We start from the raw sequence: 115,343 nt of genomic DNA on the forward strand, positions 1-115,343 counted from the left end.
CGAAAAGAATTTTCGATGGAATGGAAATTTGATTCTTCGTTATCAAGTTTCCAAAAACGTAAGTTTTCGTAGTATGATGGAAAATTCTTATGAGAGCATCGTTGTTCCTGGTAGAAAAAACAATGATTTTCGCTGGACTTTCGGAATAGTCTTAGAAGGCAAGAAATAGCATTCTATTTTATTTTTGGTTGATAATCATTAAAAAATGCTAACCAAATAGAGCGTGAAAGTCGATAGATAAATGGGGTTATCAAAACCGTGAAAAGTACATACACCCAAATATAAATTCGCCAATCAACTCGCCCGTCGAAATATACATAATAAGCAATGGTAGCGGCTACAAAAATCATCATATTGATGATTGAACTGATGTACATTGCTCCATAAAAAAAACCAGTTTCACGTTCATACTTCAAATTACATTTGGGGCAATTTTCGTGCATTTTAGTTAGTTTTTTCCAAGAAAAAGGATTTTTTGTTATAAACAAATCACCCTCGTGGCAGCGTGGGCATTTCATTTTTATGGTGGCTTCTACAGTATTCATAAATTTAAAGACGTTTTCTAAGATAAGTACAAATTTCGTCAAAATAATCCCAGTCTAAGGATATTTTTTAAGATATTTTAAAAAATGACTCAAACTTTATGAATTAAGTAAATGATGATTAAATTTGCTAAAAAACTATCGCGGCGGCGAACCGTCAAATATCATGTCTAAAAAAATTATACGCCCTTGGCTTAAAGTTCTCTTTAGCTTTGCTACCACATTTGTATTTGCCCAAATCGAAAAAGCACCTACTCGTGCCGAAGGCGAATACGCCAATCGTACGATCATTCGGGGCGTAACGCTCATCAACAGTACAGGAGCTCCACCCGTTGGCCCTGTTGATATTGTTATTGAAAAAAACAAAATCGCTCAAATCAAGCAAGTGGGTTATCCTGGTGTACCTATTGATCAAAAAAATCGCCCAAAATTGAATGACGGCGACAAAGAACTCGACTGTACAGGCATGTACCTAATGCCCGGTTTTATTGATATGCACGGTCATATTGGAGGAAAACAACAAGGCACACCAGCCGAATATGTATTCAAACTTTGGCTGGGGCATGGTATCACTACCATTCGTGACCCTTCTGCGGGAAATGGTTTAGAATGGACGCTTGACCAAAAACGCAAAAGCGAAAAAAATGAAATTACAGCTCCAAGAATCAAGGCATATACCGCTTTCGGCATGGGAAGCGACAAACCAATCACAACACCAGATGAAGCTCGTCAATGGGTACGAGACAATGCTGCCAAAGGAGCTGATGGGATCAAGTTTTTTGGTGCTGAACCTGCTGTTTTTAGAGCAGCTTTAGACGAAAACAAAAAAATTGGGCTTCGCTCTGCTTGCCATCACGCTCAATTAGAGGTAGCTCGTATGAATGTTTTGGCAACTGCAAAAGCAGGCCTCACAAGCATGGAACACTGGTATGGCTTGCCAGAAGCTCTTTTTGATGAGCGAACTTTGCAAAATTATCCTGCTGATTATAATTATAATAATGAACAAAATCGATTTGAAGAGGCAGGAAAGTTGTGGAAACAAGCGGCCGAGCCTGGATCTGAAAAGTGGAATCAAGTGATGGATGAATTGATAAAAATTGATTTTACACTTGACCCAACTTTCAATATTTATGAAGCAAATCGAGATTTGATGCTTGCTAGACGAGCTGAGTGGCACGACGAATATACATTGCCAGCCGTATGGCGTTTCTATGGACCAAGTCGCATTTCACATGGCTCATATTGGCTCAATTGGGGAACAGAACAAGAAGTAGCATGGAAAGAAAACTACCGCATTTGGATGCGTTTTGTGAATGAATATAAAAACAAAGGCGGAAGAGTAACCACTGGCTCTGATTCAGGTTTTATTTATCAATTATATGGTTTCGCTTATATTCGTGAATTAGAATTGCTGCGTGAAGCTGGTTTTCATCCTTTAGAAGTGATTCGTGCGGCAACTATCAAAGGTGCAGAAGCACTTGGCATGGCAGACCAAATTGGCTCAGTTGAAGTAGGAAAACTGGCTGATTTTGTCATTACTGAAGAAAATCCGTTAGCAAACCTTAAAACTCTTTACGGAACAGGAGCTATAAAAGTCAATGATAAAAACGAAGTAACCAGAGTTGGTGGTGTAAAATACACTGTAAAAGATGGGGTAATTTATGATGCCAAGAAATTATTGGCCGATGTTCGTAAAATGGTTGCTGATGCAAAAGTGAAGGAAAACTTTGAAATTACACAACCTGGTATTCCTCAAAAAGGAGCAAGTAAAGTACAAGGAGCGGAGAAGCATTGAAAATAAAAAGATTGGATAAAATGAAAACCCCTCTAAAACTTTTAAGAATTTAGAGGGGTTTTTATTTTCTGTAAAATTACTTGGCTTATACCAGCACAACGTCCAAAGGTACTACTGGTGTTTCTTTCTTTTCTTCTGGCAAGATAAAATGCAAGGGATTTTTAACTTTTTCATCTAAAAGAGCAATTTCAAGCACTTCTTCTACATAATCCACATAGTGGAAAGTGAGTCCTTGTGTATAAGTCTCGCCAACTTCTTCTACATCTTTACGGTTTTTATAACACATAATAATGTCTTTTATTCCTGCACGTTTGGCGGCTAAAATTTTCTCTTTTATTCCTCCTACTGGAAGTACTTTCCCACGAAGGGTAATTTCTCCAGTCATCGCTGTATTTGGCTTAATCTTGCGTTGCGTAAACATTGAAGCCATTGATGTGAGCATGGTAATTCCTGCCGAAGGACCATCTTTTGGTACAGCTCCTTGTGGAACGTGTACATGAAGATCATAATTTTGGAAAATTCTATAATCAATACCAATATTATCAGCATGAGATTTTAGATAAGAAAGTGCCGTTATGGCCGACTCTTTCATTACATCGCCCAGTTGTCCAGAAAGAGTAATTTGTCCTTTCCCTCGACTCAAACTTGACTCAATAAAAAGAATATCTCCACCCACCGAAGTCCAAGCCAGACCAGTTACAACCCCTGGCACATCATTTCCTTCATACAAATCTCTATCAAAAATAACACCACCGAGCAGCTTTTCTACGTGTTCGGCTTTGATGGTTTTAGGATAACTTTCCTCCATTGCAATTGATTTTGCAATTTTTCTAACCAATGAACCTATTTGTTGCTCCAAACGACGCACGCCTGACTCACGAGTATAGCCCTCAATTACTTTTTGAATAGCCTTATCATCAATTTTCAAATCTTTTGCTTTGATTCCATGCTGCTCCAATTGCTTTGGAAAAAGGTGTTTTCTTGCTATTTCGATTTTTTCCTCAACAGTATAGCCAGAAATTTCAATGATTTCCATTCTATCTCGCAATGGCCCTTGAATAGTATCAAGCGAGTTGGCAGTTGCTATAAAAAGTACTTTAGATAGATCGAAATCAACTTCTAAGTAATTATCTTTGAAAGCATTGTTTTGCTCTGGGTCAAGCACTTCGAGCAGTGCCGAAGACGGGTCGCCACGGTGGTCACGGTTGATTTTATCAATCTCATCTAAAACAAACACTGGATTGGATGATCTTGCCTTTTGAAGATTAACAATCAATTTACCTGGCATCGCACCGATATATGTTTTACGGTGTCCTCTAATTTCTGCTTCATCATGCAAGCCACCCAAAGACATTCTGACATAGTTTCGACCTAAAGCTTTGGCTATTGATTTTCCAAGAGAAGTTTTTCCAACACCTGGAGGGCCATAAAGACACAAAATAGGTGCTTTCATATCACTTCTCAACTTTAATACTGCCAAATACTCAATGATACGCTCTTTTACTTTTTCAAGTCCTGCGTGGTCAGTATCAAGAATTTTTTTGGCACGCTTCAAATCAAAATTATCTTTTGTGAATTCATTCCAAGGCAAATCGACCATTGTTTCCGCATAATTCAACGACACACCATATTCAGGAGCCATAGAATTCATGCGTAAAATTTTGTTTAATTCTTTATTAAAATGGTCATTTGCTTCTTTAGTCCACTTCTTTTTTGCTCCTTTTGCACGCAATTTCTCTACCTCTTGGTCAGGAGATTCCATACCTAACTCTTCTTGCAAAACTTTTATTTGCTGACGCAAATAGTATTCACGTTGTTGCTGGTCAATATCAATGCTTGCTTTGCTCTGAATATCTCTTTTGATTTCCAACAATTGAATTTCTTTCATCATGTGTTCGAGTAGCTTGTGGGCTTGCTCTCCCCCATCAAATGTTTCTAAAAGCAATTGTTTTTCGCTGATTTCAATATTTAGATTTGATGATAAGAAGTGCGTCAAGAAACTTGGGCTATCAATATTACTGATGGCCATTTGAGCATCACGAGGAATATCAGGATTCAGATTCAAAATTTTGTAGGCAGCCTCTTTTAAACTTTGAATCAAAGCCTTAACTTCTTTCTTGCGAACATTGGGAAAGTTTTCTGAAATATACTTCACTTTTGCACTCAAATGAGGCTCGGTTTGGGTATATTCTAATACTTCAAAACGGCGACGTCCTTGAATAATAACCGTTACATTACCATCAGGCAAAACAATCATTTTCAAAATATGAGCTATTGTCCCTACCTTAAAAAGGTCTTCGGGTGTAGGTTCATTGGGCGTATGACGTACTTGTGCTACCACTCCGACGGTTCGGTCGGTTCGGTAGGCTTTTTTTACCATTTTAATAAATTTCGACCGTGTTACGGTTACAGGAATAACAATTCCAGGAAATAAAACGGTATTTCTTAAAGATAATAAAGCCAAATCAGTTGGCAGATTATCTTCGTTTTCCATCACTTCATCTGGCGAAGAAATTTCTATCATTTCAACGTTTTCAACATCTTGTCTTGCCATTACGAGTTTTGAGAATGTATCTCTATTCATTATATCCCTTTATAATTTGACCGTTGATTTGAAACTGACCTTTTGATTTCGCTGATTATCAGAGGAGTCTTTATTATCTAATTTTAATAACGGATTTGATTGATGTGTAATTTTGCTTAGTTGTAAATTATCGTAATATTTCATGAGTAAGGGTCGCCTTACTATCTGCCAGAATGTCAGAGTGAAAGTACAAAACGTTTCTGACAATCAAAATATTTCTTGGAGAATTTAATTGGTCAATACTCATGCCAAGCATATAAACATGGCAGTTTGGCAGGAAAATATTATTGAGTGGTTATTTTTTATGTCAAAACCTGTAAGGTTTGAGTGACCCCGTCTTTTCAGACCTTACAGGTTTTTATGAGATGTTATATTTACTCAGAAGAAAAACTAAACCATTACCTACTCCACAAAGGAGTTATTAACCTTTACATTTTTCAAGGTAAAACCATTTACAATATCTTTATTGATTGAGGCATTTTTGGTCTCGATTATAAGGTTTTCAAATTTAAAATTCGATAAACGGTCATTCTCCGTAATAGCAACATCGTAGAAAACATTGCATTTCAATTCTATGTTTTTCAAGGTAATATGATCAGAATATGAAAGGGGAATGTCTTTACGACCTTGCAAATCAAAAAACTGTGTCCATGGCTTCACATAAATGAGGCTATTGGCTTGACCTTTGATATTTTCTACCAAAATATATTCATACAATTGCGGGGTATCTGGTCGCATTTTTAGCCATAAAACCCTCGTTGCTTCATTTACAAAACAATTTCGCATGATAATATTTTTATTATGAATGGCTTCGCTACCGCAAGTAAGAGCCGAATGACAAAAACCAAACTCACAATTTTCGATAACAATATTCGTATTTTCCCCATTACTCGGAATCAAATCTGCCCAAGGACCTTTGCCACCTTTTAAAGCAATGGCATCATCATTGACCGACATATAACAGCCTTTAATTAACACATTCGAGCAAACATCAAGGTCGATTGCATCAGTACTGGGAGCTTTCACGGGTTGATGTGGTGAAAAAATATGTACATCCAAAATCTTTACAAAATTACATTGGTAGTAATGACTCGTCCAAAAGCCAGAATTGTGCAATTTTACATCTTGAATCTGAACATTATTTGATAGCCAAATAAATACCAAACGTGGTCGAGAAACTTCAAGATTGGTACAATTAGGATTTTCTTTTCTTCTTTGCCAGAAAGCTTCCCAATAATGTAAACCATTTCCATCAATTGTTCCTTTTCCTGAAATTGTGAAGCCATTCACTCGATAAGCATTCACTAAAGCAGGAAAATAGTCAAGACTTTGCCCTTCCATTCTTGAAGGCATTTTTGGATAATCAGCAATATTATCAGAACCTTTCAATACAGCACCTTCTGCAAGATAAAGATGGGTTTTTGGTTTAAAAAATAAAGCTCCGCTTAAATATACCCCTTTTGGAATAATCACTACTCCACCACCATTTTTTGCAGCTTCATCAATCGTTTGCTGAATAGTGACTGTTTGTAACACAGTACTATCTTGTATTGCACCAAAACTTGTAATAACATATTGTTTACCTAATTGATTGAGTGCTATTTTGCTCGAATCAGAAAACCACTTCGACATCACACTACCATCGGGGAAAACATTAACCGATTTTTTCTGGGCAAAAGCATGTCCGACTAAAACGAACATTCCGATGAAAATTACAAAGATTTTTTTCATTCTTATTTTTTTGAGCTATCAAATTACTGGGTAAATATATGATAATTCTTGAATTTTAAATTCCTGTACTGTCGGCTTTAACTAAACGCAGGTTTTTTGCTGTTTTTTTATTTACTTTGAGTAACGGTTCACTAATCATCAAACCCAAAGCATTAATGAAAAAAGTACTTCTTGTTTTCCTCTTACTTATCAACACTTTATCAAGTTTTGCACAAAAAGAGCCTGATTTTTTAACAAACTATAATAAACGTTGGGTTGACTCAGTTTTTTCGAGTTTAACATTGGACGAAAAAATTGGTCAATTACTTATGCCTCGTGGTAATACTTCAGGCAAACCTCATGATATTGAAAAACTAAAACGTTGGGTAAGCGATAATCGCATTGGCGGAATTGTGATGTTTGCCGCCCCGCCAACGGTACAAGCCCGCATAGTGAATGAATTGCAAGCTTTATCGAAAGTGCCATTACTCATTGGAATGGATTTAGAATGGGGCTTGGCAATGCGTTTAGATAGTACAGTTCGTTTTCCTTATCAAATGACGCTTGGTGCCATGCAAGGCAACGAGAAATTGCTATATGAAATGGGTGTTGAAGTAGGAAAACAATGCCGCCGAATGGGTGTTCATATCAATTATGCTCCTGTGGTTGATGTCAATATTAATCCAAATAATCCGGTTATCAATTTTCGTTCGTTTGGTGAAAACCAAGAAGATGTAGCTAATAAAGCTCTCGCATATATGCAAGGTATGAATAGTGAACATTTGCTTACTTCGGCGAAACATTTCCCAGGACACGGCGATACAGGCGTTGATTCGCACTTTGATTTACCCTTGATTCCGCACGACCGTAAACGCTTAGATGAAGTTGAATTTTACCCCTATAAAAAACTGATAGACAATGGTTTAAGTGGCATTATGACTTCTCACCTGAGTGTTCCAGTACTGGATACTACTAAGAATTTGGCAGCAACTTTTTCTAAAAGAATCGTTACTGATATTTTACGCAAAGACTTGCACTTCAAAGGTTTGACTTTTACGGATGCAATGGACATGGAAGGTGCAATCAAATATTTCTCAAAAGGACAGGCAAATGTGCGAGCGGTTTTAGCGGGAAATGATATTTTAGAAACCTTTGAAGATGCAGGAGGAGCCATTTTAGCGATTAAAGCGGCCATTGCCAACAAAGAGATTTCGATAGAAGAAATTGATTTTCGAGTTCGTAAAATATTAATGGCAAAATCTTGGGTTGGTCTTGATAAATACCGCCCGACAGAAATCAACAATTTGATTGCTGATTTGAACACTACGAAATCAGATTTATTGAATCGTCAATTGGCAGAAGCAAGCATTACTTTAGTCAAAAATGATGATAAAATACTGCCTATCAAAGATTTGACTAAACGTATGGCTAGCGTTTCGATTGATGCGATACAACCGACGGCTTTTCAGAAAATGACAGATAACTATACCACAATCAGCCATTTTCTACTTCCTCCAAATGCCGCAGATTCGAGCATCAATAAGGTTTTGGAACAAACCAAAGATTATGATTTGATTTTGGTAAGCCTACACCTTAATAATATTCGTCCTGCCGCTAAATATGGCGTTACAGATGCCAATAAAAAAGCATTGAAAGCTCTTGTCAATACAGGAAAAGCCATCACAACAATCTTCGGGAATCCTTACTCGCTTGATAAGTTTGAAGATTTAGAAAAGTCGAAAGCTATCGTAATGGCTTATCAGCTAACCAATTATATGGAAGATGCTGCTGCTCAAGCTATTTTTGGAGCAATTACAATCGTTGGAAAATTACCTGTTTCTATCAACTCTATTTATAAATATGGAAAAGGTGAAAACACCCAATCGCTTGGCCGATTGGCTTATGGAATTCCAGAAATGGTTGGACTTGATGGAGCTGAATTAAATCGCCGAATCGACTCAGTAATTAATCTCGGACTCAGAGAAAAAGCCTATCCTGGTGCAACAATGGAAGTTGCCAAAGATGGTCGTGTGATTTATCAAAAAGCTTTTGGATTTCATACTTATGAAGCTGCAAACAATGCTTCTTCTACAAGCAATGAGGTGAAATTCAAGTCAGATAACAAAAATGATGTAATGGACGAAGCGGTGAAAAAATCAAATATATCAAGCAAATCAAACACTACAACGACATTAGCCAAAGGTACTGCCCGCCTAACTGACCTCTACGACCTTGCTTCTGTTACGAAGGTAAGCACTTCTGCATTAGCTGTAATGCAATTGATGAGTGAGGGCAAGTTCGATTTAAATAAAAGTTTCAAAGATTATTATCCAGAGTTCGCCGATGGCAATAAAGCCAACCTACGTTTCCGTGATATGCTCACGCATAAATCGGGCTTAAAAGCTTGGATTTCTTTTTGGGTGGATTGCATAGACTCCGTAAAAACTATAAAAAACAGTGTTGTTTTCAAAGAAAAATATGCTTCTCAATACAAAAAGAAACTTTTTATGAGCAAGAAAAAGTATAATTTGCTGCTTGCTAAAGCCATTAAGGAAAATAAAAATCTTTGGAAAGATTGTCTTTCTCCAAGCACCATGGTTTGGAAACCAAACACCTTTTCCACCAAACAATCAGCCGATTTTTCAGTGCAAGTTGCCGATACACTTTGGCTGCATAAAGATTATAGAAAAACGATTTTTGATGCCATCGAAAACTCACCTGTGAAGCCCGAACAAGGTTATGTTTATAGCGATTTGCATTATTATACTTATCCAACTTTTATCGCTAATTTGGTGGGTATGCCGTGGGAAGATTATTTGAAGAAAACATACCGCAATATTGGAGCTAACTCTTTGACTTACAATCCTTTACGCTTTTATTCTAAAGATAAAATTGCACCTTCAGAGCATGATACTTTATTTAGAAAAACATTGATTCATGGATTTGTACATGATGAAGGTGCTGCTATGCTAAATGGCATTTCGGGACATGCTGGACTTTTTGGCAATGTCAATGATTTGACGAAGCTAATGCAAATGTATTTACAAAAAGGAAGCTACGGCGGCACACAATTTATCAAACCAGAAGTGATTGCTAAATGTACGAAGTACCAATTCCCAGAACTCAAAAATCGCCGTGCCATTGCCTTTGATAAATTAGATTTCAATCCAAAAATATCAAATGGGCCGCAATCAGCTTCGCCCGAAAGTTATGGACATTCTGGCTTTACCGGAACTTTTGTTTGGGTTGACCCAAAATATAATTTGGTTTATACATTTTTATGTAATCGAGTTTACCCAACTCGTGACAATGTAAAAATAAGCACCTTAAATATCAGAACAGAACTGGGTGAGCAGCTTTATAAAGTGATTAAGAAATAATGAAAAAAGACTCGGCAAGAATTATCTTGCCGAGTCTTTTTTTACTTAAAACTCCCAAATTAAACCAAGTCCTGGGGTTACGCTGGCAGTTGCATCTGCTAATATCAATGGTTTGGCATTTGAACCATTGGGATTAAGTGCTTTTCCATCAGTTGTAGCAAAACCTGAGTTATCAGCAGTTCGCTCAAAAGTATAACTTGGAAAAGATGGATTTTTTGCTAAAAGAGCATTTTGAATATCAAAATAAAAATCAAAACTCTGCTTACGGAAGTTGATTTTTTTGTCAATTCTGAAATCAAATTGACTGAAGTTCTTCAAACGTAAAGTATTCAATTTTGAATAATCAAACAAGCCAACGCCCAAAGTTGCATAATTTTTTTGAGATGCTTCCAAATCGAACGGCGTATAAGGAGCTCCACCATAAAAACGAAATTTCCCACCTAATTCCCAACCTTTCTTAAATTTACGTCCAACTTGCAATGCTACCAAATGACGGCTATCCCATGCTGATGAGACAAACTTGCCATCTTTTCCAGAAAATTGACTCCAAAATAGAGTATAAGAAAATACGGCAAACAGATTTTTTTGGAGTTTTTGTTGAGCAAAAAACTCAACTCCGTAGGCTTTTCCTTTACCAATGCTTTCAATTTTTTCGTTGCCAATGGCTCCATATTCTCCTCCTTGATTAGCCAATGAAATACCATCACGAGCTGAAACTGCGTAGTTATTATACTTTTTGTAGAAACCTTCTAATGTAAAACGTGTGGAAGGACGAGGAATAAATTCTAAGCCACTCACAAAATGGTCACTTTGTAAATATTTATTGTCTTTATTAACCAAAGTTCCTGCATTGTCTCGAAAACCTAAAACGGTATAAATTGGGAGTTTATAGTATCGCCCAAGTGAGGCATTTAGTCTCCATTTGTCGGCAAAACCATAACTCGCCGCTGCTCTCGGACTTAAAGTTTTAAGTGGATTCATTCCTCCATTGGTAAAACTATTCATATCAGTCCTGATTCCTGCTGAAATGCTGAGACGTTCATCATAGAACTTACGAGAAACTTGTCCGAAAGCACCAAATTTAAAAAAATCAACGGCAGTTTTAAATCTAAAAGCAACTTCAGGTTGAATGATATTGCCTTTTTCATCACGCAATTCTTTTCTTAAGCGATTATATAAATCGGCATTATATTTCACAAATTGGCTGCTGACACCGTACGAATATTCCCATTTGTCAACAAACTTATTCACATCAATTCTCAGTTTATTTTCAATTTCTTGTGATTTTGTATTGAAAGTAATCAAACCTTTTGACTCTTGCTTGCCATCTTCGTATTTTTCAAGTGAGTTATCATACATATTTCTACTCAAAGAAACATTCATATACCCATTTTCAAGCAATCTTTTTAGTGTGAAACCTACAGTATAATTCCACTGATTAATGTAAGGAAAAGCACGTAAAATATATTCTTTGCTTGGTGATGATTCTTTCGGCACACCAAAGTAAAATTTATCAATTGCTCCTAATCCAATCGCTGTTAGGGTTGTTTTTGCGTTGATTCTATGCGTGACTTTATATTGAAAATCCCAATAATTAGGTCGAATCGGCAAATCAATCAGTTGAAATAAGTATTGCAGATATGAGCGACGAGCTGAAACCAAATAGGTTGTTTTTTTAGAAAGCGGCCCTTCAAAAGTGGCGGCAGCTTCGGTTGAACTCACACGGAAATTACCTTGAAAATTATCTTTATTTCCATCTCGTTGCTTAAATTGTAGCACTGACGACAGAGCATTATCATATTTTGCATTAAAACTGCTTGATGAAAGTGTGGCATCTTCGATAAACGAAACATTCAAAATACCTGTCGGCCCACCCGCACTTCCTTGTGTAGAAAAGTGATTAATTACTGGCACTTCTATTCCATCGAGGTAATACACATTTTCATTGGGAGCTCCACCTCGAATAATAATATCATTGCGAAATGCTCCGCCGCCACTTGTTCCACCAACCCCAGGTAAAACTTGAATAACTTGCGAAATATCAAAATTGCCTCCTGGATTATTTTTAATTTCCTCTGTTGAAAGTTTTTGAATCGAATTGGGTGTTTCAGTTGATGCCACTGAAACTGAACGATTTACAATCACTTGTACTTCATTGAGCTGTTTGGAATCTTCTTCCATCAAAAAGTTAATAATATTGGCATTTCCCGAAGAAACTATAATATTGAATTTTAAGACTTCTTTATATCCAACATAAGTAGCCTTTAAATTATAACTTCCTGTTGGAATACCTGAGATTTTAAAGTTTCCATCAACATCACTTTGAGAACCTTTTTGTGTGCCTTCGACTTGAATAGTCACACCAATGAGTGGTTCTTGAGTGCGGCGGTCTTTAATCGTTCCCTGAATTTCACCTGTGCGTTGGGCTTGTGCAATACCTAAAGAGAAAAGAGTAAAACTTAATAGAATGAATAACTTTTGCATAAACTTAACATTTTAGATTATTCTTTATGACAATTTCTTTTGTCGCTTGAATAACAATTTTAGTGTGTTTTTGTTTTAATTAGTATATTAACAAGCCATTATTTAAATTTGTTTTGTTTTTATACTATTTTTTTGTTTTTAGCTTTAAAAAACACCTTTTGTTCTTCACACAAAAACATAAAACTTTGATTATCAGATATTTATTAAAAGAATGAATTATAAAATTTTACAGGAATTAATTTCCAATTTGAAGGATTTTGAGGATGAGAAAAAATCTCAGTCGCTCAAAATGCAAGATTTTGTAGTATTTCTAAACCAAAAATATTTGGGAAACCTTGTTTCGGCTCAGCCAAGTATTGATATAAATGCCAAAAGTGAAGAGAATAATATCGGGCAATTAGTGGCATTTATGTATCGTTATGCCAAAGGGTATATTAAAAAGGCTTTGGAAGAATCGACTTTACTGACACTTGATGATTTTGGATATTTAGCGGCCGTTTGGCAGGAAGGGGATTTAACAAAAACTCAGGTGATTGAAAAAAATATCCACGAAAAAAATACGGGTATGGAAATTATCAAGCGACTTATTGCAAATAATTTGCTTGAACAATACGATGATTTGGAAGATAAAAGAAGCAAACGTCTAAAAATAACGCCTTTAGGTCAAGCAGAATTATTCAAATCATTTGAAGGGATGCTAAAAGTAAGTCAAATTATTTCGGGGAAACTCACTTCTGCTGAGAAAATCCAGTTGTTTTATTTGTTAAGCAAATTACATGATTTTCACAATCCCATATTTCTCACTGAAAAAGAAACCAGTATTGATGATCTCTTAAAAAAGTATTTTTAATCGAAAATCAAAAAAATGCCTCAAAAGTATTCAATTGAATTTACTTTTGAGGCTATTTAACATTTCAAAGAATAATTATCTTGCAGTCTCCATCATTGAAAGCAATTGGTCTAATTCATATTCTAAAACTTTACCATTTTGCTTTAATCTTTTCACGTCTTGGAGTTCTATACCATTACGAATATATGTTGGCGTAGAATTAAGTGCTGGATTTCGATAACCCTCTCTCATAAACTTCTGCACCATCGTTCTGATTTGTTCCATTTCATCTTTTGGTTCAAACTTTGGCTCAATAATAATGGATGGCTCTCTCTCTCTACCAATTAATGGATTTTTGTTTTCATATTTTTCATTTTGAACCTTACCATTGAGAGGTTTAACTTCAATAACCTCTTCTTCTGGCTCAGGAACAATATCAAAACCTGCTGCAACAATGGTTACACGCACTTTTTTGCCCAAATTTTTATCAACTGCAAAACCATGTTTAAACAAACGAGCTTTTGTCTGAATTTGGCTTTCAACAAACTTTGTTACCAATGTTTGGTCTGATAATTTAATCTTATGTTCGGGGCTATAGGCAATACTCACCAAAACTCTTTGAGCTCCATTGATGTCATTGCTTTCTAACAACGGAGACGATAAAGCCAATTTGATTGCTTCTTCTACTCTTTTTTCGCCTTCTGCTTCTGCAGTACCCATCACAGCTTGACCAGCACCACCCAATACTTTCTTTACATCGGCAAAGTCAAGGTTGATGATACCAGTACGAGTAATTAATTCAGCGATACTTTTCACGCCATTTGCCAATACATCATCGGCTTTAGCATACGCCTCTTCGATGTCCATATCGCCAAACTGCTCTTCCAATCTTTCATTTTTAATGATCAGAACAGTATCACAATTTTTCTTTAACTCTTCAATTCCAGCCCTTGCTTGCAATATCTTATCCCCTCCTTCAAATGGAAATGGATCAGTTACGACAGCTATGGTCAACAAATTCATTTCTTTAGCGATTCGTGCTATTACAGGGGCTGCCCCAGTTCCAGTTCCTCCACCCATTCCTGCCGTAATAAAAACCATCTCTGTTGGCTCTTTCAGGATTTCTCTAATCGCCTTTTCACTTTCTTCGGCAGCTTTCTTACCCATCGTAGGTTCTGTTCCTGCCCCTAAGCCTTTGGTAAGTTCAATACCTATTTGCAATCTCTTAATTTCTGATGCCGCCGATTCTAAGGCTTGTTGGTCAGTGTTACAAATCACAAGTCCAATATCATTGACACCCATACTGTGCATGTGTTTCACGGCATTACACCCTGCTCCACCAACACCTATTACTTTAATAATATTTCTAAACTTGTTCTTCGGTACGAGTTCGTAGTCTGGTTCTTGTGTCATGGTCATGTATAGATTTTTATAGATTAGGAAAAGCTGTTTTTTTTTTTTGATATTAGATACGAGATACTTGATATTAGATACGAGATTTAAAAGTAATTTTTTCTTGTATCACAAATCTCCTATTTCGTATCTAAAAATCACGTATAACCTTTGTCATCGCCAACATCTGGTTTGGTAGATGCTTGTACTTGGCGTTTAAGCCAACCAAAAAGTCCACCGCTTGCTGGCTGTTCTTCATGAGGTGGCTCTTCTATTACTTCTTTGGTACGTCCACCATTTCTGGTTTCAAAGCCATTATTATTTGCTGGCATTTGGCTTTCAGGAATAGCTCCCCAAATTACTTCTTGCGGGACTCTTTCATCCAATGGCAAAAAACCTGATAAAACTAAGCCTATTACTGTTGCATATTTGGGGTCTGTAACTTTGCTAATAGCACTTTCACCAATATTACGGGTGGTATTTCCCACACGAATATTCATATTATTGGTTACTCTGTCAAAAACATCTTTTATCATTCGAATATTCGCTGTTCCGCCAGTCAGCACTACTCCACTGATGAGTTGTCCTTCATAGCCAGAGTGTATAATTTCTGCCATTACCATTGCTGCAATCTCTTTTAAGCGTTCTTCAATAATAACACTTACATTTTTTGCTACAATTTCTTTATCAGGCAAACCTTCCACTCCTGGAATTTTAATAATATCGTTTTTGCCTACTTCATCGGGCGGCACATCACCCATAATCAATTTCAGCTTTTCGGCATGGTCAGGCAATATTTGAAAAGCTTTTACGAGGTCATTGGTAATGCTTCTTCCTGCAAATGGAATAACAGAAATATGGCGTAAGCCACTTTCCTGAAAAATCGCTACTTCGGTGGTATCACCACCAACATTTACCACAGCAACACCTAATTTTTTATCTGTTTCACTCAACACAGACATAGAGTCTGCTAAAGGTGAAAATAATGTATGAACGATTTTTAAAGGAACAACTCTTTTAGCATCTTGTACTTTTGCACCCACACTCTCAATGGTTTGTTGAAGAGCGATATGAGGGTCATTAGGTGTAGAGATCAAAAAGAAGTTTCCTCCAAGTGTTATTCCGAAGCGACCAATTGGATTATCAGGTACGATTGCTCTATCAATAATAAATTCTTGTGGAAATGTATGAATAATTACATTTCCAGCAGTTGGACGGAATGATTTACGAATATCAACTGCCAATTTTTCAATCTCTTCTTTGCGTATGGTGGTGCGACTGTCGTTTCGTGTTAAGAAATTCTGATGTGTTCTTCCCTCTACATATTCACCTGAAATATTAACAATTACATTTTGAATATTGATGTCTGCCTTGTCTGATAGTTTTGTTAAAATGCGGTCAACGTCTTTTGCTGTAAACTCTAAGTTTACAACTGTTCCATTAGACACCCTCCCACGTTGAGTAGGTTCTTCTACCATATCAAGAATTTTTACTTTCCCGACATGATCCATTATACCAGCAACTGCACAAATTTTTGTGCTACCGATGTCAATACCTACGATTACGTCTTTGCTCATTATACCATCCATTTTAATGCTTTTAGCTAAGTTAAACTGCTAAAAGGCACAGCTATATTATTTTTCACTTACATACAATCTGCCCGTCATATTTTACACTTACATGAGAAAAGCTATCCCAACCTTGTACTGGAAGTATTTGATTATAAAATATCTTTATTCTATTCAGTCTATTTTCAATATTGGTTGCTTCGCCAAATTCGATAATATGGTTTCCAACTAAAGGAACAATGCTCACATCTCCATTTTTTGCCACGTCTAATTGTGTAAATTGTGCTTTCAAAAAAGCATCTTCATTTATAAAATTTATGAAGTGTAGAATTTTTTCTTGACGCTTTGACTTTAAGTTTGGCAAATTTCGGAAATATTCGCCCGAAAGCAATAGAATTTTTGCCGAATATCGTTCAGAAAGTGGAAAAAACCCTCCATCCGCATCTACATAGGCATCTTCACGGCCATCTGACATTAAAATTCGTGCTACTGGAATATGTTGTTCGATATCAAGGCTCAAATTTCCTTCTATCCCTCTAAAGGCTTGACATGACTTTATTTGCTTATTTTGCAACACTCGTTTTTCGATTTCTCGTAAGTCAATTTTTTCAAATGTTTTGCCCACGAGTTGGTCACTACCATTCTTAGTAATGAGGGCTTCAATATCTTGTTTATTAACAAAATATTGTTCTTCGGCATTTTTTATTTTGATAACAATTTCTTTGCAACGCTTTGATGAAAATGTATCACTTGAAAAGCCAATCAAGAGTGTTACTGTCCCAAGAGCAACTACTCCTAATACCACCTTGCCGATTTTTTTTAAGTTAAATTTACTAAACATTTTTATAAATATTAGGAAAGTACATAAAGCGTTAATTATCAATTAGTTATTGGAATTTTTGTCTCAATTAAAAGGCTAATAAGTTACTATTTAAGGCCTTTCAAGAACGAATTTTGGTCTGTCAATGTCTTAAATTCATCCGCAATTTTAGGTTCTAAGTCTGTTTTGCATAATTCCTTTAATCGCTCAATATCTTTATTCCAACCCGAGCCGTCAAAAAAAGACAAACCTTTGTGGTCTCTTATTTTGTATAAGGCCGAGCTTTTATAGGCTGTACCCAAATATACGTTTTTTAAATGATTGTCTTTTGCCCAACGTATCAATCTCCACATCATCCATTTACCCAATGAGTGCGTTCGCATATATTCTGTATCAAAAAAAGCGAACCAATAATGTAATATTTCGTCATTTAAGGCAACAAATACAAAACCTAAAAACTTCTCTCCCGACGTAAAACGAAATATATGCGTCCCTGTTGTTCTCGACAAGATATATTGCCAACGCTCCATACTCATATTATCGTCACCAATGCGTTGAGAAATATATTCCTGACAAAAGTTAACAAATTCCGGTGAATTTAAATCAAAATCTTCTTTTTTGATAACTTCTAACTGAATATTTAATGGTTCAACTAAACGATTTACACGTCGATTTTCAGAAGTATCTTCAAATCTTTCTAAATCAACTCTCAGACTACGAGCCAAGTAAAAAATATCACCTTCAATATCCAAGTTTCCTGTATATGGCAGAAAGCCCTTCTCATAAATTTCTGCCAATTCTGCTTGTGATTCTTTCAAGCAATAAATAGCATAATCAAATGTATAAGTTGAATAATCTACTCTATTTTCAGAAAAAAATATCTTCATAATGGGCTATTGGTGTATAATTTTCAAAACTTCTGCTGCTATTTCTTTTCCAGCATTTGGTCTTGCTAAGGTTTTTATATTTTTACTTAATTGTTCCATTAGTACTGGGTTATCAGACAATTCTATTGTTTTATCAACCAAAATATCTCCGGCTTCTATGTCTTTCACCATCCAAGCAGCATTTTCATTGACCAAACTCATGGCATTCTGAGTTTGATGGTCTTCGGCTGCGGTAGGCAATGGTACCAAAATCGAAGGTTTTTCAGCCAAACATAACTCTGAAACTGATAAAGCTCCTGCTCTCGAAACAACTAAATCGGCTGCAGCATAGGCTAAATCCATTTCATAAATAAAATCTGAGACATAAACTCTTTTGGTCTGTAATGATTCTACCTTTGTTTTTGCTTTATCAATAAATAACTTTCCTGTTTGCCAAATTATCTGCAAATCATTGGCAATCAAATCGTTAAGTCCTGCAAAAACAGCTTCATTGATTGTTCTTGCACCTTGACTTCCGCCAATCACCAGCAAAGTTTTTCTTTCAATATCTAAACCAAAATGATTGAATGCTTGCTCACGCTTTGACGATGTTTCAAGAATATCTTTTCTGACGGGATTTCCTGTCATTACAATTTTTTCTTTTGGAAAAAACTGTTCCATATTTGGGTAGGCAACACAAATTTTCTTGGCACGCTTGGCTACAAATTTATTAGTAACACCTGCAAACGAATTTTGTTCCTGAATCAAAGTCGGTACACCAAGCAAATTTGCCATTATCAATGTGGGGCCACTCGCATATCCACCAACACCAATCGCTATATTTGGCTTAAAATCTTTGATAATTTTATACGTTTTCCAAAGACTTTTTGCCAGTTTAAATGGAAGACCAAAGTTTGCCAGCATATTTGAGCGATTGATACCCGCAATCGGCAATCCGATTATTTTATAACCAGCTTTCGGCACTTTTTCCATTTCCATCTTACCTTCAGCTCCCACAAACAAAATTTCAATGTTTGCATCAAGAGCTTTGAGTTCGTTGGCAATGGCAACGGCTGGATAAATATGCCCGCCTGTTCCGCCTCCACTTATGATGATTTTTGTCATATAATATCACCCAAAATAAAAAAATATTGTCAAAAAAGTTTGTCGTCTAATAATTATTTGCCTTTAGGATTGATGCTCTATTGATTTTTCATCATACTCCCCTTTTGTTACACTCAATACAATGCCAATGGCTACGGCTGTGAACAAAATTGATGTTCCCCCCATACTCATTAATGGCAACGTTTGACCTGTAACTGGCCCTAAACCTACATTAATAAACATGTGAACAAATGCTTGAAAAACGATGCTAAAAGTAAGCCCCACACAAAGTAGCCCCCCAAAAGCACGATTGGTATTTTCAACATTTTTTAGTCCACGATAAAGCAACCAAAGATACAAACCCATCACCAAAACAGCACCTAAAAAACCATATTCTTCAATAATAATAGCATATATATAATCAGAAAATGCTTCGGGTAAATAGTTTCTTTGAAAACTTTTACCGGGCCCGATACCAATAGCTCCACCTCTGGCAATGGCAATCATGGCTTGCTCTCTTTGATAATTATCATCCCTATCTCTATTGCCAATTACTTTATCGCCGTTAATATCAACATCAGCAAATGCTTCGATCCGTTCAAGCACCACTTGTCCACGTCCAAATTCTACGCCACGTGCATACAAAAATACACTAATACTCATCACTACAAATAAAACTCCAATGACAAATCCAGCCATTCGAGCAAGATAACGACTTGGTACACGCCCTACCCACATGATCAGAAAGCACGTTACACCTAAAATAACGGCTGTTGAGAAGTTTGTGATTGCCAACATACCACAAAGTAAACCACACCAAAATATTAAACCATAAAGTGTCCTTGGAGTATATTCTACATTCTGACGACGAGCTAACATCGCAGCAAGATTGGTGATAAGCACCAAACGAACCAAATCTGATGATTGAAATGAGATACCAAAAAGGTTAATCCAACGCTTTGTTCCACCAACAGTAGTACCAAAAAGATAGGTATAAATCAGCAGAAAAGGAGTAATCCAAAGCAAGAGTTTTGAAATACCTGCATATTTGGTGTAATTAACTCGATGAATGAGCCATATTACCAAAAGACCAAGCACTAAATGGGCTGTATGTGTAAGGAGGTAACTTTCGGTATTGCCGCCTGCTTTTTTATAAGCAAGAGCTGAACTGGCACTATAAACGACCAGCATACTGAATAAAGAAAGTAGAGCAATGATGAACCAGATTTGCCAGTCACCACGCAGTTTGTCTTTCAACCACGTTTCCATGATTTTAATGGGACGAAAGATCGTCAGTTAAGTTTATAGGAAATAAGCACGCATACCTTCCCGTAATTTAAATAAAAACTAAAAGGCGTAACAAATGTAAATTATTTAAAAGTGAAAGAAAAGAAAAATTTGAAAAATTTATTATTAGGTGTTTTTTCATTTGAAATGCCATATTTTTATAAAAAAAGTCTCTTTTTAGCAAAATATTATTCGGTTTGATTATTTAATTTGGTCAATACTTTTTATATTTAATTAATAGTAAAAGCCATCTGCTCAATCAAAATACAGATGGCTTTACCCTCTTTTCACCTAAACTTTTTTTCTGTCAATTTTGCTTTATTTGCCGCTTTTATTATTAAATAAATAGTCCACCCCCTACGATATTAGGGCTTAACACATTTCTAAGAAAATTACTATAATTAATAAAAATTGATAGATATAGTCGACTATTTTTTATTGTTTCTGAAACTATTCATTTTGTAAACTTCCATAAATTTACTGAGTATTAAATGGTAAATAAGAAACCGACAGCCAGACCTTCACTTAATTGGAATTTTTTAACAATATCTGCATCATAAACACCTATCAAGGTAAAGTTTACGTTTAGGTATTTATTTACTTTAGCTGTCGCTACTACACTAATATTGTGGTCGATAGGCTTGGTTTTTGGGGCGTAGGCCACAAATCCTTGATAACGCCATTTTAAATTTAGGTTTTTGGCAATATCTTTATCAAATGCTGCTACTACTTGAAAACCCATTTCATTAAGAACTTTTTTACCCTTTTCTACCCCATATGAGCGAAATACTTTTTTGCCGTCTTCTGTTACTTCTTTTTGTGTATTGACAAAAACCACATCATCACTTACAAATGTTTGACGCAACGTGGCACCACCTAATTGCATAACAAAATACTTAACAGGTTTCCATTCAAGACCAACACCCTCGGCAAGAAAGCCTGGGGCAAATAAATTCCCGATTTTATTTCCTTTAACTCCCTTTGCATCATATGCAAATCCTGGAGCAAACTGAGATAAAAAATTAACTCCTGCAAACCAATTGGTTGTCGATGTGAGTTTGCTTGCATACTTCACATCAATAAAAATTCTATCTATACTTTTACGTGGGTCTTGTCCTTTATTTTTCACAGTACCATACTGAAATTGCATATCTGATGAAAAAACGCCTTTATTTTTGTGGTAAACTGCTTTATTGTTAAAAAGCAAGCCAAGACCAATACTACCCACACTTCCTTGAGCTCCGGACCAAGCATCATTGAAACCAGCTTGTGAAAAATTAATGCCTAACTGTGTACTACGAGGATCCCACCAACCTACTTTTAGCGAATCTTCATGGTTTTTAGGTGCCTCTTGGGCAACTTGGGCAAACAGATTGACTGTGAAAATTAAATAACTGACTGTTAATAAAAACTTTTTCATTATTATACAAATTAGCGTTTGGTTAAAAATATTTTTAGCGATACAGTGACAAAAGCATTTTTGTGTCACGTATATCTATGATTCTTATTTATTAAAGAACATATATTAGACTTTAGAAGAAGACAATAGTCACGGTTTATGCGTAATAAACGGTGCTATTTAACTTTAAACGCAGTAAATTATCTTGAGAAAATCAACAAATTATTCAAAAATTATAACTTTTTTTGATTGTAAGACTTGCAATGGGAAAATGGTTTTCGAGTCCACAGTTTTAAGAGTTATCGTGGTATTATCCATCGCTATGACTTCCCCTTTTACTCCATCAATTTCTATAACTTGTCCTTCTCGGTATCTATTTTTACTATAAAATGAAGAAATAATATTGAGTAAAATTTCCTTCGATGCAAATCCATAGCCAATCGCAAATGCAAAGATGACACCACCCACCATTAAGTTAAAACTCGACTCAAGTAAGCTTGTATTAATACCTACTTGTGCTACCGCTTGTATGACAAAAATTATCAATAAAAAAAAGAAAATAGCTGTTCCGATGAGCTTACCAGCCGCAATGTTGAATGATTTACAAAGAGTGACTACAAAGTTTTTGAGGGCATCAGCCAAGAAAATTCCAGCAGAAAGCATTAATGCTGACGAAATCAGTTTAGGAATAAACTCTACCAATAACTTCACCATATCTGAGATAGCAGGAACACCTAAGGTGTCGGCTGCTGGTCTTAGCATAAATATCAGAATAAAATAATACAAAACTTTAGAAATAATTGAGCTTAGTTTTATTTCTAATTTCAAACTCTTAATAGCATCAATATCATTTAACTTCTCACCAATCTTATCTGCCCCTACTCTTTCCAGCATTTTTTGTGTTACAGCAGCCACCATTTTAGCAACCGCCCAGCCTATTAGCAAAATAATAATTGCACCAATTAGGTTATAAAAGAAGCCCATGAAGCTTTTAATCATATCATTAAAAGTTTCAATCAATGTATCGGTAAAACTTAGTGTTGGTTTCATGTACTATCTTAATAATTTATAAAAATCGAGGTCGAATACTTAATATTACTCTTCTTTAGGCTCTAATTCTTGCAAAAGTTTTACCGCTACAACCATCGGTTCACCCAAAAACATTTGTACAATTTGCATAGCATCACGAATGGCATCTATTTCTGCTGTTAGCATTCCTTTCAGATGTTCGGGGGCAGTAGCATTATCATCAAAATCTTCCATTGGTTTGGGTACAGGTTTTCTGAGAATAGTTAAGTTAATGATTTTATCATGGTTATCCACTAAAAAATCTTCCTTTCAATTATCGAAATTACTGATTATCAACAAAAAAATTAAGACAATCTGTCATTATTTTTTCCAAAACCAAAGTACTTTGATAAGTATAAGCAAGAAGAAAAGTATATTTTCTGTATAAATCTTTCTGAGCTTTTCTTTTGTACGCATCAAACGCATTTTTACTGCACTTTCGCTTATCTTAAATGTGTCGGCTATATCCTTGATACTAAAGTCATCTTGGTATTTCATTAGTAGAATAGCTCGTTCTTCTGGGTCAATTTTTTGCAGGGCTTTTTTGAGGTCTTGTGCCTGAATTTCCATCAGCTCATTTTCATTTTCCTCTTCTTCAAGGTCAAAGTTTTCATCAAGAGTTGTCTCTGCTTGTTTTTTAACAAGACGCACTTGATCCATACAATAATTATAGGTAATTGAGTAAAGCCATGTCGAAAATTTGGCATGTTCTTTAAATCCTCCTATTTTTAATACCAACCTTAAAAAAATATCATGCGTGAAATCTTCCGCTTGGGCATCATTTTTTACAAAAGAAAGGCACTTCCGATAAACTTTATCAACATAACGGTCATAAAGTTCCTCAAAATACACGTTCCTTTGTGTTTCGACATAAAGCCGAACTAATTCTTCGTCAGCAGTATGTTTAAATGCTTTGTTTTTCAATTTTGACCAAGTGATTAGCAAAAAGTAACACTCTTAGGTATTTTTTCTTTTTGGGTGATAATAAATCTTTCTTCTCTTGTGAAGAAATTGATTCTATATTTTACTAAAAGATATACACGGTTTCGTTTTCTAACAAAATAAACAATTTTTGGCGAAGCCAACCATATCCTTTGCTCAAATATTCACTATTTTCCACAGAATATCAAACTTAATTCAAAAAATAATAGTATGCTTGCATAATATTTATTTGTTTTTTTTACTAAATTCGCCCTATATTTAACCGTTCACTTATTTTAAACAATAATAGACAATGTCTGCAAAAGAATACTTACAAAATACAGCTGCAAGGCTCACACCAAGCGATATTGATGGTGTTTCAACAACATTACATTTCGATTTTGGTAGTGGTGCCAACTATTCAATGGTTGTTGCCGATGGCAAAGCTGAGTTCATAGAAGATTTCATCGGTACGCCTGAGTGTGTTATAAAAGCCGATGCAGATGATTTTGTAAAAATTGCTACTGGCGATATGAACCCCATGATGGCAATGATGATGGGTAAATTAAAGCTCTCAAATCCTGGAGCAATGATGAAATATGCAAATATGTTGGGCTTGATGTGAGAGTGATTTGACAATTTGAAGATTTGATAATTTGGAAATTAAAGAACTTAGTTTATTGAGAGTCATACAATAAAATTACTTTTTTTCAAATTAAAACATTTTCAAATTGACAAATTTCCAAATCTTCAAATAATAATTGATTCTATGGCAAAAAATTATTTCAACAAACGAAATGTGGACTTCTTGCTTTATGAAGTTCATGATGCTGAGGCACTTACCCAGCACGCTCGCTTTGCCGACCACAGCAAAGAAACATTTGACATGACTATTGATTCGGCTACCCAAATTGCTGACAATTTAATGTTTCCTTTTTTAAAAGATGTTGATAAAAATCAACCCGAACTGAAAGACGGAAAAGTGACTGTGCATCCTGCAATCAAAGATTATTTGAAAGCCATTGGTGACTCAGGCATCATTGGCGTTGACTTTGACTACGAAAATGGTGGAGCCCAAATCCCAGTTACTGTTTCAAGCATCTTAGGATATATTTTGATGTCGGCCAATAATGGCATGATGTACACAGGCTTAACTGCTGGTGCTGCTCGATTGATTGCAAGTTTTGGTTCGCAAGAGTTGAAAGATACTTATATTCCAAATATGATTTCGGGCAAATGGCAAGGCACAATGTGCTTGACCGAGCCACAGGCAGGAAGTTCACTCTCAGATATTACTTCTACGGCAGAACCATTGTCCGATGGCACCTACAAAATGCGTGGACAGAAAGTATTTATTTCTGCGGGCGACCATGATGCTACCGAAAATGTCATACATTTATTTATTGGTAGAATCAAAGGCTCTCCGCTTGGCACGAAGGGAATTTCTTTGTTTGTCATTCCAAAATATCGTTTAGATGGCACCGATAATGACGTAACATCTATGGGAATTTACCATAAATTAGGTCAAAAAGGCGTTCCTGCCATGCACTTGGGCTTTGGAGATAAGAATGATGATTGTATTGGATATTTGGTAGGCGAACCCAACAAAGGCTTAAATTATATGTTTCAGATGATGAATGAAGCACGTATTGGTGTGGGCATCACAGGAGCATCTATTACTTCAGCTGCCTATTATGCTGCACTTGAATATGCCAAAGAGCGTCCACAAAGTCGTCGTTTGAACCAAAAACATGCCTTAGATGCACCGCAAATAGCCATTATTCAACATCCTGACGTAAAACGAATGTTATTGTTTCAAAAGTCAGTTGTAGAAGGCTCAATATCATTATTATTAGAAACTTCACGTTATTTCGACCTTTCGGTGGCATCTGACGACCCCGAAGAAAAAGAAAATGCTCATTTAATGCTCGAATTGCTAACGCCAATTGCCAAAACTTTCCCTTGCGAATATGGCATGAAATCTATCAGCGATTCGGTGCAATGCTTTGGTGGTTATGGTTTTACAGAAGATTTTCCTGTAGAACAATATTATCGAGATATACGCATCACGCCTATTTATGAAGGAACAACAGGCATTCAATCACAAGATTTATTGGGCAGAAAAGTACCAATGGCGGGTGGAAAAGCCACGCAATTATTGGCACAAGAAATTGGTAAAACGATAATGGCAGCATTAGAGTTTGATGATTTGAAAAAGTATGCTTTGTTGCTTAAAGAAGAAGGTGAACGCCTACAAAAAGTAACTTTGCATCTTTTGAGCATTGCCGGAACGGGCGATGTTGAAAGATTCTTATCTGATGCAACACTTTATATGGAAATGTTTAGCTTAAATGTTGTGGCTTGGCAATGGCTCAAACAAGCTGTTGTAGCTAAACAAAAACTACTCACAACTTCGGCAGATAGTGATGATGTTGATTTTTACGAAAGTAAGATTCACACGATGAAGTATTTTTTCCACTACGAAATACCAAAAACACAAGGTTTGGCAACTCGCTTGATGGATACCGAAGTGTTAACGATTATGTCTGAAAAAGAAGTAGTCATGTAAAAACAAGTTTCTATCTTGTTCGTAAAAGGAGTAGTCGCAGGGCCACTCCTTTTTTGGTTTTGGAATAAAAAATAAACTACTTTTACAAGTCTATTTATCTATCTTTCAAAAATGCCTAATAAAAAACTATTTTATACAATAAGCTTATTCCTGTTAAGCACTTTTTCTGTGTTTTCTCAGCAAAAACAAAGCATTGATTCTACCAAACAACTTAATGAAATAGTTGTACGTGGTTTTGAAACCGAACGCAAATTGAGCGAAACGGCTGCATCGGTTAATGTGCTTACTATCAAGGATATACAACGTTTTGAAAATACGTCGCTCGTGCCAGTTTTCAATACTTTGCCAGGTGTACGCATGGAAGAACGCTCGCCTGGGAGTTATCGTTTGGCGATTCGTGGAAGTTCGCTTCGTTCGCCTTTTGGGGTTCGCAATGTAAAAGTTTATTGGAATGATATTCCGCTGACTGATGGCAACGGAAATACTTTTCTAAACTCGCTCGACATGAATACTATCGGCAATATTGAAGTAATTAAAGGCCCAGCAGGAAGTATTTACGGAGCAGGAACGGGTGGCGTGGTGCTACTCGGTTCCACAAAAGCAGATGGAAATAATATCAGAAAAGGCCATACAAATTACATCAATACATCGGTAGCTTATGGCAGTTATGGCTTGCAAAATAGAAATTTTTCGTGGAATATAGCTTCCGAAAAAGTCAATTCGGTATTAAGTTATGCCCACGCCCAAACTGATGGCTATCGACAAAATAGTGCGGCCGTGCGTGATGTTTTAAGTTGGCGTTCGAGTTATTTTGTTTCGTCCAGTAAAACATTAAATATCAGCACTTTATATTCGGACATTAAATACCAAACGCCAGGCGGATTGAATCAAGCACAGTTTGAAAAAGACCCAAGCCAAGCACGTTTAGCAACGGCAACTTTGCCAAGTTCGATTCAGCAAAAAGCTGGGATTTATCAGAAGTTATTCAATATTGGAATTTCGCAAGAATACCGTTTGAATGCTCAATGGACAAACGTAACGAGTATTTACGGAACGGTTTCCGAACTTCGAAATCCATTTATTACGAATTATGAAATCCGCAATGAACAAACTTTTGGCGGAAGAAGTCGAATGAATTATTCGTTTGATGTCGGAAATCTGAAAAATCGCTTAACTGTGGGCGGTGAACTCCAAAAATCGGCTTGGGTGATTCGTAATTTTGGCAATAAGGCGGGCGTAATTGATACTTTGCAAACCAACGATAACGTAGCGGCGTGGAATTATTTCTTGTTTGGTCAACTTGAAACTGACTTGCCTCAAAATTTCATTTTGACGATTGGCGGTAGCTATAACCGCTTTAAATATGATTTTACTCGCTTGTCGGACGCTCCGAAAATCAAACCAATTTCTGAATTATTACCTGCGGCATTTTTACCAAGAATTGCCCTTTTGAAGAAAATACAAGATAAAATCTCAGTTTTTGCGAGTGTGAGCAGTGGTTTTTCTCCGCCAACAGTTACGGAATATATCAGTGGTTATCAGAATAGCTCTTTCGTTCCTTCTCTCGCTCCTGAAAAAGGTATTAACTACGAAATTGGTACTCGTGGAAATCTGCTGAAAAAACGACTTAATTTTGATATTACTGCTTATTCATTTCGCCTAAAAAATACCATTGTTCGCCGCACCGATAATGCAGGAAGAGAGATTTTTACAAATGCAGGAAGCACACTCCAAAACGGACTTGAATTATTGTTAAATGGATTGATTATCAAGCATATAGACAAAGAATTTATTCAAGAATTACGAGTTTTTACGAGCTATACTTTCAATGATTATAGTTTTAAAAACTACCTCCAACTCAAAACTGATTTATCAGGCAATGCACTCACGGGTGTACCTCGCCAAGTGTGGGTTTCGGGTGTAGATTTACAAACAAAAATGGGTTTTTATCTCAACTCAACGCTTAATTTCACCGACCGAATTCCGTTGAATGATGCCAACTCGGCTTATGCCAATTCTTATAAATTATTGAATGCAAGAATTGGTTATCGGAAAAATTTCGAGCGAATTGGCTTGAATATTTATACTGCAGGCGATAACCTACTCAACGAAGTATATAGCCTCGGAAATGACATCAACGCCGTAGGAAATCGTTATTTCAACACCGCTGCACCAAGAAATTGGCAGTTTGGAGCAAGTTTGAGTTTGTTTTTGTAGAAAAATGTTTGTAGAACAAGTTTCTAACTTGTCACACAAATTAATTCCCTTCACAATAATCAAATATTGCTTTAATATCTTTTTCTGTAAATTTTTCAAAAGAAGTCATTTCTGTTCTATTAAATTGCAAATAAAGTTTTCGAGCTTCTTTGTTTGTTTTTATAAACTTTTGAGAGTTTTGAGTAAACTTAACAATCCACTTCCAACTTCTTCTTTTTCTAATACCTGATAAACCTGGACCAACCACTATTTCTGTTGTGGCAGCGTGGCAATGTGCACAATTATTTTTAAATAATTCCTCACCTATTGAAAACTCTGGATTAATTTCTCTTTCATAGAATTGTGTTGCACACGTACCACACCAAAATTCAGGCTCTACTTCTCCTAAAAGTTTATCTTGTTCTTGTTTTATTTTTAAAAGGCAGAATATAATCGAAAAGCCGACCAGAATTATCACAGCTAATAGGCTATAAACATGTTTTAAGATTGAGATTATGTCCTGCTTTTTCACTTTATCAGCAATTTTATTCTATTCCGAGACAAGTTAGAAACTTGTCTTACAAAATATTAATTCACATTAACCATCTTCAAACAAACAGGCACAGGAACATCAATTTGCTTGCCAGTTGGCGATAGTTTTCCTGTTTTGGCATCTCTTTTAAAAATCGTGATATTATCTGTTTCTTGGTTGGCAACCAAAACAAACTTTCCGTTGGGCGTAATCATAAAATTACGAGGTATTTTTCCTAAAACTGGTTCGTTGCCAATGTAGGTCAGTTTGCCAGTTTTTTGGTCAATGCTATACATAACTATGGTATCAATCATATTTGTAGAAGCAAAAACGCCATTTTTATTGCCCGCATCTACAAAACGATTCGAGCCGTACAAAAACTTTCCGTCAGGCGAGATATGAATATCGGCACAAAAACTCTTGTTTTTATCTTTAAAATCTTTGGCAAGGGTCGTGATTGTCTGAAAAGGTGCTAATTTTCCTGAAGCATAATTGAAAGCCGTAACAGTGCTACTTAATTCTTGAATCACATAAGCAAATTTACCGTTTGGATGAATCGTAAAATGGCGTGGTCCCGAACCATCAGCTACCTTCGTAAAAGCTGGTTTTCCCTTCAAAAGTTTGCCGTTTTTGGTATCTAAACTATAAGTCATGATTTTATCAATGCCCAAATCTGGCACAAAAGTATCTCGATTATTAGGGGCAATATTTACCGAATGTACGTGTGGTTTTTCTTGACGACCAGCATTTGGGCCTTTACCTTCATGATTGATGGTTTGTGTTGCTTTTCCAAGTGAACCATCGGCCTCAACTGGCAAAATCGATAAATTTCCTCCCGAATAATTTCCTACTAAAACCCATTTTCCCGTTTTGTCGATAGTCACGTGGCAAGGGTCTGCTCCGCCCGATGATTGCGTATTGAGTTTGGTTAAATTGCCTGATTTTTTATCAAAACTAAAAGCCGTCACCGAGCCATCGCTCGTTTCGGTGACAGCATAAACAAATTTTTGGTCGGGAGAAACTGTTAAAAACGAAGGATTTTTGATGCCTGTGGCTTTACTAATGGCACTAAATTCGCCAGTATTGGTATTGAATTTATAGACATAAATTCCTTCGCTCGGATTTTTTGTATTGGGGCGAGTATAAGTTCCAACAATTAAATATTGTTCATCTTTTGACTGAGATTTGCTGATTTGTGGCAAAAGTAATAGGCTGCAATAGAAGGCAGCCAAGGCTTTCTTGAAGTTCATGAATAATTGGCGTAGTTTAAATATTTTTTTCAAAGATAATTAATTTTACTTAATTGCGGCTTTCAAACTTTACTATGCACGAATCAACGATAAAACCAATTATTACAACCGTCCAAAGCGATGGTGATGTGAGAGGAATTTTAGCACTTCAACAAAAAAACCTCAAGAAAAACCTCACACCCGAGCAAATCCAAAGTCAAGGATTTGTGACAGTTGAGCATGAATATGCTGTGCTAAAGGCCATGAATGATGCCCAACCAAGCGTAATCGTAAAAAATGGCGATACTGTTGTGGCTTATTGCTTGGCGATGCTGCCACAATTCAGAAACGATGTGCCAGAATTAAAAACCTTATTCGAGGCAATCGATGAGATTGACTACAATGGGCAAACGTTAAAAGACTTTAATTACGTTGTAATGGGGCAAGTTTGCGTAGGTGAAGGCTACCGTAGTATGGGCTTTTTTGATGGAATGTATCAGAAACTCCGAGAAGAATTATCTGCAAAATTTGACATGTGCGTAACTGATATCTCAACCAATAATACTCGTTCGCTGAAAGCTCACGCACGTGTAGGATTTATTCCTGTTAAAGATTTTGAAGATAAAAACCTTAATGAAGTTTGGCGTGTGGTTGTTTGGGATTGGAGAAAATAAATTTGCTTTAAGCAATATGCCATAAGCTTTATGCTAATTAAATGCGTAAAGCTTATGGCATACAGCCTACTGCCAAAATATTATTTCAAATTCGCCAAAGCTGCTTTTACTCTTGCAACAGCTTCAGTAAGAGCTTCATCAGAAGCAGCAGTTGAAAGACGTAAGCAATTTGGAGCTCCAAATGAACCTCCACCCACAAGTGCTACGTGTGCTGTTTCCAACAACCACATACACAATTGGTCAGCATCTTTGATAGTTACGTTTCCATCAGATTTTCCGAAGTAATAACTTACATCAGGGAATGCGTAGAAGGCTCCATCAGGCATATTTACTTTGAAACCTGAGATTTCTCTCAATAATCCAACTACCAAATTACGACGACGTAAATACGCCAATTTCATCATTTCGGCAGCTGAAGTATCTTCCCAAGCTACAACCGCCGCACGTTGAGCGATTGAGTTTGTTCCCGACGTTACTTGTCCTTGTAATTTTTCTACGGCATCAGCAATCCATTTGGCAGCGGCTATATAGCCCAAACGCCAACCAGTCATAGCAAAACCTTTTGCAAAACCATTGACTGTGATTACTCGGTCTTTCATGCTTGGAATTGAACCCATGCTGAAATGCCCTTCGTCAGTAAAGTTGATATATTCATAAATTTCATCGGCCAAAACAAATACGTTTTCGTGTTTTTCGATAACCGCAGCCAAAGCTCTTAATTCAGCTTCGCTATAAATCGAACCAGTAGGATTATTTGGCGAAGCATACATCACAATTTTTGTACGGTCTGTGATTGCTGCTTCTAATTGCTCAGGTTTCACTTTGAAATCATTTTCAAATTTTCCTTCTACAATTACCGATTTCCCTTCGGCCAATTTCACCATTTCTGAATAACTCACCCAATATGGAGATAAAATAGCTACTTCATCACCTGGGTTAATCAAACACGAAATAACATTTGCTAAAGAATGTTTCGCTCCTGTTGAAACCACAATATTTTCTGGTTTCCAATCTATATTATTCTCACGTTTAAGTTTGTCTGCAATAGCCTTTCGTAGTTCAGGAATACCTGCTACGGGCGTGTAGTGGTGAAAACCAGCGTCAATTGCTGCTTTTGCAGCATCGCAAATGTGTTTTGGGGTTTTGAAATCTGGTTCTCCAACTGAGAGATTGATTACTTTGTGTCCCTGTGCCGCTAATTCACGTGACTTTTTCGACATACCAAGCGTGGCAGATTCTTCCAACGCATTGATTCTGTCAGCGACTAAATTTAATGCAGACATGATACTTTTTTGTAAAATTGATAATTAAATTGAAGAATTGAGTAAAATTGCTCAAATTCGGGTGCAAAATTACTTCCTTTCCAATTGAAAAACCACACTTTTTTGAAATAAATGACAATACGGAGCAAATAAATTGAGATTTTGTCTATGATAAAATATTGATTTTCAATGTTTTATCAAAAAACTAATCTAAAAAATCAGCCTAATGTTTCTTCAATGATTATTTTATCACAATTGTAGAAAGATGCGTTATTTTTACATTTAAAATTAAATTCACCATTCAATACCTACCATGCAATACCGAAAACACCGAAAATTTGCTGATGTTGATATGTACCGCTTCGGTTATTCTCCCATTGGTAAACCTTGGCTAAGTGTCTATTGCTATTTGATAGACCGTGTTTTGATTGATACAGCTCAAAGCAATTGCCAAGAAAAAGTTGTAGCAACCTTCCAAAACAAAGCTATTGAGAAAATATTACTTACTCATTGGCACGAAGACCATTCAGGTAATACAACCAAACTGGCTCAGCTCCACAATTCTAAAGTATATGCACATCCATTTACTAAAGAAAAACTTCGTACAGGCTTTGACATTTTACCGTATGAAAAATTTCTTTTCGGAAAAACCACTCCATTTGAAGGACAAATCGGTGATTTTCAAGACCTAATAGAAACTACGAATCACAAGCTAACACCTATTTTTACTCCTGGCCATGCCGATGACCACACCGTTTTTTTAGATAAAGACCACGGGTGGCTTTTTTCTGGTGATTTATATGTAGGCGTAAAAATCAAAGTTTTTCGCAAAGGCGAGCAGTTTTGGCAACAAGTTGATTCTTTTAAAAAGGTATTGGCTTTTGATTTTGATGTACTATTCTGTGGACACCATCCTCGCCTAAAAGATGGAAAATTGATGCTGGCAAAAAAACTTCAATATTTTGAAGATTTTGGTGGAAAAACACTGTTTTTGCACCAAAAAGGGCTATCTACTAAAGAAATCATGGAGACTATGAAGTTACGTGAAAATAATTTATTAAAACTTTTATTGTCGAATGATGTTTCTGTTACGTATATGATAGAAGCAGCTATAAATAAATGTTGATACATATATTTATTTTTTATGAAATACTGTTAACTTTATCGTTCCATCCTAAAACTAAAAACATGAATCGTAGAAACTTTATTCAAACGACAGCATTAACGCTTGGTACGTTGACTCTTTCAAGCAAAGAGCTATTAGCGAATTTACTTGCCGAAAATCCGTATAAAATGCGTGAACTTCGTGGTGGAGTCAGTGTTTTTACTGAACGAGGCGGTACAATTGCCTACTTAAATACTAAAAAGGGATTTGCCGTAGTAGATTCACAATTTCCTGAGCAGTCAAAACACTTGATTGATGAACTAAAAAAACTTTCTGAAAAACCAATTCAATTACTCATCAATACCCATCATCACGGCGACCACTCAGGAGGAAATATTTCGTTTAAAGGTTTGGTCGAACATGTTATTGCTCATGAAAACTCATTGAAAAACCAGCAAATTACTGCACAAAAGCAAAAAACAGAAGATAAACAGCTTTATCCAGATGTTACTTTTTCAGATACTTGGAAACAAAAAGTAGGAAAAGAAAGCATCAAAGCTCATTATTTTGGAGCGGGACATACCAATGGCGATAGTTTTATTCATTTTGAACATGCCAATATTGTACATACGGGTGATTTGGTTTTCAATCGTCGCTATCCATTTGTTGATAGAGCTGCTGGTGCAAACATCAAAAGTTGGATTGCGGTTTTAGACAAAGCATTGGCGACATTCGACAACGAAACGCTGTTTGTTTTTGGTCATGCTTTCGACCCCGAAAAAATTACTGGTACTAAAGAAGATATTAAAGTTTTTCAAGACTATCTTTCTAAATTACTCGTATTTGTAGAAAGTGAAATGAAGGCAGGTAAATCTAAAGACGAAATCTTGAAAATCGCTGCTATTCCGGGGGTTACGGAAATGAAAGGTGATGGAATTGTGCGAAGTGTACAAGCTGCATACGAAGAGTTGGGGGGGATATAAGATTTATTAAATGCTAAAAATAACATCTTGATTAGCAAATAGTTATATGTGGCAAACAATTTTGGCAACAAAGAGTTATTCTTAGTAAAGATATAAAATACGTGTAGATATGATAGCTTTGAATAGCGAAAAAGCCGCTCTTTGGGCAGAAAAATGGGTGCCAATTATCATTGATGTAGAAGGAGTTGAAAATCCTCCACGCTACGAAGTTTCAAACTTTGGCCGTTTGAAAAGCCTGCAAAGCTCCGAAAAAGGAGAAATTATTAAAGGTTCTGTCATTCAGGGTTATCGTTCATTGAATGTGCGACTCCCCAAAGGAAAATCTTTTAACCGTTACGTTCATAAATTAGTCGCTGAAACTTTTGTTCCTAAACCAAGTCCTGACCATAAATTTGTTATTCATCTTGACTTTGATAAAATGAGTAATCATTTTGAAAACTTAAAATGGGTAACAAAAGATGAAATGGTTATTCATAATCGTGAAAATCCTGCGGTAATAAATAAACCTATTCCGAAGCGAACTAAAAATTATAAATTGACCGAAACAAAAGTACGGCTAATCAAAAAAATGCTTCAAAAAGATAATACCCGTCTAAAGATGATTGCAAAACAATTTGGTATTACACATACTCAGCTCAATCGTATTCGTTCGGGAGAAAATTGGGGATATGTAAAAGTTGAAGATTAAGAAAAATCAAAAGGCTTTCTCGATGAGAAAGCCTTTTGATTTTTTAAGAAGCTATATTTTTATAAATGTATTACTTCACCATAAGCAGCAGCGGCCGCTTCCATGATAGCTTCTGACATAGTTGGGTGTGGGTGTACCGACTTGATAATTTCCATACCTGTAGTTTCTAATTTACGAGCCACTACTGCCTCGGCAATCATTTCAGTTACGTTATTTCCAATCATGTGACAACCTAACCACTCGCCATATTTAGCATCAAAAATTACTTTTACGAAACCTTCTGGTACACCACCAGCTTTGGCTTTGCCCGATGCCGAGAATGGAAATTTACCTACTTTTATTTCATACCCAGCTTCTTTGGCTGCTTTTTCAGTATAACCTACCGAAGCGATTTCTGGTGAACAATAAGTACAACCTGGAATATTTTTGTAATCCAATGGTTGTGGATGATGTCCAGCAATTTTTTCTACGCAAATAATTCCTTCGGCAGAAGCTACGTGAGCCAATGCTTGTCCTGGTGTTACGTCACCGATGGCATAATATCCTGGAATATTTGTTTCTGAAAAACCATTGACTAATATTTTACCTCTATCAGTAGCAATACCAACATCTTCTAATCCGATATTTTCGATATTTGCTACGATTCCTGCTGCAGAAAGCACTACATCTGTTTCTATTTTTATTTCACCCGTTGGTGTTTTTACAGTCGAAACACAGCCACTTCCCGAAATATCAACTTTTTCTACACTTGAACTTGTGTAAATTTCGATACCCAATTTCTTATAAATCTTGGCCAATTCTTTAGAAATATCTTCGTCTTCAACAGGAACGATATTTGGCATAAATTCTACGATGGTCACTTTCGTACCCATGCTTGCATATACATACGCAAACTCAACACCGATTGCTCCAGAACCCATCACCAACATTGATGCCGGTTGCTTAGCAAGGCTCATCGCTTTGCGGTATTCTATTACTTTTTCTCCGTCTATCGGTACGTTTGGTAGTTGTCTTGCTCTTGCACCTGTTGCAATGATGATATGCTTTCCTTCTACTTCGCTTTTCTTGCCTTCTGCATCAGTTACCTCTACTTTTTTGCCTGCTTTTACTTTGCCATAACCGAAGATTACGTCAATTTTATTTTTCTTCATCAAGAAAGTTACACCTTTGCTCATACCTTCAGCAACACCACGCGAACGCTTGATAACTGCCTCAAAGTTGGCATGTGACTCGCCTACTTCGATTCCGTAATCTTTGGCATGCTTGATGTATTCAAATACTTGAGCAGATTTCAATAAAGCTTTGGTAGGAATACAGCCCCAGTTAAGGCAAATACCACCTAAGCTTTCTTTTTCAATGATGGCTGTTTTTAAGCCTAATTGTGATGCACGAATAGCGGCTACATAACCGCCAGGACCACTTCCAAGTATAACAACGTCGTATTGTGCCATAAAATGTTTCTTGTTAATTGTAAACTTCGGTGCAAAATTAGACAAAATATGGCACGATTAAAACGATTTATCAGATTTGTAAGATTGTGAGCTTTTATTTATCAATTCACCGAAGTATTGTAGTATTTTTCTAAGAAACAACATTTGCTCAATCTTAGTTTTGTCTATTCAAAAAAAATCCTGAAAGGTTTTATTTAACCTTTCAGGATTTTCAACAAAAATAAAATAATAATTACTTACTGGCTTCATCTACCCAATGGCTCATTTCTTTTACGATTGCATCGCTTGAACCAAGATAACCTGTACTTTTAAATTTGATTTTTCCTTCTTTGTCTATACAAAATTTGGCAGGAATTCCATTTACACCATAGTTTCCTGCTACTTCACCACCGATGTCCATAATCACAGGAAAAGTATCAAAACCTCTTTGTTTTACAAAAGTTTTCACTGTTTGTGTCCATTGGCTTACATCTACTCTTTCGTAAGTATTTACAAACAAAAACTTTACATTTGGATTATTTTTATATTTGTCCATTGATAATTTCATACCTGGGAAAGACATGATACATGGACCACACCAAGTTGCCCAAAAATCAAGCACAACAACTTTTCCACGAAGTTCTGAAAGTTTTACGCTTTTCCCATCTAAATCAACCAAAGAAAAATCAGGTGCATCTGCTCCTACTGCTCCAGCACTTCTACGTTTTACGTCTTGCACAAATAATTTTGCAAAGAAATGATTTTTACCTTCAGCTTCTAATTGTTTGGCTGTTTTAGCAAAAATTTCAAAGTCTCTTTCAGGATTTAGGAAATTATTAATAGCTATCAAACCCGAAAGTGAGGTTCCTAATTCAGCAATAATAGGCTTAATGGAAGCATAGTACTTTTCTTCTGAGGCTTGATAGGTCATTTGAATATCTTTCCTTTTCTTCTCGTCTTTTTTCTGAGTTGCCGCATCAAATTGATTTTGTAAATCTGTTTGTATTTGACGAAACTTCTGAGATTCGGCAACAACTTGGTTGAATTTTGCCATCATTGGTGACCCTTCCACAGAAAAAGTTGCTGCTTTGTCGGGCGTACTCACACCATCTGCTGTAATATTGAGGGTTTCTCCGCCGTCCAAAATCAAACCAATGACTTGTTGATTGGCAATGTTGAGTTGATAAATGCCTGGCTCTGCGATTTTGCCTTTGAAAGCAAAAGTCATATCGGGCGAAATGGCAACCGAATCCAATCGCATGGGAATATTACGATCGTTCATTCGTTCAAAGTAAACTTTACCACTGATCGAACTTTTTATCTTTCCCGATATATTGTAGGTACTTTCTGCACCTGTCGATGCCACGGCTGTCTGCTGTGGTTGCGATTGGCAAGCTAAACCAATAGTCATCAAGCATATAGCAATCATTATACGTTTCATAAAATTTGCGGTTAGCTTTTAGCGGTTAGCTATTAGCTTTAAAAATGGTGATTTTATTATTTGTCTTTATACTTCAAAAAGAGGTCATTTTCTTGAAAAATAGTTGCTAAAAGCCCCTTATTGTAAAGCCTTTATCAATAGTTCGTTGGTACGTTTGGGGTCGGCAGAGCCTTTCGATTTTTTCATAACTTCTCCAACAAACATGCCAAGTAAGCCTTTTTTCCCGCTTTTGTATTCCTTTACTTTATCGGCATTGGCTGCCAGAACTTCGTTGATTAACGCTTGTAGCGTGTCAGTATTGCTTTGTTGAATCAAATTATTAGATTCTGCCAATTTCAATGCTGTTTGTGTTGGGTTTTCAAGCATCAACGGAAATAGCTTTTGTGAAGCGGCCGAACTACTGATTTTGTTTTCATCAACCAATAAAATTATTTCAGCTAATTGACTTGGCTTAAGAGCAAAATCACTAATCTCTATACTATTTTCATTCAAATAACCTCGAATCGTAGAGGTTAGCCAATTGGAAACGACTTTATAGTTTGATGTTAATTGGCAAGTCTCCAAAAAGTAACTCGCCATTTCTTTTGATTCTGTAAGTGTTACAGCGTGTTCTTCTAAAATGCCAAATTCTTTTGTAAATTTATCGAATAATTGATTGGGTAATGCAGGCATTTTTGCTTGAATTGCAGCCAACCATTCATCCGAAATTCTAATTGGAGCTAAATCTGGCTCAGGAAAATAACGATAATCATTCATCGTTTCTTTTAACCTCATGCCGTAAGTTTCTCCATTATCCGCATCAAACATTCGGGTTTCTTGAATGATTTTTTCGCCTGCATCAAGCATTTTTGACTGGCGTTTGTATTCAAAGTCAACCGCTCGCTGTAAATTACGAATCGAATTCATATTCTTGATTTCGACCTTCGTTCCAAACTCCTTTGCTCCAAATTCTCTTAACGAAATATTCAAATCGGCACGCATCGATCCTTCTTCCATATTTCCATCACAAATATCAAGATAACGCACCATCTTTCTGATTTCTGTTAAATATGCTCCAGCTTCTTCTCCACTTCTCATACAAGGTTCTGAAACAATCTCGACCAATGGTGTACCTGCACGGTTGTAATCGAGCAAAGTAAAAGCATCGCTTCCATCATGCACAGATTTTCCTGCATCCTCTTCTAAGTGAATGTGGTGTAGTTCCAATGTTCTTTCACGGAAACTTTTGCCATCTTTCAAACGTACCGTTATGCTTCCACCTTTACAAATAGGATATTTATCTTGCGACACCTGATAGCCTTTTGGAAGGTCAGGATAGAAATAATTTTTTCGGTCGAAATAATTGTTTCTCGTAATTTCACAACCACAAGCTAAACCCATTTTTATGGCATATTCAACTGCGTTTTTATTCAATTTTGGTAAAACTCCAGGGTGTCCCAAAGTAATGACACTAATATTGGTGTTGGGTTCGCTACCAAATTTATTGGTATCGGATGCAAAAATTTTACTTTCTGTCGAAAGTTGACAGTGGACTTCTAAACCTATAACTATTTCGTATTTCATATTTTGGTGCTTAAAGCACAATTAAGAATGTAGCTAATGATATATTTAGACAGACCATTGCTAACAATAATGCTCTTTATTACAATGCAAATTTAGGGTTTTTCGCTGAAACTTTCGTTATAGTTTTTCACTTGCTGCTATTCTGTCCAAGAATTCATGCCATTTAAAGGCATACAACCAATGTATGTTCCTGGAACAGGGTCGTATCTTAAAATTTCTTTTCCTACTTTTTCAGATGTAAAATAACCCATCAAAGTCAGGCTTTTCATTCTTCGGAAAAAGGTAATGGGGTCGGGTTTTTCTACCAAAACAATTCCCCAAAGACTTGGTGGAAACTTGGCTGCTTCCTTGTCAAGTTGTGTGAGAATTTCCTCTTTTTGCTTTTGCTCACATGCTACGAATGCTTTTCCATAATCTTTTTCACAACGTTTATCTAAAGACTCAATGCCTTCGACAAACTCTTTTTGGTCGGCCTCAGTAAGCAATTCTTTCAGCATTTTATCAATAAATTGCGGCACGCCTAAGTCTTTTGCACCTGGGGTTGCTGTTCGTGGCAAGATAGTTTCCGCCATTTCAGCAATCGTATTTGCTTGGTTATTACTCAAAAAAACAGGCTGCCAAGTCAATTTGGCTTCATTTTGACAAGAAATCAGCAAATCTGAAACAGCACTTGCCGAAACAGCATAGCCTAAAAATAAGGCTGTATTTTTTATATATTCTCTGCGATTCATATTGATTGTTGATTTTTGATTGACGATTGTAGATTTCTTATTTTTGATTAAAAATCAACAATTACTAATCTACTTTAATTTATTTATTTTTGTTTACTTTTTAATGTTATAATTGAAGCGACCGTCATAGAAATAATTTCATTTGTCTCTTTTATTAAATCTGTAAGCCGATTTTCAGGTAAAAGTCCAGATTCGGTAATTAATTCTAACCAATAAAGTGTTTCATCTGCTTCTTCCTCAACAATCTTCAATTTATTTATCATGTCAGCAGGTGATTTTGCTCTACAGTCAGCTCGATAGTTTGCTCCAACAGATGAAGATGACCGAATTATTTGTTTTGCATAAATACTTGAGCTTCTTGTATTGGGTATGGCATCAGCCATTTTCCCAATTCTCAAAGCCAATTGCTTTGTTCTAAATTTAAAAATCTCAGCATCCATAATTTTTTATTTACGATTAATTTGATTGACAATTTTAGCTTGAAAATAAAAATTAGTAATCGTCAATCGAAAATCAATAATCGTCAATCGCTAAAGGTTTTTTCTATTCAATTCACTCACCGCAAAATCTACTGCACGAGCAGTAAGTGCCATATAAGTAATTGATGGATTGACACAATTGGCTGAGGTCATGCAAGCTCCGTCGGTTACGAAGACATTAGGCACAGAATGTATTTGATTATGAGCATTTAGCACTGACGTTTTAGGGTCTTTTCCCATGCGGGCCGTTCCCATTTCATGCACACCATTACCTAAACCACCAACATTATCAAACATTTTTACATCTTTGAAACCCGCATTTTCAAGCATTTCCGCAGCATCTGACTTCATTTTTTCACGCATTTTCCACTCATTATCTTTCAATTCAGCCTCAAAAACCAATTGTGGAATTCCCCACTTATCGGTTTTGTCTTTGCTCAAAGTAACTTTATTTTCGTGATAAGGTAGCACTTCACCAAATCCCATCAAACCCATTCCCCAACCACCTGGTTTGAACAAGCTATCTTTAAATGATGCACCGACTCCTTCTATACCATTTCCTCTGCCCCAATCTCCACGACCGCCACCAGCACTTTGGTAATCATAGCCACGTAAAAAATTAGGATTTTTTGAGGCTTCATCAATATTTACATATTTTGGAATAAAAACACCCGTTGGTTTACGACCTTTGTAATATTGATCTTCCATGCCATCATAGCTACCCATTGCCCCCACATGATAATGATGGTCCATCAGGTTATGTCCTAATTCACCACTGTCATTTCCCATGCCATTTGGAAAACGGTTGGAGGTTGAGTTCAACAAAATTTGTGTTGACGCCAATGTAGAAGCACAAACAAAAACAACTTTAGCATAAAACTCAATTTCCTTGTTGGTTTCACTATCAATTACTTTTACACCTTTAGCTTTGCCTGTACTTTCATCAAAAATGAGTGAATGAACAATCGAATTTGGTCGAATAACAAAATTTCCTGTTCGATTAGCCGCAGGCAAAGTAGCTGAATTACTACTAAAATATGCTCCATAAGGGCAGCCTCTTGAACAACGATTGCGATTTTGGCATTTTCCACGACCTAATTCTAAATGTTGTGGCTGTGGTTCAGTCAAATGAGCTACACGGCCTATGGTTACGTGTCTTCCTTTGAATTTTTCTTCTACTTCTTTTCTAAAATGTTTTTCCAAACAATTGAGCTCCATTGGCGGTAAAAACTCTCCATCAGGCAAATGTGCCAACCCTAATTTTTCACCACTAACACCTACAAATTTCTCGACATAAGAATACCATGGAGCAATATCTTTGTAGCGAATGGGCCAATCAATGGCAATGCCTTCACGGGCGTTTGCTTCAAAATCATGCTCGCTCCAACGATAAACGTGCTTACCCCAAGTAAGCGAACGCCCACCCACTTGATTACCACGAATCCAATCAAAACGCTTGGTTTCTTGATAGGGATTATCAATATCATTTGTGAAAAAATGTTTGGTTGATTCGCCAACAAAGCCACTTCTGATTTGAATATGGTATTTTTCTCTATCTTCAGGAGTCAACGAACCACGATGCTCCATGTCCCAAGCATCTTGCATCATGGTTGGGTAATCTTCTATATGATTGACCATTCGACCTTTTTCAAGAACTAAGGTTTTTAAGCCTTTTTCGCAAAATTCTTTGGCGGCCCAGCCTCCGCTCATGCCTGAGCCGATTACGATGGCGTCATAAGTATTGGTTTTGTTTAATGTTGTATTTAGATTTGCCATTGGTTCAAGAAAAATGATTGTTATTTGTTGTTCGCAATTTAAGACAAGTTTTTCAAAAGAAAATTCAATAAATAAGAATCTTTTCTACAAAATTTATCGATCATTTTATGCGTCAATCTATTATTTATGAAGTAAGTATCAATTATATTGGCTCGCTCAACGATATTCGTAAGCGAGAACCTTTTATTGTCTATTTTTCAAACTTAAAACGTGCAATTGAATGCATTCAAACCAACTTAGCTTTGAATGGATGGGAACAGAAAAAGGTGAATTATACAGCGGTTTATCGCACATTGAAAGTGAAGAATAAGTTTGTATGCGATTTTGATGCGATGAAAGTAAAGTTTTTTCAGATAACGATTACAACAAAAACCTTAAACCCTTTGTTGACCACACTTGGAATTGATGAGTTTCCTACCACAAAAAAGTAAGACACAATTAAGCGATTGTATGATTACTGGGTTTTTCTCTCACCAACTTATCTAATATCAAAATTGATTTTTAGGATTCTTTTCAGAAAAATGAAATTTTTTCTTTCCTTTGTGCAATTACTACTTTAACCTTATAACCTATGAATTTTTCAAAACCCAAATTAAGTTTTGCTCAAATCATCAATATGAATGTTGGCTTCTTTGGCATTCAATATAGTTTTGGTCTTCAACAAAGTGCGGTTAATCCAATTTATGACTTTTTGGGGGCAAGTCCCGATGAAATTCCTTTGTTAAACTTAGCGGGGCCCATGACTGGACTTTTGATTCAGCCAATCATTGGAGCCATGTCTGACAAAACTTGGTCGCCACGTTTTGGTCGTCGTAAACCTTATTTCTTTGTAGGTGCTTTGATGTGCAGTTTAGCACTTTTTCTTTATCCTTTTAGTAGCTCCTTGTGGATGGCTGCAGGGCTTTTATGGATTTTGGATGTGGGTAATAATACTGCCATGGAGCCATATCGAGCTTTTATTGCTGATAAATTAGATGCATCACAACAACCAACGGGTTTTCAGGCACAAAGTTTCTTCACAGGTTTGGGGCAAACTTTAGTTAATCTTTCGATTTTTATTTTTCCATTAATATTTTTAGGTACAACTGGCTCATTACCAACTTGGGTTTATGCTTCATTCTTTTTAGGAGCTATTTGTTCGATTGGTTCGGTTTGGTGGAGTATGCGAACAACTGCTGAAATTCCTCCGAGCGAGGAAGAGTTGGCAGAAATGAAAGCTACACCGATGAGTATTCTTACGCCATTTGTTGATATTCCGCAAGCGATTCGAGAAATGCCCAAAGTTATGTGGCAATTGGCATTGGTTTATTTATTTCAATGGTATGCTTTGTTTTGTTATTGGCAAAATTCCTCGAAAAGTATTGCACAATCAGTTTGGAAAACTACGACTTACCAAGACAATCCTATTTATAATGAGGCCGTTAGCTGGACTGGTTTGGTAAATGGTTGGTACAATATCGTGATGTTTTTGGTGGCTTTTAGTTTGGTTTATTTTGCCAAAAAATATTCGCCAAAAATGGTACACGCTTTCTGTTTGGTTTTAGCAGGAATTGGTTTTTTAGCTTTTCCGATGATTGAGAATAAATATTTATTGTTTCCTGCTATTACAGGCTTTGGTATTGGTTGGGCAAGTATGATGGGAATTCCATATTTAATAGTTGTGGGCGAAATTCCAAAAGAGCGTTATGGGGTTTACATGGGAATTATTAATATGATGATTGTGATTCCCATGTTGATTCAAACACTTACTTTTGGTTATATTTTGAAGCATTTCTTAAATAATGACCCTGGCAAGGCGATTACTTTCGCAGGAGTTCTTTTATTAACAGCAGCAGCGGCCACGATGCTCATTAAAGCCAAAAAAGTTGAAGCTGATATAAATGTGCCAATGGGTAGCGGGCATTGATATTAATATAAAATGAATAATGCTTAATGATAAATGAAAAGCCTTCAGCAAACAAAGTTCTGAAGGCTTTTTAATTTATTCGCTCATTCTAACAATCACTCATTGATTTTCAAGGTAAGTATTGTCTAATATAATTTCTACTTTGTAAAATCGCCTTTGTAATATCATCTGGGCTTCCTTCATACGCTTTGTCTTCTACTTCAATCACTACTGAGCCACGATAACGAACATCAGTCAGAGCAGCAAAGAATTTTCCCCAACGAACATCACCCAAACCAGGAAGTTTTGGTGAGTGATATTCAAGCGGATTAGCCAAAATACCCACTCTATCCAATTTATCATGGTAAACCTTTACATCCTTCAAATGAATATGATGCAGACGGTCTTTGTACTGATAAATCGGTTTGATTTCGTCCATCATTTGAAAAATCATGTGCGAAGGATCGTAGTTGAGCCCAAATAACGGCGTTTTGAAAGTTTCAAACATTCTGTCCCAAACAGCTGGACTAATTGCCAAATTTTTCCCACCAGGCCATTCATCATTAGTAAAAAACATGGGGCAATTTTCGATGCCAATCTTGATTCCTTCTTGCTCAGCCGTTTCGATGATTGGCTTCCAAACTTTCTTGAAAGTCTTCAAATTATCTTGGATATTCTTTTTTGGATCACGCCCAATGAAAGTATTCATTACTGGCACATGTAAGGTATTACAAGCCCGAATCACTTTCTTGATATGTTCAATATAAAACTCTGCTTTTTTCTTGTCGGCATCTAATGGATTGGGATAATAGCCTAAACCCGAAATAGTAATACCTTTTTCATGTAGAAATGATTTAATATATTTTACATGCTGAGCGTCCAATTTATCAACGTTGATATGGGTTACGCCAGCATAACGACGATTATCTCCACCTTCAGTTGGCCAACACATCATTTCAAGGCAAGAAAATTCGTGTTTTGAAGCAAAATCAACTACATGTTCAAAGCCAAAGTCAGCCAATATAGCACTTACAAATCCGAGTTTTAACATAGTTTTGGTTGAATAAAGTTTGTTCAACCAAAATTATAAAAAAAATAGGTTCTTTAAAATCTTATTTTGTTTAACTATCGTATATACTTTATTTAAACAAATGTTTTTTCACAAATTTGTTTATCTTTATTTTTATAATATTAAACAAAGTGTTTGGTTAAAATACTTCACAACAGTGCTGATTTATTGCATTTTTTATCAATTTTTAAGAAAAAAAGATTATTTTTGAAAATAATAGTAAAAAGTGTTGTTTATTTTGTTTAAGTTTTACTAAATTTGCTTCAACAAAAACCAACAAACTATGACAGCCATCGAATTTAACTTCGCCATATCAAAAACATCAAAATCATTGAAGCCATTTGCTATGAGGCTGACAAAAGACCATGAAGATGCCAATGATTTATTGCAAGACACATTGATGAAAGCATTCTTGAATCGTGATAAATATTCAGATGGAACCAACTTGAAGGCCTGGTTATACACCATCATGAAAAATACGTTTATCACGAATTACCAACGAATGATTCGTAAAAACACTTTTATTGATACAACGGACAATCTGCATTATATCAACAACATGGAAAGTAGCATTGACAACAATGCTTATTCAGAGTTTGCGATGGAAGATATTAATAATGCAGTTGAAACACTTGATGAAGCATATAAACTTCCGTTTATGATGTACTTCAAGGGTTTTAAATACCATGAAATTGCTCAAAAATTAAATATTCCCATTGGAACAGTAAAAAACAGAATTCATATCGCTCGTAAAGAGTTGAAAGATAAATTATATATGTATGCTTACGCATATTAAAAGATAATATTTAGGAGGTACTCCGTGATAAATATGCGGTTTTTGGTTAAAAAAGAGGAAGATTCAAAAAGGTTGTTTGCATTGCAGACAACCTTTTTCTTTGATAATTATTTAATAAAACAGATTTTCACGCAAAGCTTCATTTCACACAAAGCCAAATATAGAAGGCATTTAGGCAAAGTGAGGCCAGTAAATTTAACCACATCGTATTTTTGAAGTTTGCTTGGGTGCTATTTTTTAAAACTCTAACAAACCACCAACCAAAAAATACAAGAGTTGGGAAGTTAAAAATGAGCAAGTAAAGAAAATCAGCTTGATTGAAATAAAAGAAAAATCCTGCAAAAGCAATCGAGAAAACAATTGCTGTGAAAAAGAATGTTCCTGTTATTCCTAAAAGCATACTCATTGTAGTATCTCCACGCTTGGCGTCTTCTGCGTGTTGATAAATCTGTGACATTGGGTAAACCGCCCAAAGCATCATGGTGCTTATCATGGCTGGCAAAATTTGACCATGAAGGTTGTCAAAGTTTTTCTCAAATACCAAGATAATAGTAAAATACGTAAATGCTCCTTGAAAAAATCCGACAATAAACCAACTCAAAATTGGGTACTTTTTTAAACGAATTTTATCATTGCTATATGCTTTTGAAACCAAGCCATAAATAAAAATCATCAAGGCAAAAACCCAATCAAGTACAAAAAGGCTTATGATTACCGCCAAAATATCAATTGCCCATGAAGCCCAAAAGAGTTTTTTATCAACTGCGGGTGGCTTTTCTAAGCCGCCTATGCTTCCTTCATCTTTATCGAAGTAGCTATTATAGGCATTACTGGCTGGGTAAATAAAAATATGAAGAATAACAAAAATCCATATAGCTTTAGGCTTGTCCCAATTGGGTGTTTGGCTAATGGCAAACCAATAAACAGGCATCAAAAAAAAAGAAAATGGTAGCCTCAGATGCAGTAAAATATCTTTTGGGGTCATAATAATGTATGACGGATTTCCTAATCCGTCCTTTTATAGCGTAAGAAACAGATGGATTAGGAAATCCGTCGTAATAAAAAATTTGCTACAACAAAGCTCCCAACCAAAATTCCGAAAAAAACCAACGATAAATTAAAATTATAAATAATCATGGCAATTAATGCTATTGAAGCAATTACTAAAGCTAAAATCGGCGAAATTGGATAAAAAGGAACACGAAATGGGCGTTTAAGGTTTGGTTCTTTTTGACGTAAAACCAACAATGAAACCATTGAAAATATGTACATTGTCAAAGCTCCAAAGGCCGAAAGAATAATAATATCGGCCGTTGAATTACTCAAAAGTGCTACAATTCCAAAAGCCATATTCAACAATAAAGCATTCGCAGGAGTTTTGAATTTTGGATGAACTTTTCCAATAAAAGCAGGAGCATTTCCTGCACGCCCAAACTCAAAAGTTGCTCGACCAGCGGCCAAAACCAAACCATGAAATGAGGCAATCAGTCCACAAGTGCCAATACCCACTATCAATTGATAAATACCACTTGTATCACTCATGATTTTACTCATCGCCATCGGAAGTGGCGAATCAGAGATTGTTCCATCTGCTTTATAAACAATTGATTCCCAGCCATTTATGCCAACAGCCGCCACAAAAGTAAGCACACACAAAACTACGAGCGTAGCCATTGCCGAGCCAAACCCCCAAGTAATGTCTTTTTGTGGATTGTTCGATTCTTCAGCAACATTAGCCAAACCTTCAATACCTAAGAAAAACCAAATCGCAAAAGGTAAAGCTGCGAAAGCTCCATTAAAACCATTAGGTAAATTATTGATAATGAGATTCTTACTTTCAAATTTCGGAAAAGCGAAATACCAAAAAATAATCAAACCTAATACCGCTAAAATTGTGATTATCAACTCAAAAGCAGAGGCGAGTTTTGTACCAAGAATATTAAGTAAAGTAAAAACCAAATATGCTCCAATGGCCACTCCTAAGATAGAAAGTTGAGGAAAAACAGCATTGAAATACGCTCCAATGCCAACTGCGATGGCAGGGGGAGCAAACAAAAATTCAATATTCTGAGCCATACCAGCCAAAAAGCCCCATTTTGTACCCAATGCACGATTAGCATAATCAAACGCTCCACCTGCTTGTGGAATAGCACAAGCCAATTCGGCATAACTCAATGAAAAAGTCAAATAAAGAATAATAACAAAAAAAGTAGCAATCGCCATCCCGAGCGTTCCACCTTTTTCAAGTCCAAGATTCCATCCGAAATACATTCCTGAAATAACATATCCAACTCCAAGCCCCCAAAGGAGAGTTGGTGTAAGGCTTTTTTGAAGTTTTTGCTCGTTAGGGTTTGACATTTGTGCTAAGGCTTGTCTTTGAAGTATTGCTCTAAGTAAGGTGTTTAATCTCAAAAAATCAAGTAAATAATCCTGCCAGTTGCAAAATCTTACAAATCCTATCAAGATTTTGGCATAATAAATGCCTTTGAGTTAGTAGGATTTCATAAACGTTCTGTAATTTTGTAAAAAAACTCCGATAATAATGTTCCATACGTCTGCATTTCGATGTTGTTGTTAGTATTAATTTTCTCGAAAGAATCGCTAATCCTTATATTTTCTAAAAACAAAGAGTTTTGATAGAATCGTTGATGAAATATTTTTTCATTCATCGTGTTCACACATTACTCATTCACTCATAAAATTTCTATGCAAAACCTAAAAATTTATAATACGCTTTCTCGTCAAAAAGAAGAATTCCAATCCATCACACCCAATCATGTAGGTATGTACGTTTGTGGCCCAACGGTTTATAATAATGTACACTTAGGCAATGTTCGCACGTTTATGACTTTTGATGTGCTTTATCGTTATCTTACACACATTGGCTATAAAGTTCGCTATGTTCGTAATATTACCGATGTTGGTCATTTAGTAGGCGATGGCGACGAAGGAGAAGATAAAATCGGCAAAATGGCAAAGCTCGAAAAGCTCGAACCAATGGAAATCGTACAACGCTACACCAACGATTTTCATACAGTTTTAGAGCAGTTTAATTTCTTACCACCAAGCATCGAACCAACCGCAACAGGACATTTAATCGAGCAAATAGAGGCCGTTAAAACCTTGATAGAAAAGGGATTAGCTTACGAGTCAAACGGTTCGGTTTATTTTGATATTAATAAATACAATGAAGGCGGAAACGACTACGGTAAACTTTCAGGAAGAATTTTGGACGACCTTTTGAATGAAACGCGTGAGTTAGACGGGCAAGCCGAAAAACGTAATCCACTCGATTTTGCAATTTGGAAAAAAGCAAATCCAGAGCATATCATGCAATGGAAAAGTCCGTGGGGAATGGGCTTTCCAGGCTGGCATTTAGAGTGTACTTGTATGAGTACCAAATACTTAGGAGCTCAGTTCGATATTCATGGTGGTGGTATGGATTTAAAGTTTCCGCACCACGAATGTGAAATTGCACAAGGCGTAGGTATCACAGGTAAAGAGCCTGTAAAATATTGGATGCACTCAAATATGCTCACGGTAAACGGCCAAAAGATGTCAAAATCTTTAGGAAATTCTTTTCTTCCAGCCGAACTTTTCGCAGGAAGCCATGCTTTACTTGAGCAAGCATACAGTCCAATGACGGTGCGTTTCTTTATGTTACAATCACAATATAGAAGTACACTTGATTTTTCGAACGATGCTCTAAAAGCAGCTCAAAAAGGCTTCCGAAGATTAACAAATGGCCTCAGAATTGTAAAAACACTTACATTTGAGCAAGCCGAAGTTGCTATTGACGAAAAGAAAAAACAAGACATCGAAAAATCAATCCTTGCATTCTACGATGCCATGAACGATGATTTGAATACCGCCGTAGCGATTGCTCAACTTTTCAATTTATTGAAATATGTCAACATGATTTACATGAATCAGTTGCAGCCTGCTGCTATCGGAGAAGCAACTTTCAATGAATTAAAAGAAAAGTTTGTGCTTTTTATTGAAGGCATTTTAGGTTTGAAAGAAGAAAAAGCCGAAAACTCAGATGCGGTTCTGAACGGAATGTTGAATCTTTACAGAGAATATAAAGCGGCTCAACAGTACGATAAAGTTGACGAAATCAGAAGTTATTTTAAAGCCAATGGCATGTCAATCAAAGATATGAAACACCGCATTGATTGGGCTTGGGAAGAATAAAACTTGTATCTTTTTTACACGGATTTAAAGATTTACACTGAGATAATTTCACGCTAATCTTTAAATCCGTACCTTCGTTACATAAAAAACTTATCACAGAATCTGCTTAAAAGTATAAAAAAGCACACTTCCGTAGCCAACAATCAACATCAAATGAAAAGGCACTAAACCGATATTGTTTAGTTGAATTTCAATGCCTAAAACAACAATAAAATAAAGCATCAACAAAAGCTCAATCCATGTGCTTTTACCAAGTTTTTTTGCCAAATATTTATTTCCTTGCCACGAATCTAATTGACTATTTATGTTAAACTTGGGCGTACGCACAAATGGCGTTTTGCGTCCCATCCAACCCTCTACAACGGCAATTGAGTTATGAAATGAAAGACCCATCATAAAAAGTAAAAACAACATAAATCGCTTTACAAATTCAAGAAAACCAAGTCCAGTTTTTTGAAAAGAAATCCAATAAAAGCACCCCAAAATCACCCAACTGATTTGAAACAGTGCTGTATAACGAAAAAGCACATCAAATCTATCTGTGTTTGAAGTAATAAGCATTACGGGCAAACTCAAAATCGACAAAAAGAAAACTGCTACAAAAACTGCACTATTCATCAAATGATAAAACCCGTTCAGTCTTGTAGAAATACTTAAATGATTATCTATCAATAATTTACGCATATTTTTTACCACACATTCCGCTGCTCCCTTTGTCCAGCGATATTGCTGTGATTTCACAGCACTCATTGTTACTGGCAATTCGGCAGGGCAACCAACGTTTTCTAAATACACAAATTCCCAATCTCGCATTTGAGCTCGATAACTCAAATCCAAATCTTCGGTCAAAGTATCAGCCGACCATCCTCCTGCATCTTCGATAGTTACTTTTCGCCAAATTCCCGCTGTACCATTAAAATTAATAAAATGATTTTTGAAGTTTCGTCCACCTTGCTCGATTGTGAAATGAGCATCTAAACCAAAGGCTTGCAATTGCGTTAACAATGAATAATTTTCGTTGAGATGTTGCCAACGCGTTTGCACAACACCCACATTTTTTTTTTGAAAATAAGGAATTGTTTTTTGAAGAAAATCTTTAGGTGGGACAAAATCAGCATCAAAGATAGCAATAAAATCTCCTTTGCAAATTTTTAAGCCATAAGCCAATGCACCTGCTTTAAAGCCTTGCCGACTTTCACGCCTAATATGCTGAATATCAATACCTTTTACTTGAATTTCTTTTACTTTTTTGGCAATAATTTCCACTGTTTCGTCGGTTGAATCGTCTAAAACTTGTATTTCAAGACGCTCTTTTGGATAATCAAAAGCTGCAACTGCATCTATCAATCGCTCAACCACATAAAGTTCATTATAAATAGGAAGTTGAATAGTGACCAAAGGAATCCCCTCACCCCCTACCCCACTCCTCACTGGAGAGGGGAGTTTTTTTCGACCCCCTAAATAATTAATAATCAGACTCAACTGCACCAAGCTATACGAAAAAATGAATACCAACGGAATGGCGTATATAATAAGTATGAATAGTTCCATCGGTTTTCTGTAACATAAAACCTGCAAGGTCTGAAAAATGACCTTACAGGTTTTGTTTATAAGTATTTAAAAATAGTAGTAATAATCTTATAACCAGCCAAAACAGTTCCTTTTACAGTTCCAGAAATCTTTGATTTGCCTACTCTAATTCTATAATTAACAGGCTTTTCGGTAGTTTTCATTTTCATTTTGGCTGCTTTTAGTTGCATTTCTACCGTCCAACCATAAGTAGTGTCTTGCATGTTTAAAGCTAATAAAGATTCAAATTTAATAGCTCGAAAAGGCCCTAAATCAGAATATCGAACCCCATAAAATAAACGTAAAAGATTAGTAGCCAGCCAATTGCCAAAAATCTGTGGAATAGTCATCGAACCAGCCTGACGCTCGCCCAATGCCCGTGAACCAATCACCATATCATAGTTTTGTTCAGTAATAGGTTTGATCAATTCTCGCATTTCTTCAGGAAAATCAGAATAGTCGGCATCTAAGAAAACAACAATGTCAGGCATTTGTTTTTTTGCGTACTCGATTCCCTTCAAACACGCAAAACCGTAGCCTTGACGGAGTTCATCCAAAACCGTTGCTCCTGCTTGGCGAGCGACTTTTGAGGTTTCATCGCTCGAATTATTATTTACTACAACTACCTCATCAACAATATCTTGTGGAATTTCGGCAATTACTTTATCAATAGATTTTGCTTCGTTGAAAGCAGGAATGATGACGATTATTTTCATTAAAATTATATTTCGACTGCAATTTAGGCTTTTTCTACATACACAAAGGTAAGCAAGCCGACAAAGTATTTGAATTTAAAAAGAAGTTATGTTGCTCATTTACGGCAAACTGACTTTATTATACACTTTCCTCTATCATTATTTCATTCCAAATAGAATGAAATTTATTCTTTTAACCTTAAACTAAACCAATTTTCCTCTTTTACTCCAACAAAAAGGTCAGAAAAACAACATTTCTCTAAAAAAAATACAAATTCCCTTGCACAAGTTTTGCTTTTAAGAGCATGATTTTCTAATTTTGCACTTTGAAATAAGAGCGTTCAAAATATTATTTCAGATTTTAATTTAAAAAATCTTCATAAATGGCTAATATCGGTAAAATCTCACAGATTATCGGACCCGTAGTGGACGTGAGTTTTGAAGGGGAGAGTTCACAAATTCCTCCAATTCTTGATGCTTTGTCTGTAACTAAGGCAAACGGTCAAAAAGTAATTCTCGAAGTACAACAACACCTTGGCGAAGACCGAGTTCGTGCCATTGCGATGGACGGAACAGAAGGTTTGCAACGTGGAATGGAAGTGCTTCACTTGGGTTCGCCCATTATGATGCCTACTGGCGAAGAAATCAAAGGTCGTTTGTTCAACGTTGTTGGCGACGCTATTGATGGTCTTGGTGCAGTTACTACCAAAGGTATGTCTATTCACCGTGCTGCTCCTAAATTTGAGGACTTAGCAACATCAACCGAGGTACTTTTCACAGGTATCAAGGTAATTGACCTTTTGGCTCCTTATGTAAAAGGTGGTAAAATTGGTTTATTCGGTGGTGCGGGTGTTGGTAAAACCGTATTGATTCAAGAATTGATTAACAATATCGCTAAAGCTTATGCTGGTTTGTCAGTATTTGCTGGTGTGGGTGAGCGTACTCGTGAAGGAAATGACTTGCTTCGTGAGATGATTGAATCTGGTATCGTGAAATACGGTGACAAATTCAAACATTCAATGGAAGAAGGTGGTTGGGATTTGAGCGTAGTAGATAGAGAAGCTTTGAAAGATTCACAAGCGACATTTATCTTCGGTCAAATGAACGAGCCTCCTGGAGCAAGAGCAAGAGTTGCCCTTTCTGGTTTGACAGTTGCTGAACACTTCCGTGATGGAGATGGCGAAGGCAAAGGTCGTGATATCCTTTTCTTTATTGATAATATCTTCCGTTTTACTCAAGCGGGTTCTGAAGTTTCTGCCCTTTTGGGACGTATGCCTTCAGCGGTAGGTTATCAGCCAACTTTGGCAACTGAAATGGGTACCATGCAAGAGCGTATCGCTTCAACAAAGCGTGGTTCAATTACTTCAGTACAAGCGGTTTATGTACCTGCCGATGACTTGACTGACCCTGCTCCTGCAACTACATTTACTCACCTTGATGCAACCACTGTATTGAGTCGTAAAATTGCTGAGTTAGGTATCTATCCTGCGGTTGACCCTCTTGATTCATCTTCACGTATTTTGTCAGCAGAAGTTTTGGGTGATGCTCACTACAATACTGCTCAACGTGTGAAGTTGATTTTGCAACGTTACAAAGAATTACAAGATATTATTGCAATCCTTGGTTTGGAAGAACTTTCGGAAGAAGATAGATTGACGGTATCACGTGCAAGACGTGTACAACGTTTCTTATCTCAACCGTTCTTCGTTGCCGAGCAGTTTACAGGTTTGAAAGGAGTTTTGGTTGATATCAACGATACAATCAAAGGCTTTAACCAAATCATGGACGGAGATTATGACCACCTTCCAGAAGCAGCCTTCAACTTAGTTGGAACGATCGAAGATGCTGTAATCAAAGGTGAGAAATTAATTGCAGAAGCGTCAAAATAGAGATATGAGATATGAGATATGAGATATGAGAATGAATATTTTACTCTTATCTCAAATCTTGAATCTCGAATCTCGCATCTCAAAGAAGAAATGAACTTAGAAATAATTACTCCTGATAAAAAAGTTTACAGTGGTGTGGTTGACTCGGTAATTTTACCGGGAAGTGGCGGTGGATTTCAAATTTTGAAAGACCACGCTCCTATCGTCAGCACACTTGCGAAAGGAAACTTAGTCATCGAAGCAAACGGCAAAAAAGAAACCTTTGTTGTGGATGGTGGCGTAGTAGAAGCAGCCAAAAACAAAGTTTTGGTTCTTGCTGAAGCTGTTTCATAAAAACTTTTTACATCAATATAAAAACCACAAGTCGTAAGGCTTGTGGTTTTTTGTTTTACCTGAAAAACGTCGAACAGCAACATTCTACATTGCGGAACGCCGCCCGCTTAATTCTTCATTCTACATTCTTAATTCTTAATTGTAATTCATTACCTTTGAAATAAAAAATCTTATGGATACGCCAAAAGAACTCAAACTTGCTGTGCTAATTGATGCCGACAATGTTCCTTATGCTAATATTAAAGGTATGTTGGAGGAAATAGCCAAATATGGTACACCAACCTTCAAGCGTATTTATGGCGATTGGACGAATGTAAATCTTTCAGGATGGAAAAACGTATTGCTCGAAAATGCCATTACACCCATTCAACAATATAGTTATACCAAAGGCAAGAACTCTACCGATTCTGCATTGATTATTGATGCAATGGATATTCTTTATACAGGCGGCGTTGAGGGTTTCTGCATTGTTTCGAGCGACAGTGATTTTACAAGATTAGCTACTCGCCTTCGGGAAGCAGGAATGAAGGTTTTTGGCATTGGCGAAAAGAAAACGCCTTCGCCGTTCATTGCTTCTTGTAATAAATTTATTTATATCGAAATCTTGAAAAAAGAAGTTCGAGAACCTATTCCTGTCAAAGTAAATCAGAAAAAAACAGCTAAAAAAAGTAAAAAACCAACCGCAATTGTCGAGAAAATTGTTACTCCACCCATTGTTGACATTATCTCTGAACCAGAGACAACACCCACTGTAGCAAAAATCGACCAAAACTTAATCAAACTGATATTAGATAGTATCAATGATATTGCAGAAGAAGATGGTTGGGTTTTTCTGGGTGTTTTGGGAAATTTGATTCCAAAAAAACAACCAGATTTTGATGCCAGAAATTATGGTTATAAAAAGCTTTTGGACTTAATTAAAGCCATTCCAGAAATCGAAATTGATAAACGCACATCAGGTACAAATAATATTTCTCATTTTTTTGTACGAATAAAATAAAAGATGCAATTTAGGTGTTAGGTTAGGTCTTAGGAAGATAGGATTTAGGTTTTAGATAAAAAAACAATCTATTATCTCAGGCGTCCTCGTTCTAACTCCTAAAACCTACTTCCTAAAACCTTATACCTACCAATCTATGAAACGCCAAGAATTTATTAAGAATATTTCTTTAGCTACTTTCTTACTCGCTGATGGCAGCATTTTTCCTGCTTTTGGTGAGGCATTTTCTGCAAAAAAACCTCGTTTACGATTCGTTGTAGCTTCTGATGGACATTATGGCCAACCTAAAACTGACTATCAAAATTACTTTGAAACGCTCGTCAAAAACATCAATTTACAACATAGACAGCAAAAGTTTGACTTCTGTGTAATTAATGGCGATATTGTTCATGACCAAATAGAATTATTAGCGACAGCAAAAAGCTATTTTGATGACCTTTTGATGCCCTATTTTGTAACTCAAGGTAATCATGATCATGCTACGCCCGAATATTGGGAGCGTATTTGGGGTGTACCGCTTAATTATGATTATGTTTTAGGCAATAATGCTTTTTTGTTTGGCACAACATCAAATGTTGAAGGCAAATATTTATCACCTGATGTTCAATGGTTTAAACAAAAATTAGAGGAATATAAAAGAAAGAAAAATGTTTTTATTTTTGTTCATATCACACCCGTAAAATGGACTGATAATGGTGTTGATGCGAAAGAATTTCAAGAACTATTAAAGCAATATAAGAATGTCAGAGCTATTTTCAATGGACACGACCACGACCAAGAAGGAATCAAAACCCAAGACGGAATACCTTATTTATTCGATGCTCATTTTGGTGGAAATTGGGGAACAGCTTACCGAGGATTTCGTGTAGTAGAGTTAATGAGTAAAAATGCTTTATTAACTTATATCATGAATCCAGAAACCAAAATAAATGAAGTTACCATCTAAATAATTGATACTATTCACCCTAAAAAAGCTAACATCTAAAAACCATGAACGAATATTTAACACGTCGTAACTTTCTGAAAATCAGCGGATTAGCAACAGCTATCACAACTTTTCCCGAAATGAGTTTCGGCAAAAACGATGAAGTCATTATTGGACATAATAGCCATAAATACAAAGTTGTTGCTGGCTGGGGCGTATTAGACGCAGGGAAAAATCCTGTGAATGATTGCCACGAAATGGTAGAAGATGCCAAAGGCAGGCTTATTATGCTGGGCAATGAAACTAAAAATAATGTCTTGATTTATGATAAATCTGGTAAATTATTAGATACTTGGGGAACATTATACCCTGGTGGACATGGGCTTACACTTTTGAATGAAGGTGGTGAACAGTTTTTATTGCTTTGCGATACTGACCGCCATCAAGTTATTAAGACAGATTTAAAAGGGAATGTTATTTTCAAGATTGATTACCCAAAAGAAACGGGCGTCTATGAATATCCAACGCAGTTTAAGCCAACTGAAAGTGCTGTAAATCCTGTCAATGGCGATATTTATATAACTGACGGGTATGGTCTAAATTATGTGATTCAATATAATTCAAAAGGGCAATATATTCGTCACTGGGGTGGATATGGTAGTACTGAGGATAAATTTAATTGCAATCATGGCATCGTGGTTGATACTCGAAACAAGCAAAATCCAACTTTGATTATCACTTCTCGTGTAGATAATTGTTGGAAAAGATTTACGCTTGATGGTAAGTATATTTCTACGATTGCTTTGCCAGGAACCTTTATTTGCCGACCTGTTTTGAAGGGTGAAAACCTTTACGGAGCGGCCTTTCGCTCAACTTCAGGAGATTATCCTAATTCTGGTTATATCACCATTCTAGATAAAAACGATCGTGTGGTTTCGACTCCTGGTGGTAGCGAACCAATTTATCAAAACAATAAATTGCAAGAACAACGCAAAGACGACCCTTTCAAAGTTTTCTTACATCCACATGATGTTTGCGTAGATTCTGATGAAAACATTTATGTTCCTCAATGGGCATCAAGGAAAACATATCCGATTAAATTAGTAAGAGTGTAGTAAAGATACTATTCAGAAAAAGCAAAGGGCGAGAAGTTTTCTCGCCCTTTTTATTCTATAAGATTTGAATCTTTTTTTTCAAACAACTGATAATCAACACTTTAATATATTTTATCGACCGTAAACCGTCGACTATTTATATTGCTCAATAATGCGATGAAGAGCTTTTTGCGTATCTAAATTCGGGAAAAAGTCAAAAATTTGCGTATGCGAGTCATAATTAAGCATCAAACCTGTTTCCAAATATTGGTAGGCTTCATTATAGCTTCCATCAAAAATTAGATATGCTGCAGCACGATAAAACAAATCGGGGTCGTCAGGCATTTCTGTTATACCATCATAAACTATTTCAAAAGCTTTATCATATTCGCTTTGTTCGAAATAAAGCAATGACCAATTCAACCAAATGTCAGGGTTTTTGGGATCAAGAGCAACCGCTTGGCTATATGCTTCATTACTCGATAAAAAATTACCCAATTTAGACTCAGTATCTCCCAACAACAGCCAATAATCAGCATTTGATTCGTTGAGTTTTATTGCTTTTTGAGTAAAATGAATACCTTCAAACCAACGCTCCTGCTCATACATAGCCGAACCCATACCAAACCACGCTTCGTCCCAAGTTTCGTCTATTACTGTTGCTTCTTTATAATTTTTGTATGCTTCGTCATACTGCTCCAATTTTTCACAAGATGCACCTAAATGCGTATAAACTTCAGCCGTTGGTGCTTCGTGTTTCAATACATTAGCATAACATTCTTTAGCATCAAGAAAATTATTAAGATTCATATAAGCATGAGCAAGATTGAACCAGCCCGAGGCAAAATTTTCTTTCACAGTGACTGCATAATCATAAGCATAAGCGGCATCTTCATGTTTACCCAGGCGACTGTGCATCATACCCAATGCAAACCATGCAAAGTGTGAATATGGGTCATTATCAACTAATTCTTTGAAATATGGAAGATTTTCTTCTAATTTATTAATTTGTTCTAAACAAAAAACCAATTCATAAAAAGCAATTTCTTCATGAAATTTATAGCGAATGGCTTTTTTGTAGAAATGTGCTGCTTCAGCAAATTTTTGCCAATTTTGATAGGTTTGAGCCAGTTGAAAATACACTGTTTCTTTCTCATCTGATAGCAATAATGCTTCTCGAAGATGTTCTACAGCTTCTTCATAGTTACCCATGAGATTGCTTATAACACCTCTCATATAGGTAATTTCATTATCAGAAGGGTTAAAAGTGGCTGCTTTATCAAGCACTTCCATTGCCTCATCGAACTGTTCGTAGTTGGCGTGTAGTTGAACTTTGTCTAAAAGAAGTTCGAGCGAATATGGGTATTGTTGCAAGCCCATTCGGCATGCTTTCATAGCCATATCCCACTTGCTTTTGAGCAGATAATATTCCGACAATTGCTCGTACGTTTCTTCATCGAAGAATATCGCCTCTTTACTTTTGAGCATTTCCTCAAAACGTTCGGCCGAAGCTTTTACATCAGCATCGTCGAAGTTTTCGAACCTGTCACTGAATTCGTGTTGCATGTAGATTCTACTCAAAGGTTAGTCAGTCCAACCATAGGACCGAATGTTGTACTAATTTTATAGCTTTAGTGTAAGATTTTTGCTCAAAAGTCACAAAACTTCATAGCTAAGAGCTAATACTAAAGTAAAATATGATTCAAGATAAATATTTTTTATTAATTGTCAATAGTTTTTACAAAATAAAAATTTAACACATTTTTACTTTGTCAGAAAACTACAGACCCGAAGAATGGTTTCCTCAATGTTTGTAAATTCAAACCCAAGTGCTTGGCGAATCTTCTCGTTTTTATAAGCAAATTTCGTGCGAGAATTTTTAGCAGTTTCTTTTGTAATTAATGGCGACTTTTGAGTAAAAAAAGACCTAAAAGCTTCTATTCGCCATAAAATTTCAGTCAAAAATGGAGAAATTGATTTTTTGGGTGGATTTTTGTGGAATGCTTTTGCAACTTTCACAAAAAAATCTCGGTAAGTTATCGTACCGCTATTCAAGATAAATCTTTCATTGTTGATTCCTGAAACGGTCAATTGAAAAATTGCTTCGACGACATCTTTCACATCTACATAATTGAGATTTCCCTCGGTGTAAAATTGATGTTCATCATAGGCATATTTGAATAATTGTGTACTGCTTTTACTCCAATCTCCCTCGCCCAAAATCACTGATGGATTGACAATAACAGTATTTAAACCTTCGGCTTGGCCTCTCCAAACTTCTAATTCACCTTGATATTTTGACTTGGCATAATGGGAATTCAAAGGAGAGTCTTCCCATTTTTGATTTTCATCAATTATTCCGTCTAATGTATTTTCAGTTGCTGCATTTGGCTTACCTAATGCGGCAATAGAACTTACATAACAGAGCTTCTCTATCTTTTTTTCTAAGCAAATATTTACCACATTGGCGGTGCCTTCTACATTTACTTTGTACATATTATCTCTATTCTTGGGAGAATAAGAAACTACGGCAGCAGCATGTACCACGAAGTCGATGTTATTTTCAAGAGCTTTTTCTAAAGAAGCAATGTCAAGAATATCCCCTTTGACGAGATTTATTTTAGAAGAAATATCTGATAATAAAGATAAATCACTTCCTAAACGGCACAAAGCAAACACCTCGAAGTTTGCATCGACAAATTTTCGAACTATTTGGCTACCAACTAAGCCATTTGCACCTGTAATGAGAACTTTTTTCATGAATGACGATTTACGAATGAAGAATGACGAGTTGAAGAATCTCTGTTTATTTCTACAAAACTTGTAAAAATCACAGAATTATTCATAAATCGTCATTCTTCTATTCGTAATTTCTATTTTATCTCGAATAATTTGGTGCTTCACGCATAATCTGAATATCATGCGGATGACTTTCTTTTATACCTGATGCGGTAATTTTCACAAATTTTGCTTGTTGCAATGTAGCAATATCGCCAGCACCGCAATAACCCATTCCAGCTTTTAGTCCACCTACCATTTGGTACAACACCTCGGCAGCTCGGCCTTTGAAAGGCACACGGCCAACGATTCCTTCGGGAACAAGTTTCTTAATATCATCTTCAGCATCTTGGAAATAACGGTCTTTCGAGCCATCTTCCATTGCTTCTACCGAGCCCATTCCGCGATATGTTTTGAACTTTCTTCCTTCATAAATCACCATTTCGCCAGGAGCTTCTTCTGTTCCTGCTAATAGTGAACCTAACATCACAGTGCTTGCACCTGCAGCAATGGCTTTGGCTATATCTCCCGAAAAGCGAATTCCACCATCGGCGATAATTGGCACACCATATTTGATAGCTCCTTTAGCAGCATCAGCAACGGCTGAAAGCTGCGGCATTCCGATTCCTGCAATGATACGAGTTGTACAAATACTTCCTGGGCCAACGCCTACTTTTATCGCATCGGCACCAGCAACAGCCAAAGCAATGGCAGCATCTTCGGTGGCAATATTTCCTACAATTACATCAATTTTCGGGAAAGCTATTTTTATTCTTTTCAAGGTATCAATTACACCTTTCGAATGCCCATGTGCTGTATCAATACTTACTACGTCAACCCCTGCTTTTATGAGGGCTTCTACACGTGCTTCGATGTCAGGTGTAACACCAACGGCAGCACCAACAATTAAGCGACCTAAACTATCTTTAGCAGCATTTGGTCTATCTTTTTTCTTGATAATATCTCGGTATGTAATTAAACCGATGATTTTATAATCTTTATCAACAATCGGTAGTTTTTCGATTTTGTAATTTCTCAAAATATCCTCTGCTTCGGCAAGTCCTGAGCCTTCTTTGCCTACAATCAGATTGTCTTTTGTCATTATCTCTACCACTGGCTTAGAATGATTAGTCTGAAAACGCAAATCACGGTTGGTAATAATACCTTTTAGTTTGCTATTTTCGTCAACAATCGGAATACCACCAATTTTGAATTCTTGCATCAATCTTAAAGCATCGCCAACAGTCGCACTTTCATCAAGCGTGATAGGGTCTATTATCATCCCACTTTCCGAACGCTTTACCTTGCGAACTTGCTCGGCTTGTTGTGAAATTGACATGTTTTTGTGAATAAAGCCAATACCACCTTCTTGAGCCATTGCTACTGCCATTCCGTATTCGGTAACAGTATCCATAGCCGCAGATAGTAATGGAATATTCAATTGAATATTTTTGGTCAGAAAAGATTTCGTCTGTGTATCACGTGGGAGAACCTCTGAATAAGCTGGGACGAGCAGTACGTCGTCATAAGTGAGTGCTTCGAAAAGCAACTTTGAAGAATCTAACATAGCAAATAATTTCGTTTTCTTATTTGCCAAGCAAAATTACGGTAAATATTTGGACTGGGCAATTTTTGTGTAAAAAAATATTCTTTAACAGGATTTGTAAGATTGAAATATTGACAGGATTAGTTGTCATATTGAAAGCATTTGTTGTGAGGCTATGCTTTCAATATGACCTTTCCTGATTTATCTTTTACTTACTTCTAAAAAATACGGTAATTGTTACGCCTTCAAAACCGAAGTTTTCACGAAGTTTATTTTGCAAAAAACGTGAATATGATTCTTGAACGTATTGTGGCAAATTACAGAAGAAAATAAATGTGGGCGAAGGCGTTGGCACTTGCACACAGTATTTAATCTTGATTTGCTTGCCTTTTAGCATTGGTGGTGGCGTATTTTCGATGATTGGCAACATTACTTCGTTAAGCCTTGAGGTCGTGATTTTTTGGGTTTTATTTTCATAAACCTCCATCACCTTTTCAATCACTTGGAAAATACGTTGTTTTTCGAGTACCGAAGCAAAAATTACTGGCATATAGTTCATTGGAGCTAATCTATCCAGAATTTCTTTTTTCATTCGGTCGGCAGTTTTTGAGTCTTTTTCGACCAAATCCCACTTATTTACCATCAAAACTATCGCTTTTTTAGCATTATGAGCATGTCCAATGATACTTATATCCTGCATTTCAAGACCCAATGAAGCATCAAGCAAAACAACACAGATATCTGAACTTTCGAGAGCTTTAATTGAACGAAGTGTTGAATAAAACTCCACATTGTCCTGCACTTTAGCTTTTCGGCGAATACCTGCGGTATCGGTCAAGATAAAATCTTTTCCGTAAAGTCTGTAATGCGTATCAACCGCATCACGAGTGGTACCAGCAATAGGTGTTACGATACTTCTATCTTTTCCCAAAAGAGCATTCAAAAATGATGACTTTCCAACATTTGGACGACCTAAAATAGCGATTCTTGGAATTCCAGCATCAGGGTTTTCAACACCTTCTTCGGGAAAATTAGCCACTACGGCGTCCAATAAATCTCCTGTTCCACTACCATCGGTTGAAGAAATAGGAAAAATTTCTTCGCCTAAGCCCATTTCATAAAATTCAGCAGCAGACTGATGCCTCTCAAATGTTTCGGCTTTGTTGGCTACTACATAAACAGGTTTTTTTGAACGACGAAGCACATTTGCAAAGTCTTTGTCCAAATCTGTCAAACCTGTAATGGTATCAACTACAAAAAGAATAAGGGTAGATTCTTCGATTGCTATTTCAACTTGTTCACGAATAGCACCTTCAAAGGTATCTTCTGAACCAACTACATAGCCACCCGTGTCAATGACGGTGAAGTATTTTTCAGTCCAAACAGCGTGTCCATAGTGGCGGTCACGAGTTACGCCAGGCATGTTATCAGTGATTGCCACTCGACTTTCGATGAGGCGATTAAATAGGGTAGATTTGCCAACGTTTGGTCGGCCTACGATTGCAACAATATTTGCCATAAAAATTCGGTAAACGGTTATCGTTTTTGAAACAATAAACAGTGATTCTCTTACGAGAACTGTGAAAAATAGTCGGTGTTTTTATCCACAACCGACACCATAAAAAGATTGTATCCCACAATGGGGGTGCAAAGGTACAAAAAAATATGGAGAAATCTATTGATTATCAAGAAGATAGCTTGCAAAACAATTTTGAAAGTGAAACACAGCTCGATTGTTGTACAAAATCTAAAATAAACTTTGAATATCTTGCCAAGAAATTAATCCAATGGCCAAAATTGCCAACAAAAGACCTATTTTATTGAGTGTTGAAAGTTTTTCTTTGAAAAAAATGAATGCAACCAAAGCTGAGAGCAAAATAACACCAATATTATATAAAGGATAAACAAATGCTCCGCTATTGCCATAGGCAGTCAAGGCCAAAATCAAACAATAAAATGATAGAAAATTAGGTACACCGAGCGTAATACTGGCCAAAATATTTTTTACCTCTATCTTTTCTTGACCACGAATTACACGAATTGCTAAAACAATCATTCCTGCCAAAATTGCACCCAAAACCATTACCAAGGTAACTGGTACTGTTCGGTCAGCCGATTTTATATAATTGATATTCAAGTAGTTAATTGAAGTATTTGTAATTCCATACATCAAAAAAACCGCAATTGGCAAAAGAAAATCCAAACCTTTGCCCGATACTTTTTCTTGACTTTTCTTGAATGTACTTAAAGCCACTGCTCCTAATGCCAATACCAAACCTAAATAATTGAGTCCATCAAATGGGCGACCTTGAGTCTTAAAAATAAACAAACTACAAAGTACAGGAATCACCAACGAAATATTATTTGCTAAAGATGTCGCAGTCATCCCCATTTTTTGTGTAGAAAACCCTGATAATAAGAATGTTATGATAAATCCTACCCCCAAAAATAAAGCATAGAATGTCCAATTTTCTGTAAAGTTGAGCTCGAAACTTTGGCCTTTGGGCATCAAAGCTAAACCCGTCAAAAAACAAATCGGGTAATTAAAGGCAATTGCCTGAAAAGTACTAATGTTGTATTTTGGATACAAACGAAAGTTTGTCAACAACAAAACGGAAAATATGATACTTAGGAAGAGATAGAACATAGCTAAAATTAGTCCACTGTCCACGGACGATGGTCGATAGTTATTTTAAAATCTTTTAATTGTTATTCGTAAAACATCTGTGGAACGGAACGCCGCCCGCTATTGACCATAGACTGTTGACTTTTTACTCATACCCAAATCGCTCAAGTTTTTGTTTTTTATTTCGCCAATCTGGTTCGACTCTAATATATTGTTCTAAGAAAATCTTTTTCCCGAAAAACTTTTCCATTTCTTGACGAGCCTCAATACCTACTTTTTTGATACGTTCGCCTTTGTGTCCTAATAATATGGCTCGTTGGGTTGTGCGTTCTACATAAATTTCGGCACTGATTACAATCATATCTTCTTTTTCTTTAAAACTCGATATGACCACTTCGCAACTATACGGCACTTCTCTTGTATAATTTGTGAAAATCTTTTCTCTTAAAATTTCTGCTGCAAAAAACCTTTCTGGTTTATCAGTCAATTCATCTTTTGGAAAATAAGGTTGATGAACTGGCAAAAATGCAATCATTTTCGCCAACAAACCATCTACATTTTGTTGCTGCAATGCAGAAATAGGAATTACCTCAACGGCCTTGAAATTCTCTTTCCAATAGGTGATTTTTTCTTCTACTTGCTCGGGTTTTGCTAAATCTATTTTATTGATAATCAACAAGATAGGTGTTTCTGTTCGCTGCAATTTTTCGATAACATCATCTTCGTCGTGTTTTTCAAAAATATCAGTTACGAACAAAATCACGTCGGCATCATCGAGCGAGCCATGCACAAAGTGCATCATTGATTTGTGCAATTCGTACGTTGGCTTAATAATGCCTGGCGTATCAGAGTAAACCAATTGAAACTCTGTTCCTTCGTGTACACCATTCACAATACCCATGATACGGTGGCGAGTGGTTTGTGCTTTTGACGTAATAATTGACAGCCTCTCTCCTACTAAAATATTCATCAACGTTGATTTCCCAACGTTTGGTTTTCCTATGATGCTAATAAAACCTGCCTTATGATTAGGCGAAATACTTTGTTCTTCCATTTAGTTTTCACGAAAAAAATCGTGTTAAAATTAATATTTTGCAAAGATAGTTTTTTATTGTGAAATTTTATCGTACCTTTGCAGTCCGATTACGGAACAACATCGCGGGATGGAGCAGTTGGCAGCTCGTTGGGCTCATAACCCAAAGGTCACAGGTTCGAGTCCTGTTCCCGCTACTAAGGAGGTCTTTTCAGACCTCCTTTTTTTATTGCCAATCTTGAAAAAATTTATCCAATACATTTATCAGAATAGAAATAAAAATTCTGATTCTATTTTCTGATTTTAACTTTTCAATTTGATTTTTTAGTTCTGCTATTTGGGTGTTTTTTACGTTATCCTTTTTCATTTTTTGCTGATTTTAATTAAACATTCAGCAAATATTTACTCCTTTTTTTATACTTCAATATTTTTGAAAACACAAAAAGCGACGGCATCGCTTTTAAGCTATAACTAATTGATTATAAGTCTTTTGTAAAATATTTTTGTCGCTATTGTATCGCTTTATTTTTAGAAATCAACCCGTATTTTTGAAATTCTCTACGAATTGAATCCTTAATGTTTTTATGCCTTTTCTTTTCATCAACTTCGTCAGAATTAAAGACTCTTCGTTCTTTATCCTTTTCTACTTTATTAGTAGTAATTGTTAATGCTTTTTTGTGGTCGTTTACTTTTTCGTATTCTTCTTGATAAATAACAAATATTTTTAAAATTTCCGAAGGAATGTCTTCAACCACTTTCGAGATTTTATTTTTTTCAAAAATCGGCTTACAATACATTTTTATTTCTCGACTTGTTGAAACCATATTTTCATACATCTGTTCATAAAAATTGTTAGGCTCAAATTTTTTTGTCTTTTCTCTGTTCAATTTATACCAATCAAAATATCGTTCTAACATTGGTAAAAATCGGTTTTTAATATTAACTTCTATTTCTCTCGTTGGAAGTTGTTTCAATTCTCGCTGGAATCTCTGAAAACTTTCTGTCGAAACATCAAAATCTGTGTTTATTAAATCATAGGAGTTATCATTGTTTTTACTTTTAAAAACTGTTTCTATATTATTTTTAATAGCTTGGTGGATAAATCCATTCAGATAGTGATAATGTTTGTCTATTTTATCTTTTTTTACTTCGTTTTCAAACACATGAATTAAGTCAATTAGCTGATTAAATTCTTTTATACTCCTTTTACCTCCAATATTTGCCCTATTCCAACTTTTTAGTAAATCATCATACGAAAGTTTGGGGTTTTTCATAAGTGAGTTATTTATTTTATCCACAATGTACAAGTCAACTTCGCTTTTTTTATCTTCGACTTTACGCTTTAAATACATAAAAAGGTTTTTATTTTTTTCATAGTAACTATCTATTAGAAAATTTAAAAAATCTTTTGTATGTTCTATGTTTTGAAGTGAAATAAGCTTTTGAGCAAAGTTTTCATAATCATCTTCAAAAAGAAAGTCTTTTAGGTTAGTTTCCATACAATTCTAAAATTTCACTAATTTAATCAAGACCTCACCCATTAATAAGGTGGCTCTGTGCTTGTATTTTGGGTTTATCTGTTTTGATTCCTTTATATGAATTATCTATTCGTTATAAGCAAACCGTTTCTATATCTCTCCAATAATCTATGCAATTTCAACTTTTTCACTCATTCCACAACAAAAACGCCCCAAAATCATAACATTTTGGGGCGTTTTAATTATTTTTTTATATTGTTTTATGCTTTCGCTAAAACTTGCTTCAAAGCCTCTAAGAAAATATCGGCTTCTTTGGTGGTCATGGCGAGGCTTGGTAATAGTCGCATGGTATGCGTTCCTGCTACGCCTGTAAATATCTTGTGTTCAAAAAGCATGGCGTTTCTGATGGGGCCAACTGGCTTCTCAAACTCAATGCCTATCATCAAACCTTGTCCACGCAACTCTTTTATTCCTGCCATTCCTTTGAGGTGTGTAAAGAAATAATCTCCAATATTGGCAGCATTTTGTATCAATTTTTCTTTTTTGATAATATCCAAAACGGCATTTGCTGCGGTGCATGCTAAATGATTTCCCCCAAAAGTTGTACCGAGTAGTCCGTGTTTTGCTTCGAATTTTGGAGAAATCAACACACCACCGATTGGAAAACCATTTCCCATACCTTTGGCAGTGGTGACAATATCTGGTTTTACGCCACTGTGCTGAAATGAGAAAAATTTCCCCGAACGACCATAGCCACATTGTACACTATCGTGAATAAAAATAGCACCTGTTTTATCGCAAGCCTTGCGAATGGCTTTCATAAACTCGTCAGTTGCTACATTGATTCCACCAACGCCTTGAATTCCTTCTACGATCACCGCACAAGTTTCATTATCAACGGCTTTTTTGACTGCCTCAACATCATTGAAAGGCAAAAACTGAACATGGTCAGCAAAATTGATGGGAGCCTTGATAGAAGGGTTATCGGTAACAGCAACGGCAGCCGATGTACGTCCGTGAAAAGATTTTGAAAAAGCAATTACTTTGGTTCTACCATTATAAAAAGAAGCTAATTTCAAGGCGTTTTCATTGGCTTCTGCTCCAGAATTAACCAAAAACAAGAAATAATCTTTTAATCCTGAAAGTTTTCCTAATTTATCAGCTAATTCTTCCTGCGAAGGTATTTTTACTGAATTTGAGTAAAACCCAATATTTTTGAGTTGTTGCGTCAGTTTTCGTACATAATATGGGTGGGTATGACCAACCGAAATAACGGCATGTCCACCGTAAAGGTCGAGATATTGTTGTCCGTTCTTATCCCAAAGATAAGAACCTTGAGCTTTTACAGGCTCGATGTCATAAAGAGGATATACGTTAAAAAGAGTCATTTCTAATATTTACTTTGGTTTTATTGTAAAGTCCATTGTCCACAGACGATTGTCCATAGAAAATATTGTTGGGAAAATAGCTGTCAAGTCTATTGCTGTCTATATACCTTCACATTCCTACTTCAACTCTGCAGCCAGTTTATTGATGCTTGATTCAACCGTTGCCACTACTTTTTTAAGATTGGGGTCAGTAATTTTGGCTTTTGCAGTAGTTATGCTTGCTTTTGCTGCTACAATTTCCTTTTTAGCATTTGCCAAATCTCCTGATTTCTGATACAATCGAGCAGATTCGTAACTAAGATTTGCTATTTCTTGTTCTGTTTTTAACAAAGGTCGGGCTTTTACAAGCCATTGACGAACATTATTAGCATATTTCCCATCAGGAAAGTTTGTATTAAAAAAGGTAACATAATAAACTAACAATTGTGGTTGGGTCTGAGCACTAATAAGATTTTGAAGAAAACCAAAAGCTTTGTCTTGACCTTGCTCACGCAAAATGGCAGGGCATTCTATTTGCCAAGTGGCCCCAGTAATATATTGAGCAGCCCCAACAACGCCCATGTAATTTTTAAGTTTATTTACCTTAGCCAACGAATATTTTGATGCTTTTGGGTCATAGATTGCCATTTGTACCAACATCCCAAGAGCATTCATCTCGGTTCCAGGGTGTCCTTCTTCAATAGCATACTTTTTGGCAACTTCTATATTGTTAAGCCAATGTTCGGCAAATCCATTATCAATATCCATGACACATTTCTTAGCAATAGCCCAACTGCCTTTATCATTCATTTGCGTTTTTGGATATGCTTTATATAAATCATTAGCTACCAATATATTACGAGCGGTATCTTGTGTGATGCGTAATAAATACGCCAAGCCTGTCAATATACTGACCTCTCTATTGCCAGATTGATATTTTTTCCAAGAACTTCCTGTCTGTATATCAACATTGGTGGCATCTTTGGCATGTTGTATAAAATCTTTAGGGGTATTTATGGGGTCAGTATGATGTAAAATATTTTGGTTTTTATCAAAATACAAAAACATTGGAAAGCCTGGTAAATAAATTTTCTTTTTTGTTAAAAAAGCCACTTGCTTTGCATCGCTGAGGTTGAGCTTGAAGTTGATAAAATTTTGATTATAATATTTTCCAACTTCAGCATTCTTCAATGTTGGCTCTAAACCCATACAAATAGGGCAATTGGGGTGAAAACACTCAACGAATACTGGTTTTCCTGTAGCCTTCGCTTTCTGGAAGGCCGCCTCAATAGTTGGTTCAAACGCAATTCCTTGGGAAAAAGCTACATTTATGATGCACAGCAGAATAACTACTAAAATTGTTTTTTTCATGTGTTTTTGGTGTTTTGAACAACAAATTATGTGATTTTTGATTGAATTACCTCAAATTTCTGTGTTCTTTAACAAGTTATTAACAGCGACTATAACGGCGAATCTGTAGATTCGCCCCACAATTAATTATTTAATTTTACAAAGCCTCCGTCAATTAAATAATCACATCCTGTTATAAAACCTGCTTCATCCGAACAAAGATAAACTGCCAAAGATCCAATTTCTTCGGGTTTTGCCATACGTCCGATAGGTTGAGTTTTTGACAACTTTTCAAACATTTCTTTTTCTTTTCCTGGATATGTTTTCTTGATAAAACCATCAACAAAAGGTGTATGTACACGAGCAGGCGAAATGCTATTACATCGAATATTATGTTTGAGATAATCTTTTGCCACTTGTAATGTCATAGTATAAACAGCCCCTTTCGACATTGAATAGGCAAATCTATCTGGAATACCAACAGTGGCCGCAATCGAAGCAACGTTTAAAATTACCCCACCTCGGTCTTTTATATGAGGAATAACTGCTTGAAGGCAATTATATGTTCCTTTTACGTTTACACTAAAAACTCGGTCAAAATCTTCCTCTGTCGTTGTTTCCGCCGTACCTATATGAGCGATTCCTGCATTATTAACCAAAATATCTATTGCATTTTCTTTGGCTATCTTATCAACAATCTTCTTGACTTCCTTCTGCTTAGAAACATCAACTTTATGAAAATATGCTTCGCCACCATTGGCATTAATGAGGTCAGCTTCACGCTCAGCTTGGTCGATATTCAATTCAAAAATATGAACCACCGCACCTTGTTGAGCAAAAAGTCGAGAAATAGAAAGGCCTATGCCACTTGCACCACCAGTAACGATGGCAACTTTATTGTCAAGACGAAACATTTTAATTTTTTTAGATTAGTTTCAAAATAGTTTGGAAAATTATTACAGAAAATTGTTTAAACATAGCTTTGTCAAAACAACCGTTTCAGCTCTTGTCTTATTGTGAAAAATAACTTAATTCTAATGTTTTTTTGATAATTAGGTTAAAAATTTAATTTTTCACTTCAAAATTACTTGTCAATTCTGGAACAAAAAATAAAATGCTATTACATTTGCTAAAATAATTATTCAACCTATAATTTATCTGTTGTTACAAATTGTTGCAAGTGGTGGTAAATGGTTTAATTTTTCATATATTCCATTGTTTTTTTAGTGCAAACCTCGACAATCTGCAATCATTCTCAACAAAGAAAATAAAATTAAACTCCTTCTATGCACACCGTTCTGAAGTTACATCCCAAAGACAATGTTATTGTGGCCTTGCAAAATCTAAAAGCAGGTGAAATTGTTGATTTTGAAGGCATAAGTTATGAAATACAACATGACCTTGATGCCAAACATAAATTTGTCACCGAAGACTTAGCCATCGGTGACTACGTAACAATGTACGGTGTTTTGGTTGGGAAAGCAACAAAACCAATCAAACGTGGAGCTCAGATTACCACTTTTAATCTCAAACACGAATCAGATCCTTATTCAGTAGAAAAACGAGAGCCTGCAGCGGCATGGAGTCCGTTGGATGTAGATTCTTGGAAAAATAAAACTTTCAATGGTTATTATAGAAATGACGGAAGCGTTGGGATTCGTAACTACTGGCTGGTTGTTCCTCTGGTTTTTTGCGAAAATCGTAATATTCTGGTCATGAAAGATGCTTTTGAGCGTGAATTAGGCTATGCACAACCAGAAATATACCGCAACCAAGTAAGAGATTTATTATCTGCTTATCAATCTGGCAATTTAGCAGCAATAGAAAAAATACAATTGGCCGACCAAGAAAATGAAGCCATAAAAAGTTCGCCAACTCATCTTTTCCCAAATGTTGATGGCATTAAGTTTTTGACGCATGAAACTGGTTGTGGTGGAACAAATCAAGATACAGATGCTTTGTGCGATCTTTTTGCTGGAATGATTGTCAATCCAAATGTGGCCGGCGTAACGGTATTAAGTTTAGGTTGTCAAAAATCACAAATTGATTATTTGAAAAGTGAAATACTAAAACGTAATCCAAAATTTGATAGACCTATTTTGTACTTCGACCAACAAACTTATGGTACAGAAAATGCCATGATGTCGGATGCCATTCGTGAGACATTTAAGGGTATTATTGAAATCAATAAGCAAAGTCGCAAGCCAGCTCCGCTCAATAAATTAAACATTGGTTTGAAATGTGGCGGCTCTGATGGTTTTTCTGGCATTTCTGCCAATCCTGCCATCGGGCATTTATCGGATATTATGGTAAGTTTGGGTGGAACGACATTTTTAGCTGAGTTTCCTGAACTTTGTGGTGTTGAACAAGAATTAATCAATCGTTGTGTAGATGAGGCAAAAGCACAAAAATTTGCCCATTTAATGAAAGAATACGCTGATCAAGCTGCAGCTGTTGGAGCAACTTTTGACATGAATCCTTCGGTTGGCAACATAAAAGATGGTTTAATTACCGATGCCATCAAATCGGCAGGAGCTGCAAAAAAAGGTGGAACCGCTCCAGTTGCTGGTGTTTTAAACTATACAGAACAAGCAACAGAATCAGGCCTACATTTACTTTGTACGCCAGGAAATGATGTTTTGGCAACTACTGGAATGGCTGCTTCGGGAGCAACAATTATATTATTTACAACTGGACTTGGCACGCCAACTGGCAATCCAATTACACCAACAGTCAAGATTTCAACCAATAATCGCTTGGCAGAAAAAATGTCAGATATTATTGACTTTAGTTCTGGGAAAGTTATTACTGGTGAAGAAACCATTGAGCAAAATGGTGAATCGCTTTTGAATTGGCTAATTGGCTTGGCAAATGGAGACTATTTAACCAAAGCTGAAACTTTAGGACAAGATGACTTTATTCCGTGGAAAAGAGGGGTGAACTTGTAAATTTCTAACACCTTTGTTTTTTTGACAAAATAATTTCTCTTATTTGCAAAAAAAACAGGGGTACTATGAAAATTCAATTTTACGGAGCAGCTCAAAGAGTTACGGGTAGTAAACATCTTATTACGACTAATAAAGGCACAAAAATATTATTAGATTGTGGACTTTTCCAAGGAATTGGCACAACCGAATTAAATCTACAATTTGGATTTGACCCCAAAGATGTAGATTTTCTTATTTTAAGTCATGCCCATATCGACCATACTGGCCTTGTGCCGAGATTAGTCCGAAAAGGTTTTAAAGGAACAATATACGCCACACCTGCCACAAAAGATTTGTGTGAAATTATGCTTCTTGATTCGGCACATATTCAAGAAAAAGACCTTGAAAGAATCAATAAAAGAAGAATTGGTCGAAACGAAGAGCCTTATGAGCTTCTGTATAACGAAGAAGATGTTGAAGCTGCACTAAAATTATTCAAAACCATTGAATACGAAACGCCATTTGTAATTGAAGAGGGTGTTGTTGCTGAATATTTTGATGCAGGACACTTGCTGGGAAGTGCGGGCATTTATTTGACTTTTGAAGAAGAATACAAAACAAAAACGCTATTCTTTACAGGAGATATTGGACGACCAGATGATAAAATCTTAAGAAGCCCCGCTCCTTTTCCACAAGCCGATTATATCATTTGTGAATCTACTTATGGAAATAAACTGCATGAACCAGAAGTAGATATGAAATCGCATTTGTTGCGAATCGTTTATCAAACATGTATTGAGAAAAAAGGCAAATTGCTTATTCCTGCATTTTCAGTAGATAGAACCCAAGAATTGATTTACGCACTTGATCAACTTTCCCACGAAGGCCTTTTACCAAAGATACCTGTTTACATCGACAGCCCTTTATCAGTAAAAGCTACCATTGTGATGAAAAACAATGAAGAATGTTTTAACCCTGAAATTTTAGCATATATTAAACATGATGGAGATGCTTTTGCATTTGAAAATCTTCATTACATAAGCGATGTTATGGAGTCAAAAGCTTTAAATGATAGCAAACAACCTTGTATTATCATTTCTTCCTCAGGTATGGCAGAGGCTGGTCGAATCAAGCATCATATTAAAAATAATATTGAAAAACCCTCTACTACAATTTTGTTGGTTGGATATTGTTCGCCAGGAAGTCTTGGAGCAATATTAAAAACTAACCCAAAACAAGTAAGAATTTTTGGTGAAGAATTTACTGCGAGGGCTGACATTGAAATCATGGATTCTTTCTCTGCCCACGCAGACTATAAAGAGATGATAAAACATTTATCTTGCCAAAATGCGTCAAAAGTAAAGAAACTTTTCTTGGTTCATGGTGAAATAGATAACCAAATAATGTTCAAAAACCGTTTAAACAAGGTTGGTTTCGAGCATATATTTATTCCTTCACAAGGCGAAGGGTTTGATTTGTAAGCTTTTTAAATAGCTTTTGCCACAATCCATTCGTAAATTTGCCTCAATTTACATAAAATCAAAAATGATTTTTGATGGTTGAATATACTTTGTTTTCATTCTACCATTTGAAAATTCATTCATACACACATTATTTTTAATGAAAATAGCCATTCACGGTCGAAAATTCAATGTTGATTCAGTACCAAATATCCAACAGGTTTTTGACGTACTGAAACAACATAAGGTAGATATTCAACTATCTGAAGCATTCAAAAGAATACTATTACAATCTGGCATTCGGATTGATAGTAAAGCGGTTTATACAAGCACCCATGAAATCTTTGATGCTGATTTTGCATTTAGCCTCGGTGGCGATGGCACATTCCTCGAAACACTTTCACACGTTGGCAAGCGAGAAATTCCAGTTTTAGGCTTTAATTTTGGACGATTGGGCTTTTTAGCTGCTGTTTCTCCTGAAAAAATTGAACGAACCATCTATCAATTAGTCAATGGTTATTATAGCATCGATGAACGAACCATGATTTCGGCAAGTTCAGAAACTGAGTTATTTGAAGAAGGCACGAATTTTGCACTGAATGAGATAGCTATTTCAAAAACAGATACTTCTTCAATGATTGTCATTCATGCTTATATCAATGGGGAGTTTTTGAATACTTATTGGGCTGATGGCCTGATGGTTGCAACAGCAACAGGCTCGACGGGCTATTCTTTAAGTTGTGGTGGACCTTTGGTAATGCCTCATTCGGCCAATTTTATCATTACTCCGATTTGTCCGCATAACCTTTTTGTTCGACCCATGATTGTTTCTGATGACAGTGTCATTTCATTCAAAGTCGAAAGTCGAAGCAATAATTTCTTAGTTTCAATGGATTCACGTGCGAAAATTATTGGAGCGGATGAAGAAACCACTATTACTGTAAAAAAGGAGGATTTTAAAGCCAAAATGGTTAAAATGGAGGGCGATGATTTCCTAAATACTTTAAGAGGAAAACTAAAATGGGGTATTGATGCTCGAAATTGACAATAAAAGTTTTTATAATTACGTTAAATGATTTGACAAACCTGCTATTCGTATGAAATTGTTAACATTCAAAAAAACGGCATATTGCCTATTATTATGTTTTTCTTTAGTGCTTTTTGCTACTCAAGAAAACTTTGCCCAATCTGGAATATTCAGCAAAAAAAATAAACTTAATCAATATTCTTCTGTAGGATTTGGAGGCGGAAGCTCTCATTATTTCGGTGATTTATCGCCATACAGTTATTTTTATTATGGTCTTATCACCAACGTTCGTTGGAACGCAACCATTAATTATACTCGCCAATTATCTCCACAAATAGCCGCACGAGTAGGTTTTACTTGGGCAAGAATTGCAGGTGATGATTATGCTTTCTCACAACATAATATTGATAAATTTTATCAACCTTTTCTTCGTAACCTTCACTTTAGAAACGATATAAAAGAGTTCTCACTTACTGGTTTGTTTAATCTTTTACCACAATATGGTAAAGGACAACAAGGCAGAAGTAGTTTTATGCCCTATACATTTATAGGTTTTGGATTTTATGGACATAATCCACAAGCTCGTGACGTAGCAACTGTTAATCCAGGAACGGGTGAAGTAACATTAGGGGCATGGACCAATTTAAAAGATAAACAAACATCTGGGCAAGGAATCAATGATACTTATCCAAAAGCCTATTCGCTAATTCAACCCGTTTTTCCTGTTGGCTTAGGTATAAAGGTAAAATTAAATGAGAAATTTGATTTAAACCTCGAAGGTGGATTAAGAATTACACCTTTTGATTATTTAGATGATGTAGGTCACACCGATTATCCAAACCCTAATGATTTAACTCCTATTTCGCCTTTGGGTGCGATTTTTGCTAACCGTGCGGGAGAAGATTATTCAGCAGTAACGGGTGCTTCTCGGGTTAATGACTTTTTTAATATTGCCGTCAACAAGTTAAATGCTGGTGGTAATCCAACACCAAGTACCAATGGTACGACACTTTTTGGCTATGCTGCTAATAGTTCAAGAGGCACTGCAAAGTGGGATAGCTATTTCGTAACTCAGCTAACGATTAGTTATATTATTAGTAGTAAAATCAAATGTCCACCCATAAAATAATACTACTACCATTGATTATAGGCGTTCATCGCTGCATTTAACAACCATTCTTAAATGAATATTTGCAACTTAGTAGTAAGAAAAACATTCTGTATCGCTTCCCTTATTGTATTACAATCGAGTCTTTTTGCTCAAAAATGGGAAATCGGGGCAGGGGCTGGTGTCTGCCAATACAAAGGAGATGTAATGCCTACTTACAAACCCTTGATTGTTCGCCCTGGAGCTAATGCTTTTGTGCGAATGAATTACAGCCGTTCTGTTTCATTCAAGGCACAAGCAATGATTGGTCAAGTACATGGTGATGATAAATTAGTCAAAAACGACCCATTACATCAATCACGAGAATTTAGTTTTGATGCAAACTTAATGGAAGGTGGTGGACAAATAGAATATAATTTCTTAAACTTCCGAACCAATGCTTCAAGAATAGTGAATAACTGGACACCTTATGTTTTTGGTGGCTATGGCGTTACTATCGTTAACACTCAATCTCGAAGTAAAACCGATGTCAATCCTTCTGTATTTTCTCCCTATTCATCAAACAAAAATGTACAATATATGTCATTAGGGATTGGTTTTAAAAAACAATGGCAGAGAAGAGGGCAATGGAATTGGGGTTTTGAGTTTGGAGCAAGAAGAGTAAACACTGATTTTTTAGATAATTTTGGTTATTACTCTAATGGTACTTACCCATTAAATTTACCCCCGGGTATTGTTCCTTCTGATGCTAAATTTCAATATTTGATTAAATATCAAATTCCTAATACTAAGGTCATGGATATGTATTATTATACTAATTTTTCTATTAGTTATTTAATTTATAAAATCCACTGTCCTAATCCTCCGAGGTAATTTTTTTTCTTCTTGGCGGTTTTTATGTCTTTAAAACCCATTATCTAATTTTTTCTTCACAAAATCTACTTTTGAGCTTCTACAAATCGTCAAAAACTTATCATTTACTATTCTTTTTTTCTACCTTTGCAGTCCTTTTTGCTTAATTAGGCTAATTGAATCTTAATAATTCGTTATTGTTAATTGATTTCCCGTGAAAGAAAACATTGATTTGGGCAATTTACCACGCCACATAGCCGTTATTATGGACGGTAATGGTCGCTGGGCTAAACAACAAGGTGCTATGCGAATCTTTGGGCATCACCATGGTGTCAAATCGGTTCGTGATACTGTTGAGGGTTGTGTAGAGTTGGGGGTTAAATACCTAACACTATATACCTTCTCTACTGAAAATTGGAATCGTCCAAAACTAGAAGTTGACGGTATTATGCAATTGTTGGTAAAAACAATTGGCGAAGAAATCCCTGATTTGCATAAAAACAACGTTAGAGTAAAAACTATTGGCGACCTTGATAACCTTCCATCATCGGCCCGTAAAAAAATGCTTGATTCGGTAGAGTTGACCAAAAATAATACTGGATTAACTTTAATTTTGGCCTTGAGCTATAGTGGGAAGTGGGAAATTGTTCAAGCAACTAAACAAATCGCGGCAAAAGTTAAAGCGGGTGAATTAGCTGTTGAAGATATTTCTGAAAATGTTTTTGCTCAGTATTTAGCCACTGAAGATGCTCCAGATGTAGATTTAATGATTCGTACAGGTGGAGATCACCGAATTAGTAACTACTTACTTTGGCAATTAGCTTATGCTGAACTATATTTCATGGATGATTTGTTTTGGCCTGAGTTTCGTCGAAATCATTTATTTGAAGCAATTGTTGCTTATCAACAACGTGAAAGACGTTTTGGCAAAACAAGTGAGCAACTACCAGCAACTCCAAAAGGAGTGTAAATATTAAATTATGATGATTAAAACTTTTATGATTAAAGATTTTTCGTTCAAATATCTCTCTTACGAGTGGTCTGGCGTTTTGATTAAGCGTTTTCTTTTCATTCCTTTTTTACTTATTGCTGCTGGAGTATTTGCCCAGTTTCCACTGGGTGTAGGGCGTAGGGCCGAACAAGCCAAGGAAACTACCGTAAATTATGAGCGACCAAAGGAATATACTATTTCAAAAATTACGGTAAGCGGTATTAAGTTTCTTGACCCTAATACCTTGATTTCTGTGTCTGGTTTGAATGTAAATGATAAAATTGCTATTCCTGGCGAAAGAATCAGCACCGCTATTCGTCGCTTGATGGAGCAAGGCATCATTGAAGACGTAGCTATCAATATTGCTAAAGTAGATTTTGATAAAGTAGAATTAGACATTCATTTAAGAGAGAGACCTCGACTAAATAAATTTGTTTTCAAAGGAATTCGTAAAGGTGAAATTGATGGTGTGAGCGAAAAAGTAAAAGCCAATAAGGGAAAAGTTATTACTGATGCGTTGATTAAAAACATTCAATTGACAATCAAAAGGATTTACATTGAAAAAGGTTATTTAAATACGGCTGTACAAATCAAACAAGTATCTGATACCATTCGTGCAAATAATGCTGCTTTGATTGTAAATATAGACAAGAAAAATAAAGTTAAAATTGATGATATTACGCTTGTTGGTGTAAATGAGTTACCAGACTGGAAAGTATTAGGCAAACTTAAAAGTACAAAAATTAAAGCACCACTCCGTATTTTTACACCTTCAAAATTTATTCCTAAGAAGTTTGAAGAAGATAAAAAAACTCTTATTGAGTATTATAACAAAAAAGGATACCGAGATGCTCAAATTACATCTGATTCAACGATTTCAACTGATGGTAATAATCTAAGAATTGTATTGAATATTAACGAAGGTACACGCTTCTATTATAGAAATATCACTTGGACTGGTAACTATTTGCGTAAAACAAAAGATTTAGAAGCAATTTTAGCTATCAAGAAAGGAGATGTCTATAATCCAGAAGAACTTAACAAAAAAATCAATGGTATTCCACAAGGAGACGTTAGTTCTGCTTATATGGATGATGGATATTTGTTTTTTAACTGTGAACCTGTTGAAATAGCTGTTGAGGGTGATTCTATTGATATTGAAATGCGAATCAGAGAAGGCAAACAAGCCACCATAAATCGCATTATCCTAAACGGAAACACAAAAACCAGTGATCACGTAGTTATGCGTGAACTTCTAACAAAACCTGGTCAAAAATTCAGTAAAACAGAGTTGATTGAAACCCAACAAACGCTTTCAAGATTAGGCTATTTTGACCCTCAAAAAATTGAGCCAAAACCTATTCCTCAAGCTGATGGAACAGTAGATATTGAATATAATGTAGAAGAAAAACCAAGCGACAATATCGAATTATCTGGCGGTTGGGGTGGTTTGCAAGGTTTCGTTGGAACTTTTGGTGTTGTTTTTAACAACTTTTCTGCTCGAAATATCACAAATCTAAAGAAATGGAAGCCTCTTCCTGCTGGTGATGGACAACGTTTAGCATTGCGTTTGCAAGCAAGTGGTAGATTTTATCAAACCTATTCTATTTCGTTCACCGAGCCTTGGATAGGTGGTAAAAAACCAAATTCATTTGCTGTTAGTTTATTCCACACTTCATCCGACAATAGAGGCTATCAAAAGGCATTAGAAAAACAATATGGCTCGGCATATGCTTCTATTTATGGTGGTTCGAGTCTATATTCTGGTTATTTCAAAAATACTGGTGGTTCTGTTACTTATGGTAAACGCCTAAACTGGCCAGACAGAAATTTCAGCTTTAATGCTGCACTTTCTTATCAGCGGTATAACGTAGATAATAGTTACTTTATTCCAGGATTTCAAAAAGGTGTAGCTAATGATTTATCAGTTGCATTTACACTTTCGAGATATAGTTTAGATAATCCACAGTTTACTCGTGCAGGTTCACAATTTACTTTAAGTGCTACATTCAACCCACCTTATTCATTATTTAGAAACGAAGCTGTCGTGGATAAATTCAAATGGATTGAAGGACATAAATGGATGTTTGATGGAGATTGGTTTGCTCCTGTAGTTGGTAAATTGATTTTCCACGCAAAAGCAAATATGGGCTTCTTGGGTAAATATGGTAGTAAAACAGATTATAGCCCATTTGGTAGATTTATTTTAGGTGGTGCTGGTCTTGGTATGCAAAACTCATATAACGTTGGTGCTGATTTGATTGGTTTGCGTGGTTATGACGAAGGTGTAGTGCATGAACTATCAATGGCAGAAGCAGAGAAGTTAAGAACAAATACTGGTAGTATAACCCTAAGTCGTATGGGTGGAATTGTTTATAGTAAATACGCTGCCGAATTACGCTACCCAGTTTCACTTAATCCACAAGCAACAATTTTTGCTTTGGCTTTTGCTGAAGCAGGAAATAGCTGGGGTAGTTATAAAGACTTTAATCCATTCAAGCTTCACCGTACAGCAGGTGTTGGGGCAAGAATTTTTATGCCAGCATTTGGTATGATTGGTCTTGATTTTGGTAAAGGATTTGACCCAATTCCAGGTATTTCAAACCGTGGATTGAAGTCATTTACATTTAGTATTGGTCAACAAATACGCTAAAAAGTTTATACCTTCGTGTGTCAACTTGTTAAATATCTGTTAATAATATATTGATTTATTAGATCATTTACGTTAGTATGTCAGAATTATAGCTATTTGAAGGCTTCAAAAATTAGCCATTAAATAAAAAACATTCTCTAATTCACGCATTGACAATTATTTTTGAATGAAAAAGACAATATTTTTACTAATTTTGGCATTCATTTCTGTTCAAACCTTTGCACAGAAATTTGGATACATTGATTCGGAGTTCATTACGAGCAAAATGCCAGATTATAAAAAAGCCCAAGAGGATATGGAAAAATATTCTGATAAGTGGGTAAAGGATATTGAAGAGAAGGAAACAGAATTGAAAAAAATGCGATTACAGTTTCAACAAGAAGAAATTTTGTTGACCGCTGATATGAAGCGTGAGCGTCTAAAAAATATAGAAGACAAAGAAAATGCTTTAAAAGAACTAAATAATAAAGTTTTTGGCATTAATGGCTTGGTTTTCCAAAAAAAGAAAGAATTAATAAAGCCCTCTTTGGACGAAATCTATAAGGCTTGTGAAAAAGTGGCTCGTCAAAAACAATTAATGTTTATATTTGATAAGGCCTCAGACATCAATATGATTTATACAGACCCTCGACATGATTATACAGATTATGTGTTGGAAGCCTTAGGAATTTCATTAAAAGAAGATAAAAACCAAAATAACCAAGTAACCAAACCAAAAAAATAGTAAACAAATGAAGACAAAATTTTTTGCCACGTTTATCACGGCTTTAATGTTTGTTGGTATTGCTAACGTAAATGCCCAAACAGCAAAAATTGGCTACACCAATGTTGATTATATTCTGAACAACATACCTGATGCAAAGGATATTGAAAGCAAATTGAAAACTGAAAAAGCTCAGTATGACAAACTTTTGCAAGACAAAATCGCTGCTTTTCAAGCGAAATATGAAGATTATCAAAAAAATGGTGCAACAATGTCAGCTGTAATCAAAGCTGACCGTGAAAAAGAATTACAAAGTGGTCAAACTGCAATTCAAGAATTTCAACAAAATTCTGAAACAGCTTTACAACAAAAACAACAACAATTGTTGGCTCCTGTTTTAGAGAAAATCGACAAAACAGTAAAAGATGTTGCTAAAGAAAACGGCTATACTTATGTTTTCAATACTGACGCCGGTCCAGGAACAACTCCAATTTTATTGGTAGCACCAGATGCTGACAATATTTCGGACTTAGTTTTCAAAAAATTGGGTGTAACACCTCCTTCAAAAACAGCAGCACAAACAACGCCTGCTCCAGCACCTAAAAAGTAAGGTATTGTTAAAATTGATATTTTAGAGAACCGCAAGGAAAATAATTTCCTTGCGGTTTTTTTATATAACTTACTTTTTGATGTTTTTCAAGAATCTTGTAAAGATTTAGTTACTTTTGCGAAAAAACAATGTCGATACCAAAGCCAAAGTTGTTATTTTTTCGTTTATTAAACGGACATTTTCGTTCCCAAGGAAACATAAAATGCCTTTTTTATAAATAATTTTTACTTTTTGTGTATTTTTATAATTATTGCATATAATTTGCGAAAATTTTCAGGAAAACAAAAAAAATTAACTCTGCTAAAATATTAACGGTAAAAACCTAATTACTATGAAGAAACTTTACATTGTCCTATTTTTACTTATAAGCTTTATTAGTAATACTTTTGCACAGGTTGTGCAAGCAGTATCAATGTCACCTAAAGATTCAACAGGCGGTTTTGCTAACACCCAACAACAATTTGTCTCAGGAGCCGTTGCTCGTAAATCTCTTGTCAGTTACGCTAAAAATTCAATGTCTCAATTTGAAGACACAAAGAAAAAAACTTTACCTAAAGAATTGGATAGTTTACTCGTAAAACAAGATTTTCTTACACACGAACAATTCCCTAATTACCTCTCACAAATTGAAAATGCCTATAAGAGAGAACTTGAAATTGTCAATAAAATTACGATTGATAATGTTTCTAAACTTGAGCAAGCCAGTCAATTAAACAAAACTTACTCTGTTAGCCAAAGTGGACAATGTTTTTCGGAAAAAGATAAAGGGTCATTTCTACTTACACAAGATGATGAAGGTAAAGCCATCACTGGTTTTGCACTGGAAACACTCAAAGGAAATCCACGCTACGGCTTAATCGACAATTATCATCAAGGTTATGCTCGTGTAAAAAAGGATATGGTTTTTGGTTTTTTAAACCTTTGTGGCGAAGAAGTTATCCCTGCACAATATGATTATGCCGAACCTTTCAATGATGGAAGAGCCTTGGTTAAGAAGTTCTTTTGGCATTTCGTAAATGCAGAAGGAGTAGAAAGTGAGGTTTTAGCCGATATTGTAGATGCCAAAGCTCTAAAATTCGGTGTGAGTTTAGCGAAGTTTAAAAGTAACAAATTTGCCTTAATTGATAATAGTTATGATACTGTTAAAAAGCCGATTTCTGCTGGTTATGATGAAGTTGAGATATTTATTGGTAATATTTTCAAAGTACGGAATGGCAAACTATTCGGTTTAATAAAAATAGATGGTTCGCCAATTACTGATATTGCTTTTGATAGAATTACACTTTCAGAGGCAAATCGTTGGATAATTGTTGAACAAAACAAAAAAGTTGGATTAATTGATTCCGATGGAAATACGCGTATTAAACCTTCGTATGATTATATTCGTAGCGTAACGATTGATCCAAGTGTTTCTCCAACAGCCGCTTCAGTCATAGCCAAAGATGCTTCTGGTATTCGCCTAATTGAATTAAATGAAAGAAAATTAAGTGAGACGTATGCCTCGATTGGCGACTTCAACAGATTTGGTTTAGCACCTGCTTGTAAAACGCTTGCAGACAAAGGAATAACTAAATGTGGTTATATTAGTTTTGATGGTACAGAAGTTATTCCGCCTGTTTATGATGAAGTACAACCATTCAATGTAACAGGTTTGGCGGTAGTTACTGAAAAAGCTGCCAATTGTAGTAAACCTGTTGGCAATTGTTTAGTTGATATTGTTTATGACCGATTTGGAAGAATTGTTATTGACAAAGTTAATCCCAGTGCCCCTGAAGGTATTCGTTATATGGTAACAGATACAATTCTTGCAAGTACATTGGTCGTTATTCGTACTTACACACCTCTTGAAAAAGGTGGTACGGATGATGGTTATAACCTTGTTGATAAAAATACGTTAAAAAGATTTACTTCTGAAGCCTACAAAAACATTCGTAAATTTGACAGAACTAACTTAGCTATGCTCAAAGGCGAGAAATGGGGCTTGCTTGATTTTACAGGTAAAGAAGTTTTAACACCATCATATAATGAGTTGTTGTTTTCATCAGAAGGATTGATTGGTGTCAAGTACGATAATAATAAATATGGTTTTATTGATAAGAAAGGAAAAGTACAGATAACTTTTGAATATGCTGAGATCAATCCTTTCAAAAACGGAATGGCTATTGTTTCAAAAGGGAATAATAAAGTTGGTATTATAAATAAGTTTAATGCCAAAATTGCTCCTTGTATGTTCAAATCAGCTCGCTACATCGAAGATACCAATCAATATGAAATAGCTGATACTTCAAATAATTTGTATAACTTAAATAGCAGTGGTGATTGTATTTCTGCCAATAGTTCTAAATTCTATGACCTTGTACGGAAAGCAAATCAGAAATAAACTGAGCCAAATTTCATAAAAAAGAATCCCCAAGTCAACCGTGTGATTTGGGGATTCTTTTTCGTATTGAGCTATAGTTATTTTTTTAACTCTCCATCTACCAAACGCCAAATATTCAATGGGTTATCACTTTTGAGTTCATCGAGTAAAAGCGAATCTGGAAAGTTTTGATAACAAACAGGGCGAGTAAAGCGAGTGATCGCCATTGTACCCACAGATGTGCTACGAGCATCAGTGGTTGCAGGAAAAGGACCTCCATGAACCATCGCATGAGAAACTTCCACACCCGTTGGAAAACCATTGATTAGAATTCTACCTACTTTTTGCTCTAAAACTTCTATTAAATCGGTATAGTCCGCTAAATCTTCTTCCGTGCCATGAACTGTAGCGGTCAGATGTCCAGAAAGATTTTTAGCTACTTCTAATATTTCTTCTTTTGAGTTTGCTTCAACAACCAAACTTGTTGGTCCAAAGATTTCTTCACCAAGATGGGTATTTGTATTAAACCCTTCAATATCTGTTCGTAAAATAATTGGTTCTACGGCTGTAAACCCTTCAGGGGCTTTACCTACACCTATGATTTGTGTAAAATTTTTGGCATGTTCGATACCTTTTACATAAGCATCACGTATGCCAGTAGTAAGCATAACACCACCTTGTGCATTGGGTGCTTGTTTTTCTAATTCTTGCATAAAACTTTCGTTTTTTTGCAAGAAAAGTGTTCCTGGATTTGTACAAAACTGTCCGACACCAAGTGTTACTGAAGCAACATAGTTTTGAGCAAGTGCGGCACCTTTTTCTTCAAGAATTTTTGGTAAAACAAAAACAGGATTGACACTTCCCATTTCGGCGTAAACGGGAATTGGTTCTGGGCGAGCAACTGCTGCATCAAACAATGCTTTGCCCCCTTTATATGAACCTGTAAAACCAATAGCTTTAATGCTTGGATGTTTGACCAAAGCCATACCAATTTCATGACCATCATCAAATAATAAAGAAAATACGCCATCAGGCATATTGCTTGCTTCGGCAGCTTTTTGAATTGCTTTTCCGACTAACTCCGATGTACCAAGATGTGCTGGGTGAGCTTTAAAAATAACACAACAACCAGCAGCTAATGCTGATGCGGTATCGCCACCTGCTACCGAGAATGCCAATGGAAAATTACTTGCTCCAAAAACCCCTACAACACCCAATGGTCTTTCCATGGCACGAATGTCAGGACGTGGGGCTGGTTGACGTTCTGGTAACGCAGAATCAATTCGAGCATTTACCCACGAACCTTCACGCAAAAGTTGAGCAAAAAGACGAAGCTGCCCTGTTGTTCGGCCTCTCTCACCAACCGCTCTTCCTTGTGGTAAGCCTGATTCTGCAACATATCTTTCTGTAAGCAAATCGCCTAAATTTTCAATTTCATCAGCAATTTTTTCTAAAAAACTGGCTTTTTCAAAACCTGATTTCTTGCGATAAATTTGAAATGCTTTTACTGCTTTATCGGCGGCATAGCCAAGTTCTTCAATTGTTGCTTTATAAAATAGAGGGGCTAATGTTTCGCCCGTTGCTGGGTTTGTTGCTTGAATCGCCACTGTTCCTTCCGAAAGCGTTTCAAATCCGATAATATTTTTTCCTGTGATTTGCATTTTTTGTTTTAATTAAAATGAATGAAGCGTGGTACAACTAATAAATATATTAGCTGTACCACGCTTTTTATTGTTTTATTACTTCATTTCTACTGTATTTACTAACGTTCCTATTCCATCAATTGTAATGCGTATTTCATCGCCAACTTCCAATGTAAAATCATCATGTGGCACAAGTCCTGTACCTGTCATCAAGAAACAACCATGAGGAAATGAAGATTCTCTAAACAAGAATTCTGCTAAATCAGCATGTTTACGCTTCATTTGATTAATTTCTATTGAATTTGAAAAAAGTGGAATTTCATAACGCAAGATTTCAATAGTAATTTTAGTTTCTGGAGAAATCGGTTCATCAAAAATAGCAATGCAAGGTCCAATAGCTGCACTTTTATCATACGTTTTTGCTTGTGGTAAATACAAAGGGTTTTCTCCTTCAATATCTCTTGAGCTCATATCATTGCCCACAGTATAGCCCGAAATTTGTCCTTTAGAATTGATAAATAGGGTCAACTCTGGTTCAGGAACATTCCATTTTGAGTCTCTTCTTATCCTAACATTTTGTCCCGAACCCACCACTCGATGAGCTGTTGCTTTGAAAAAAATCTCTGGTCTTTCGGCATCATATACACGGTCATAAAAATTATCTCCTCCCGCTTTTTTTGATTCTTCCATGCGGGCATCTCTACTTTTGAGGTAAGTTACACCTGCCGCCCAAACTTCTTGAGACTGAATCGGAGCTAATAAACCATTATCTATCAATGATTTATACTCTGATGCTGCTGGTAAAAGTTGGATTTCCCTTAGTAGTTCAAAATATAAATCTTCACGATTAACGAATAAATCCCAATCAATGTGTCGTGAGATATAAAATAAACCTTCGTGTTCTATGACGAAACCTTGTAACGTTTTATAGATTTTCATGAGGATATCTAAAAAATAATTTGAGTCCAATATTAAACAAAAAGAGGCATATTAGATACTATAATGTATGACTTTTATCATGAAATTTTTTAAAATAGTTTTTAATAAAAATTTAATTCTAAAAATTTAGACAAATTTATTTGGAAATATAAATCAAAGTAAATTTATTTGTATTGGAAATCATTCGCATTTAGCGAATATTCGCAATTAGAGAATACTTTTTTAATAATGAAAACAACAAGCGTTTTAATTGTACCTATTATTCTTCTACTCGTCTAAGCGAGTGTGAAGAAGGACGCTATAACATATACAAACCTTCTTCACACATGGTGAGAAGAAGGTTTTTTTTGTGCATAAACTAAGTATTTATAACCACATTTATTCAAAAATCAATGGCAATATTAAACAAATTCAGCCGTACCCTTACACAAGAAATTGAAAACCCAGCAGCCAAAGCGATGCTTTATGGTGTTGGTTTGTCAGATGAAGATATGCAAAAAGCCCAAATTGGCATTGCCAGTACGGGCTATGAAGGCAATACCTGCAACATGCACCTCAATGGTTTGTCGGTTCATGTCAAGAAAGGTATTCAAGAAAATGGTATGGTGGGCTTGATTTTTAATACGATTGGGGTTTCAGATGGTATGACCAACGGTAATGATGGCATGAGTTATTCTTTACCAAGTCGAGACATTATTGCTGACTCTATTGAAGATGTGGTAGCAGCTCAATGGTACGATGGTGTGATTGCTGTTGTAGGTTGCGACAAAAATATGCCTGGGGCAATGATGGCTTTGGCAAGATTAAATCGCCCTGGGATGTTGGTTTATGGCGGAACGATTCGTACAGGAGAATATAAAGGACAAAAATTAGATATCGTTTCAGCATTCGAAGCATTAGGTAAAAAATTTGCAGGAACAATTTCTGAAGAAGATTATAACGGAGTAATCAAAAATGCTATTCCAGGAGCGGGTGCTTGTGGTGGCATGTACACCGCCAACACAATGGCTTCTTCAATGGAAGCAATGGGTCTGACTTTACCAAATTCTTCAAGCTACCCTGCAACACATGAAGGCAAAAAAGCAGAATGTATTGCCATTGGTGCCGCCATGAAAAATATGTTGGAGAAAAATATTTGTCCACGCGATATAATGACTCGCAAAGCGTTTGAAAATGCCATGACAATGGTAATGGTAATGGGTGGCTCAACCAATGCTGTTTTACATTATTTAGCAATCGCAAGTGCCGCAGGAGTTGATTTCACTTTGGATGATATTCAAGCAATTTCTGACCGCACGCCCCTAATTGCAGATTTGAAACCTTCTGGCAAATATTTTATGGAAGACATGCTTTCCATTGGCGGTGTACCTGCCTTAATGAAATATTTACTAAAAAAAGGATTTATTCACGGCGATTGTATCACTATTACTGGTAAAACAATTGCCGAAGATTTAGCCGATATACCTGACTTAGATTTTGAATCACAAAAAATCATTCACCCTTTAGAAAATCCAATCAAGCCTTCTGGGCATTTACAAATTCTTTACGGAAACCTTGCTGAGAAGGGTGCTGTTGCCAAAATCACTGGTAAAGAAGGTGAAAGGTTTGAAGGAATTGCCAAAGTTTGTGAGCGTGAAGAAGAAGTAATTGAGTTTTTAAGTAAAGGTGAAATAAAAGCTGGTCACGTAATTGTAATCAGAAATGAAGGTCCTAAAGGTGGACCAGGAATGCCAGAAATGTTAAAACCAACTTCAGCAGTAATGGGTGCTGGCTTAGGAAATAGCGTAGCGATGATAACTGATGGTCGTTTTTCAGGTGGTACACATGGCTTTGTCGTTGGACACGTCACACCAGAAGCTTTTGACGGTGGTACAATTGCCTTAGTAAAAGACGGCGATAAAATTACAATTGATGCCGTTGATAATAAACTAACGCTTCATGTTTCAGACGAAGAATTGGCAGTACGTAGAGCAGCATGGAAGCAAATTCCTTCGACATTTACCAGAGGTGTACTAAGAAAATATATCAAAAACGTAAGTTCAGCAAGTGAAGGCTGTGTTACAGATTTGTAAGAAAATACGGCAAACTAAATCAAACTTCATCCTAAAATATCTCTAACGATATGGGAAATTTATTAGAAATAGAATTAAAACAGGAAACTTTCACTACAACTGTTGAGGTAAAGGAAGAAAAGACTTTTCTTTCGGGAGCTCAAGCAATGATGGAATGTTTATTAGCCGAGAGCGTTGATACCATTTTTGGTTATCCGGGTGGAGCAATTATGCCTACTTATGATGCTCTTTATGATTATATTGATAGAATTAATCACATTTTAGTTCGCCACGAACAAGGTGCAGGTCATGCTGCACAAGGTTTTGCCCGTGTAAGTGGGCGAACAGGTGTTTGTTTGGTTACTTCTGGCCCAGGCGGAACCAACCTTATTACGCCAATTGCCGATGCAATCATTGATTGTACACCTTTGGTTTGTATAGTGGGTCAAGTAAAATCAACTTTACTCGGAACGGATGCTTTCCAAGAAACAGACATGATAGGTGTAACAACACCTGTTTGTAAATGGAATTACCAAATTACCGACCCGAACGAAGTGCCGGAAATCATGGCAAAAGCATTTTTTATTGCCAAATCTGGTAAACCGGGTCCAGTAGTTATTGATTTTACTCGTGATGCTCAAGCCGCCAAAATGACCAAAGACTTTTCTTACAAAAAAGTAGAGAAAATGGTCAGCTATAGCCCACGTATTATTCCAAAACAAGAACAAATTGAAAAAGCAGCGGAACTAATCAACAAAGCCAAACGTCCATATCTTTTGTTTGGACATGGTGTTTTGATTGCCGATGCAATGCAAGAATTGCTTGAGTTTGTTGAAAAGACAGATATGCCTTGTGTAAGCACATTGTTAGGGCTTTCGGCAATGCCAAATAATCATCCAAATTATATGGGTTGGTTAGGTATGCACGGAATGTATGCACCCAATGTCATGACTGACCAATGTGATGTTTTAATTGCCATTGGTATGCGTTTTGATGACCGTGTAACTGGTGATTCTACAAAATTTGCTCCACAAGCACGCATAATTCACATTGAAATTGACCCTTCAGAGGTTGAAAAAATCAAGAAAACTGAAGCACCTGTGATTGGAGATGCCAAAGAGGCATTGAAAATGTTGATGCCTTTGGTAAAGAAAGGTGATTTTACAGGCTGGAAAAATGAGTTTAGAAAATTAGATGTAAAAGAACATGATAAAGTAACACTTCGTGACTTGAGCCAAGTAGGAAAGATTAAAATGGCAGAAGTTGTTGCTTTACTTTCTGATAAAACAAATGGTGAAGCCTGCATCGTGGTTGACGTAGGTCAGCATCAAATGGTTACAGCACGCTACTATCAATTCAAAAAACCAAATTCATTTATCGCTTCGGGCGGACTTGGAACAATGGGTTTTGCCATTCCTGCATCTTTTGGTGCAAAAGTGGGTGCTCCAGATCGTGAAGTTGTAGGTATCATTGGCGATGGTTGTTTCCAAATGACTATTCAAGAACTCGGTACAATTGCTCAAAGTGGTTTGGCAGTAAAAATGATTATTTTGAATAATAATTTCTTAGGAATGGTGCGTCAATGGCAACAGTTATTCTTTGATAATCGCTATTCATTTGTTGAACTCCAAAATCCAGACTTTATTACCATTGCTAAGGGTTTTGGAATTGATGGCCATACTTGTTCGGAAAGAGAAAACCTGAGTGATTCGCTTGATAAAATGCTTGATTCTAAGAAAGCATACCTATTGGAAGTAATTGTAGAAAAAGAAGAAAATGTATTCCCAATGGTTCCTGCGGGAACAAGCGTTAGTGAGATTAGGCTTGAATAAAAAATTGGGTGATTTGTGATTGCGTGAATGAGTCATTTATTTATAAAATCATTTCTCGCAGATTTATTTTTATCAAAAATCACTCATTCGTTCATTCACTAATTCACTAATTCCAAACTGAAAATGACAACATACACTATTTGCGTATTTACCGAAAATAGCATCGGATTACTCAACAAAATCACAATTATATTTACCCGTCGAAGAATCAATATTGAATCTTTGACGGTTTCAGAAACTGAGCGTAAGGGTATTTCTCGTTTCACCATTGTTATTAAACATGAAAAACGTGAAGAAGTAGAAAAACTCGTACGCCAGATTCGAAAAATCATTGAAGTTTTAGCTGTTTTTGGCTATCTCAATGATGACATTGTTTATAACGAAATTGCACTTTTCAAGGTTTCTACCCCCTTGAATGGCAAATCTGTCGATGTCGAAACAATTAACAAAGTCTATAAAGCATGGGTCGTTTATTGGGGGCTTGATTATGTAGTCATTGAAAAAACTGGTACTGAAACAGAAATTTTCGAGTTTTTTAAATATATAAAACCTCATAAAATTATCGAATTTGTACGTTCGGGAAGAGTTGCCGTAGGTAAAACTCCTCAAGGATTAATTGAGTATTTACCCGAAGAAATTACAGAATGGGAGTATTATTTGTAAATTTGTTTCTTAAACTGTGATTTTAACCATTTATTGGGAAAAATAGTACAGTCAGACAAAATATAAAAGTTGCATTAAACCAAAAACAAATCAATAAAAATGGCAAAATTAAATTTCGGCGGTGTTGAAGAAGAAGTAGTAACCCGTGAAGAATACCCACTCGAAAAATCGAGAGAGTTTTTGAAAAAACAAACCATTGCAGTAATTGGCTACGGTGTACAAGGCCCAGGTCAAGCGATGAACATGCGTGATAACGGCTTCAACGTAATCGTTGGACAACGCCCAGGTAAAACTTATGACAAAGCTGTTGCTGATGGTTGGGTTCCTGGTAAAACCCTTTTCAATATCGAAGATGCTTTGAAAAAAGGTACAATCATTTGTTTCCTTTTGTCTGATGCAGCTCAAATCGCTCTTTGGCCAACAGTAAAACAATACCTCAAAAAAGGTAAAACATTATATTTCTCACACGGATTTGGTATTACATATAGCAAAAAAACAGGCATCAAACCACCTAAAAACGTTGACGTAGTTTTAGTAGCTCCAAAAGGTTCTGGTACTTCACTTCGTCGTTTGTTCGTTGAAGGAAAAGGCTTAAACTCATCTTTTGCTGTTTTCCAAGATGCTTCAGGACACGCTCGTGAAACTGCTATCGCAATGGGTATCGGTGTGGGTTCTGGTTATTTGTTTGAAACAGATTTCTACCGTGAAGTTACTTCTGACCTTACTGGTGAGCGTGGAACTTTGATGGGAGCAATTCAAGGTATTTTTGCTGCTCAGTACGAAGTATTGCGTGAAAATGGACACTCTCCATCAGAAGCATTCAACGAAACTGTGGAAGAATTGACACAATCATTGATGCCATTAGTTGCTGAAAACGGTATGGACTGGATGTATGCCAACTGTTCTACAACTGCACAACGTGGTGCTTTAGACTGGTGGAAACCTTTCCATGATGCAACAAAACCTGTTTTCAAAAAATTGTATCAAAGCGTAAAATCACAAAAAGAGGCTACTCAATCTATCGAACGTAATTCTCAACCAGATTACCGTGAGAAATTGGAAGTTGAATTAGCTGAACTTCGTGATTCAGAAATGTGGCAAGCAGGTAAAACTGTTCGTAGCTTACGTCCAGAAAGAAACTAATTGGGTTTCAAAAAAAATAATTAAAAAGCCTGTTATTTTTGATAACAGGCTTTTTAATTACCTATTGCAGCATAGATTTATGCCCCCAACTGTTGACTAAAGCTCGCATGATTCCAATTGATAGCGATTGATGTAATTTTATCATCTTCATCAAATCGAAATATAAAAATGTGTTCTGTTTCAAAGCGTAAGCCTTTGCTCACAATTCCTGCAAAATCTTTGGCTTGCGTACCAAAAATTATAACTTTGCAGATAACCGCATTTTCTTCGACATCCATTGTATCAATGGTATTATCAATATCAGGAAAGCAATCCATCAGTGCTGTCCAAAGCCCTTTGCCAAGCTCGTTCACTTTACCTTTTCCACCATCGCCCAAAGGTTGAAAATCAACGGTGGCATCTGGTGTGCAAAGCCCAATCATTCTATCAGTATCAAGGTCTTGATAGGCCGAGAAAAACTCAATACATGTACCTTTACGAGTAAGGTCGGTTGTTGTTTCTTTTTGTGTTAATGTTTCCATAGTTTTTTTGAGTGATGAGATAAGAATGATTAAGTAATGAATGATGATTTTAAAACTACAAGTTAAAACGATGAGCTATGTTAAAAAACTCATCACTCATTAATAAAAACCTATTTTGGATAGTTTTCATGGGCTTTTACTTTACGAATTTGTCTTAAATGTCTATCAACGTGTCCCCATTGATAAATATAAACTTGGTGCATATTTCGTGGATAATCCGTAGCGGTAAATTCAAAAACTGCCCGCATATCGGCATTTGTTTTTTCAGTAAATGTAATATTATCATTGCGGAGTTTCACAAAGCGAATAATGTTGTTTTTCCCTTCTATAAAGCCAAAAGGGCGGGAAATATCGGGCGAAACATGTGCTTTATCCTCCATAATAAAATCATGGTAATAGCTATCTGGTTTGCTTGTCGCTATCAAATCTGGTCTTGGCGGATTTCGGGAGCTAACACCGATTTCTCTTGACCATAAAAGCTCCCAATTGCCCAAATGCTCTACAATTTCGGCAATTGACCACCGTTCAGGCGACTCTTTAAACCTCCATTGTTCGGCCGTTAGATTCTCTGTTTCTTTTACTAATTCATCTCTTGTTCTTTTCAGATTATCAAGCGTATATTGACGGTCGGCTTCTGTCCAAAGTTTTTCTTGGGCTGAGGCAGAGATGGTAAAAAACAACAGCATTATTAGTTTTCTCATGATTATAAAGTTTTGATTTCGACACAAAGCTATCAAACCTTTAAATCATGGTATTGTAAAAATGCGACATTTTAAGAAGTCAAGTAGTTTAATAATTCTACATTGTTTTTTAAATAAAGTGTAGGTGATTTGCCAGTAAAAGTGGTAAATTCTTTGATAAAATGTGATTGGTCATAGTAGCCTGATTGATAAATTAAATCGTGCCAGTCTGATATTTGCCAGTGTTGCTTAGCCATTATTGAACACAAATAACTAATGCGACGAATGCGAGCATAATATTTAGGGCTAACTCCTACTTTTTGAAGAAACTGCCGTTCAAATTGTCGGCGACAAACATATAAATCATTCATCAGTTCCGAAACATTGATAATACCTCGCTTTTCGACAATCAAATTAGCTGCATAGTCGGTTCTATCAAGTGCATTTTTTGACTTTAAAGCTTTGATAGCCAAAAAGTTATCCAAAATAAAAATGCGTTCCTGGTGCGTTTTAGCTTCTACTATTCTATCTTGAATTTGGTCTATTTCTTTGCCTAAAACATCATTCAGATTTATTCGTTCATTACTAAACTCGTACATCGGTAGTCCAAATAAAGTATTGACGGCCGCAGGTCGGAAAACAATACCAACCATGCCAATTTTACCAGTCAATTGTAGCTGATAACTTTTGGTAGATTGCCCAGATATAAAGTTTTTCGGTGTCTTAATTCCCTCATGTTTTTCATTAAAAACTTGGTACGATTCGCCATAATTAAAAACCATCGAAGCATATCCATTAGGCGGAGATTCAACGACAATGGGCTGCACAACAGCGGTGTTATTTTCCCATACAAAATAACATTCAATAAGGTGTTGCAGGAATGGTGAAGCTTGAAATTTTCGATAAAACATTTTTATTAGCCATTTGACAAAATAAATATAAACTTTAATGGTTTGATTATCAATGTTTTAAATAAAATTTTATTTTACGGCAATACGTATTTAGTTTTTGTATTTCTACAAAAACTATTAAAAAACTTCTCTAAAAATTCATGTTTTGTACAGAAAATCCGCAAAAAAAAGATTTAAGTAGCCCATCACAGGCAGAAAATCTTGTATATTTGGGGGTGTTTAAAACAACACTTATCCAATGACATCAACAAACACTAAAACAAAATCAGAAATCGTTTTTCCTGATTTAGACAATATCTACCTCGCTGCTGAACGCCTCATTGGTGTCGCAACACACACGCCACTTATGCACAATCTCAACCTTTCGGAGCGTTATGGGGCCAATATCTATCTTAAACGAGAGGATTTGCAGGTTGTTCGTTCTTATAAAATTAGAGGAGCGTATAACAAAATGGCAACACTCCCTAAAGAGCAACTCGACAAAGGAGTAGTGTGTGCAAGTGCGGGTAATCACGCCCAAGGTTTGGCGTATGCGTGTAGAAAAATGCAGGTAAATGGCACAATCTTTATGCCTACCACTACACCCGCTCAAAAAATCAAGCAAGTGGGTATGTTTGGTAAAGAATTTGTAAAGATCGAACTTGTTGGCGATACTTATGACGATGCTTATTTGGCAGCAAAAAAGTATTGTGAAGAACAAAATGCCACTTTTGTTCATCCATTTGATGATTTACAAGTCATGGAAGGACAAGGAACTGTTGGGTTGGAAATTTTCAAAGATTCTAATTTCAAGATAGATTATTTGCTTTTTGCCATAGGTGGTGGCGGTTTAGCATCTGGTGTTTCGACCGTTTTTAAACAACTTTCGCCCAAAACCAAACTTGTTGCCGTAGAACCATTAGGTTCGCCAACAATGAAAACTGCTTTAGAGAAAAATGAAGTTGTAACGCTCGATGAAATTGATAAATTTGTTGATGGTGCTGCCGTGAAACGTGCAGGAGACTTAACATTTCAAGTTTGTAAGGCAAATCTTAATCATGAGATTCTATTAATTCCTGAAGGAAAAGTTTGTTCTACTATTTTACAACTATATAATGAAGAAGCAATCGTTGCCGAACCTGCTGGAGCTTTGTCGGTGGCTGCTTTAGATTTTATTAAAGATGAAATAAAAGGCAAAAATGTAGTTTGTATAATTGGTGGTGGAAATAATGATATCACACGTACAGAGGAAATTAAAGAACGTTCATTGTTGTATGAAGGTCTGAAACATTATTTTATCGTTCGTTTTCCACAACGAGCAGGTGCTTTTAAAGAGTTTTTGAATGATGTTTTGAATCCAACTGATAATATTGTGTATTTTGAATATTCTAAGAAAACAGCTCGTGAGCGTGGGCCGGCTTTAGTTGGCATTGAATTGAAGCAAAAAGCTGACTTTCAACCACTTATCGAACGGATGAAAGCTTATAATGTTCAGTTTGAATACATCAACGATAAACCTCAATTATTTGAATTTTTGATATAGTTTTGATATTTTCTCAATTTAAAGAATGGCTTTCATTATCTTTGCGAAGTGAATCCCTCTTACTTTGACTACATGTATCTAATTTTTATACTTTTTTTTGTTTTATTCCTCTGGCAAATCCATCGAAATGCGTCTTACATTTCTGAAAGCCTAAGTGATTATCTTATCAAACTTTTCTTTGGCTTGGTTTCGTGTGTGATTCCAACAGGTTTTTTATTGTCCGAGTTTAATCTCATCAATCAAGCCATAGCTTGGGGTATCGGCGTCAATGTTTTAGCCTTCGTATTTAAACTCTTATTTCAACAAATATCTGACAATCAAGGGTTTACACTTTTAAATTCCATAAAAATTTCTCAAAAAAGGTTTGTTGATTTTTGGCAATCATTATCAATTTTAAGCAAATTTTCATTCGGCATTTTATTTTTAGGCTTAGGATTGACAACGATTATCAACTTAGTCATTTTCTTTGTAAATTATCCTAATGAGTGGGATAGTATGACAGGGCATTTGGTAAAGTGTGCTTATTATCTCCAAAATGGCAACATGAATCGTCTTCAAGGTACAACATGGACGATTGATTTTTACCCCAACTCATTACCAACACTACAAATATTCTTTTATCACGTTTTTGGCGAACAAGGTTTCAAAGTTATCCATTACCTCTCCTATTGGATTTTTCCTATATCGAGCTATGGTATTGCCTACAAAATTTCTAAAAGTTTTGCTAAATCTTTGTTGGTTGGTTTAGTTACTGCACTTCTCCCAACAGCTTTGGTTCAAGCCACCACTACCGAAACAGACATTGTATTAACTGCTTATTTAGGCAGTTTGACCTATTTTTTGTTTTCTTTCAAAGAAAAACCGAATAAACTTAATCTAAGCCTAATCGCTCTTATGTCAGGAGTTTGGATAGGTCATAAAGTCACATTTCTGCTTATTGCTCCCGCCGCAATGGTGATTGCACTTTACACAATGCTACTGAAGAAAGAGTTTTATAAAAATTTCAAACTTTTTCTCGCAATATTTTTAGTGGGGATTGGTATTTATGTTCTCCCAACTGGTTATATTGGTAATGTGAAGGAGGTCGGTAAGTTTAGCTTGGGTAGCCTTTCTGCACCGCCAATTGTCATGCAATGGCATGGTATTGAGCATTATACCCAAAAAGATAAAATTCGAAACTTCGCTTTAAATATTGGCCGTTATTCTTCTGATTTTTTAAACTTAGATGGTATTAGGAATACAGAATTGGGTAAAAAAATTAATACCGAATTTCGTTACTTTCCTAATCTGTTTTTCAAGAAATTCAATCTTGAAGGTGAACGATTTACTGTTGTTTCTTATTTTTCTTTTGAACACCCTTTAAAGTTTTATAAAGAACGACCTTACTGGGGGATCATTGGTTTCGGAATGATTTTGCCTGCAATGTTATTTCTGATATACCATTTTTTTATAAATTTTCGTAAAAACACTACTTTAGAAAGAAGTTTAATGGTTTTAAGTTTAGCTGCTGTGCTTCATTTTCTTTCTCTTTGTGTTTCTGCTCCTTATGACCCAATAAAAGCTCGCTATTTCTTAAATATGGCTGTTTGGTGTATGCCTCTCTTAGTGCTTTTTAATCCTTTGGGTTCACAAAAAGTATTTAATATTTACTTTTTCATAACAACTGTTATCATCTCGATTTCTGCCATCTGTACTATATTAACAGTTCGTTTTCACCCGATTTTCTCAGAAAGAAATATTTTTAATACAAGCCGTTTGGAACAGCTCACAATCGGTCGTCCTGATAGTTATGATGCCTACCAAAAATTTGATGAAATAGTACCTCAAAATGCCATCGTTGCACTTGGTACTCAACAAGAGCATGAGGACTTTGAGTACCCTCTTTGGGGGCGTGATTTTAAACGAAAATTAATCCCTATACACCCTTTTCGGAGTGCTGTGAAGCCAATTCCTGCAGAAGCAGAGTATTTGTTTTATTCTAAAGGCGTAATTCCTTACCAAGACGGAGATATTGCTTTGGGTGGTGGAGATAAAAGCGATGATTCGGTTGTTAGAGAAAGTGAGTTTTTTCTGAGACGTTTAAAGACTTTAACAAAGAAATGATAAACTTTTTAGAAAATAACGAGAAAGTAGGAATTGGCAATGATGTCCGTGTCATAGGAATCATGCAACCTTATATTTTCCCATATATTGGTTACTTTCAACTTATCAATGCCGTTGACACATTCATTGTCTATGATGATGTTGCCTTTATTAACAAAGGCTGGATTAACAGAAATAATCTTTTAGTGGGGGGAAGAGCATCTATGTTTACAATTCCTCTAATTGGTGCGAGTCAAAATCGTTTAATTCGTGAAATTGAAATAGATAATTTACCAAATTGGAGTAAAAAATTCTTAAAAACCATTGAGCAATCTTACAAAAAAGCACCTTTTTATCAAGAAGGGTTTTCCATTGTAGAGCAAGTTTTCAACTCTCACTCAAACAATATCGCAGAATTGGCAACCACAAGTCTAAAAGAAACTTGTCGATATTTAAAAATAAACACCAAAATCGTAGAAAGCTCAATCGTTTACAACAACCAAGATTTAAAAGCACAAGGGAGGATATTAGATATTTGTTTACAAGAAAAAGCCGCTCACTATATCAATCCGATTGGTGGGATGGCGATTTATGACAAACAACTTTTTGCCGATAACAAAATCTTACTTAACTTTATCAAATCTAAACCTGTTTTATATAAACAATTTAATCAAGAATTTATACCTTGGCTTTCGATGATTGATATTTTGATGTTTTGCTCAGTTGACGAAATCAATGAACATCTAAATAACTTTGAATTAGTCTGATAAGTCGATAGACAACAGTCCATAAATAATCATTTATATTATTCAAACTCAAGATAAAAATGGCAAAAGTAGTGGTTTTTGGCACTGAATTAGTCGCAGAATTAGCTCATTATTATTTAACTAATGATTCTGAACATGAAATCGTAGCTTTTACGGTAAACCAAGCATATATCAAAGAAAATACATTTTGTAATTTACCAGTTGTCCCATTTGAGGAAGTTACAGAACTTTATCCACCTTCAGAATATAAGTTCTTTGCTCCATTAAGCGAGCGAAAAATGAATACTATTCGAGCAAAAATTTATGCTGAAGTTAAAGAAAAGGGCTATACTTTTATTTCGTATATCAGCTCAAAAGCAACGGTGCTAACAGACCAAATCGGTGAAAACTGCTTTATTTTGGAAGACAATACCATTCAACCATTTGTAAAAATAGGGAATGACGTGGTGCTTTGGAGCGGTAATCACATTGGTCATCATAGCGAAATTAAAGACCATGTTTATTTTACCTCGCACGTTGTTTTATCTGGTAGATGTGTTGTTGGGGAATACTCCTTCTTTGGTGTAAATGCCACCATTCGTGATGGTTGTACACTTGGCGAAGGAACGCTTGTGGCGATGGGGGCAAATGTAACCAAATCCAAAACCGAACCTTGGAGTATCTGGAAAGGAAACCCAGCAGTAAAATCTGAGGTTTCGAGTAAAGATATTAATCTGTGATAAAATACAATTTTCTTTTATAAACCATTCAAAAGCTCGAACTTTGAGCCTTAATCTTGAATAACCTGCATAATGAATCAATTTTTTGACCAAATAATTTGTCCAAAAACACATACAAAATTGGTTTTGTCGGCCGATGGCAAAACTCTTAACAATACTTCAAGCGAAGAACCTGTTAGCTACGATGTCAATGATATTGTAGATTTGGTTTATCCGAGAGAACTTTTTGAACAAGACCGCAAAGAACAAGTGGCTTATAACGATGCCCATGCTCGTTATGACCGTGGGGTTTCTTGGGTTTTCGAATCACTTCATGCCAACGAAGCTGCTACAAGAAAGCAAATGATAAGTTTACTCAAGCTTAAACCGGGTATGAAAGTATTGGAAGTTGGTGCTGGAACGGGTAAAGACTCAGCATTTATCATTGATAAAATTACGCCTGGCGGACACGCTGTGCTTTCTGATTTATCTCCTGCGATGTTGGGTCATGCCAAAGAAAAATTTGCCGATAAAAAAGATGTAACAATTGATTATTTCATAGGAAATGGTTCTTATCTGCCTTTTGAAGATAACTCGTTCGATGCTCTTTTTCACTTTGGAGGAATCAATACTTTTGCTGAAAGAGCAAAAGCATTTGAAGAATTCAATCGTGTAGTAAAAGTGGGTGGTCGTGTAGTAGTTGGCGACGAAAGCGTTGGAGCATGGCTGCGTGACCAAAAAACTTACCAAATCTTGATGGATGCCAATCCAATGTTTGCAGACTTAGTGCCGATGCAAGATTTGCCTAAAAATATCAAAGATGTAAAACTTCAATGGATTTTTGGAAATGGCTATTATGTGCTTGATTTCAAGAAAACAAAAAAAGCACCAACGGTCAATGTAAATCTTCAAATTCCTGGAAAAGATTTTAAAGATAATTGGAAAATCAGAGCTGACAGAAATCGTAAGAAGAAGTAGCACTGTTTGCATTAAAACCTAAATTGTAAAGATTTTTATGATGAATGAGTCAAAAAAAACACTCATTCACTCATTCACTCATTCATTCATTCCACAATGTGGCAAAAAAAAGGACTCGTTTATAAACCTGATGGTAGTTTAGCACATAGTCGTTCACACGCACAAGTGCCTTATGCCTATAAACACAAAGATTTTTTGAGAGTTTATTTTTCCTCAAGAGATGATAATGGTTATTCTCGTCCAACATTTATTGATGTTGATTATGACGACCCAAGTAAAATCCTCTACATTCATGATACTTTTGTGCTGGATTTAGGTGGGCCAGGCGAATACGATGAAACAGGAGCTATGCCTTCTTGGTTTGTACCTCAATCGAATGGTGATATTTGGTTGTATTATACTGGTTGGAATCGTACACATAATTCATACCGACTTTCGATGGGGCTTGCTGTTAGTACTGATGGTGGTTTGAATTTCAAGAAAATGTTTCGTGGACCAATTATGGATAGGTCTATTGCAAATCCTATTTGGGCAGCACAACCTTCGGTGATGTTTGTCAATGGAAAATGGATGATGTGGCATATTTCTGGTCAGAAATGTGAATATATTCATGGTTATCCAGAGCCATTCTATGACTGTCGAGTAGCTGTTTCTGACGATGGTATTCATTGGACTTCAACGGGTGATGTGGCTTTACCTTTTGATGATTTTTTACATGCGGTTGGTCGTCCGAGTGTATTTCATGAAGATGGTATTTTTAAAATGTATTATTCTTATCGCCATACCCGTGATTACAGAACCGACCGAAATCAAAGTTATCGCTTGGGTTATGCTGAGTCTGTTGATGGTTTTAAATGGGAGCGAAAAGATGATTTAGTGGGCATTCACAAATCTGAAAATCCTGAAGATTTTGATTACCAAATGATCAATTATGCTCATTGTTATGAACACAAGGGTAATAAGTATTTACTTTACAATGGAAATGGCTTCGGAGCGGCGGGTTTTGCCTATGCTGTTTTGGAAAAATAATAAATACTTGATGAAAATCATTTTTAGTGCGGGTGTAGAAGCTAATTTTGCAGTAAAATAAAGCAATATTATCATGAAAGAACAATTCAATAAAGACGGATATATTATTCTGAAAAACTTCTTTTCAAAAGAAGAAATTAATAAAATTTATACAGAAGCTCGTTCTCTGTTTGCCATACAAATCGAAAGAGTTTTGGGTAAAAAAGTTGATATTAATGACCGAAATACTTTCGAACAGGCCATGTTTGATTTATTTGAGGCAGATTTCGATACTTTTGTCAATACAGGTAAACAAGCCCAACACCTTATTTCATTGCATCATTTAGCGACCGAGCCTAAAATTATTGATGTTTTGAAATCTTTAGGATATGATTTCCCTTCAATTGGGGTTCGCCCAGCAATGCAATTTAATAGTAGGTATTTATCAAAAGGTGGTAGCCATTGGAAATTAGGAGCTCACCAAGACTGGCGAACAGGTCAAGGTTCTTTGGATAGTGTGGTCATGTGGTTTCCGATGGTCGATTGTGATGCTGATCTTGGTGCTTTACAAATCATCCCAGCAAGTCATAAAGATGGATTATTAAAATCTGATACTTCTGGATATTTAGGCAGTATCCAAGAAGATTTACCAGAAGAAAGTTATGTACAAACCTCTTTTGAGGTAGGTGATTTACTCGTTTTTTCTGCTTTTTTGGTGCACCGTTCGGGAGAAAACATCACAAAAAATATTCGTTGGTCTATCCAACTACGTTATAATAATTTGTCAGAATCAACTTTTAAAGACCGTGGTTTTCCAATGCCATATATTTATAAGCCTGAAGCTGAATTAGTTACACCTGATTTTCCTCAAAAAGAACAATTAGAGGCTGTTTTTGCTTAAAGCCTTTTTTATTAATATTATTTTATGCCAGCCTATTCACCATTAACATGGTTGAATGGACTGGCATATTTTTTAAAATATTTTAATAATTATTGGTTGATAATATTTTTTAGAGATAGAAATTCATATTTTTGCAGAATATTTCTACTTTTACCGACTTCAACCAAAACTACGACAATAATGGAGCAACCTATTATCACAAATGAACCAATTGCTTACGAAAAAATTCCAACTAAGATTTTCAAAGATTCAAAAGAGGCTTCCAATGCTGTTGCACACGAAATTGCTGAATTGATTAGAGAAAGACAACGTCAAAATCGAAACTGTATCTTGGGTTTAGCCACGGGTTCTTCGCCTAAAACTGTCTATGCTGAATTGATTAGAATGCACCGTGAAGAAGGTTTGAGTTTTAAAAATGTTGTTTCTTTTAACCTTGACGAGTATTTTCCAATGGAGCCAGACTCTTTGCAGAGTTATGTCCGATTCATGAAAGAACAACTTTTCGACCATGTTGATATTCCAAAAGAAAACTACTTTATTCCTGATGGAACTGTTCCAGCAAGTAAAGTCAAAGATTTTAGTGAAGAATACGAAAGAAAAATTGATGCTGTTGGTGGATTAGATTTTCAATTATTAGGAATTGGAGCAAATGGACATATTGGTTTCAACGAACCTGGTTCATTAGTTAACTCTCGCACAAGGTTAATGATGCTCGACCATTCGACCCGTGTTGCCGCAGCATCGGATTTTGGCGGAAGTTTAGTGAAAGTTCCAAAAAAGGCCATCACGATGGGAGTTGCAAAAATTTTAAGTGCTAAAAGAGTGGTTTTGTTGGCTTGGGGAGAAAGAAAAGCACCTGTTATTGCAGAAGCCGTTGAAGGTCGTGTAACCGAAACAGTACCTGCATCTTACTTGCAAACACACCCAAATGCGATGTTTGTCATTGACGAACGTGCGGCACACGAACTTACTCGTATGCGTACGCCTTGGGTAGTAGAAGATGTTGATTGGACAAGCAAAATGGTTAAAAAAGCAGTTACAAACTTAGCTTTGACACTTGGAAAACCTATTTTAAAATTAACCAATAAAGATTATAATGATAATGGATTAAGTGATTTATTGGCACGTCACGGACAGGCGTATGAAATCAATATTGATGTTTTTAATCAATTGCAACATAGTATTTCTGGTTGGCCTGGTGGAAAGCCTAATGCCGATGACACCAATCGTCCAGAAAGAGCCTTACCTGCCAAAAAACGTGTCATTATTTTCAGTCCACACCCTGACGATGATATTATTTCTATGGGAGGAACTTTCCAAAGATTGGTTGACCAAGGGCATGATGTGCATGTCGGCTATCAAACATCAGGAAATATTGCGGTTGCTGATGATGAAGCCATTCGTTTTATTGATTTTGTGGTTGATTTCAATGAAAAATTTGGAATAGAAAACAAAGAAACGCAAAAACTTTTTGCTGAAGCTCAGGCTTTCTTGAAAAATAAGAAAGATAGTGATGTAGATACCGATGCTGTAAGATATGTGAAAGGCCTTATCCGTAGAGGTGAGGCAAAAGCTACTTGCCGATTTGTAGGAATTCCTGAGAAAAACGTACATTTCATGGATATGCCTTTCTATGAAACAGGACGAATTGAGAAAAAAGGATTAGGCGAAGAAGATATTGCTATTGTTGCTGATTTAATCGAATCTATCAAACCTCATCAAGTTTATGCCGCAGGTGATTTGGCTGACCCACATGGTACGCATAAAGTTTGTTTAGATGCGATTTTTGCTGCTGTCGAACGCCTCAAACATAAAAACTTTATGAAAGATTGTTGGGTTTGGTTGTATCGTGGTGCTTGGGCTGAGTGGGATATTCATGAAATCGAAATGGCTGTACCTATGTCGCCTGACCAAGTTTTACAAAAACGTATGGGTATTTTCAAACACCAATCACAAAAAGATGGCGTGGTATTCCAAGGAACTGACGCTCGTGAGTTTTGGCAACGTGCCGAAGAGCGTAACCGTGGAACCGCTCAACTATATAATAAACTTGGCTTGGCAGAATACGAAGCGATGGAAGCTTTTGTAAGATGGAAATTTTGAATTAGTCCACAGACAATAGTCCATAAGTCAATAGTTAAAAGCCAAAGAGGTCGCAGAAATTAATTTGCGACCTCTTTGGCTTGTATGACTAAAAGATTTTGACCGTCGTCTGTGGACTATGGACTAAATGGTCTTCACCTCAAACTTGAACTTATCTTTATTGGGTACACATTTGCCATCTTTAGTTGTACAAGTTTGGCATTCTATTTTCCCTTCGATCACTGGATTGGCCTTGGTGATTTTTACTTTCTGAATAAATTTTGCTTCGTGTTCAAAATATTGCACTTTTCCTCCCCAAATATCATCATATTTCTCTTTTGGTTTTACAGGCGTAAGTTTACCAACGATAGCATAACTATCATTTTTTGTAAAATTAGCAGTTGTTGGCAATGGCCCTTCTACCTTTAATTCAGATGAGTACATATACCAATTTTCATCTATTTTTGCTGAAAAGACTAAATCAATTGTTTCCCCAACTTTGGCAGATGTTTTCGAGGGGGTAAATGTCCATTTTGCAGGTTTTAAAATTTGTGCTGATGCCGCAAATGATGTGGCAATAAATAATAAAAAGATGATTTTTTTCATTTGATTTACTAATGGTTTTGAATAAATATTGACCCTGTACAACGGATTTCCTAATCCGTTTCTGCATTAAATTATAACCTAATTTCTATATTTTCTTCTTCTATTAACGCACAATTATTCATTTTCATATATAATTGTGTCAAAACTACTACATCAGCCGCACAATAACGTTCGATTTTTGCTCTATCATTTTCAAGATAATACACATTATTCACTTGGTCGCCACTAATATCATTCTTACTGCTTGGAATATCGAAAATTGCGGCCAATAAATCTAATGCGGTATAATGTTTATAATCACCAAATTTCCACAAATCGAGTGTATCAAGATGGTTGATTTCCCATGGTTTTTTTCCTGCAAATTGCAGAACTTTGGGTAAACTAATACCATTTACCAACATTCGGCGACAAATGTATGCAAAATCAAATTCCTTACCATTATGAGCACACAGCATCAGATTACTTCCTGCTTTGTGCTTTTCTATAATTTTCTTAAATTCCGTCAATACTTCTGCTTCATTATCCCCACCAACCATTTTTACACGAAGCGATGGTTTATTTTCTTCATCAAAAATTATTCCACCAATGCCGATACATATAATTTTTCCAAACTCGGCATAAATCGCTGCTTTTTTGAGGTAAAACGCTGCATCAGATAGATTATCACTATTCTGCAAATAAGCTGCTTTTTTGAGCCAAAGCTTTTGCAAACGTTCGTCCAATAATTCAAAATCAGATACTTGCGACACCGTTTCGATGTCGATGAAGAGAATGTTTTTTAGTTGTTTGATAAAAGAATCTTCCATGAAAGTTTGTGTGGGTGTGAATGTTAAAATAATTTATCTATAAAACAAATAACGTATATAAGTAATAACCAATATATGGGCAATAGAAAAATCAATAAACCTAAAGCGATAGAATCAAAAAAAACAACCCCTTTAGTGAGCTTTTTTGAAATAAAACAGGCCAATTTATTCGCTGGAAAGTTAATAATTGAGCTGATTGAAAATAATAAGCTCTTTATAAAACTTACTTTAGGAAATGTCCTATCAATCAAAATGTTCATTTTGTCCGTCAATAAATCATTGAAGGTTTTTAAGAAAAACCCATCTTCGCCAATTGTAGGAAAGTCGTTTTTTATGATTGTTTTTCCAATATTCAAGTTTATTTTTTTTCCAAAATCAAGAATTGTATCGTATGAAATAGCGACAGGAACAACTGTTAATTCCATACCATCACGCCAAGCTTTTTGAGCCAAACGAGCAGTACCTTTTTTCAATGGCAAAAGTTTAGTTTGATTGACACAAATACCTTCCGAAAAAATCAACACAACTTCACCTTTTTGAAAAAGTTCTATGCACCGATTGAATGTTTCATCATTATCTCCCAAATGCTCTTTTCCTTCCGAAAGGCGATAAACAGGTAGCATAAAAAGGCTTGTTAGGATTTTTTTTGCCCAACTTTTCTTAAAAACATCCCCTCTTGCCAATGACCAAACTCGACGGTCGATGGTACAACAAAGTAAAATAGCATCAAAAAATGAATTGGCATGTGTAGAAGCCAGCATAACAGCCCCTGATTTTGGGATATTTTCTAAGCCACTAATCGAAATATTTTTGATAAAAAGCTTGAGAACGAATGTAACAAAAGGACGTAAGGTATAATAAAGCAAAATTTAAGCAGTTTAAGTGTCTGTATTTTTTCATTCAAAAATCCGAAGAAATATTTACCCTTCCAAACAGATTTTGCTTTTTAGCATTTGTTTAACAAAAATTTGTAGTTTTCTGCTGAAAAAGTAAAACAAAACCAAATTTCCTTTGGTTTTCCTATTGCTCTCTGTAATTTCGTTTCTGTTTTACAATAAAACAAAACTGATTCTAAGATAATGAGCATGACTAATCTACAAGAAAAAATTACGGCTATCTTCCCCGAAGAAAGTCAAATTCCTGAAGTGTACCAAATTCAACCCATTCACCAAAAAGAATATTTGGTTGGAGGTGAAATGCGTCAATGGACTGGTGCAACACAAGATGTTTTTTCGCCAATTTATGTAAAAGATGGCGAAACTTTTACCAGTAAAATCATTGGTAGCCATCCGATTACTGATGTTGCTGAGGCAATGGAAGCCCTTGAGGCGGCAATCAAAGCCTACGATAATGGGCGTGGCGAATGGCCAACCATGAGCGTAACCGAACGTATTGCGTGTATGGAGCTTTTTCTCAAAAAAATGTTGGAAAAAAAGACCGAAATCGTCAATTTATTGATGTACGAAATTGGCAAATCTTTAGCTGATTCTATTAAAGAATTTGACCGCACAATCGAATATATTTATGATACTATTGATTGTTTGAAAGATATTGACCGTAATTCTTCTCGTTTCAAAATTGAACAAGGAATCATTGGACAAATTCGTCGCTCGCCTTTGGGAGTTGTGCTATGTATGGGACCATTCAATTATCCTTTGAATGAAACTTTCTGTACGCTTATTCCTGCTATTTTAATGGGAAATACCATTCTTTTTAAACCACCAAAACATGGTACGCTTTTGCATTATCCTTTGTTGAAAGCTTTTCAAGAATGTTTTCCAAAAGGAGTAGTAAATACTATTTACGGTCGTGGGGCTGTGGTTGTTCCACCATTGATGCAGTCAGGAAAGATAAATGTATTAACATTGATTGGGTCGAGCAAAGTTGCGAATGATTTGAAAAAAATGCACCCAAAATTGAATCGTTTAAGAGCGGTTTTAGGTTTAGATGCTAAAAATGCCGCAATTGTACTGAAAAATGCAGATGTTGAATTAGCAGTAAAAGAATGTATTCTCGGCTCGCTTTCCTTCAATGGGCAACGTTGTACGGCTATCAAAATTATATGGGTACATCGTTCGATTGCTAAAAAATTCTTGAACAGATTTACCGAGGAAATCGAAAAATTAAAGTTTGGAATGCCTTGGGAAGCTGGCGTAAATTTAACGCCTTTGCCTGAACCTAATAAACCAACTTATTTAGCAGAATGTATTGCTGATGCCAAAGCAAATGGAGCAGAAGTCATGAACGAAGGTGGAGGTACCCTTGTGAATTCATTCTTTTATCCCGCAGTTTTGTACCCTGTTAATGAAAAAATGAAGGTTTATAGTGAAGAACAGTTTGGGCCATTAGTGCCAGTTGTACCATTCGATGATGTAGAAGAGCCGATACAATACATTATCAATTCTTCACACGGACAGCAGATTAGTATTTTTGGTACAAACCCTGACCAAATTGCTCACTTAATAGATCCTTTAGTAAATCAAGTAAGTAGAGTAAATATCAATGCCCAATGTCAGCGTGGGCCAGATACTTTTCCATTCACAGGAAGAAAAGATTCGGCCGAAGGGACGCTTTCGGTAGAAGATGCTTTAAGAGCATTTTCCATACGAACAGTTGTAGCAACCAAAGATACGGATGCCAATAAAAAGATTTTTAATGAGATTGTGGAAGAACATAGTTCGCATTTTCTTTCCACTAAATATATCTTCTAAATCAAAGTCCTCGTTAATTAACGAGGACTTTTTTGTTAGTTTTAACCAATAATACACTCAAGCTTTTTATCGAAAATGAAGTGTATTGCGTTTTGTTTGAACACTTTTTAAAGACTTTTGTCGAAAAGAGAGAATATTTTTTTAATTTTGATGGTGTTTTACCTATAAAACTCGTTTTGTAGAAGATTAATCCTATAAAACCTAATTAATACCTTGATGAATTTTTTCTCAAAAGTAATATTGTTTATTTTTCTTACGTTTACTTTCCTTGATTGTAAACGCCCAGGTATTCAAACCCAAAATACCACAAATGTAATTGGTGATTATGATGAAGATCTTTCAACTGTTCGGGTTCGGTATGACAATCGCCCATCTACTGAAATAACTGAAACAAAAAATACTAAGGAGAAATCATCCTCGGCTATAAAACTCCCTAAACAAGTTAATAATGAGGTTGATACAGCTCTTGATTCTATTGCTGTCCGCAATAAAACAGTTCGCTATTCTTCTGGTTATAGAATTCAGGTTTTTGTTGGGAACGACCGTAAAGAGGTTGATGAAGCAAAGTCTTATATCTACCAAAACTTTCCTGAATTAAGTACATATCTTACATTTAGCCAACCAACATATAAGTTGAAAACGGGCGATTTTACTTCCAGATTAGAAGCTGAACGATACTATTCTTCAATCAGACAGCGATATTCTATGGCAATGATCATCTCTGAAAAAATAGATATTCGTAAAAGTATGCAAATGAAATAAAATGAGAAAATGTGCGAATGAGTGAATAAAAAATGATTTATTTAAGTAAAATAACTAATTTGTTTAAATTTGAAACCTTATAAACACTTGATAATAAGCACTTTATGTTCGTCATTCGTAAATCCAAATTCGTCATTCTCCTTAAAGTTACCTTTTTTAAAAAAATAGATAAATACGCCAATATTGGCAAACAACTATTGGTAAAAGTAATTTACTGATAATTGATAATTGTTTACTGATAACTGATAATATGACAGCTTACGTTTTCCCTGGACAAGGGGCTCAATTTAGTGGAATGGGTAAAAATCTATACGAAAGTTCTGATTCTGCTCGCCAATTATTCGAAAAAGCCAATGAAATTTTAGGTTTTGAGATTACAAAAGTAATGTTTGAGGGTTCAGACGAAGAGCTCAAACAAACCAATGTTACGCAACCAGCTATTTTTCTTCATTCGGTTATTTTGGCTTCAACCATAGAAAACTTCAAACCTGATATGGTGGCTGGTCATTCTTTGGGTGAGTTTTCTGCCTTAGTAGCAGCAGGTGCATTGTCATTTGAAGATGGTTTAAAATTAGTTTCTCAACGTGCTGACGCTATGCAACGTGCCTGTGAAATTAACCCTTCAACAATGGCAGCGATTTTAAATCTTGATGATAAAGTTGTGGAAGATATTTGTGCGGGCATTGATGGAGTTGTTGTTGCTGCGAATTACAATTGCCCTGGTCAATTAGTAATTTCAGGAAGTATTGAGGCAGTAACAGAGGCTTGTGAGCAATTAAAAGCAGCGGGTGCAAAGAGAGCCTTGATTTTGCCTGTTGGGGGAGCATTTCACTCACCTTTGATGGAGCCTGCTCGTGAAGAATTGGCTAAAGCCATTGAAAATACAACATTTTCAACGCCAACTTGTCCAATTTATCAAAATGTGAATGCCCAGCCTTCGAGCGATGTAGCAACGATCAAAGCCAACCTTATTGCTCAATTGACTGCTCCTGTTCGTTGGACACAATCAGTGCAAAACATGGTCGCTGACGGAGCAACAAAATTTGTAGAGTGTGGGCCTGGAAAAGTTTTACAAGGCTTAGTTAAGAAAATCGCTCCGCCTGAAATAGAGACTGCTGGTGTTTAATCTCAACAAAAACCTGTAAGGTCTGAAAAGACCTTGCAGGTTTTACAAAGCTACCCCAAAATCTTTTGAATCGCTTCTTGTGCCTGTTGTGCAATTTCATCAGCACTTTTTCCTTTTGGCTCAATACCTTCAAGCACTGTCCATGAAAGTTTTGAGAAAGATACCAGTGGAAATAGTCCTTTATTAGGGTCAAATAAATTATTTCCTTGAATGGCAATCGGCACAATAAGTGCATTAGGAGCTTTTTTTATCAAAGCGGCAATTCCCCCCGCTGCAAATGGTTTCATGATACCTGAACGAGACCGAGTCCCTTCTGGAAAAATAACTGCTGAATAATTGTTTTCATGTATAAACTTACTCAACCTCAAAATTTCTGAAACAGCTTGTTTTCCATCTTTACGATCAATAAGTGCAGCATTACTTTTGTGTAAATTATAAGAAATACTTGGAATACCTTTTGCTAATTCAATTTTTGAAACAAAAACAGGTTTATATTTACGTAAAAACCAATAAATTGCAGGAATATCAAATGTGCTTTGATGATTAGCTATAAAAATGATTGGTCGGTTGGTTGGGAGCTCAAATAATTGACGAAATTTAACGGTCGTTCCTGTGAGATACCACCCATAGGTAATCATAAAATTGAGGGCGAAAACCACTTTTTGTTGGGTATTTCTACCAAAAACATTAAATGCTACTACTTGAATTGCATGAAATACAACTAATAATAGTCCAAAATAGACTAAATACACACTACTAAGAATATAGTCAAGAATCTTTTTCACGGGGTATTGTTTTTTATGCAAAATTAGTCAAAAACTGAGCAATTTTCATAAAAAAACTAATATTCTACTTATTTTTACCTAAATAAGAATTACCTTGCAGCGTATTTTGAAATAAATAATCCTAAAAAAATACTATCATGGAATTATCCAATTTGAGATTAGAGGTGATGAAGTTTGTTGGACAAAAAATTGATACTTTTGTTGACGAATTCCTAAGACCTATCGAAACTAACTGGCAGCCATCTGATTTTTTGCCAGATTCAACTAATGACAACTTTCTAAGTGAAGTTCGTAATCTTCAAGAAAATGCCAAAGAACTTCCTTACGATTACATTGCTGTTTTAATTGGTGATACAATTACGGAAGAGGCTCTTCCAACTTACGAATCTTGGTTGATTGATGTCATTGGTGTTGACCAAGTTGATGAACCAAATGGCTGGGCAAAATGGGTGCGTGCTTGGACTGCCGAAGAAAACAGACATGGCGATTTACTCAATAAATTTTTGTATTTGTCTGGAAGAGTCAATATGCGACAAATGGAAACTTCAACTCAATATCTTATTGCAGATGGTTTTGATATTGGTACAGGAAGAGACCCATATAGAAATTTTGTTTACACATCATTTCAAGAATTGGCAACCAATATTTCGCACCGAAATACTGCAAAATTATCAAAAGAGTATGGTAATGTGCCTTTAGCGAAGATTTGTGGTGTAATTGCTGCTGATGAAATGCGTCATGCAAGAGCTTATAAAACTTTTGTAAGCCATATTTTTGAAGTTGACCCTAATGGTATGATGCTCGCCTTTGAAGATATGATGAAGAAAAAGATTGTAATGCCTGCTCATTTCTTACGTGAATCGGGTGTGAAAATTGGTCAAACTTTTTCTCATTTTTCTGATGCGGCACAACGCTTGGGCGTTTATACAACGTATGATTATATCGAAATCATGGAATCTTTATTAAAAGATTGGAAAATTGACAGCATTCAAAATCTAAATGATGCAGGCGAAAAAGCAAGAGATTATATGATGGCTTTACCAGCTCGCTTAAAAAGAGTGGCTGAAAGAACTAAAATTCCAGATTTAGAATATCAATTTAGCTGGATTTCATAAGAAAGTATTGTTTTAATTATAGGGTAGTATTTGTCGAAACAATGACAAGTACTACCCTTTTTTATGAGAATTATTAGAATAGAATTATTCATTTTACCCTATAATTGTATGCGAATAACTACGTTTTTTATCCGGTTGTCGCATTTTTTTATTTTTATCTTTCATTTTGTTAAATTGCTCTATCTTTTTATTTCAACCTATACAAAACCATGATAATCAACAGAAGAAATTTTCTCCAACAATCGGCATCGTTGGCCGCTTTGGCATTTATTTCAACAGATTTGGAAGCCAAAGGAACACACCGTGGAACACTCAAAAAGTTTGGCTGTCAGTTATATAGTATTCGTGATATACTTCCCAAAAACCCGAAAGAGTATATGAGACAATTGGCAGAAATGGGGTATGATTACTTTGAAAGCTACTCAAAAGATCCACTTTGGGGAATGTCACCAAAAGAAGCAAAGAGTTATTTCCGTGATCTTAATGTAGAAATGGTAAGTACACATCTTGGTTTACCAGATACCAACGAGGAAATGATTGCCAAATGTGCCGCTGCTGGTTTAAGCTATATCATTTGCCCAGCGATTGGTATGCAGCCTTCGGCTGATGCTTGGAAACAAAAAGCAGAAGCTTTTACTAAAAATGGAGAGCTTTGTAAAAAACATGGTTTACGTTATGGCTATCACAATCACTCTTATTCTTTCCAAAATGCCAATGGTGTAAAAGGACAAAAGATTTTACTTGAAAATACCGACCCATCTTTGGTTTGTTTTGAGTTGGATATGTGTTGGAGCGAAGCCGCTGGTGAAAATAGCATTGAGCATTTGAAACAATATGGCAAACGTTATGAACTTTGTCATATCAAACAGCTCGAAACCAAAGATCCAAAACCTAAGCAAACTGACCTTGCAACTGGAATAATTGACTACAAAGCATTATTAAGGGCAGCCAAAGACAGTGGAATCAAATATTTCTTGGTTGAACAAGAGCAATATCCTATTGGGCCAATCGAAAGTATGGCAAGCGATGCAACATATTTAAAAGGATTACAATTCTAAGGAGTTAATCACTTTTGAAAGTAAGGCGATGAAAGGGCGTAAAACCATGCTCTTTTATCGCTTTTTTGTGAAATGGTGTTGGATAACCAGCATTTTGATGCCATTTATAATGGGGGAATTCTAATGCTAATCTTTCCATCAAATCATCTCGATATGTTTTGGCAAGAATAGATGCAGCAGCAATAGATAAAAATTTGGCATCTCCTTTCACAATACAAGTATGGGGAATAAGTGGGTAAGGCGTAAAACGATTGCCATCTATGAGCAAATGCTCTGGTCGAAGCACTAATTTTTCAACCGCTCGGTGCATTGCCAAAAAACTCGCTTTTAAAATATTTATTTTATCTATCTCTTCGTGCGATGCCTCGGCAACGGCATAAGCCAAAGCATCTTTTTTTATTTCTTCTCGTAAAATAAGTCGTTCTTGTTTGTTCAGTTGTTTCGAATCATTGAGCAAAGTGTGGGTATAATCTTTTGGCAAAATAACCGCTGCCGCTACAACAGGCCCAGCCAAACAACCTCGACCTGCTTCATCAAGACCTGCTTCTATGGCATCTATATTGTAATAAGAACGGAGCATGGAACAATGAGTGAGTTTTGAATGAGTGAATGTAATAATTCGCAGTTTTACCAGAAAGCAGCAATCTTATGAATGAACATAATCAACCTTTTTCATTTTCTTTATCAGATGATAAAAACGTAGTGTTAATAAAATTGCTGAAGCGGTAAGTCCAGCCAAAAGACCAATCCAAACGCCAATCGCATCTAATTTCATTGGAAAAGCCAAAAAATATCCCAAAGGTAATGCCACACCCCAATAAGCAAACATTGTTATCCAAGTTGGAATATTTACATCTGAAATTCCACGCAAAACACCCAATGAAACAACCTGAATACCGTCTGATAGCTGAAAAACTGCCGCAATTACCATCAATTTGATGGCAATTTTTATTACATCAACATCTGAAATATATAATTCAACCACAAAACGATTGAAAACAAAAAGAAGTAGCATCATTGTTGACATAAATGCAATAACCAAAAGGAATGCAACATTTGCCGAAATCCTAATTTTAGTAGTACTTTTTAGTCCCCTACCCTCGCCCACTCTTATTCCTCCCGCAACACCCAAACCTGCCGCCATCATGTAGGTTGTGGCAGCAACATTAATAGCTATTTGGTGAGCCGCTAATTGATTTTCTCCAAGCCATCCCATCATAATAACCGCC

The 115,343-nt window shown here is 35.9% G+C and carries 97 protein-coding genes and 1 tRNA gene (2 of these 98 only partly in view); 48 read left to right on the forward strand and 50 right to left on the reverse strand.

From position 1 onward, the window contains the following. On the forward strand, positions 1 to 169 hold the final stretch of the coding sequence (locus ACQUQZ_RS23080; RefSeq protein ID WP_435357477.1) for a DUF481 domain-containing protein. Its footprint begins 692 nt before the window's first position; the window shows 169 of its 861 coding nt (coding positions 693-861); its start codon lies off the left edge, out of view; the stop codon is at positions 167 to 169. A 4-nt stretch (positions 170 to 173) separates the two neighbouring features. On the opposite strand, the gene ACQUQZ_RS23085 is transcribed toward ACQUQZ_RS23080, so the two are convergent. Then, entirely contained in the window at positions 174 to 545 is a 372-nt protein-coding gene (locus ACQUQZ_RS23085) for a DUF983 domain-containing protein (RefSeq protein WP_435357478.1), read from the reverse strand. A 163-nt stretch (positions 546 to 708) separates the two neighbouring features. Here ACQUQZ_RS23085 and ACQUQZ_RS23090 point away from each other — a divergent pair, with 163 nt between their 5' ends. Next, on the forward strand, positions 709 to 2,337 hold the full coding sequence (locus tag ACQUQZ_RS23090) for an amidohydrolase family protein (RefSeq protein ID WP_435357479.1): 1,629 nt from the start codon (positions 709 to 711) through the stop codon (positions 2,335 to 2,337). An 85-nt stretch (positions 2,338 to 2,422) separates the two neighbouring features. Here ACQUQZ_RS23090 and lon read toward each other — a convergent pair whose 3' ends face one another. Both lon and ACQUQZ_RS23100 read right to left on the reverse strand, forming a co-directional pair. Beyond that, positions 2,423 to 4,921 carry an endopeptidase La gene (gene lon / locus ACQUQZ_RS23095; protein WP_435357480.1) on the reverse strand — a complete coding sequence of 833 codons (2,499 nt, stop codon included), beginning with the start codon at positions 4,919 to 4,921 and terminating at the stop codon, positions 2,423 to 2,425. 402 nt (positions 4,922 to 5,323) lie between these two features. Continuing rightward, positions 5,324 to 6,652, reverse strand: coding sequence for a rhamnogalacturonidase (locus ACQUQZ_RS23100; RefSeq protein ID WP_435357481.1), 1,329 nt, complete (start codon positions 6,650 to 6,652; stop codon positions 5,324 to 5,326). A gap of 155 nt (positions 6,653 to 6,807) precedes the next feature. Here ACQUQZ_RS23100 and ACQUQZ_RS23105 point away from each other — a divergent pair, with 155 nt between their 5' ends. After that, on the forward strand, positions 6,808 to 10,011 hold the full coding sequence (locus tag ACQUQZ_RS23105; protein WP_435357482.1) for a glycoside hydrolase family 3 N-terminal domain-containing protein: 3,204 nt from the start codon (positions 6,808 to 6,810) through the stop codon (positions 10,009 to 10,011). Positions 10,012 to 10,056: 45 nt separating this feature from the next. Here ACQUQZ_RS23105 and ACQUQZ_RS23110 read toward each other — a convergent pair whose 3' ends face one another. Then, complete coding sequence (locus tag ACQUQZ_RS23110) at positions 10,057 to 12,495, reverse strand: TonB-dependent receptor (RefSeq protein ID WP_435357483.1); 2,439 nt, start codon at positions 12,493 to 12,495, stop codon at positions 10,057 to 10,059. Positions 12,496 to 12,706: 211 nt separating this feature from the next. On the opposite strand from ACQUQZ_RS23110, the gene ACQUQZ_RS23115 reads away from it, so the two are divergent. Next, on the forward strand, positions 12,707 to 13,345 hold the full coding sequence (locus tag ACQUQZ_RS23115) for a MarR family winged helix-turn-helix transcriptional regulator (RefSeq protein WP_435357484.1): 639 nt from the start codon (positions 12,707 to 12,709) through the stop codon (positions 13,343 to 13,345). Positions 13,346 to 13,420: 75 nt separating this feature from the next. On the opposite strand, the gene ftsZ is transcribed toward ACQUQZ_RS23115, so the two are convergent. The 10 genes from ftsZ to ACQUQZ_RS23165 all read right to left on the reverse strand — a co-directional run bounded on the left by ftsZ (position 13,421) and on the right by ACQUQZ_RS23165 (position 23,752). Further along, complete coding sequence (ftsZ, locus tag ACQUQZ_RS23120; protein WP_435357485.1) at positions 13,421 to 14,737, reverse strand: cell division protein FtsZ; 1,317 nt, start codon at positions 14,735 to 14,737, stop codon at positions 13,421 to 13,423. Positions 14,738 to 14,874: 137 nt separating this feature from the next. Then, positions 14,875 to 16,293, reverse strand: coding sequence for a cell division protein FtsA (ftsA, locus tag ACQUQZ_RS23125; RefSeq protein ID WP_435357486.1), 1,419 nt, complete (start codon positions 16,291 to 16,293; stop codon positions 14,875 to 14,877). 64 nt (positions 16,294 to 16,357) lie between these two features. Continuing rightward, the gene (locus ACQUQZ_RS23130; RefSeq protein ID WP_435357487.1) at positions 16,358 to 17,125 is read right to left on the reverse strand and encodes a cell division protein FtsQ/DivIB; all 768 of its coding nucleotides are present in this window, start codon (positions 17,123 to 17,125) and stop codon (positions 16,358 to 16,360) included. Positions 17,126 to 17,211: 86 nt separating this feature from the next. Continuing rightward, positions 17,212 to 17,991: a GNAT family N-acetyltransferase gene (locus tag ACQUQZ_RS23135; RefSeq protein ID WP_435357488.1), complete on the reverse strand. Its 780-nt coding sequence runs from the start codon at positions 17,989 to 17,991 to the stop codon at positions 17,212 to 17,214. Between the two features lie 6 nt (positions 17,992 to 17,997). Then, positions 17,998 to 19,095 carry an undecaprenyldiphospho-muramoylpentapeptide beta-N-acetylglucosaminyltransferase gene (murG, locus tag ACQUQZ_RS23140; RefSeq protein ID WP_435357489.1) on the reverse strand — a complete coding sequence of 366 codons (1,098 nt, stop codon included), beginning with the start codon at positions 19,093 to 19,095 and terminating at the stop codon, positions 17,998 to 18,000. Between the two features lie 63 nt (positions 19,096 to 19,158). Beyond that, entirely contained in the window at positions 19,159 to 20,343 is a 1,185-nt protein-coding gene (locus tag ACQUQZ_RS23145; protein WP_435357490.1) for an FtsW/RodA/SpoVE family cell cycle protein, read from the reverse strand. A 505-nt stretch (positions 20,344 to 20,848) separates the two neighbouring features. Continuing rightward, positions 20,849 to 21,781 (reverse strand): DUF3078 domain-containing protein, encoded by a 933-nt coding sequence (locus ACQUQZ_RS23150; RefSeq protein ID WP_435357491.1) that lies wholly within the window; start codon positions 21,779 to 21,781, stop codon positions 20,849 to 20,851. 201 nt (positions 21,782 to 21,982) lie between these two features. Further along, positions 21,983 to 22,810, reverse strand: a complete 828-nt coding sequence (locus tag ACQUQZ_RS23155; RefSeq protein WP_435357492.1) for a mechanosensitive ion channel family protein — start codon at positions 22,808 to 22,810, stop codon at positions 21,983 to 21,985. 45 nt (positions 22,811 to 22,855) lie between these two features. Then, the gene (locus ACQUQZ_RS23160; protein ID WP_435357493.1) at positions 22,856 to 23,023 is read right to left on the reverse strand and encodes a hypothetical protein; all 168 of its coding nucleotides are present in this window, start codon (positions 23,021 to 23,023) and stop codon (positions 22,856 to 22,858) included. Between the two features lie 126 nt (positions 23,024 to 23,149). Beyond that, entirely contained in the window at positions 23,150 to 23,752 is a 603-nt protein-coding gene (locus tag ACQUQZ_RS23165; RefSeq protein ID WP_435357494.1) for an RNA polymerase sigma factor, read from the reverse strand. A gap of 310 nt (positions 23,753 to 24,062) precedes the next feature. On the opposite strand from ACQUQZ_RS23165, the gene ACQUQZ_RS23170 reads away from it, so the two are divergent. The 3 genes from ACQUQZ_RS23170 to ACQUQZ_RS23180 all read left to right on the forward strand — a co-directional run bounded on the left by ACQUQZ_RS23170 (position 24,063) and on the right by ACQUQZ_RS23180 (position 28,535). Then, positions 24,063 to 24,374 (forward strand): SCP2 sterol-binding domain-containing protein, encoded by a 312-nt coding sequence (locus ACQUQZ_RS23170; RefSeq protein WP_435357495.1) that lies wholly within the window; start codon positions 24,063 to 24,065, stop codon positions 24,372 to 24,374. Between the two features lie 144 nt (positions 24,375 to 24,518). Next, on the forward strand, positions 24,519 to 26,318 hold the full coding sequence (locus ACQUQZ_RS23175) for an acyl-CoA dehydrogenase (protein WP_435357496.1): 1,800 nt from the start codon (positions 24,519 to 24,521) through the stop codon (positions 26,316 to 26,318). A 111-nt stretch (positions 26,319 to 26,429) separates the two neighbouring features. Next, complete coding sequence (locus tag ACQUQZ_RS23180) at positions 26,430 to 28,535, forward strand: TonB-dependent receptor (protein WP_435357497.1); 2,106 nt, start codon at positions 26,430 to 26,432, stop codon at positions 28,533 to 28,535. A gap of 40 nt (positions 28,536 to 28,575) precedes the next feature. Here ACQUQZ_RS23180 and ACQUQZ_RS23185 read toward each other — a convergent pair whose 3' ends face one another. After that, the gene (locus ACQUQZ_RS23185; RefSeq protein WP_435357498.1) at positions 28,576 to 29,046 is read right to left on the reverse strand and encodes a c-type cytochrome; all 471 of its coding nucleotides are present in this window, start codon (positions 29,044 to 29,046) and stop codon (positions 28,576 to 28,578) included. Between the two features lie 56 nt (positions 29,047 to 29,102). After that, positions 29,103 to 30,296 carry a lactonase family protein gene (locus ACQUQZ_RS23190; protein WP_435357499.1) on the reverse strand — a complete coding sequence of 398 codons (1,194 nt, stop codon included), beginning with the start codon at positions 30,294 to 30,296 and terminating at the stop codon, positions 29,103 to 29,105. Between the two features lie 74 nt (positions 30,297 to 30,370). Between ACQUQZ_RS23190 and ACQUQZ_RS23195 the strand changes: the two genes are divergently transcribed. Then, positions 30,371 to 30,949 (forward strand): GNAT family N-acetyltransferase, encoded by a 579-nt coding sequence (locus ACQUQZ_RS23195; protein ID WP_435357500.1) that lies wholly within the window; start codon positions 30,371 to 30,373, stop codon positions 30,947 to 30,949. A gap of 80 nt (positions 30,950 to 31,029) precedes the next feature. Here ACQUQZ_RS23195 and ACQUQZ_RS23200 read toward each other — a convergent pair whose 3' ends face one another. Next, positions 31,030 to 32,232 carry a pyridoxal phosphate-dependent aminotransferase gene (locus ACQUQZ_RS23200; protein ID WP_435357501.1) on the reverse strand — a complete coding sequence of 401 codons (1,203 nt, stop codon included), beginning with the start codon at positions 32,230 to 32,232 and terminating at the stop codon, positions 31,030 to 31,032. A gap of 292 nt (positions 32,233 to 32,524) precedes the next feature. On the opposite strand from ACQUQZ_RS23200, the gene ACQUQZ_RS23205 reads away from it, so the two are divergent. The 3 genes from ACQUQZ_RS23205 (at position 32,525) to ACQUQZ_RS23215 (ending at position 34,987) form a co-directional block, all read left to right on the forward strand. Beyond that, complete coding sequence (locus ACQUQZ_RS23205) at positions 32,525 to 33,337, forward strand: MBL fold metallo-hydrolase (RefSeq protein ID WP_435357502.1); 813 nt, start codon at positions 32,525 to 32,527, stop codon at positions 33,335 to 33,337. A gap of 62 nt (positions 33,338 to 33,399) precedes the next feature. Further along, positions 33,400 to 34,299, forward strand: a complete 900-nt coding sequence (locus tag ACQUQZ_RS23210; RefSeq protein ID WP_435357503.1) for an MBL fold metallo-hydrolase — start codon at positions 33,400 to 33,402, stop codon at positions 34,297 to 34,299. A gap of 109 nt (positions 34,300 to 34,408) precedes the next feature. Beyond that, on the forward strand, positions 34,409 to 34,987 hold the full coding sequence (locus ACQUQZ_RS23215; protein ID WP_435357504.1) for an NUMOD4 domain-containing protein: 579 nt from the start codon (positions 34,409 to 34,411) through the stop codon (positions 34,985 to 34,987). Between the two features lie 59 nt (positions 34,988 to 35,046). Here the strand turns inward: ACQUQZ_RS23215 and lpdA are convergent, their stop codons facing one another. The 6 genes from lpdA to ACQUQZ_RS23245 all read right to left on the reverse strand — a co-directional run bounded on the left by lpdA (position 35,047) and on the right by ACQUQZ_RS23245 (position 42,407). Further along, positions 35,047 to 36,438, reverse strand: a complete 1,392-nt coding sequence (lpdA, locus tag ACQUQZ_RS23220; RefSeq protein WP_435357505.1) for a dihydrolipoyl dehydrogenase — start codon at positions 36,436 to 36,438, stop codon at positions 35,047 to 35,049. Positions 36,439 to 36,670: 232 nt separating this feature from the next. Further along, entirely contained in the window at positions 36,671 to 37,858 is a 1,188-nt protein-coding gene (locus ACQUQZ_RS23225) for a redoxin domain-containing protein (RefSeq protein ID WP_435357506.1), read from the reverse strand. A gap of 117 nt (positions 37,859 to 37,975) precedes the next feature. Then, the gene (gene gatB, locus ACQUQZ_RS23230) at positions 37,976 to 39,421 is read right to left on the reverse strand and encodes an Asp-tRNA(Asn)/Glu-tRNA(Gln) amidotransferase subunit GatB (RefSeq protein WP_435357507.1); all 1,446 of its coding nucleotides are present in this window, start codon (positions 39,419 to 39,421) and stop codon (positions 37,976 to 37,978) included. A gap of 137 nt (positions 39,422 to 39,558) precedes the next feature. Beyond that, complete coding sequence (locus ACQUQZ_RS23235; RefSeq protein ID WP_435357508.1) at positions 39,559 to 40,152, reverse strand: gluconate 2-dehydrogenase subunit 3 family protein; 594 nt, start codon at positions 40,150 to 40,152, stop codon at positions 39,559 to 39,561. 83 nt (positions 40,153 to 40,235) lie between these two features. Continuing rightward, entirely contained in the window at positions 40,236 to 40,592 is a 357-nt protein-coding gene (locus tag ACQUQZ_RS23240) for a four helix bundle protein (RefSeq protein WP_435357509.1), read from the reverse strand. Positions 40,593 to 40,682: 90 nt separating this feature from the next. Beyond that, positions 40,683 to 42,407, reverse strand: a complete 1,725-nt coding sequence (locus ACQUQZ_RS23245) for a GMC oxidoreductase (RefSeq protein WP_435357510.1) — start codon at positions 42,405 to 42,407, stop codon at positions 40,683 to 40,685. A gap of 107 nt (positions 42,408 to 42,514) precedes the next feature. Between ACQUQZ_RS23245 and ACQUQZ_RS23250 the strand changes: the two genes are divergently transcribed. After that, positions 42,515 to 42,838, forward strand: coding sequence for a hypothetical protein (locus tag ACQUQZ_RS23250; RefSeq protein ID WP_435357511.1), 324 nt, complete (start codon positions 42,515 to 42,517; stop codon positions 42,836 to 42,838). A 140-nt stretch (positions 42,839 to 42,978) separates the two neighbouring features. Beyond that, complete coding sequence (locus tag ACQUQZ_RS23255; protein WP_435357512.1) at positions 42,979 to 44,313, forward strand: MFS transporter; 1,335 nt, start codon at positions 42,979 to 42,981, stop codon at positions 44,311 to 44,313. Positions 44,314 to 44,422: 109 nt separating this feature from the next. On the opposite strand, the gene ACQUQZ_RS23260 is transcribed toward ACQUQZ_RS23255, so the two are convergent. Next, positions 44,423 to 45,343: a sugar phosphate isomerase/epimerase family protein gene (locus ACQUQZ_RS23260; protein ID WP_435357513.1), complete on the reverse strand. Its 921-nt coding sequence runs from the start codon at positions 45,341 to 45,343 to the stop codon at positions 44,423 to 44,425. 301 nt (positions 45,344 to 45,644) lie between these two features. Here ACQUQZ_RS23260 and ACQUQZ_RS23265 point away from each other — a divergent pair, with 301 nt between their 5' ends. Beyond that, positions 45,645 to 46,157 (forward strand): RNA polymerase sigma factor, encoded by a 513-nt coding sequence (locus ACQUQZ_RS23265; RefSeq protein ID WP_435357514.1) that lies wholly within the window; start codon positions 45,645 to 45,647, stop codon positions 46,155 to 46,157. A 139-nt stretch (positions 46,158 to 46,296) separates the two neighbouring features. Here ACQUQZ_RS23265 and ACQUQZ_RS23270 read toward each other — a convergent pair whose 3' ends face one another. Then, positions 46,297 to 47,142 (reverse strand): UbiA family prenyltransferase, encoded by an 846-nt coding sequence (locus ACQUQZ_RS23270; protein ID WP_435357515.1) that lies wholly within the window; start codon positions 47,140 to 47,142, stop codon positions 46,297 to 46,299. Positions 47,143 to 47,198: 56 nt separating this feature from the next. Further along, entirely contained in the window at positions 47,199 to 48,515 is a 1,317-nt protein-coding gene (eat, locus tag ACQUQZ_RS23275; RefSeq protein WP_435357516.1) for an ethanolamine permease, read from the reverse strand. Positions 48,516 to 48,863: 348 nt separating this feature from the next. On the opposite strand from eat, the gene cysS reads away from it, so the two are divergent. Further along, a complete protein-coding gene (gene cysS, locus ACQUQZ_RS23280) occupies positions 48,864 to 50,351 on the forward strand; it encodes a cysteine--tRNA ligase (protein ID WP_435357517.1) in 1,488 nt (495 codons plus the stop codon). Positions 50,352 to 50,444: 93 nt separating this feature from the next. On the opposite strand, the gene ACQUQZ_RS23285 is transcribed toward cysS, so the two are convergent. Further along, a complete protein-coding gene (locus ACQUQZ_RS23285; protein ID WP_435357518.1) occupies positions 50,445 to 51,902 on the reverse strand; it encodes a cellulose synthase family protein in 1,458 nt (485 codons plus the stop codon). Between the two features lie 56 nt (positions 51,903 to 51,958). Next, positions 51,959 to 52,636, reverse strand: a complete 678-nt coding sequence (locus ACQUQZ_RS23290; RefSeq protein ID WP_435357519.1) for a glycosyltransferase family 2 protein — start codon at positions 52,634 to 52,636, stop codon at positions 51,959 to 51,961. Positions 52,637 to 52,998: 362 nt separating this feature from the next. Between ACQUQZ_RS23290 and atpD the strand changes: the two genes are divergently transcribed. From atpD to ACQUQZ_RS23315, 5 genes are all read left to right on the forward strand, one after another. Beyond that, the gene (atpD, locus tag ACQUQZ_RS23295) at positions 52,999 to 54,504 is read left to right on the forward strand and encodes a F0F1 ATP synthase subunit beta (RefSeq protein WP_435357520.1); all 1,506 of its coding nucleotides are present in this window, start codon (positions 52,999 to 53,001) and stop codon (positions 54,502 to 54,504) included. Between the two features lie 90 nt (positions 54,505 to 54,594). Beyond that, entirely contained in the window at positions 54,595 to 54,837 is a 243-nt protein-coding gene (gene atpC / locus ACQUQZ_RS23300) for an ATP synthase F1 subunit epsilon (RefSeq protein WP_435357521.1), read from the forward strand. Between the two features lie 172 nt (positions 54,838 to 55,009). After that, complete coding sequence (locus tag ACQUQZ_RS23305) at positions 55,010 to 55,837, forward strand: NYN domain-containing protein (protein ID WP_435357522.1); 828 nt, start codon at positions 55,010 to 55,012, stop codon at positions 55,835 to 55,837. A 136-nt stretch (positions 55,838 to 55,973) separates the two neighbouring features. Then, complete coding sequence (locus ACQUQZ_RS23310; protein ID WP_435357523.1) at positions 55,974 to 56,783, forward strand: metallophosphoesterase family protein; 810 nt, start codon at positions 55,974 to 55,976, stop codon at positions 56,781 to 56,783. A 44-nt stretch (positions 56,784 to 56,827) separates the two neighbouring features. Then, on the forward strand, positions 56,828 to 57,877 hold the full coding sequence (locus ACQUQZ_RS23315; RefSeq protein ID WP_435357524.1) for a 6-bladed beta-propeller: 1,050 nt from the start codon (positions 56,828 to 56,830) through the stop codon (positions 57,875 to 57,877). Positions 57,878 to 58,009: 132 nt separating this feature from the next. On the opposite strand, the gene ACQUQZ_RS23320 is transcribed toward ACQUQZ_RS23315, so the two are convergent. The 6 genes from ACQUQZ_RS23320 to era form a co-directional block, all read right to left on the reverse strand. Further along, positions 58,010 to 59,422, reverse strand: coding sequence for a tetratricopeptide repeat protein (locus tag ACQUQZ_RS23320; RefSeq protein ID WP_435357525.1), 1,413 nt, complete (start codon positions 59,420 to 59,422; stop codon positions 58,010 to 58,012). A 198-nt stretch (positions 59,423 to 59,620) separates the two neighbouring features. Beyond that, entirely contained in the window at positions 59,621 to 60,616 is a 996-nt protein-coding gene (locus tag ACQUQZ_RS23325; RefSeq protein ID WP_435357526.1) for an SDR family NAD(P)-dependent oxidoreductase, read from the reverse strand. 118 nt (positions 60,617 to 60,734) lie between these two features. Next, positions 60,735 to 62,201, reverse strand: a complete 1,467-nt coding sequence (gene guaB, locus ACQUQZ_RS23330; protein WP_435357527.1) for an IMP dehydrogenase — start codon at positions 62,199 to 62,201, stop codon at positions 60,735 to 60,737. Between the two features lie 187 nt (positions 62,202 to 62,388). Next, positions 62,389 to 63,699 (reverse strand): ribosome biogenesis GTPase Der, encoded by a 1,311-nt coding sequence (gene der / locus ACQUQZ_RS23335; RefSeq protein WP_435357528.1) that lies wholly within the window; start codon positions 63,697 to 63,699, stop codon positions 62,389 to 62,391. Positions 63,700 to 63,927: 228 nt separating this feature from the next. Next, the gene (locus tag ACQUQZ_RS23340) at positions 63,928 to 64,827 is read right to left on the reverse strand and encodes an EamA family transporter (protein ID WP_435357529.1); all 900 of its coding nucleotides are present in this window, start codon (positions 64,825 to 64,827) and stop codon (positions 63,928 to 63,930) included. Positions 64,828 to 64,951: 124 nt separating this feature from the next. Continuing rightward, positions 64,952 to 65,860, reverse strand: a complete 909-nt coding sequence (era, locus tag ACQUQZ_RS23345; protein ID WP_435357530.1) for a GTPase Era — start codon at positions 65,858 to 65,860, stop codon at positions 64,952 to 64,954. A 103-nt stretch (positions 65,861 to 65,963) separates the two neighbouring features. On the opposite strand from era, the gene ACQUQZ_RS23350 reads away from it, so the two are divergent. Then, a tRNA-Met gene (locus ACQUQZ_RS23350) sits at positions 65,964 to 66,036 on the forward strand. Between the two features lie 29 nt (positions 66,037 to 66,065). Here the strand turns inward: ACQUQZ_RS23350 and ACQUQZ_RS23355 are convergent. The 5 genes from ACQUQZ_RS23355 to ACQUQZ_RS23375 form a co-directional block, all read right to left on the reverse strand. Further along, entirely contained in the window at positions 66,066 to 66,206 is a 141-nt protein-coding gene (locus tag ACQUQZ_RS23355) for a hypothetical protein (RefSeq protein WP_435357531.1), read from the reverse strand. A 142-nt stretch (positions 66,207 to 66,348) separates the two neighbouring features. Next, the gene (locus tag ACQUQZ_RS23360) at positions 66,349 to 67,338 is read right to left on the reverse strand and encodes a hypothetical protein (protein WP_435357532.1); all 990 of its coding nucleotides are present in this window, start codon (positions 67,336 to 67,338) and stop codon (positions 66,349 to 66,351) included. A 239-nt stretch (positions 67,339 to 67,577) separates the two neighbouring features. Further along, the gene (locus ACQUQZ_RS23365; protein WP_435357533.1) at positions 67,578 to 68,705 is read right to left on the reverse strand and encodes an aspartate aminotransferase family protein; all 1,128 of its coding nucleotides are present in this window, start codon (positions 68,703 to 68,705) and stop codon (positions 67,578 to 67,580) included. 117 nt (positions 68,706 to 68,822) lie between these two features. Next, on the reverse strand, positions 68,823 to 70,055 hold the full coding sequence (locus tag ACQUQZ_RS23370; RefSeq protein ID WP_435357534.1) for a hypothetical protein: 1,233 nt from the start codon (positions 70,053 to 70,055) through the stop codon (positions 68,823 to 68,825). Positions 70,056 to 70,177: 122 nt separating this feature from the next. Then, a complete protein-coding gene (locus tag ACQUQZ_RS23375; protein WP_435357535.1) occupies positions 70,178 to 70,948 on the reverse strand; it encodes an SDR family NAD(P)-dependent oxidoreductase in 771 nt (256 codons plus the stop codon). 372 nt (positions 70,949 to 71,320) lie between these two features. Between ACQUQZ_RS23375 and ACQUQZ_RS23380 the strand changes: the two genes are divergently transcribed. The 10 genes from ACQUQZ_RS23380 (at position 71,321) to ACQUQZ_RS23425 (ending at position 84,745) form a co-directional block, all read left to right on the forward strand. Then, the gene (locus ACQUQZ_RS23380; protein WP_435357536.1) at positions 71,321 to 72,982 is read left to right on the forward strand and encodes a UxaA family hydrolase; all 1,662 of its coding nucleotides are present in this window, start codon (positions 71,321 to 71,323) and stop codon (positions 72,980 to 72,982) included. A gap of 65 nt (positions 72,983 to 73,047) precedes the next feature. Further along, entirely contained in the window at positions 73,048 to 74,442 is a 1,395-nt protein-coding gene (locus ACQUQZ_RS23385; RefSeq protein ID WP_435357537.1) for an MBL fold metallo-hydrolase, read from the forward strand. Positions 74,443 to 74,581: 139 nt separating this feature from the next. Beyond that, positions 74,582 to 75,466, forward strand: a complete 885-nt coding sequence (locus ACQUQZ_RS23390) for an NAD kinase (RefSeq protein ID WP_435357538.1) — start codon at positions 74,582 to 74,584, stop codon at positions 75,464 to 75,466. Positions 75,467 to 75,518: 52 nt separating this feature from the next. Then, positions 75,519 to 76,577, forward strand: coding sequence for a DUF6089 family protein (locus ACQUQZ_RS23395; RefSeq protein ID WP_435357539.1), 1,059 nt, complete (start codon positions 75,519 to 75,521; stop codon positions 76,575 to 76,577). A gap of 54 nt (positions 76,578 to 76,631) precedes the next feature. Then, entirely contained in the window at positions 76,632 to 77,429 is a 798-nt protein-coding gene (locus tag ACQUQZ_RS23400) for a DUF6089 family protein (protein ID WP_435357540.1), read from the forward strand. 193 nt (positions 77,430 to 77,622) lie between these two features. After that, complete coding sequence (locus tag ACQUQZ_RS23405) at positions 77,623 to 78,378, forward strand: isoprenyl transferase (protein ID WP_435357541.1); 756 nt, start codon at positions 77,623 to 77,625, stop codon at positions 78,376 to 78,378. Between the two features lie 13 nt (positions 78,379 to 78,391). Continuing rightward, the gene (bamA, locus tag ACQUQZ_RS23410) at positions 78,392 to 81,052 is read left to right on the forward strand and encodes an outer membrane protein assembly factor BamA (protein WP_435357542.1); all 2,661 of its coding nucleotides are present in this window, start codon (positions 78,392 to 78,394) and stop codon (positions 81,050 to 81,052) included. Between the two features lie 166 nt (positions 81,053 to 81,218). Continuing rightward, a complete protein-coding gene (locus tag ACQUQZ_RS23415; protein WP_435357543.1) occupies positions 81,219 to 81,776 on the forward strand; it encodes an OmpH family outer membrane protein in 558 nt (185 codons plus the stop codon). A 7-nt stretch (positions 81,777 to 81,783) separates the two neighbouring features. Further along, complete coding sequence (locus ACQUQZ_RS23420) at positions 81,784 to 82,365, forward strand: OmpH family outer membrane protein (RefSeq protein ID WP_435357544.1); 582 nt, start codon at positions 81,784 to 81,786, stop codon at positions 82,363 to 82,365. Between the two features lie 331 nt (positions 82,366 to 82,696). Then, positions 82,697 to 84,745, forward strand: coding sequence for a WG repeat-containing protein (locus ACQUQZ_RS23425; protein WP_435357545.1), 2,049 nt, complete (start codon positions 82,697 to 82,699; stop codon positions 84,743 to 84,745). Positions 84,746 to 84,822: 77 nt separating this feature from the next. Here ACQUQZ_RS23425 and ACQUQZ_RS23430 read toward each other — a convergent pair whose 3' ends face one another. Both ACQUQZ_RS23430 and ACQUQZ_RS23435 read right to left on the reverse strand, forming a co-directional pair. Beyond that, a complete protein-coding gene (locus ACQUQZ_RS23430; RefSeq protein WP_435357546.1) occupies positions 84,823 to 86,385 on the reverse strand; it encodes an aldehyde dehydrogenase (NADP(+)) in 1,563 nt (520 codons plus the stop codon). A 78-nt stretch (positions 86,386 to 86,463) separates the two neighbouring features. After that, entirely contained in the window at positions 86,464 to 87,306 is an 843-nt protein-coding gene (locus tag ACQUQZ_RS23435) for a fumarylacetoacetate hydrolase family protein (RefSeq protein ID WP_435357547.1), read from the reverse strand. 392 nt (positions 87,307 to 87,698) lie between these two features. Here ACQUQZ_RS23435 and ilvD point away from each other — a divergent pair, with 392 nt between their 5' ends. The 4 genes from ilvD to ilvC all read left to right on the forward strand — a co-directional run bounded on the left by ilvD (position 87,699) and on the right by ilvC (position 92,995). Continuing rightward, entirely contained in the window at positions 87,699 to 89,378 is a 1,680-nt protein-coding gene (gene ilvD / locus ACQUQZ_RS23440; RefSeq protein ID WP_435357548.1) for a dihydroxy-acid dehydratase, read from the forward strand. Positions 89,379 to 89,428: 50 nt separating this feature from the next. Continuing rightward, the gene (gene ilvB / locus ACQUQZ_RS23445) at positions 89,429 to 91,189 is read left to right on the forward strand and encodes a biosynthetic-type acetolactate synthase large subunit (RefSeq protein ID WP_435357549.1); all 1,761 of its coding nucleotides are present in this window, start codon (positions 89,429 to 89,431) and stop codon (positions 91,187 to 91,189) included. Between the two features lie 123 nt (positions 91,190 to 91,312). Further along, positions 91,313 to 91,852 carry an acetolactate synthase small subunit gene (ilvN, locus tag ACQUQZ_RS23450; protein WP_435357550.1) on the forward strand — a complete coding sequence of 180 codons (540 nt, stop codon included), beginning with the start codon at positions 91,313 to 91,315 and terminating at the stop codon, positions 91,850 to 91,852. Positions 91,853 to 91,951: 99 nt separating this feature from the next. Further along, entirely contained in the window at positions 91,952 to 92,995 is a 1,044-nt protein-coding gene (ilvC, locus tag ACQUQZ_RS23455) for a ketol-acid reductoisomerase (protein WP_435357551.1), read from the forward strand. Positions 92,996 to 93,072: 77 nt separating this feature from the next. Here the strand turns inward: ilvC and ACQUQZ_RS23460 are convergent, their stop codons facing one another. From ACQUQZ_RS23460 to ACQUQZ_RS23470, 3 genes are all read right to left on the reverse strand, one after another. Beyond that, complete coding sequence (locus ACQUQZ_RS23460; protein WP_435357552.1) at positions 93,073 to 93,516, reverse strand: nuclear transport factor 2 family protein; 444 nt, start codon at positions 93,514 to 93,516, stop codon at positions 93,073 to 93,075. Between the two features lie 110 nt (positions 93,517 to 93,626). Continuing rightward, on the reverse strand, positions 93,627 to 94,217 hold the full coding sequence (locus tag ACQUQZ_RS23465; RefSeq protein WP_435357553.1) for a DinB family protein: 591 nt from the start codon (positions 94,215 to 94,217) through the stop codon (positions 93,627 to 93,629). Between the two features lie 71 nt (positions 94,218 to 94,288). Next, a complete protein-coding gene (locus ACQUQZ_RS23470; RefSeq protein ID WP_435357554.1) occupies positions 94,289 to 95,107 on the reverse strand; it encodes a DUF6597 domain-containing transcriptional factor in 819 nt (272 codons plus the stop codon). 238 nt (positions 95,108 to 95,345) lie between these two features. Here ACQUQZ_RS23470 and ilvA point away from each other — a divergent pair, with 238 nt between their 5' ends. From ilvA to nagB, 8 genes are all read left to right on the forward strand, one after another. Then, positions 95,346 to 96,629: a threonine ammonia-lyase gene (ilvA, locus tag ACQUQZ_RS23475; RefSeq protein ID WP_435357555.1), complete on the forward strand. Its 1,284-nt coding sequence runs from the start codon at positions 95,346 to 95,348 to the stop codon at positions 96,627 to 96,629. Between the two features lie 72 nt (positions 96,630 to 96,701). Then, complete coding sequence (locus ACQUQZ_RS23480; protein WP_435357556.1) at positions 96,702 to 98,732, forward strand: hypothetical protein; 2,031 nt, start codon at positions 96,702 to 96,704, stop codon at positions 98,730 to 98,732. Further along, positions 98,729 to 99,478 (forward strand): WbqC family protein, encoded by a 750-nt coding sequence (locus ACQUQZ_RS23485; protein WP_435357557.1) that lies wholly within the window; start codon positions 98,729 to 98,731, stop codon positions 99,476 to 99,478. Before ACQUQZ_RS23480 ends, ACQUQZ_RS23485 begins: the two co-directional genes overlap by 4 nt. A 59-nt stretch (positions 99,479 to 99,537) precedes the next feature. Then, on the forward strand, positions 99,538 to 100,197 hold the full coding sequence (locus ACQUQZ_RS23490) for an acetyltransferase (RefSeq protein ID WP_435357558.1): 660 nt from the start codon (positions 99,538 to 99,540) through the stop codon (positions 100,195 to 100,197). Between the two features lie 72 nt (positions 100,198 to 100,269). Further along, on the forward strand, positions 100,270 to 101,154 hold the full coding sequence (locus ACQUQZ_RS23495) for a class I SAM-dependent methyltransferase (RefSeq protein WP_435357559.1): 885 nt from the start codon (positions 100,270 to 100,272) through the stop codon (positions 101,152 to 101,154). A gap of 96 nt (positions 101,155 to 101,250) precedes the next feature. Then, positions 101,251 to 102,183 (forward strand): hypothetical protein, encoded by a 933-nt coding sequence (locus ACQUQZ_RS23500; protein WP_435357560.1) that lies wholly within the window; start codon positions 101,251 to 101,253, stop codon positions 102,181 to 102,183. 73 nt (positions 102,184 to 102,256) lie between these two features. Continuing rightward, positions 102,257 to 103,063 carry a phytanoyl-CoA dioxygenase family protein gene (locus tag ACQUQZ_RS23505; protein ID WP_435357561.1) on the forward strand — a complete coding sequence of 269 codons (807 nt, stop codon included), beginning with the start codon at positions 102,257 to 102,259 and terminating at the stop codon, positions 103,061 to 103,063. Between the two features lie 180 nt (positions 103,064 to 103,243). Then, entirely contained in the window at positions 103,244 to 105,166 is a 1,923-nt protein-coding gene (gene nagB, locus ACQUQZ_RS23510) for a glucosamine-6-phosphate deaminase (RefSeq protein ID WP_435357562.1), read from the forward strand. Positions 105,167 to 105,289: 123 nt separating this feature from the next. Here the strand turns inward: nagB and ACQUQZ_RS23515 are convergent, their stop codons facing one another. The 3 genes from ACQUQZ_RS23515 to ACQUQZ_RS23525 form a co-directional block, all read right to left on the reverse strand. Continuing rightward, on the reverse strand, positions 105,290 to 105,751 hold the full coding sequence (locus ACQUQZ_RS23515; RefSeq protein WP_435357563.1) for a protein-disulfide reductase DsbD domain-containing protein: 462 nt from the start codon (positions 105,749 to 105,751) through the stop codon (positions 105,290 to 105,292). Between the two features lie 71 nt (positions 105,752 to 105,822). After that, the gene (locus ACQUQZ_RS23520) at positions 105,823 to 106,557 is read right to left on the reverse strand and encodes a ribonuclease H-like domain-containing protein (protein ID WP_435357564.1); all 735 of its coding nucleotides are present in this window, start codon (positions 106,555 to 106,557) and stop codon (positions 105,823 to 105,825) included. Between the two features lie 23 nt (positions 106,558 to 106,580). Further along, positions 106,581 to 107,423, reverse strand: coding sequence for a 1-acyl-sn-glycerol-3-phosphate acyltransferase (locus ACQUQZ_RS23525; protein WP_435357565.1), 843 nt, complete (start codon positions 107,421 to 107,423; stop codon positions 106,581 to 106,583). A gap of 219 nt (positions 107,424 to 107,642) precedes the next feature. On the opposite strand from ACQUQZ_RS23525, the gene ACQUQZ_RS23530 reads away from it, so the two are divergent. The 3 genes from ACQUQZ_RS23530 (at position 107,643) to fabD (ending at position 111,156) form a co-directional block, all read left to right on the forward strand. Continuing rightward, positions 107,643 to 109,268 (forward strand): NADP-dependent glyceraldehyde-3-phosphate dehydrogenase, encoded by a 1,626-nt coding sequence (locus ACQUQZ_RS23530; RefSeq protein WP_435357566.1) that lies wholly within the window; start codon positions 107,643 to 107,645, stop codon positions 109,266 to 109,268. A gap of 216 nt (positions 109,269 to 109,484) precedes the next feature. Further along, positions 109,485 to 110,030: an SPOR domain-containing protein gene (locus ACQUQZ_RS23535; protein ID WP_435357567.1), complete on the forward strand. Its 546-nt coding sequence runs from the start codon at positions 109,485 to 109,487 to the stop codon at positions 110,028 to 110,030. A gap of 250 nt (positions 110,031 to 110,280) precedes the next feature. Beyond that, positions 110,281 to 111,156: an ACP S-malonyltransferase gene (gene fabD / locus ACQUQZ_RS23540; protein ID WP_435357568.1), complete on the forward strand. Its 876-nt coding sequence runs from the start codon at positions 110,281 to 110,283 to the stop codon at positions 111,154 to 111,156. 50 nt (positions 111,157 to 111,206) lie between these two features. On the opposite strand, the gene ACQUQZ_RS23545 is transcribed toward fabD, so the two are convergent. After that, complete coding sequence (locus ACQUQZ_RS23545) at positions 111,207 to 111,941, reverse strand: lysophospholipid acyltransferase family protein (protein WP_435357569.1); 735 nt, start codon at positions 111,939 to 111,941, stop codon at positions 111,207 to 111,209. 137 nt (positions 111,942 to 112,078) lie between these two features. On the opposite strand from ACQUQZ_RS23545, the gene ACQUQZ_RS23550 reads away from it, so the two are divergent. Both ACQUQZ_RS23550 and ACQUQZ_RS23555 read left to right on the forward strand, forming a co-directional pair. Continuing rightward, positions 112,079 to 113,056 carry an acyl-ACP desaturase gene (locus ACQUQZ_RS23550; protein WP_435357570.1) on the forward strand — a complete coding sequence of 326 codons (978 nt, stop codon included), beginning with the start codon at positions 112,079 to 112,081 and terminating at the stop codon, positions 113,054 to 113,056. A gap of 209 nt (positions 113,057 to 113,265) precedes the next feature. Then, complete coding sequence (locus ACQUQZ_RS23555; RefSeq protein WP_435357571.1) at positions 113,266 to 114,114, forward strand: sugar phosphate isomerase/epimerase family protein; 849 nt, start codon at positions 113,266 to 113,268, stop codon at positions 114,112 to 114,114. A 4-nt stretch (positions 114,115 to 114,118) separates the two neighbouring features. Here the strand turns inward: ACQUQZ_RS23555 and ACQUQZ_RS23560 are convergent, their stop codons facing one another. Together ACQUQZ_RS23560 and ACQUQZ_RS23565 are read right to left on the reverse strand one after the other, a co-directional pair. Then, on the reverse strand, positions 114,119 to 114,694 hold the full coding sequence (locus ACQUQZ_RS23560) for a ribonuclease HII (protein ID WP_435357572.1): 576 nt from the start codon (positions 114,692 to 114,694) through the stop codon (positions 114,119 to 114,121). Positions 114,695 to 114,760: 66 nt separating this feature from the next. Beyond that, positions 114,761 to 115,343, reverse strand: partial view of an MATE family efflux transporter gene (locus ACQUQZ_RS23565; protein ID WP_435357573.1) — the 3' portion only. Its footprint extends 785 nt past the window's final position; the window shows 583 of its 1,368 coding nt (coding positions 786-1,368); its start codon lies beyond the right edge, outside the window; the stop codon is at positions 114,761 to 114,763.

Source organism: Emticicia sp. SJ17W-69 (assembly GCF_051209875.1).
Classification (GTDB): Bacteria; Bacteroidota; Bacteroidia; order Cytophagales; family Spirosomataceae; genus Emticicia.

Bases quoted from the DNA above. Each gene is read 5' to 3' on its own strand.
- ACQUQZ_RS23240 (WP_435357509.1), bottom strand. From the start codon at position 40,592: ATGGATGCTGAGATTTTTAAATTTAGAACAAAGCAATTGGCTTTGAGA.
- ACQUQZ_RS23505 (WP_435357561.1), top strand. From the start codon at position 102,257: ATGAAAGAACAATTCAATAAAGACGGATATATTATTCTGAAAAACTTC.
- ACQUQZ_RS23460 (WP_435357552.1), bottom strand. From the start codon at position 93,516: ATGGAAACATTAACACAAAAAGAAACAACAACCGACCTTACTCGTAAA.
- ACQUQZ_RS23215 (WP_435357504.1), top strand. From the start codon at position 34,409: ATGATAGCTTTGAATAGCGAAAAAGCCGCTCTTTGGGCAGAAAAATGG.
- ACQUQZ_RS23205 (WP_435357502.1), top strand. From the start codon at position 32,525: ATGCAATACCGAAAACACCGAAAATTTGCTGATGTTGATATGTACCGC.
- ACQUQZ_RS23150 (WP_435357491.1), bottom strand. From the start codon at position 21,781: ATGAAAAAGTTTTTATTAACAGTCAGTTATTTAATTTTCACAGTCAAT.
- era (WP_435357530.1), bottom strand. From the start codon at position 65,860: ATGGAAGAACAAAGTATTTCGCCTAATCATAAGGCAGGTTTTATTAGC.
- ACQUQZ_RS23430 (WP_435357546.1), bottom strand. From the start codon at position 86,385: ATGCAAATCACAGGAAAAAATATTATCGGATTTGAAACGCTTTCGGAA.
- ftsA (WP_435357486.1), bottom strand. From the start codon at position 16,293: ATGAGCAAAGACGTAATCGTAGGTATTGACATCGGTAGCACAAAAATT.
- ACQUQZ_RS23420 (WP_435357544.1), top strand. From the start codon at position 81,784: ATGAAGACAAAATTTTTTGCCACGTTTATCACGGCTTTAATGTTTGTT.
- ACQUQZ_RS23305 (WP_435357522.1), top strand. From the start codon at position 55,010: ATGGATACGCCAAAAGAACTCAAACTTGCTGTGCTAATTGATGCCGAC.
- ACQUQZ_RS23160 (WP_435357493.1), bottom strand. From the start codon at position 23,023: ATGGAAGATTTTGATGATAATGCTACTGCCCCCGAACATCTGAAAGGA.
- ACQUQZ_RS23365 (WP_435357533.1), bottom strand. From the start codon at position 68,705: ATGACTCTTTTTAACGTATATCCTCTTTATGACATCGAGCCTGTAAAA.
- cysS (WP_435357517.1), top strand. From the start codon at position 48,864: ATGCAAAACCTAAAAATTTATAATACGCTTTCTCGTCAAAAAGAAGAA.
- murG (WP_435357489.1), bottom strand. From the start codon at position 19,095: ATGACAAAAATCATCATAAGTGGAGGCGGAACAGGCGGGCATATTTAT.
- ACQUQZ_RS23400 (WP_435357540.1), top strand. From the start codon at position 76,632: ATGAATATTTGCAACTTAGTAGTAAGAAAAACATTCTGTATCGCTTCC.
- ACQUQZ_RS23265 (WP_435357514.1), top strand. From the start codon at position 45,645: ATGACAGCCATCGAATTTAACTTCGCCATATCAAAAACATCAAAATCA.
- gatB (WP_435357507.1), bottom strand. From the start codon at position 39,421: ATGAAATACGAAATAGTTATAGGTTTAGAAGTCCACTGTCAACTTTCG.
- ACQUQZ_RS23200 (WP_435357501.1), bottom strand. From the start codon at position 32,232: ATGTCTGCATTAAATTTAGTCGCTGACAGAATCAATGCGTTGGAAGAA.
- ACQUQZ_RS23135 (WP_435357488.1), bottom strand. From the start codon at position 17,991: ATGAAGATATTTTTTTCTGAAAATAGAGTAGATTATTCAACTTATACA.
- nagB (WP_435357562.1), top strand. From the start codon at position 103,244: ATGGAGCAACCTATTATCACAAATGAACCAATTGCTTACGAAAAAATT.
- ACQUQZ_RS23560 (WP_435357572.1), bottom strand. From the start codon at position 114,694: ATGCTCCGTTCTTATTACAATATAGATGCCATAGAAGCAGGTCTTGAT.
- ACQUQZ_RS23520 (WP_435357564.1), bottom strand. From the start codon at position 106,557: ATGGAAGATTCTTTTATCAAACAACTAAAAAACATTCTCTTCATCGAC.
- atpD (WP_435357520.1), top strand. From the start codon at position 52,999: ATGGCTAATATCGGTAAAATCTCACAGATTATCGGACCCGTAGTGGAC.
- ACQUQZ_RS23245 (WP_435357510.1), bottom strand. From the start codon at position 42,407: ATGGCAAATCTAAATACAACATTAAACAAAACCAATACTTATGACGCC.
- ACQUQZ_RS23325 (WP_435357526.1), bottom strand. From the start codon at position 60,616: ATGAAAAAAGTTCTCATTACAGGTGCAAATGGCTTAGTTGGTAGCCAA.
- ilvD (WP_435357548.1), top strand. From the start codon at position 87,699: ATGGCAATATTAAACAAATTCAGCCGTACCCTTACACAAGAAATTGAA.
- ACQUQZ_RS23105 (WP_435357482.1), top strand. From the start codon at position 6,808: ATGAAAAAAGTACTTCTTGTTTTCCTCTTACTTATCAACACTTTATCA.
- ACQUQZ_RS23485 (WP_435357557.1), top strand. From the start codon at position 98,729: ATGATAAACTTTTTAGAAAATAACGAGAAAGTAGGAATTGGCAATGAT.
- ACQUQZ_RS23340 (WP_435357529.1), bottom strand. From the start codon at position 64,827: ATGTTCTATCTCTTCCTAAGTATCATATTTTCCGTTTTGTTGTTGACA.
- fabD (WP_435357568.1), top strand. From the start codon at position 110,281: ATGACAGCTTACGTTTTCCCTGGACAAGGGGCTCAATTTAGTGGAATG.
- atpC (WP_435357521.1), top strand. From the start codon at position 54,595: ATGAACTTAGAAATAATTACTCCTGATAAAAAAGTTTACAGTGGTGTG.
- ACQUQZ_RS23155 (WP_435357492.1), bottom strand. From the start codon at position 22,810: ATGAAACCAACACTAAGTTTTACCGATACATTGATTGAAACTTTTAAT.
- ACQUQZ_RS23090 (WP_435357479.1), top strand. From the start codon at position 709: ATGTCTAAAAAAATTATACGCCCTTGGCTTAAAGTTCTCTTTAGCTTT.
- ACQUQZ_RS23395 (WP_435357539.1), top strand. From the start codon at position 75,519: ATGAAATTGTTAACATTCAAAAAAACGGCATATTGCCTATTATTATGT.
- ACQUQZ_RS23515 (WP_435357563.1), bottom strand. From the start codon at position 105,751: ATGAAAAAAATCATCTTTTTATTATTTATTGCCACATCATTTGCGGCA.
- ACQUQZ_RS23260 (WP_435357513.1), bottom strand. From the start codon at position 45,343: ATGTTAAAACTCGGATTTGTAAGTGCTATATTGGCTGACTTTGGCTTT.
- ACQUQZ_RS23110 (WP_435357483.1), bottom strand. From the start codon at position 12,495: ATGCAAAAGTTATTCATTCTATTAAGTTTTACTCTTTTCTCTTTAGGT.
- ACQUQZ_RS23175 (WP_435357496.1), top strand. From the start codon at position 24,519: ATGGCAAAAAATTATTTCAACAAACGAAATGTGGACTTCTTGCTTTAT.
- ACQUQZ_RS23320 (WP_435357525.1), bottom strand. From the start codon at position 59,422: ATGCAACACGAATTCAGTGACAGGTTCGAAAACTTCGACGATGCTGAT.
- ACQUQZ_RS23195 (WP_435357500.1), top strand. From the start codon at position 30,371: ATGCACGAATCAACGATAAAACCAATTATTACAACCGTCCAAAGCGAT.
- ACQUQZ_RS23085 (WP_435357478.1), bottom strand. From the start codon at position 545: ATGAATACTGTAGAAGCCACCATAAAAATGAAATGCCCACGCTGCCAC.
- ftsZ (WP_435357485.1), bottom strand. From the start codon at position 14,737: ATGACACAAGAACCAGACTACGAACTCGTACCGAAGAACAAGTTTAGA.
- ACQUQZ_RS23250 (WP_435357511.1), top strand. From the start codon at position 42,515: ATGCGTCAATCTATTATTTATGAAGTAAGTATCAATTATATTGGCTCG.
- ACQUQZ_RS23285 (WP_435357518.1), bottom strand. From the start codon at position 51,902: ATGGAACTATTCATACTTATTATATACGCCATTCCGTTGGTATTCATT.
- ACQUQZ_RS23535 (WP_435357567.1), top strand. From the start codon at position 109,485: ATGAATTTTTTCTCAAAAGTAATATTGTTTATTTTTCTTACGTTTACT.
- guaB (WP_435357527.1), bottom strand. From the start codon at position 62,201: ATGTTAGATTCTTCAAAGTTGCTTTTCGAAGCACTCACTTATGACGAC.
- eat (WP_435357516.1), bottom strand. From the start codon at position 48,515: ATGTCAAACCCTAACGAGCAAAAACTTCAAAAAAGCCTTACACCAACT.
- ACQUQZ_RS23530 (WP_435357566.1), top strand. From the start codon at position 107,643: ATGACTAATCTACAAGAAAAAATTACGGCTATCTTCCCCGAAGAAAGT.
- ACQUQZ_RS23355 (WP_435357531.1), bottom strand. From the start codon at position 66,206: ATGAAAAAGGATAACGTAAAAAACACCCAAATAGCAGAACTAAAAAAT.
- ACQUQZ_RS23170 (WP_435357495.1), top strand. From the start codon at position 24,063: ATGTCTGCAAAAGAATACTTACAAAATACAGCTGCAAGGCTCACACCA.
- ACQUQZ_RS23390 (WP_435357538.1), top strand. From the start codon at position 74,582: ATGAAAATAGCCATTCACGGTCGAAAATTCAATGTTGATTCAGTACCA.
- ACQUQZ_RS23130 (WP_435357487.1), bottom strand. From the start codon at position 17,125: ATGTTTAGTAAATTTAACTTAAAAAAAATCGGCAAGGTGGTATTAGGA.
- lon (WP_435357480.1), bottom strand. From the start codon at position 4,921: ATGAATAGAGATACATTCTCAAAACTCGTAATGGCAAGACAAGATGTT.
- ACQUQZ_RS23115 (WP_435357484.1), top strand. From the start codon at position 12,707: ATGAATTATAAAATTTTACAGGAATTAATTTCCAATTTGAAGGATTTT.
- ilvB (WP_435357549.1), top strand. From the start codon at position 89,429: ATGGGAAATTTATTAGAAATAGAATTAAAACAGGAAACTTTCACTACA.
- ACQUQZ_RS23225 (WP_435357506.1), bottom strand. From the start codon at position 37,858: ATGAAACGTATAATGATTGCTATATGCTTGATGACTATTGGTTTAGCT.
- ACQUQZ_RS23550 (WP_435357570.1), top strand. From the start codon at position 112,079: ATGGAATTATCCAATTTGAGATTAGAGGTGATGAAGTTTGTTGGACAA.
- ACQUQZ_RS23370 (WP_435357534.1), bottom strand. From the start codon at position 70,055: ATGAAAAAAACAATTTTAGTAGTTATTCTGCTGTGCATCATAAATGTA.
- ACQUQZ_RS23500 (WP_435357560.1), top strand. From the start codon at position 101,251: ATGTGGCAAAAAAAAGGACTCGTTTATAAACCTGATGGTAGTTTAGCA.
- lpdA (WP_435357505.1), bottom strand. From the start codon at position 36,438: ATGGCACAATACGACGTTGTTATACTTGGAAGTGGTCCTGGCGGTTAT.
- ilvA (WP_435357555.1), top strand. From the start codon at position 95,346: ATGACATCAACAAACACTAAAACAAAATCAGAAATCGTTTTTCCTGAT.
- ACQUQZ_RS23180 (WP_435357497.1), top strand. From the start codon at position 26,430: ATGCCTAATAAAAAACTATTTTATACAATAAGCTTATTCCTGTTAAGC.
- ACQUQZ_RS23315 (WP_435357524.1), top strand. From the start codon at position 56,828: ATGAACGAATATTTAACACGTCGTAACTTTCTGAAAATCAGCGGATTA.
- ACQUQZ_RS23415 (WP_435357543.1), top strand. From the start codon at position 81,219: ATGAAAAAGACAATATTTTTACTAATTTTGGCATTCATTTCTGTTCAA.
- ACQUQZ_RS23190 (WP_435357499.1), bottom strand. From the start codon at position 30,296: ATGAACTTCAAGAAAGCCTTGGCTGCCTTCTATTGCAGCCTATTACTT.
- ACQUQZ_RS23380 (WP_435357536.1), top strand. From the start codon at position 71,321: ATGCACACCGTTCTGAAGTTACATCCCAAAGACAATGTTATTGTGGCC.
- ACQUQZ_RS23480 (WP_435357556.1), top strand. From the start codon at position 96,702: ATGTATCTAATTTTTATACTTTTTTTTGTTTTATTCCTCTGGCAAATC.
- ilvN (WP_435357550.1), top strand. From the start codon at position 91,313: ATGACAACATACACTATTTGCGTATTTACCGAAAATAGCATCGGATTA.
- ACQUQZ_RS23145 (WP_435357490.1), bottom strand. From the start codon at position 20,343: ATGGAAACGTGGTTGAAAGACAAACTGCGTGGTGACTGGCAAATCTGG.
- ACQUQZ_RS23470 (WP_435357554.1), bottom strand. From the start codon at position 95,107: ATGTTTTATCGAAAATTTCAAGCTTCACCATTCCTGCAACACCTTATT.
- ACQUQZ_RS23375 (WP_435357535.1), bottom strand. From the start codon at position 70,948: ATGTTTCGTCTTGACAATAAAGTTGCCATCGTTACTGGTGGTGCAAGT.
- ACQUQZ_RS23435 (WP_435357547.1), bottom strand. From the start codon at position 87,306: ATGAAAATCTATAAAACGTTACAAGGTTTCGTCATAGAACACGAAGGT.
- ACQUQZ_RS23210 (WP_435357503.1), top strand. From the start codon at position 33,400: ATGAATCGTAGAAACTTTATTCAAACGACAGCATTAACGCTTGGTACG.
- ACQUQZ_RS23255 (WP_435357512.1), top strand. From the start codon at position 42,979: ATGAATTTTTCAAAACCCAAATTAAGTTTTGCTCAAATCATCAATATG.
- ACQUQZ_RS23270 (WP_435357515.1), bottom strand. From the start codon at position 47,142: ATGACCCCAAAAGATATTTTACTGCATCTGAGGCTACCATTTTCTTTT.
- ilvC (WP_435357551.1), top strand. From the start codon at position 91,952: ATGGCAAAATTAAATTTCGGCGGTGTTGAAGAAGAAGTAGTAACCCGT.
- ACQUQZ_RS23495 (WP_435357559.1), top strand. From the start codon at position 100,270: ATGAATCAATTTTTTGACCAAATAATTTGTCCAAAAACACATACAAAA.
- ACQUQZ_RS23310 (WP_435357523.1), top strand. From the start codon at position 55,974: ATGAAACGCCAAGAATTTATTAAGAATATTTCTTTAGCTACTTTCTTA.
- ACQUQZ_RS23555 (WP_435357571.1), top strand. From the start codon at position 113,266: ATGATAATCAACAGAAGAAATTTTCTCCAACAATCGGCATCGTTGGCC.
- ACQUQZ_RS23425 (WP_435357545.1), top strand. From the start codon at position 82,697: ATGAAGAAACTTTACATTGTCCTATTTTTACTTATAAGCTTTATTAGT.
- ACQUQZ_RS23360 (WP_435357532.1), bottom strand. From the start codon at position 67,338: ATGGAAACTAACCTAAAAGACTTTCTTTTTGAAGATGATTATGAAAAC.
- ACQUQZ_RS23100 (WP_435357481.1), bottom strand. From the start codon at position 6,652: ATGAAAAAAATCTTTGTAATTTTCATCGGAATGTTCGTTTTAGTCGGA.
- der (WP_435357528.1), bottom strand. From the start codon at position 63,699: ATGGCAAATATTGTTGCAATCGTAGGCCGACCAAACGTTGGCAAATCT.
- ACQUQZ_RS23235 (WP_435357508.1), bottom strand. From the start codon at position 40,152: ATGAATCGCAGAGAATATATAAAAAATACAGCCTTATTTTTAGGCTAT.
- ACQUQZ_RS23490 (WP_435357558.1), top strand. From the start codon at position 99,538: ATGGCAAAAGTAGTGGTTTTTGGCACTGAATTAGTCGCAGAATTAGCT.
- bamA (WP_435357542.1), top strand. From the start codon at position 78,392: ATGATTAAAACTTTTATGATTAAAGATTTTTCGTTCAAATATCTCTCT.
- ACQUQZ_RS23290 (WP_435357519.1), bottom strand. From the start codon at position 52,636: ATGAAAATAATCGTCATCATTCCTGCTTTCAACGAAGCAAAATCTATT.
- ACQUQZ_RS23385 (WP_435357537.1), top strand. From the start codon at position 73,048: ATGAAAATTCAATTTTACGGAGCAGCTCAAAGAGTTACGGGTAGTAAA.
- ACQUQZ_RS23465 (WP_435357553.1), bottom strand. From the start codon at position 94,217: ATGAGAAAACTAATAATGCTGTTGTTTTTTACCATCTCTGCCTCAGCC.